The sequence below is a fragment of the Vibrio sp. 10N.247.310.98 genome (assembly GCF_041467395.1).
Lineage (GTDB): Bacteria > Pseudomonadota > Gammaproteobacteria > Enterobacterales > Vibrionaceae > Vibrio > Vibrio crassostreae_C.
Genome location: NZ_JBFSUL010000008.1, coordinates 1 through 115,343 on the forward strand (window position 1 = coordinate 1; position 115,343 = coordinate 115,343).

Below are 115,343 nucleotides of genomic sequence, written 5' to 3' on the forward strand. Positions count from 1 at the left end.
CGCATCTGGTTTGGGACCAGAGGGTCGGGGGTTCGAATCCCTCTTCACCGACCACCTTAAGAAGCCTCGTCAGAAATGACGGGGCTTTTTTACGTCTGAAACTTAGATAACTTGAACAGAGTGGGGTTCGCCTGATGTTCAAAGAATGTCTCTTCACTGATCACTTAAGAAGCCTCAACTAGCCGTCCGCGTCAGAAATGACGATCTATCTCCCCTTCTTATATAAGACAGATTCCTAACGATCTGCTTGATAATGGTGCTGCTACAGAGTTGCTTTCTTTATCAAATGTACAGTTCTATATCTAATTTTATATAAATGGAGTGCTCAATAATTCGACATATTAATGGGTTTGGTCTAAAGACTTTTATGAAAAGTGAAACCTGACCCTAAATTTGCTCACTAAGGCCTGAATTTGACAGCTTTGTACGCATTTGGTCGTTCAAAAACTCCTCTGATTTATTAGGCCTTTCGTTTGTCTGTTTTGTATTTACCAAAATAATGCAGATGGTTAAATGTATGGCTAATTAACGTTTATCTGGTTGTTTTATTTGTTCAAATTAACAAAATTAGCGTTTGTTTCTATAGTGTTAATTGTTTTTTGGAATAATTATTTGTTTTTAGTGACTGGTAGTGAGATCTGCTTTGAAGCACGGCTTTAACTCTATAAGTAAGTAGTGGTAAGGAGTTTGTGAGTATTTCTTGCCGATAATATAATGTTGATTTTTCTTACTATATGCTCTTTTGGTGAATAGTTATGTGGCACTTTTGCTTGCTAAGCGTTTAATGTCGACTTTTTATCCTATTTTTGTTGCTTTTCTGTGAATTATTTGCCAAATTGTCAACCGTATAAAATATCAGAACAATATTCTGGTAAGAATGGATTCAATTTTGCAGACAGGGCAGAAAGCTGCCAAAGCAGTAGAGGTCTGGTAATGTCACTTTTAGAAGTAAAAAATCTTCGTATCGAATACCCATCTCGTCATGGAGTTCACGCCGCAGTTAAATCACTTTCGTTCAACATTGAACGTGGTGAGATTGTTGGTGTTGTAGGCGAGTCTGGTGCAGGTAAATCAACAGTAGGTAATGCTGTGATCGATTTGCTGAGCCCTCCTGGCCGCATTGCTAGCGGCGAGGTATTTCTGGATGGCGAAAAAGTCTCTGGTTTATCTCCTGAACAGATGCGTTCTGTTCGCGGCTCAAAGATTGGTTTTATCTTCCAAGACCCAATGACTTCTCTTAACCCTCTATTCACAGTAGAACAGCAGTTAAAAGAGACGATTCATGCTAACATGAAGGTTTCGGATCAAGAAGCCTACCAGCGCTCATTAGACTTGATGAACCAAGTGGGTATCCCACAACCAGAAAACCGTTTAAAGCAGTACCCTCACCAATTCTCTGGCGGTATGCGTCAGCGTGTGGTTATCGCGATCGCATTGGCAGGTGAACCTGACCTAATCATCGCAGATGAACCAACAACAGCACTGGATGTTTCTATCCAAGACCAGATCTTGGGTTTGATTCGCGACCTATGTATTAAGAAGAACGTAGGTTGCATGTTGGTCACGCACGACATGGGCGTGGTATCTAACGTTACCGACCGCGTAGCCGTTATGTATCGTGGTGACTTAGTTGAGTTTGGACCAACAGCGAAAGTTCTGGGTACTCCTGAGCACCCATATACACACAGTCTTATCTCTGCGGTTCCTCGTTCGGATCGCAAACTCGATCGTTTCCCTCTTGTTAGCTACATCGAAGAAGCACAAGAGATGGAACCATTGGATGTGAAGAACCACTGGTTAGGTCAAAGCCAAGATCACCGTGATTACACTGGCCCTCTGTTGAACGTTGAGAACGTAAACTTACGCTTTACTACCAAAGATTCTTTCTTTGAGAGCCGTCGTGAGTACGTTCAAGCATCAAACAACGTGAGCTTTGAAGTGCATGAAGGTGAGACGTTTGGTTTAGTAGGTGAATCAGGTTCAGGTAAATCAACGATTGCTCGTGTGATTGCTGGCTTGTACGCACCAAACTCAGGCAAGGTAACGTTTGAAGGCGTTGATCTTACTGGTCTGAAATCTGAAAAAGAACGTCGCCCTATGCGTCGTCAAATGCAGATGGTTTTCCAAAACCCTTACACATCAATGAACCCTCGAATGAAGATATTCGACATCATTGCTGAACCTATCCGATTCCATAAGCTTACTCGCAACGAAAATGAAACTCGTCAGATCGTGAACGACCTGCTAGAGCACGTGGGTTTAGGCAAAATGGCTGGGGTGAAGTACCCACACGAATTCTCAGGTGGTCAACGTCAGCGTATTTCTATCGCTCGCGCTTTGGCGACTCGCCCACGTCTTTTGATTTGTGATGAACCAACATCGGCACTGGACGTGTCGGTACAGGCTCAGATTCTTAACCTACTAAAAGACTTACAAGACGAGCTAAACCTAACCATGCTGTTCATAAGTCACGATCTACCGGTTATTCGCCAAATGTGTGACCGTGTTGGTGTGATGCAGATGGGGACATTATTGGAGGTTGCGCCAACGGAGCAGCTGTTCCAATCACCTCAGCATGAATACAGCAAACAACTGATTTCTTTAATGCCTGAATTTACAGGCTTAAGAGAAGAAAAAGCAGTGGCACAAGCCGCGGTATAAAAATCAGCAGGCTGGAGTTTAGCTTGCTAACAACAATAAACAGACGCAAATACAACAACTAGGGATCTGGATTCCCGCATGAAGGAGTTATGCAATGAAAACCATGAAAAGCAAATTAGCAGTAGCTTTAATGGCAGCTGGCCTAAGCTTTAGTGCAGCAGCAGCAGATATTACCGTTGGCTACGCAGCTGACCCAGTATCACTTGACCCGCATGAGCAGCTGTCTGGTGGCACACTGCAAATGTCTCACATGGTGTTTGACCCTCTAGTACGTTTCACTCAAGAGATGGATTTTGAAGGCCGCCTAGCATCTAGCTGGGAGCGTGTTGATGAAACGACTTTCCGCTTCAACCTACGTAAAGGTGTGAAATTCCACTCTGGTAACGAACTGACTGCTGATGATGTTGTGTGGACTTTTGAACGTCTACAAGCTTCTCCAGACTTTAAGTCTATCTTCACGCCATACGAAAAAATGGTAAAAGTGGATGACTACACAGTTGAGCTAGTATCAAAAGCGGCTTACCCACTAGTACTACAAACAGCAACTTACATCTTCCCAATGGACAGCAAGTTCTACTCTGGCCAAACAGCGGAAGGTAAAGACAAGTCTGAGCTAGTTAAGCACGGTAACTCGTTTGCTTCGACTAACGTTTCAGGTACTGGTCCATTTATCGTAACGCAGCGTGAGCAAGGCGTTAAAGTAACGTTCGAGCGTTTCAACGATTACTGGGACACAGAAACTGAAGGCAACGTAGACAAGCTAACACTTGTGCCAATCAAAGAAGACGCGACACGTGTTGCAGCACTTCTTTCTGGCGACGTTGATATGATTCACCCAGTAGCACCAAACGATCACAAGCGTGTTAAAAACGCTAAGAACATCGATCTAGTGACGCTACCTGGTACTCGTATCATCACGTTCCAAATGAACCAAAACAGCAACGAAGCACTTAAAGATGTTCGCGTTCGTCAGGCGATTGTTCACGCAATCAACAACGAAGGTATCGTTAAGAAGATCATGAAAGGCTTCGCAACAGCAGCTGGTCAGCAAAGCCCAACAGGCTACGCGGGTCACAACGAAGACCTAGTTCCTCGTTACGATCTGAAAAAAGCGAAAGAGCTGATGAAAGAAGCGGGCTACGAAGATGGCTTTACGCTAACTATGATGGCTCCAAACAACCGTTACGTGAACGATGCGAAAGTAGCGCAAGCGTCTGCGGCAATGCTGTCTAAGATTGGTATCAAAGTTGATCTTAAAACTATGCCTAAAGCACAGTACTGGCCTGAGTTTGACCTATGTTCAGCAGACATGATGATGATCGGCTGGCACTCAGATACAGAAGATTCAGCTAACTTCAACGAGTTCCTAACTATGACTCGTAACGAAGAGACTGGCCGTGGTCAATACAACTGTTCTGGCTACTCAAACCCAGAAATGGATGCGATCGTAGAAGCTTCTAACACTGAAACTGACCCAGTTAAGCGTGCTGAAATGCTGAAAGGCGTTGAAGCAACACTTTACAACGACGCAGCATTCGTACCGCTACACTGGCAAAGTGAAGCGTGGGGCGCGAAGTCTAACGTTGGTGCAGCAGACGTAGTAAACCCAATGGTTATGCCTTACTTCGGCGACCTAGTTGTAAAATAATCTAGCTTGCTAGAATCGAGAGCCTGAAGCTTTTCAGGCTCTCAAATTATTAAGATATAGATTTAAGTTTCGGTATTTGGTCTTCCTTCAGTCTGGCTAAATACCTTTTTTAAGACTGAATTTTGTTATCTAGTCGCGGATTTCGACTAGATAGTCATGGATAGATAAGGGGCAAGGAATGGTTACGTTTCTGGTCAAGCGCCTGTTTCAGGCACTGATAGTGATGTTTGTGATCAGTTTGGTGGCGTTTGCCATTCAGGATAACCTGGGCGACCCGTTGCGTGAGTTAGTCGGTCAATCTGTTTCAGAATCGGAGCGTCAAGCGCTGCGTGATGAACTCGGCTTAAATGATCCCTTCATTACAAAATACACTCGCTTTGTGGGCGCAGCTCTACAAGGTGATCTTGGTACTTCATATTTCTTTAAACGCCCAGCTGTGGACGTAATCTTAGATAAACTAGTCGCAACGCTTGAGCTTGTGTTCGGCGCTTCTCTGATCATTGTTTGTCTGTCGATTCCACTTGGCGTTTATTCTGCAATACACCCAAAAAGCTTCTTCACTAAACTGGTGATGGCGGGCAGTAGTATCGGCATTTCTGTGCCTGTTTTCTTAACCGCAATCATGTTGATGTATGTATTCTCTATTGAGTTAGGTTGGCTGCCGTCGTTTGGACGTGGTGAGACCGCAAACTGGTTTGGCTGGGAGTCTGGTTTCTTAACGATAGATGGCCTTGCACACTTAGTGCTGCCGAGTATTGCTCTAGCATCTATCATGCTGCCTCTGTTCATTCGTCTAGTACGCTCTGAAATGCTAGAGGTTCTTAGCTCTGAATATATCAAGTTTGGTAAAGCAAAAGGCCTAGCGCTGAACAAGATTTACTACCAACACGCTTTGAAAAACACAATGCTGCCAGTACTAACGGTAGGCGGTGTTCAAATCGGTACTATGGTGGCTTACACCATTCTTACTGAAACTGTATTCCAGTGGCCGGGTACCGGCTTCCTATTCCTTGAAGCGATTAACCGAGTGGATACACCACTGATTACCGCATACGTTATCTTCGTTGGCCTGATCTTCGTAGTAACTAACACCATTGTTGACTTGCTATACGGCATCATTAACCCAACAGTGAACATCACAGGGAAAGGAGCATAATCATGGAACAAACAACAACAGCTCCATCTCGTTGGGAGCGATTCAAGCAGTCAGACATTCTGTACTACTTCTTACGTGACAAAGTGGCAATGGTGAGCTTCGCTATCTTTGCAGCTTTCCTTGTTATGGCATTAGCGGCACCTATTCTAGCGCCAACAGACCCGTATGACGTGACGTCTATCGACATCATGGATTCTGAGTTGCCACCATCTTGGATGGAAGACGGCGAAGAACGCTTCCTACTGGGTACTGATGAGCAGGGTCGTGACATCTTATCTACGATGCTTTACGGCTCGCGTCTGTCATTGACGATCGGTTTCCTAGCGGTAGGCCTTCAGCTGACTCTCGGTATCATCATTGGCTTGTCTGCAGGTTACTTCGGTGGTCGTATTGATAGCTTCCTGATGCGTTTTGCCGATGTTCAGCTTTCGTTCTCAACCATGATGGTTGCGATCATTGTCTCGGCCATCTTTAAGGCGAGTTTCGGTAGTGACTTCTACGCGCAATATGCGGTTGTTATGCTGGTGGTGATCATCGGTATTGCTGAATGGCCGCAGTATGCTCGTACGATTCGTGCATCGGTATTGGCAGAGAAGAAGAAAGAGTACGTAGAAGCGGCACGTGTGATGGGCTTTAGAGCGCCTCGCATCATGTTCCGCCATATTCTGCCTAACTGTTTATCACCGATTTTGGTTATCTCTACGGTACAGGTGGCAAATGCCATCATGTCAGAAGCGGCACTTTCTTTCCTAGGTTTAGGTCTTCCGGTAGACCAACCATCACTCGGTGCCCTGATCAGTACTGGTTTTAACTACATTTTCTCAGGAGCATGGTGGATCACAGCATTCCCAGGTGTGCTTTTGGTAACATTGGTTCTCGTTATTAACCTATTAGGCGACTGGTTACGTGACGTGTTTAACCCGAAAATTTATAAAGGGTGATAGCCCGGTTTGATTTTTAGTAAAAAAAGTCACTAAATTAAGAGCCGTAAGCAATTACGGCTCTTTTTTTGCTTAATGGATCTGGAACTTAGTATTATTGACAGTGTCAATAATAAGTTAAAATGGAATTCATGTTTTATCGACATAGATTCGGTAATAATTAGCCCGCAAGGGTTTAAGTGGTGGTTATGAAATTGACAATGAATGCTGTATGTCGTGCTGTGACGAGAAATTATCGTATGGGACTTATCGCTGCATCTCTTTTGGTATCGAGCCAAGTGAATGCAGAGTCGGTTCTATGTGATGCAACTCAGGCAAGCACCAACCAATTACCACAGCTAGAGCAATCATGTCCGATCGGTAAGGGCGTGTGGGGCAGTAAAGCACCAAAACGTCATTCAGATAACGAACTGTTTTGGGTTCAATGTGGCCTGCTGAACAAGCCTTTGTCACTGAGCCGAGCAAAACCGCTGTATGAGAAGATCTCGACCAACGTGTGGATGAAGCCAGAAGGCGGAGACTACCGTTGCTTAATCGGACCTTACTCTACCTTCTCGGATGCGAGAAAAGACCTAACTCAGGTACGTAAGGTTCCTGGTTATGGTGAAGCCTTTATTCGCATGGTCGATAAGTCGAAAACCTCATCACAGCCTATCGTTGCAAAACCGGCAGAGCCAAAAATGGTTAAGCCTAAGGCCCCTGTAAAACCAAAACCTGCTCCGAAACCTGTGGCTACTAAGCAAGTGGCGGCGGTAGCGAGCGCTGCAGCAATTCAGACGCTACCAAGCGGTAACGCGAGTTCAGACAATGATCTAGAGATCGAGATTCGCGTGAAAGCAGACATTGCGGGTAGCCAATATGCTATTCCTTACCTTCTAGATCATCAACAACAGTTCTACATGGAGCAAGGTAAGCCTTGGAGCCGCCTAGATTACGATAGCGCTGAATTGGTGTGTAATCAGGTCAACATGAAGCTGATGAGTGAGAAGCAATGGCAAAGCATCTTGAGCTCAAAGGTTATGGAAAAACAGAACTGGCCAATGCATCTCCCTTATTGGGGCGCAGATAAGAAAGGTCTGTTTACCAACGGTAACGTCAACCAGTTGAAAGGTTCTTCATTGCTTAATGTGATGTGCGTTAAGTAACGACGACCGTTACCAAACCAAATAAGCCTCAGCCATTGCTGGGGCTTTGTTGTTTATACGCCTCTCTTTTTCAACATCGGTTCGACTTTTAGACACTCGTTCTTCAAGACGAATTTGATTAAAAATCGTTAAAAATTGTTCAAATAGCGCGGCTGATGCGTAGAAAACCATAACTCAAGCAATAAGGTGATTGAGATTATGAGTTTAAAGAAACGATTAGAAGACGTGGCTCCACGCTTTGAAGCCGGAGGGAAGTACGAAAAGCTCTACCCAGTGTATGAGGCTTTCGCGACAATATTTTATACACCCGGCAACGTAAATCGCGGCATAACCCATGTTCGTGACAGCATTGACCTAAAGCGCATCATGATTCTGGTGTGGTTGGCGACCTTCCCGGCAATGTTCTGGGGGATGTATAACGTCGGACACCAAAGCGTCCTCGCACTAACCTCCAGTTATCAATTAAATGAACTTGCCTCGGTTATCGAGAGTAGCTGGCGTCTGTCGTGGGCATTTGGTGATGCGCAGTCATTGATGGCAAGTGGCTGGGCAAGTCAGATGTTGCTTGGTGCACTCTATTTTCTACCCGTTTATGCCACGGTGTTTGTGGTCGGTGGCGTCTGGGAGGTACTGTTTGCTGTCGTTCGTAAGCACGAAGTTAATGAAGGTTTTTTTGTTAGCTCTGTGCTGTTTGCACTCATCCTCCCGCCAACCATCCCGCTTTGGCAAGCCGCTTTAGGTATCACCTTTGGTATCGTTGTCGCCAAAGAGCTGTTCGGTGGTACAGGACGAAACTTCTTGAACCCAGCCCTTGCAGGCCGCGCGTTTCTCTATTTCGCCTATCCAGCCAACATGTCGGGTGGGCTTGTGTGGGTTGCCGCTGACGGCTATTCAGGCGCGACACCGCTGAGTCAATGGTATGAAGGCGGCAGCACGTCACTCATCAATAACATGACTGGCGAGGCGATCACCTGGATGGATGCCTTTATCGGTAATATTCCAGGTTCGATGGGTGAGGTGTCGTCACTGCTGATCATGCTGACGGGGTTGATTTTGATTGTGATGAAGATAGCGTCTTGGCGCATTGTCGCCGGTGTGATTGTCGGCCTTGTCGTGACGTCGAGTTTACTGAACTGGATAGGGTCGGATACTAACTCGATGTTTTCGATGCCGTTTTACTGGCACTTTGTGTTGGGTGGTGTTGCCTTTGGTACCTTCTTCATGGCAACAGACCCTGTATCTGCCGCGTTTACCAATCAGAGTAAATGGGCCTATGGGATTTTGATCGGCGTGATGACGGTCGGTATTCGAGTGCTTAATCCAGCCTACCCAGAGGGCATTATGCTGGCTATCTTGTTCGCCAACCTGTTCGCTCCGCTATTCGACTTTGTAGTGAAAGAGCAGAACATTAAACGAAGACTTAAACGGACATCGCGCTAATCTAGGTGATTAAAAGTGAAAGTGACTCCCATAAGAAAGGCTTGCATTGATGCAAGCCTTTCAATTTTTATCGCGATTGATTTGAGGTTGATTTAACTCCACTTCAAATCAATCTCGAAAGGCTGTGTGCTACCACAATGCTCACCGCACATCTCGTCGTAGGCGCTGTTATGAACCAACATTGCTGATGCTACGCCTTGGTCGCTAAAGTGATCGCGTGCTTGGTTAATACTCAAAAACTTCATAGGGTGCTGGTGGTCATCTTTGATTAATTGTTTTTGCTCGCCAATAACTTGGTAAGCCAAGTAAATCCCGCCTTCAAATGATTCGATCAGTAGATTCATTACAAACTCCGTTGTTGTTTTGGATCGCTAAGATTTTGTTTTTGTATCTACGGGGATGGGGGCTTGAAGGTTCATCTATACTAAAAATGAAAAAAACCAGAAGCGTGCTTCTGGTTTATCTAGAGGTAAACGAATCAATTTAGCGATTAGTTGATTTTCTGCATGATGCTAGAGCTGCCGTTGCTATTACCGAAGCTGTCCATCTTACGACGAATCAGTAGGCCCTCATCCCAATCAGTGCCTGCTGGTTGGTATTCCCATTTAATGAAGTACTCATCGTTTGCGTGGCACGCTGTACCTGCTACATAGTCATCAGCGTCACAGAAGCGCACGACCGTGTTCAACTCAGTCAAGGTTGCTTTCGACTCGCGGCCCGCTTGGTTGAACCACCAGTAGTCGATAGTCGCTAATTCAGCGTAAGTATAAACAGACTCGCCCAAATCTTCCGGTGATGAAGGAGCACCATTTTGGCTTTCACACTCTGCGCCAGATATTGTGATTGCTAAGTCTGAGAAGACCATTCTCATGACTGCACTTTGTCCATCGCCACAAATCGCGGTGGTGTCCCATGTACCTGTGAAGTCGACGTAGCGCTCGGCATCTTTTGAATCAACTTCATAATAGTAACCAACGCGCTCTGTTGCACGAGATGGGTCATTGTTAGGGTCATCGCCTAGTGTTTCTTTTTTAACGATCTCGGAATAAATACCAGTCACAGGGTCAAAAGAGCCAGAGGTTGTGCTGCGAATCCATTTTGGCGTGCCGTTCTTACCATCATCCCAAACATGGTTGGCGGTGTAATGGTTTAGGTCTGATGCCTTTTCAGCATCAAACGGCATCCAGTCGATGTCCGAGTTTGTAAATTCTTCATCTGCCGTTGAAGACTGTGCTAGATCTCGAAGTCTGTATGCAAAAGGGTTGTTGAGCACAAACTGACTATCCGGTGTAAGGGAGCCATTCTCTCTGTCCACTAGACCATCGTCGTTAGTATCACACCCTTGTTTTTCGGCGTTATCTTTATCAATCCATTGGTGCGCAGCGTTAGAAACACAGGTGAGGTACTGTTCTGCGAAGTTTTCCGACAATGAATAATCGTTCGATCCAGCCAGCATAGAGACGGAGTCAGCTGAGTTCACCTTGAATGTCATCTCGGTCATGCCACGAGTACGTTCAAACATTTCTGATTCCATAAGCTTATCAGCATGAACGTAGGTGAACTTTTCAGAGTTTTGAGTCACATCAATATAACGAACGATTTTACCTTCAGCCATAAAAGGATTAACGGTGTCTTCGCCGCGAGTCATTGAGCCAAACGCATTTTGCATATGATCAAGAGCATCTTCTTCCGAAGTGATGTTTGCAGAGTCTACGCCCATTTCGTCTAAGAAGTCGATCACGCTATCACGATCATCTAAGCTTAGATCTTCCATCTTAGCTAGAGTCGTTGCATCAGGCGATCGCAGCGCATCTGGAATGGTCAGCACATCATCGGACGAACTACCAAATTCGTTATCTAAAGATTGAAGTAAAATCGCTAGGTTAACGGCACGTGCATATTTGCCCGCAGCTTCAAATGGAGTCAATACATCACGGTTGGATGCTGCGCCCACTTTTAAGCCATTTTCACCACCAATAAAGAAGGTCACTGTGTCGTTAGTTTTAGCGGTAAATTCGCCTTCGCTATTTGTAATACCGTTTAAGCCAGAACTGGTGTTGTAGTAGATACCTTCAACAGCGGCATCGATAAATTTGTTGGTTGTTGTTGATGGTTCTGTCGGTGTTGTGACACCTGAATTAGAACTGTCGCTACCACAACCTGTTAAAGCCACTGCAATCGCCGCTGCGAGAATACTCACTTTTTTCATTACTCGTATATCCTTTCTGTAATAGAGCTATTTGTTATTTTTATGCGTGTAATTTTATAGCGCGCGATTGTAGCGTGATCTTTCTTCCAAGTTAAGTGTGTAAAATGCTGTTCGGTTAATAAATATTCAAACATACGGTAAAAAACACAAAAAGCCGACAGATGTCGGCTTTTTCATAATATTTCTTTGACTTACAAAGGTTTAACGCATGGTAACAAACTCTTCGCTGCCCGTTGGGTGAATCGCCACAACAGAGTCGAAATCTGCTTTGGTTGCGCCCATCTTCATTGCAACGCCGAAGCCTTGAATCATCTCATCAACAGTGAAGCCGATGCCGTGTAGGCCGACTACTGTCTCGTCTTCGCCAGCACATACTAGCTTCATCTTACAAGGTTGACGGTGCTTGGTTACTGCTGTGTACATCGCAGTGAAGCCCGATGTGTAAACCTTGATGTTGTCTTTGCCGTACTGCTCTTCAGCTTCTTGAGTCGTTAGACCGATCGTGCCGATAGGTGGGTGGCTGAATACAACAGTAGGAACTAGGTTGTAGTCCATTTTCGCGTTAGTTTGACCGTTGAATAGGCGCTCAGAAAGCTGACGACCTGCTTTAACCGCTACAGGAGTTAGCTCGATACCGCCTTCCATGATGTCGCCAACACAGTAGATGCCAGGAACATTAGTTGCTTGGAACTCGTCTACTTTGATGTAGCCACGGTCGTTAGTTGCAACGCCAGTTGATGCTAGGTTGATAGCGTCAGTTGCTGGGTGGCGACCGATAGCCCAGATTAGGTGGTCAACGTTTTGAGTGTTGCCGTTCTCTAGGTGTAGAGTCAGTGTGCCATCCGCTTCTTTCACAACTTCTTTAGGCACTGAGTGCGTGTGAAGTGTTGGACCTTCTGCTTCCATTACTTCTACTAGCGTTTCGATGATCATTGGATCGAAGCTACGTAGTGGAGATTCTTTACGACAGAACAAGTGTGTTTCTGTGCCTAGTGCGCTTAGTACACCTGCGATCTCAACTGCGATGTAGCCAGCACCGATAACCGCAACGCGTTTTGGTTGCTCCATTAGGTCGAAGAAGCCATTTGAGTCGATACCGTATTCTGCACCTGGGATGTTTGGAATTGTTGGACGACCACCTACCGCGATCAGGATGTGATCAGCGGTGTAGTGTTCACCGTTAACTTCAACGGTCTTTACGTCAACACCTTCCCCTGAAACAAAGCGCGCAAAGCCTTTGATTACGTTTATTTTGTTGTTACCAAGAACGCGATCGTAAGATTGGTGGATACGGCCAATGTACGCTTGGCGGTTTTCTACCAATTTGCCCCAGTTGAAGCCTTTTACGTCAACGTCGAAGCCGTAGTCTTCAGAGTATAGGTTGATTGCTTCAGCGACTTGAGCGCCGTGCCACATTACCTTTTTAGGAACACAACCAACGTTTACACAAGTACCACCAAGGTCTTGAGCTTCGATAAGTGCAACTTTTGCACCGTGCATAGCTGCGCGGTTAGCCGATGCGATGCCGCCTGAACCGCCACCGATACAGATGTAATCAAAATGAGTCGCCATTACTTTCTCCATTTATTGAAGGTTGTAGTCACAGTGAGAGCACTGAACACCTACGTCCTATAGATTCTTAAATTGTCTAATTATTATACTGAGGGCAGATCGGTTGAACTCAATCTCCCTGTTTAAAATTTATTCGTCCACACCACAGTCTGTTGAAGATTCTTCAGTCTATGATGTGGACTCGAGATTACTCGGGTACGATCCACTCTACTTTGAAGTGACCGGTCGCTGGCGCAATTGCTTCCTTCAAGAATGGAAGAATCTCGTTCATTTGGCTTTCTAGCTTCCAAGGCGGGTTAATCACGATCATGCCTGATGCCGTCATGCCACGCTCGTTGGTGTCTGGTGATACGCCAAGTTCGATTTGTAGAATCTTGTTGATGCCTAAGCCTTCGAGACCTTCGATCATATCTTCGATATCACAGCGATTTACTACCGGGTACCAAATTGCGTAGATACCGGTTGCCCAGCGCTTGTGGCTTTGAGCGATTGCAGTCACGACATCACGGTACTCTTTTGCCAGCTCGTAAGGCGGGTCGATCAGTACTAAACCACGACGTTCTTTTGGTGGCAGGCTGCCCTTTAAGCGCTTAAAACCATCTTCTTTGTAGATAGATACCTGACGATCACGGTGGAACTCTTGCTCAAGCAGCGGGTGATCGGCTGGGTGAAGCTCAGTCAGTACCATGCGGTCTTGGTCACGCAGGTGTGCACGTGCAACACGTGGAGAACCCGGGTAGTAACGCAGTTTCTCGCCATTATTGAGAATGGAAATAGACTCAAGGTAGCTTTGAATGTCTTCAGGAAGGTCTGTTTGCTCCCACACACGAGCAATACCTTGCTTGTATTCACCGGTTTTTTCAGACCATTCATGCGTTAAGTCGTAACGACCTACACCAGAGTGAGTGTCATGATAAACAAAAGGCTTATCCTTTTGTTTCAAAGAATTAAGAATAAGGCTCTGTACGATATGCTTTACTACGTCGGCATGGTTACCTGCGTGGAAGCTGTGGCGATAACTTAACAAATTAAACTCTCGTAACACTCTCGAATTAGAGTGTGGTTAGTGTAGGTGGGGTTAATCAGACTATTATAACCCTCAATGGACCATAAATTCTCGAACAATTCAGGGACAGTCGTCAGCTATCTGCAGTTAGTTATTGGTTCTACTATTGAAATTTGCCTTTATGGGCACTATTTAATAACTATTCGCAGGTGATTTTTTAGGGCGAACTTTAGCCTGATGACTGTAAGACGACCTCATTACAAAAAAGACGAAAGTCTCTAAAGCCAAAGGAATGTTTATATGTCTAATCCGCTATTAACCTTCACGGACTTACCTCCGTTTTCACAGATCAAGCCAGAGCACGTAAAGCCTGCAGTTGAGCAAGTGATTGAAGCGTGTCGCAACAAGATAGAACAAGTACTTGAAGGTAATACTTCACCAAGCTGGGACAACCTAGTTGCTCCAATTGAAGAAGTGGATGATCGTTTAGGTCGCATTTGGTCACCTGTAAGCCATATGAACTCTGTCGTGAACAGTGACGAACTGCGTGAAGCGTATGAGAGCTGCTTACCTGTGCTATCTGAATACGGCACTTGGGTTGGCCAACACAAAGGCTTGTTCGAAGCGTATAAAGCGATCAAGGCGAGTGAAGCATTCTCTGCACTGAACCGAGCTCAACAAAAAACTATTACCGACGCACTGCGCGACTTTGAATTGTCGGGCATTGGCTTACCTGCAGATGAACAGCATCGTTACGGCGAGATCAGCAAGCGCCAGTCTGAGTTAGGCTCTCAATTCTCAAATAACGTGCTTGATGCAACCATGGGTTGGAGCAAGCAGATCACAGACGTAGCTGAGCTGGCAGGTATGCCTGAATCAGCACTGGCGGCAGCTCAAGCGGCGGCTGAGTCTAAAGAGCAAGAAGGCTACCTACTGACTTTAGATATCCCATCATACCTACCTGTGATGACCTACTGTGATAACCAAGAACTGCGTAAAGAGCTTTATGAAGCGTACGTAACGCGCGCTTCAGATCGCGGTCCAAACGCAGGTAAGTGGGACAACACTGAGATCATCACCGAGCAACTTAAGCTGCGCCACGAGATCGCGCGCATGCTTGGTTTCAGTACTTACAGCGAAAAATCACTGTCGACTAAGATGGCAGAAACGCCAGACCAAGTGCTTGGCTTCCTAAACGACCTAGCAGTAAAAGCCAAACCGCAAGGTGAGCGAGAAGTTGAAGAGCTACGCCAGTTTGCTGAGAAAGAATTTGGTGTCTCTGAGCTAAACCTGTGGGACATCGCTTACTACAGTGAGAAACAAAAACAGAAACTGTTCGAGATCTCTGATGAAGAGCTTCGTCCTTACTTCCCAGAATCTAATGTGGTTTCAGGTCTGTTTGAGGTACTGAACCGCGTGTTTGGTATGTCGGTAACAGAGCGTCAAGGCGTAGACACTTGGCATGAGTCAGTGCGTTTCTTTGATATCTTTGATGCGACTGGAACACTGCGTGGTAGCTTCTACCTAGATCTATACGCACGTGAACACAAACGTGGTGGCGCTTGGATGGATGACTGTCGTGGTCGTCGCATTACCGAATCTGGCGAGCTACAGACCCCGGTTGCTTACCTAACGTGTAACTTCAATAAGCCAGTTGGTGATAAGCCAGCACTGTTTACTCACGATGAAGTGGTGACCTTGTTCCACGAATTCGGTCACGGTATCCACCACATGCTGACGCAAGTAGAAGCGGGCGCAGTTGCGGGTATCAATGGTGTGCCTTGGGATGCGGTTGAGCTACCAAGTCAGTTCCTAGAAAACTGGTGTTGGGAAGAAGAAGCGCTGTCGTTCATCTCTGGTCACTTCGAAACGGGTGAAGCGCTACCAAAAGAGATGCTAGAGAAGATGCTAGCGGCGAAGAACTTCCAATCTGCGATGTTTATCCTGCGTCAGCTAGAGCTTGGTTTGTTCGATTTCACGCTACACACAGAATACGACCCTGAAGTGGGTGCTCGCGTACTAGAAACGCTAGCGGATGTTAAGTCTAAGGTGTCGGTACTGCCAAGCCTAGATTGGAACCGTTTCTCACACAGCTTTGGTCACATCTTTGCTGGTGGTTACAGCGCGGGCTACTACAGCTACCTGTGGGCAGAAGTGCTATCGGCAGATGCGTTCTCAGCATTTGAAGAAGAGGGTATCTTCAACACTGAAACGGGTAATCGCTTCCTGAACAACATCCTTGAAATGGGTGGCAGTGAAGAGCCAATGGAGCTGTTCAAACGCTTCCGTGGTCGTGAGCCACAAATCGACGCAATGCTGCGCCACGCGGGAATCAACGCATAATCACGGTAACTATCTAGTTTATTGCGAAAAGAGCCTCTAGTTAGAGGCTCTTTTTTTGTCTGTGCGTTATGCCAAGCAAGGCGAATCAATGTTATGGATTCACATTGCGGTTGATAGGGTTCTGCAATGAAATCAGTGTCTCTGTCGACTGAACTTCATCGATCGCTTGCAGCTTATCGATCAATACAAACTGCAGCTCTTCTATCGACTTACACATCAGCTTTACAAAGATATTGTAAGCACCAGTGGTGTAGTACGCCTCAACCACTTCGTCTAAGGCATTCAGCTTAGCGATCGCCGAGTGGTAATCTTTGGCAGCATTAAGGTTGATGCCAATAAAGCAACACACGTCGTAACCCAGTTTTTTGGTGTTTACCACAACTTCCGTTCGCTCGATAATGTCTGCCGATCTCATCTTTTCGATGCGAACGTGAATCGTCGCAGGGCTGACATCGAACTGCTTTGCCATTTCAGCGTAAGGAGTTCGTGCATCTTCCATCAAGGTTTTGAGAATGGCACGGTCTAGATCATCTAGACGAGCTGTGGTTGTGGACATGCATAATCCTTAGGTTGAATGAAAAACATACCGGCTTGAGTACACATCATAGCCAAGGGTGATAATATTAGCAGTAACTATAGGGTTAGGGTGAATTCAGTGCGATTTTCGTTATTTTTTATTGTGATGTGTTGGAGTGTTTTTGCTTCAGCTCAGGCAAAAGATGTGTTGGTTATTCACTCTTATCATCAAGGCTTTTTCTGGACAGATGATTTCCATAAAGGACTATCTGATGAGCTCGATCGCGATGGGTTATCTTACCGGGTTGTTTATCTCGATACCAAGCGAACTCAAAACGCTGAATACTTAGAGCGAATTTATCAGCTATACCGCACTAAGCTGTCGCATGAAGAGTTTGCCGCTGTAGTCGTCAGTGATAATAACGCCCTCAATCTGATGAAACGCTTAGCGCCCGAACTCAATGGCACGCCCGTTATTTTTGGTGGCATCAACAATTTTTCTCCGCAAATGATTGAAGGCTTGCACGCAACCGGTATCACTGAAGATATTGATATGGCGAGCAATATTGAGCTGATCAATCGACTTCAATCGACGGTTAAAAAAGTTTACGTGGTTACCGATCACTCGGTAACGGGTGAAGCTATTCGCGCTCAAGTGGATTTATTTCTACAAAAACGCCCTGAGTTTTCTGGGATGGTGGAGCAATATACGCCTGATTCTTATCAAGAACTGATGACGTTCGCGCAACGCGCTGATCTAACTAAAAGCTTGTTGTTCTGGGCCTACTACCGCGACATCAATGGTCGGGTCAGCAGCAAAGAAGACTGGCGTCAGCTCAACAAAAAAACTCAGATGCCATTGTATATTGTGCATGATTTAGGACTTGGGTTTGGTGCGATTGGTGGCGTGATCCACAGTGGAGAAACGCAAGGTCGAGACACGGGGCGCGTGCTGTTGAGCGTGCTGAACAATCCTAAGGCTCCATTGCCATTGGTGGTTGCTGGCGCGCCAGAAATCAAACTCGATTACCAACAGATCTCACGTTGGGATTTGGGTGCAGAGAATGAAGCCTCAGTAACCTTCCTCAATAAGCCGAAGTCATTCTTAATGCGCTATCGCGATGAAATTCGCACCATCGGTTTAATGTTCTTGAGCATGTCGTGTGTTATCGCGGTGTTGGTGTATTACCTTAACCGTCTGAAGAAGAGCGAACGTGCAAGTCGCCAAAGCCAACGACTGTTGGAGTCGATATTTGATCAGAGCCTGCAATTTATGGGCATCATTGATAAGGGTGGCGTGCTGCTGTCGAGTAACAGCAAGTTACATGAGCTGCTTTATAATCAAGGCTATAAACTGGGAACGCCGCTGCAACAACACCAACATTGGGAAAGTTCTGCGCGAGAAGTGCTAGCCGAATATTTCATCGCAAAAAGTGAGCACCCAGCCTTACGATTTGAAGCCGAGGTGTGGTGTCGAGATCGCGGTGCGATGGTGTTGGATATTTCATTGAAGCCGATGCCGGGCAGTGAAGACGAAGACATTCAGTTTCTCTTTGAGGCGCGCGACGTGACCTCACGTAAGCTTGCTGAGAATAAGCTGTTCCAACGTGAAGCAAACTTGAAGCTGTATTACGACAAACAGCCGGTGATGATGATTACGCTCGATGGCAATAATCGCATTCAACAAGTGAACCAGTTTGCCGAAGAGCTTTTGGGATACCCTCTCGATCAGTTGTTGGGCCATCGCCCTAGAGAATTCTATGTTGATGAGAACGCGATGATTCCTCGTCATATCTTGCTGCAACCTCAGCATAAGATTCGTGGTGTGTGGCGTCGTGATATCGAATATCGCCATGCCGACGGCAGCAAGAGCTGGATTCGTGAAAATATCCGCCCGTTGGTGGAGTCTGATCAGCTGTTGATTGTGGGTGAAGACATCACCGAAACGCACGAGCTTTCTGAAAAGCTAGAGTATCAGGCTCGCTATGACCTACTGACTGACACCTTTAACCGCAACCACTTTGAGCAAGAGCTGCAAAAGGCGCTGAAAGAGGTTGAGAGCCACATGCGAACTCACGCAATGTTGTTCCTAGATTTGGATCAGCTGAAAGTGCTGAACGATACCGCAGGACATGAAGCGGGTGATGCTGCGATCTTGTTTAGCGCCAAACTGCTAGAAGACGTACTGCCTTACAATGCGGTGTTAGCGCGAATGGGTGGTGATGAGTTTGCTGTGCTGATGAAAGACTGTACTGAACGAGATGCGGTGAATGTGTGTCGCAGTATTATCTCGATGATGAGTGAGAATCCATTCTTGTGGGATGATATTCGACTCAACCTGACGTGCTCTATCGGTATTCGATTGATCGACCATACAGCAGCTTCACCACAGATGGTGCACGCTCAGGCGGATGCAGCTTGTCATGCCGCTAAAGAAGAAGGTCGCAATCGCTATCATCTTTACCATCAAGATGATGAAGACCTGCGTCGTCGCCATCTTGAGATGGAGTGCGTTAACCTAGTGCATGAGGCCTTGGCTAACGATCGCTTAGAGTTGTTTGCGCAGCGAATTCTTGGCCTAGATGAAGACAGCGATAAAATGCACTTTGAAATCTTGGTCCGCATCAAGAACATCCAAGGGGAATACATCTCCCCGGGGATCTTCATGCCAGCCTCAGAGCGTTATAACATCGCGCATTTGATTGACCGCCAAGTCGTCAGTCAAACCTTGGGTTGGTTGGAGCAACGCCCTGAGGTTATTGAGGAACTGGGGATGTGTTCAATCAATCTTTCCGGTCACTCGATGGGTAACCGTGAGTTTGTCGAATTTTTGATAGATAGCCTGAGCGATTCATCGATACCGTGTCATAAGATTTGTTTAGAGATCACCGAAACAGCGGCCATGAGTAACATGAAGCAGGCGATCAAGTTCTTCACTCGAATCAAAGAGCTTGGCTGCATGATTGCATTGGATGATTTTGGCTCAGGGCTATCGTCATTTGGCTATCTGAAAAAGCTGCCTGTCGATATTGTGAAGATCGATGGCTTGTTTGTACGTGATATTGATGTGAATGAGATGGACCATGTGATGGTTCGCTCGATCAATGATCTTGCCAAGCAGATGGGCAAGCACACCGTGGCTGAGTTCGTTGAAAATACCCAGATTATCGACAAGCTTATCGAACTGGGTGTGAACTACGCGCAGGGCTACATCATAGGGCGACCTAAGCCACTCGCAGAGCTTGTTGAAGAGTTAAGACAAGAGCGAGAGACAGAGCCATTGGTTTAGGTAAGCCGACTTTAGCTGGGAATACTTTTCACCGCTAATATGTATTGTTGAGGCAATCAGGTAAACTGGTTGCCTCTTTTGTTTTGAATACTACTGTCTGTTGGAGACGACCTTGCAACTACAACTGATTTGCGAAGATGCTACCCAAATCGATCATTTGAATGACTTAGCGACCCGCTGGAACTTATCTCATGATGAAAGCAGCGATTTTGCTTTGGTACTGACTAGTGAGCGACTTGAGCTACGTAAAGTCGATGAGCCCAAGCTTGGCGCTATCTTTGTTGATTTAGTGGGAGGCGCAGTTGGTCACCGACGTAAGTTTGGCGGTGGTAAAGGTCAGGCGATTGCCAAAGCAGCTGGTTTAAACAAAGGCGCAACGCCAACTATTCTTGATGGTACTGCAGGCTTAGGGCGCGATGCGTTTGTGTTGGCTTCTCTAGGTTGTAAGGTGCAAATGGTCGAGCGTCACCCCGTTGTGGCCGCACTGCTTGATGATGGCTTGCAGCGAGCGCAACAAGACCCAGATATCGGTGGTTGGGTAACTGAACGCATGAAGTTGATTCACGCATCCAGTCACGATGCTTTAGACAAGCTCAGTAACGATCCTGACTTTGAACAACCTGATGTGGTGTACCTCGACCCTATGTACCCACACCCAGAGAACAAAAAGAAATCGGCTCTGGTCAAAAAAGAGATGCGCGTATTCCAATCTTTGGTGGGTGCCGATCTGGATGCTGATGGCCTATTTGAGCCAGCGATGAAGTTGGCATCGAAGCGAGTTGTGGTTAAAAGACCGGATTACGCAGCTTGGTTAGACGAGCAAAAACCGAGCATGGCGATCGAAACCAAAAAGAACCGTTTTGACGTCTATGTGAAAGCATCAATGACTTAATTGAAGCATCAATAACTTAGATACACGCTAAGAAAATTTCCCGTCATAAATACGATAAATTGCCATTTAACACTTGCGATAGTCGCGTTACAGATGTATATCTAACTAAGAATCATTATTATTCTTAGCTGGAGTTGAAGCATGGCTAAACGCTTTTGTAAGTTAAACCGTCGAGATATCACCGAACACTTGGGCGAGATCCACAGCTTGGTGACTGAACCTAAGTTCGTGTGTCGTTCTTGCGCGCGTTCTTCGGCGGATCAAGCGAATCTATGCAAACCCACCGCAATTCCACCTCTTGGTTGTCAAAACAAACCCGTTGAAGAGAAAGTCGCATGCGGCCTGCTAGCGGAAACATTACCTGCACCAGAACTGTCGCTTGCGGAAATCAACGAGGCAATTGAACCGAGCGTACAAATGTTCGATCCAGCCGCCGCTGATATGGCCCCTGAGCTTGCCAAAAAAGAAGCCGCACAGAAAAAAGCCAAGCTGAAAAAACTGATGGCGAAGGCGAGCGGCGATGAGAAAGCTGAACTCAAACAAGCGAAGAAAGCGGCGAAGAAACAAGAGAAGTACAACAAAAAGCTCGCGAAGATGATTAAGAAGCAGCAAAAGCTGTTTAAGAAAAGCCAAAAACTGGAAAGTGACCTGGAACGCATCAACCTACAACTTGATGACGTTGCCTTCACTGAAAGTAAGACTCAGGTGGTGAGCCACAATCACATCCACTGAAGTTAATTCGAAGAGCTTATTGCTACACAGATGATTTAAAAAGAGCGACCTACGGTCGCTCTTTTGCTTTCTGGATATTATTTTAAATAAGAATCTTGCTAGTCAAACAAAGCTTATTAGTTAAATACAGCTTGTTAGTTAACTAAAGCTTGTCAGCTAAATACAGATTGTTAGTTAAATACAGATTGTTAGTTAAATACAGCTTGTTAGCTTAACGCGCTAGGCATTGCTAGCATCTCTCGCAACACGCTTCTTCACCCACGTCTCATTGACGAACAAAGAGAACAAGATAACGGCACCACCAATAGACAATCGAACCAAATCGACATCTCTGTTCCAAATCAGGATGTTCACCACAAGGCCAGCTGGAACTAAAACATTGTTCATCACAGCCAGTGCGCCAGCATTGACCATGCACGCGCCTTTATTCCACATAAAGTAACCCAGCCCCGAAGCAATCAAGCCAAGGTAGATCAGGATTCCCCATTGAAGAGTGGTGGTTGGCAGCTTCTCTGGATTGCCCAGTAGCATGAAAGCAACGGAAGCGACGCATAACGCCCCTAAGTAGAAGTAACCAAATACGGTTCGCTGAGGTAATTCAGTCGATTCCTTCTCCATCACTACCTTGTAACTCACCTGACCGATAGCAAAGCACAGGTTCGCGCCTTGCACGACGAGGAAGCCAACTAAAAAGTTCTCATTGATGCCTGCAAATTTAATGAATACCGCGCCCAATACCGCAATTGCCGCAGTCACTAAGTACCACGGAGAGAATTGCCCTTTGAGGAAATCATAAATAAGCGTGACGTAAATTGGGGTAAAAACGGTAAACAAAAGGACTTCAGGAACGGATAGCAGTAAGAAAGACTGATAGTAGAAGCAGTACATTAAGCCAAGCTGGATGCCACCAATGGCCATCAATTTAGCGATCAGCTTACGCGAGACGCCACGGAATTTAAGGAAAGGAAGAAACACGATACCTGCAAGGGCAACACGCATCAGTACAGAGAACCAAGCATCAACCTGACCCGCAAGGTAAACGCCGATCAGGCTAAAGGAGAAGGCCCATAGGAGGGTAACACCAGCTAAATAGCTCATAGTAAAACTTCGTTAATAAGATATGAGCTGTATGTTACCTAACCTTAATTCATTAGTCTTCTGAATCTCTTAGAGGCACGACCAGCATATCAACCGGAGAGGCGTTGATCAGTTGTCGTGTTGAAGAAAGTAGCTTGCTCCAGAAATCTTGATGGTGACCACAAACCACTAAATCAACATTAAACTCGTTGATGGTGTCACACAGCTCATGACTCAAATCGCCACTGCCCACTAAGGTATGGGTGATTGGGTATTGAGCATGCTCAGCAAAATTTTGCAGCTGAACTCGAGATGCTTCCATCGCGTTATGTTGGGTTTCTGCCATGTTGATATCAATCAGGCCGGTATACAGCTCCGCGTAGTTAATATCGATATGGATAAAAGAGACTTTGGCTTCCAATGGCTTAGCCAATGCTACCGCTTTATCCACAATTAATTTGCTGTCTTCTGATAAATCGACCGCGACCAAAATATGTTTGTAACTCATATCGCTACCTCCTTTATTCATTGTCTGATTTAAGATTAGCACTATGCGATGGCTTTTTTTGCTGAAGTGATCTCATATCCACTGTCTTGCGTAATGACAGCTCGAAATATTGGTTAACTAATGGCCTGCGAGATATTCATTAAATAGTGATATAGTAGAGAAAATTGAGGATGTAATTAGGAGTCTTAAATGCTGTCAAAAACTATGGTTGAGCAACTGAATGATCAAATTAACCTAGAATTTTTCTCATCCAATCTATACTTACAAATGAGTGCTTGGTGTGAAGACAAAGGATTTGAAGGTGCAGCAGAGTTTCTGCGTGTTCATGCAGTAGAAGAAATGGAACATATGCAGCGTCTTTTCACTTACGTAAGCGAAACAGGTGCAATGCCAATTCTGGGTTCGATTGAAGCACCGAAACACGAATTCGAAAGCCTTGGTGCAGTGTTCCGTGAAACTTATGAACATGAGCAGATGATTACTGAAAAGATCAACAAACTGGCTCACGTTGCTTTCAGCACACAAGACTACTCAACCTTTAACTTCCTGCAATGGTACGTTGCAGAGCAACACGAAGAAGAGAAGTTGTTTAAAGGTGTATTGGATAAGCTAGAGCTTGTTGGTGAAGACGGTAAAGCACTGTTTTTTATTGATAAAGACCTAGCGCAATTGGCAAAAGATGGTTCATCTTCAATTATGGAAGCTCCTGCCGTTTAGGTAGTACGAAAAAGACACTGATTATCTTTTTCTTTTGAGTTTTCTTATGAAGATGTAGGGAGGAAAGGATGATCAGCGGCGACACTATTCTATTTGCACTAATGGTTGTGACTTGCGTGAACTGGGCGCGTTATTTTACTGCGCTAAGAACGCTCATTTATATTATGCGAGAAGCGCATCCTCTACTTTATCAACAAGTAGACGGAGGCGGTTTTTTCACAACCCATGGCAATATGACCAAACAGGTTCGCCTGTTCAGTTACATCAAAAGCAAAGAGTATCACCATCATCATGACGAAGTTTTTACTTCGAAGTGCGATCGCGTAAGACAGTTATTCATACTCTCTTCCGCTCTGCTAGGTGTAACCTTGCTGTCTTCTTTCATCGTCTGAGTTTTTAGTACGTGTGAAGTAGAGCTTAGGTTCTGGTGTGAAGCTTCGGTTGTTGGTTCGCTAAGTTAAGTAGTGGTTTTGCTGCTGTCTGCTAATTGTACAATTGAACATCAATTGCAAAGTTTAAAATTGCCGCTAAAATAGCGAGCAATTAGTAAGGATGTGCTGTTTATGCACATCCTTTTTTATTGATGGCATTTCGAGAACAGGGCGTACTCGAGGTGCAAAAGTGAAGAAAGCAGAACCCCAATGAGTGAAAAGTTTGATGTAATCGTAATTGGTGCGGGCGCCGCGGGCTTAATGTGTGCTGCGGAAGCGGGTAAACGTGGCCGACGAGTGCTGGTGGTTGATCATGCAAAGAAACCAGGCAGAAAAATTTTAATCTCAGGTGGCGGCCGTTGTAACTTTACTAACTATGATGTTTCAGCCAACAACTTCCTATGTAACAACCCTCACTTCGTGAAGTCAGCCTTATCTCAATACACCAACTGGGATTTTATCTCGATGGTGAGCAAGTACGGTATTGAGTTCGAAGAGCGAGACCACGGCCAATTGTTCTGTGTGAATGACCATACTGCAAAAGACATCGTGAGCATGTTGCTTGAAGAGTGTAAGCAGGCGAAAGTTGAACAGCGCTACCGTTGTGATGTTCACTCCATCGAAAAAACAGACGCTGGCTTTAAGATGCACCTTAATACCGACGAAGTTGAGTGTGACTCACTTGTCGTGGCGACGGGCGGTTTATCGATGCCGAAACTAGGCGCGACGCCATTTGGCTATAAGATTGCCGAGCAGTTTGGTTTGTCTGTGATGCCGACTACTGCGGGTTTGGTGCCATTTACTCTGCATAAAGAAGACAAAGAAGCCTTTGCTGAGCTTTCAGGCATCGCGATTCCTGCCGAGATCACCGCGCAAGACGGCACCTTATTCAAAGAAGCGTTGCTGTTTACTCACCGCGGCCTATCTGGCCCTTCGGTATTGCAAATTTCTTCGTTCTGGAAAGCGGGTCAATCGGTTTCGATTAATCTAGTACCAGAAGTGGACGTTGCTGAACTACTTGAAAACTCTCGTGAGAAACACCCAAATCAGAGCCTGAAAAACACCTTGGCGAAAGCACTGCCGAAGCGTTTTGTGGAAGTGCTGATTGATCGTAAAGAGCTTGAAGACAAGCCGCTCAAGCAGTTCAATGAAAAACAGCTGAATGACATTGTAGAGCATTTAGAGAACTGGAAAATTGCGCCAAACGGCACCGAAGGTTACCGAACAGCGGAAGTGACTCTAGGCGGTGTGGACACCAATCATCTATCTTCAAAAACCATGGAATGTAAGAGCGTGTCTGGCCTCTATTTCATTGGTGAAGTGATGGACGTAACCGGTTGGTTAGGCGGCTATAATTTCCAATGGTGTTGGAGTTCTGGCTTTGCAGCAGGTCAGTGGGTTTAAGCTTACCCATAGATTCTAAATTATATAAAAATGGCGAGTCATACGACTCGCCATTTTTGTATCTAACATTGTGTACTAGCTCTAGATTCGACTTTATTGATAGCTTTTCGCTCTCAATCGAATCTTTTAGCGCTTATTTACGCAGCTTTGTTTTTTGAAAACTTGATCTGTTGAATCACCAAACCAGCAATAATCAGCACTAAACCAAACAGTGTTGCAGGGTGAATCTCTTCGCCAATGATGGTGGAAAGTAGCATCAGTGAGATAAATGGCGAGGCAAAAATTAGGTTGCTGATACGCGCCGTATTGTTGGTTAGCTTGAGTGCTGATAACCATAATACAAAGGTAATGCCCATCTCGAACAGACCAACGTAAGTCACCGCCATCCAACCCTTCGCCGTAATTTGGCTAAAGCTTTCGCCCTCAAAAAGGGTTAAACCGATCGCGAAAGGTAATGCCACTAAGAAACCAAGCAGTACGCCAACCACTGGGTCAGCCTTGTTTTTGGTGTTGAGAATCCAATATCCTGCCCAAAGCAGAGTAGAAAGCAGCGCCAGAGCCACACCAAGTGGACTATCGAACTGCATTCCTAGCACATCGCCTTTGGTGGCAATAACTACCACACCCGCATAGCTGAAGGTACACGCAATCCAATCTTGCTTACGAATCTTTTGCCCCAGAAAAACCGCCGCCATTAAGGTTAGCGTGATAGCCCAGCTGTAGTTGATGGCTTGAGCTTGAGAAGCGGGCAGCAGGTCGTAGGCTTTGAATAGAATCAGGTAATAAGCCAATGGGTTAACCAGGCCGAGCAGCAGGTAATACCAAGGGTTTGAAAGGAACGTTGTACTCAGCTGAGAGAGCTTACCTTGAAAGGCGCAGACTGCGATCAGCGCAATCGACGACACAATACTGGCAATGGTCAGCATTTGAATCGGTGAAAACTCAGCAAGGGTCAGCTTAAAAGCAGTAGCGACCGTTGACCACAGCAGTACTGCGGAAAGGCCAAAGCCCAAGGCACGACGTTCGTTCATGGCAACTCATTCTAATTTGATGGGACAGAATACGGAGCGCCTAGTCTATCTGTCGAATTTTAATACGGCAAACTGGACATTTATCCAGTATCAAAATACCATTTAATGAGTTATTTCAAATTAGGCTAAATCATTATCATGCAATGGATTATCGAACATCAGGCAACGCTTATTGCTGCAATTTCTGGCGCGCTCGTCAGCGGCGGTGTCGTGGGTTGGTGGATTAAACAGAAGCTCTCTTTTCAGCAGCGATTGCTCGAGCAGCAGCTAGAGTCCGATCGTTTGTTGCATGAATCTCAGCAAGCTCAGCTCAAAGCATCACTCGCAGAGGCGCAACAAGAGCTCGATGAGTTAGATGATGACCGAGACAAAGCGGCATTCGAGCTCAAGCAGGCGCACGGTAAGGTGATGGCTGCAATGGAAAAACTGCGCTACTTTGAGGCGGTAAAGCAAGAGCGCCAGCAGTACGCTGATGAGATCAATGTGCTTAAAGATCATAAGTCTGAATTAGAAGCCGAGCTGCGCGAGCAAGAAGCAAGGCATGACCAAGAAAACCTCGCCAATAGCGAAAAGCTGCAGTTGCTAGAGCAAGCTGAATCACGACTTAAGCAGCAGTTTGAATTGTTAGCGAACCAACTGTTTGAAACCAAAACCGCCAAGGTCGATCAGCAGAATAAGCAGAGCCTAGAAGGTTTGTTGTCTCCACTAAGAGAGCAGTTGGAAGGCTTTAAGAAACAAGTGAACGACAGCTTCAGCCAAGAAGCCAAAGAGCGTCATACTTTGGTGCATGAGCTTAAAAACCTGCAGCGTCTTAATGAGAGTATGACGCGTGAAGCGGTGAACCTGACTCAAGCGCTAAAGGGTGACAACAAACAACAAGGTAACTGGGGCGAGGTGGTGCTGGCTCGCGTGCTTGCTGAATCAGGACTGCGCGAAGGCCACGAATACCAAACGCAAGTGAACCTGCAAAACGATGCGGGCAAGCGTTATCAACCGGATGTGATTGTGCATCTGCCACAAGACAAGCAAGTGGTGGTCGATTCAAAAATGGCGCTGGTGGCATTTGAACGCTATTTCAATGCCGAAACCGATCAGCAACGCGATGCTGCATTGCGCGATCACTTGGTGTCACTGCGGGCCCACATCAAAGGCTTGAGCCAGAAAGATTATCATCAGCTCAAAGGCATACAGAGTCTGGATTACGTGTTGATGTTTATTCCGGTTGAACCAGCATTCCAAGTGGCGATTCAGGCGGATCCTAGCTTGGTGAAAGACGCGATGGAGCAAAATATCATCTTGGTCAGCCCAACCACTTTGCTGGTGGCACTGCGTACCATTGATAACCTGTGGCGTAACGACAGACAGAACCAGAACGCACAGGTTATCGCAGAACGTGCGAGCAAGCTTTACGACAAGCTGCGCCTGTTTGTTGATGATATGGAAGGCCTTGGCAGCTCACTTGATAGAGCAAACCAAAGTTATCAAGGGGCGATGAATAAGCTAGTCACAGGGCGAGGCAACGTGATTCGTCAGGCCGAAAGCTTCAAGCAATTGGGTGTTGAAGTGAAGAAACCGATCTCGATTGGTTTGGCCGAAATGGCGCAAAATGAGGCTTTTTCAGAAAATGCCTCCTTAGTAGAAAGACAACCCGCTGAGGATAAAGTAAACTAATCGGCCGCAGCGCCTCTAAACACGGAGCGTGCTGTCGATGAGAACTTACCATGGTAGATAACAGCATTATGGACACAAGCGTGCAGACAAATTCAGCAGTAGAGTCAGAAACCACACACTTTGGTTTCGAAACAGTCGCGAAAGACGAAAAAGTCGCGAAAGTAGCAGAGGTATTTCACTCTGTAGCCGCTAAATACGACATCATGAATGACTTAATGTCGGGTGGTGTTCACCGCTTGTGGAAGCGATTCACGATTGATTGCAGTGGCGTTCGCCCTGGTCAGCGTATCCTAGATCTTGGTGGTGGTACTGGCGACCTTACTGCGAAATTCTCGCGTATCGTTGGTGAAAAAGGCCACGTGGTTCTTGCTGATATCAACAACTCAATGCTGAATGTTGGCCGTGATAAGCTGCGTGATAGCGGCATTGTTGGCAACGTACACTACGTACAAGCGAACGCTGAAGAGTTGCCATTCCCAGATAACTACTTCGATTGCATTACGATCAGCTTCTGTCTGCGTAACGTAACCGATAAAGACCAAGCGCTGCGTTCTATGTACCGCGTACTTAAGCCGGGTGGCCGTCTGTTGGTTCTTGAGTTTTCTAAGCCAGTGCTTGAGCCACTATCAAAGGTTTACGACGCATACTCTTTCCACCTGTTGCCAAAAATGGGTGAGTTGATTGCTAACGATGCAGACAGCTACCGTTACCTTGCAGAATCTATTCGTATGCACCCAAATCAAGAGACTTTGGAAGGCATGATGCAAGAAGCGGGCTTTGAAAATACAAAATACTTCAACCTAACGGGCGGCATTGTTGCGCTGCACCGCGGTTACAAGTTCTAGTCGAGCTTGGTAGCAGGCTCGCTGAGCGTGCTAAACAATAAGAATAAAGATAGAACGGATAGGTTAAGGCTTATCCGTTTTCAAAGGTAAGGACAGTCATGCCATTTGATCCATTGGTAACCGCGGTTATTGAAACCTCTTTAAATACTTTCGTGAACGATGATCCAGCACTGGTTCGTCGTTTGTCTCGTTTAAAGGGGCAGATCATTCAAGTCAATTTGAAAGAGTTGAATAAAACACTCACTTTCGTTTTCAGCCAACAGATTGATGTGTTGTCAGAATACGAAGGGCAGCCTGACTGCTACCTATCTTTGAACCTATCGGTGTTACCTGAACTGCGTGAGCAATCGAACATCACCAAGCTGATCAAGCAAGATAAGCTGATCTTAGAAGGTGATATTCAACTGGCTCAGAAATTCGCTCAACTGATGACAGACTGCAAGCCTGATTTGGAAGAGTGGTTATCGCGCGTAACGGGTGATGTGGTTGCGCATACCTTGGTGCAAGGCGTTAAAAACGTCGGTGGCTTTGTAGCAAAACAGGCAACTAAGCATCAAAATCATGTTGCTCAAGTTCTGACTGAAGAGTGGAAGATCGCACCTGCACCGTTAGAAGTTGCGCACTTTTGCGACCAAGTTGATGACGTAAAAAGCTCCGCTGCTCGTCTTGAAGCTAAGTTGAACGCTCTGTTGGAGAAAGCATGACCCCAGCAGAACTGAAACGTCTTTATCATATTATCAAGGTACAGTTGGAATACGGCCTTGATGAGTTGATGCCGGAACACCAACTGACTAAAGCTCCTTTGTTGGCGCGAAAGTCACTGTTTTGGCTTAAGAACAAGCATCAAGATAAAGAGTTGGGTCATCGCTTGCGCCTTGCGCTGCAAGAACTTGGTCCAGTGTGGATCAAGTTTGGACAGATGATGTCGACACGTCGTGATCTGTTCCCTCCTCATATCGCCGATCAGTTGGCGTTGTTGCAAGACCAAGTTGCGCCGTTTGATGGTCAACTGGCGAAGCAAGATATGGAAAAGGCGTTGGGTGGCAGTTTAGACAACTGGTTTACCGACTTTGATGTCGAGCCACTGGCTTCTGCTTCTATCGCTCAGGTGCATACCGCAAAGCTTAAAGAGAGCGGTCGTGAGATTGTTCTGAAGGTAATTCGACCTGATATTCGCCCGGTGATTGACGCAGATCTAAAACTGATGCACCGAATGGCGCGTATAGTCGCTAAGTCGCTTCCTGAAGCACGTCGTTTGAAACCGGTTGAAGTGGTTCACGAGTACGAGAAAACGTTACTTGATGAACTCGACCTGCGCCGTGAGGCGGCCAATGCCATTCAACTGCGACGTAATTTTGAAGGCAGTGAAGAGCTGTATGTTCCAGAGGTTATCCCTGATCTAAGCAGCGAAACCCTGATGGTGTCAGAGCGAATCTATGGTATTCAAGTCTCCGATATTGAGACGCTAGAAGCCAACGGCACCAACATGAAATTGCTCGCGGAACGCGGTGTGACGGTATTCTTCACCCAAGTATTCCGAGATAGCTTTTTCCATGCAGACATGCACCCGGGCAACGTATTTGTTAACCCAGAGAATCCAGATAACCCTCAGTGGATTGGTTTGGATTGTGGCATTGTTGGTACGCTCAATAGCGAAGATAAGCGCTATTTAGCAGAGAACTTGTTGGCTTTCTTCAATCGAGATTACCGTAAAGTTGCTGAGCTACACGTTGATTCGGGGTGGGTGCCACACGACACTAACGTCAATGATTTTGAGTTCGCGATCCGTATGGTGTGTGAGCCAATCTTTGCAAAACCACTTGGCGAGATCTCATTTGGCCATGTGTTGCTAAACTTATTTAATACAGCAAGACGTTTCAACATGGAGGTTCAACCTCAGTTGGTGCTTCTGCAAAAGACCTTGTTGTATGTCGAAGGCCTAGGCCGTCAGCTGTATCCGCAACTTGATTTGTGGGCAACGGCGAAGCCTTTCCTTGAAACCTGGATGATGAATCAGGTGGGGCCGCAAGCTGTGATCAACGCAGTAAAAGAGCGTGCGCCATTCTGGGCAGAAAAACTGCCAGAGCTGCCAGAGCTACTTTATGACAGCTTGCGCCAAGGTAAAGCGATGAACCACAGAATGGATCAGCTTTATCAAGGTTACCGAGATAGTAAGCGTCAGCAAGCAACTGGAAAGTTTTTGTTTGGCGTTGGAGCCACTTTAGTCGTATGCTCCGCAATATTAGTTTCAAGCCCTTATGAGCAGCTATCTATGGGCTGTGGCATCGCAGGTGTCACATTTTGGTTGCTTAGTTGGCGAGCTTACCGTCGTTAGACAGTAGACTCTCTTAATATTTTTATGTGTAGACAGACCCGAGGACAATGACAATGGGTGGTATCAGTATTTGGCAACTTCTAATCATTGCTGTAATTGTAATTTTGCTATTCGGAACAAAGAAACTGCGCGGTATGGGTGGTGACTTAGGTTCAGCGGTTAAAGGCTTCAAAAAAGCGATGAGCGATGAAGACAAGCCTGCAGATAAGAAAGATGCAGACTTCGAACCAAAGAATATTGAACAGCAGAAGACAGAAGCTCACGCTGAAACAACTGCTGAAACAAAGAAAGACAAAGAGCAGGCGTAAATCGTGTTTGATATCGGTTTTTGGGAACTGGTATTAATATCTGTCGTTGGGTTAGTGGTTTTAGGGCCTGAGCGTTTGCCCGTGGCGATTCGCAGTATTTCCAAGTTTGTTGGACAAGCGAAAAGCATGGCAAACAGTGTGAAAGATGAACTTTCTCATGAGCTTAAGGTGCAAGAGCTGCAAGAAAACCTACGCAAGGCGGAAAAAATGGGTATGGAAGATTTATCTCCAGACCTTAAAGCGTCAGTCGATGAACTCAAGCAGGCCGCTGCTGAGGTTCAACGTCCGTATGCTAAGCCTGAGTCTGATAAGCCAAGTGAGACTAAACCTAGTGTCATGGAAACTGTGGAATCTGAAACCATTCAGGTCAACAGCGAAGCTTCAGCACCGTCAGATAAGAAAGCCGAATAGTCTCGCAAGGAGGAGTCGCCGGATACTTGATTCGCTAGATGTTTAAATAGATATCTATTCAAGTAAATAACTATTCAAGTGGATACCAATTCAACTGGATAGATACACGCGCGGCTCCTTTTCGATCTTCCTGTTTAAGAGGTTTGACATGTCTTCGACTGAGCAGACACAGCCTTTAATTAGCCACCTTCTAGAACTACGTAATCGCCTACTACGTGCGATTGTCGCGGTGCTAGTGATATTTGTCGGGCTAATTTATTTTGCTAATGATATTTATGAATTCGTATCAGCACCTTTGGTAGATCGTCTACCGGAAGGGGCGACGATGATCGCAACCGATGTTGCATCGCCATTTTTCACACCGCTGAAATTAACCTTGATCGCGTCTATATTCCTCGCGGTTCCGTTTATTTTGTATCAGGTGTGGGCTTTTGTTGCTCCGGGTTTATACAAGCATGAAAAACGCTTGATCATGCCGCTATTGGCTTCAAGTTCATTGCTGTTTTACTGTGGTGTGGCGTTCGCTTACTTTATTGTATTCCCGTTGGTATTTGGCTTTTTTACGGCCATATCATTAGGGGGAGTAGAGTTCGCAACCGACATCTCAAGCTATCTTGATTTTGTACTCGCGCTGTTCTTTGCTTTTGGTATTGCCTTTGAAGTGCCTGTTGCGATTATCTTGTTGTGTTGGACGGGGGCAACAACGCCTCAATCTCTGTCTGAAAAGCGTCCTTACATTGTGGTGGGTGCTTTCATCATCGGTATGATGCTGACACCACCAGATATGATCTCGCAAACACTGTTGGCGATTCCAATGTGTATTCTGTTTGAGATTGGTCTGTTTTTCGCACGCTTTTATACGCGTAAGCCAGATGCGGATGAAGAGGAAGAAGCTGAATCTTGATTCGGAATGCTTCAGTAAAAATCACATAATAAAAAAAGCGGCCTAGGGCCGCTTTTTTATTATGTCTGTTTATCGAATCTTTAACTGATAGCCACAGTTCTGACATATATAGAGCTCTTTGATGCCCAAAATTTTATGCCATAGGGTTCGATGTTGACGTTGTAAGTGTTGTGAATGGTCACACATAATCAACTATCTCCATATGCAGGTGGTTGATACTATACATGTCACTTAGCTTTCTCAAATAAATTCAGGAAAAATCCGTAATAATTACTTATTAATAGATTTGTCATAAATTAAACAATGCCTTAGCATTTTTGGTGGTTATGTTTTCGACTTCTTCAAGGGTAATTCCGCGTAATTCGGCGATGCGTTTTGCTACTAATTCTGTGTAGGCTGGTTCATTGCGTTTACCGCGATTCGGTGTTGGTGCCAAGTATGGGCAATCTGTCTCTAGAATGACGTAATCCATATCGAGATGTGGGATCACCTTGTCCATCCCAGAGTTCTTAAAGGTCGAAACGCCGCCTAAACCTAAATGAAAGCCTAGCTCGTTGATCGCTTGAGCTTCCTCTAAGCTGCTACCAAAGCAGTGGAATACCCCGCGTAAGCTGCCATCTTGTTCTTTACGAAGTAGGGCAAGTGTCTCTTCAATGGAATCACGAGTGTGGATCACCACAGGTAGATCAAGCTCTTTTGCCCACTGCAGTTGAGTCACAAACGCCATCTCTTGTTCAGCCTTGAAGGTTTTATCCCAGTACAAGTCGATACCAATCTCACCCACGGCGATAAAGTCATGCTTATCAAACCAAGCTCGAATGGTTTTGAGGGTTTGCTCGATATTCGCATCCACATAACAAGGGTGTAAGCCCATCATTGAACGGCACACATCAGGAAACTGCGCTTCCGTTGCTAACATTGGTTCGATAGATTCTAAATCGATGTTCGGCAATAGAATGGTATCAATCCCTTGAGCCAGTGCGCGCTGCACAACTTGTTCGCGGTCTTCATCGAATTCACTAGCGTAAATATGAGCATGGGTGTCGATCATTGTTTTGTCCTGAAAGCGGTCTTTACTGAGTTGTCATGAGTATACGGCAGTGTGAGGAGAAGGTCATTTTTTGCCATTTATCCCTATTTTTGAGTGGGTTTCATATTTTACTGCTAGCGTCCTGAGCCATCAGTGATATGCTTTTGCCTGTATTTAGCACTTTTCATATCTAAGTATTTCGGTGCTTAGACTAGGCAAGGAGAATCTAGTGTCTGTTTCAATTCAAGGTCAATTCCCAGGTCGCCGTATGCGCCGTATGCGTAAGCACGACTTTAGCCGTCGCCTAATGGCAGAAAATCAATTGTCTGTGGATGATCTAATCTACCCAATGTTTATCCTGATGGGTAAAGACCGCCGCGAGCCTGTCGAGTCAATGCCAGGTGTTGAACGCTTGTCGATCGACTACATGCTTGAGGAAGCAGATTACCTGTCAAAGCTGGGTGTTCCTGCGATTGCTCTATTTCCAGTCGTGAACCAAGATGCTAAAAGTTTATGCGCAGCTGAAGCTCATAACTCAGAAGGTTTGGTGCAGCGCGCTGTACGTTTACTAAAAGAGCATGTGCCAAACATTGGCGTTATTACTGACGTAGCACTAGACCCGTTCACCACTCACGGCCAAGACGGCATCATCGATGAAGATGGTTACGTGATGAATGACGAGACGACTGAAGTCTTGATCAAGCAAGCATTATCACACGCTGAAGCGGGTGCTGACGTAGTTGCCCCATCGGATATGATGGATGGTCGCATTGGTAAGATCCGTGAAGCGTTAGAAGAAGCGGGCCATATTCATACTCAGATTATGGCGTACTCTGCAAAATATGCATCGTGCTACTACGGCCCATTCCGTGATGCAGTTGGCAGTGCTTCGAACCTGAAAGGTGGTAACAAGAAGAACTACCAGATGGATCCAGCCAACAGCGATGAAGCGATTCATGAAGTCGCGATGGATCTTAATGAAGGTGCGGACATGGTGATGGTGAAACCAGGCATGCCTTACCTTGATATTGTTCGTCGTGTTAAGCACGAACTGCAAGCGCCTACGTTTGCTTACCAAGTATCTGGTGAATACGCGATGCACAAAGCGGCGATTCAAAACGGCTGGCTGAAAGAGCGCGAAACCGTCATGGAATCACTGTTGTGCTTTAAGCGTGCTGGCGCTGATGGCATTCTTACTTACTTCGCTAAAGATGTCGCAGAGTGGCTTGCTGAAGATAACGCACAAGCTGCTGAGCATTTAAAAGAAAAGTAACCGTGTAGATCTCACTTAAGTGATCAGTAAAGGGTTGGCCATTGTGCCAGCCCTTTCGTTTATAAGGATGAATAAGATGTCAGTTGTCGTACGTGAAGGTTCTTTAGAAGAAGTGGTGTCTGTGGTCGAGCAGATCTCTGAGTTCGCTAAAAAAGAGAGTGTCGCTTCTCTGTCAGAGCGGCTGGCAGGGAAAAAGAGCCTTATCTTAGTGGCTGAAGAAGCTGGCGTGTTGCTTGGCTTTAAGATCGGCTATGAATTGGATCAAGATACTTTTTACAGCTGGTTTGGTGGCGTGTCACCGCTCGCGAGGAACAAAGGCGTTGCACAGGCGCAATTAGACGTTCAGGAACAGTGGGCGAAAGAGCAGGGCTACAGACAGTTAAAGGTTAAGTCTCGTAACCAGTTCCCTGCAATGTTGCGCCTGTTATTGAGAAACGGTTACCTAATCGAAAGATTTGAAGAAAAAGAAGACATTAATGACCATAGAATCCATTTTTTGAAGCAAATTTAAGCACTGCTGTTAACGGTTTATAAATCAAATGAGATTTATTATCATTTAATTGTTGACTATTAAATGAGAATCATTATTATTAACTTCGTCTTAGGGAATGAGGAAATGTTCACAAGGATGTTAAGTACTCAAGTATCTACTTGGTTACCCAACAGAATTCTCGCGAACTTGTACTAAGTTCTTTTTGACACGACATTGCTCACATTGCTCACATTGCTTCCAGTGTAATTTATAGCTTTTAGGTAAAGCTGTGGTATTCAATTTGAATGGCTTTACCGGTTTTTGCTAGGCGACATCTTCGGGTGTCGCTTTTTTTTATACCTACCATTTCAACAAGATGCATATTTAGTGGCACGTATTTTTATGAATAAAACGCCATCAGCATTCTTTTCCACAACGCAAGATCGAGAAAAGATCGTTGATCATCTGTTCGATCTGTAAAATTATTCTTTATTTTCAGTTGTTTATTGGTGTTTTTTGAGTTGTTCACCGTAGTTCTCAACAGGGTGGATAAATAATATAAACAGAGTTATCCACAGAACGCTTGCGTCTAAGAACAAAAAATAACAACAAATCGATTATAACGAACACAACCGAGTGAACGGATACAGATCGACAACGTGGAATCCAACCAACAGACGTGGCATTCTTAACAGATAATTTCTGTACTTACTGGATACACAAACATTATGGCTCGTATTCCTGATAATCCATTGATTCTGATCGATGGCTCTTCTTACCTATATCGCGCGTTTCATGCTTACCCTGGCACCATGAGCAATGGTGATATCCCGACTAACGCGGTTTACGGTGTAGTTAACATGCTGCGCAGCATGATGCGTCAATTTGCTTCTGATCGTATTGCGGTTATTTTTGATGCAAAAGGAAAGACGTTCCGTGATGACATGTACCCAGAGTACAAGGCTAATCGTCCACCTATGCCGGATGATCTACGTTGTCAGATCGAACCTTTGCACAACGTGATTCGCGCAATGGGTCTACCACTTATCTCGATCCCAGGCGTTGAAGCGGATGATGTGATTGGTACGCTAGCTTCTCAAGCATCTAAAGCGGGCATGCCGGTTTTGATCAGTACTGGCGATAAAGATATGGCGCAGCTGGTTGATGACAACGTTACTTTGATCAACACCATGACCAACGTGGTTATGGATCGCGAAGGCGTGATAGAGAAGTTTGGCATCCCACCTGAGCTGATTATCGACTACCTTGCACTGATGGGCGATAAAGTGGATAACATTCCTGGCGTTCCAGGTGTTGGTGACAAAACAGCAACTGCTCTACTACAAGGCATTGGTAGCATCGAGAAGTTGTACCAAAACCTAGATGATATTGCGGCGCTTGGCTTCCGTGGTTCAAAGACCATGGCTAAGAAGCTGATTGATAATAAAGACAACGCTGAGATGTCTTACGAGCTTGCAACGATCAAACTGGACGTCGAGCTAGAAGAGACACCAGAGTCACTCGTAAAAACCCAACCAAACACGGATGAGCTGATTAAGCTATACGGTCAACTGGTCTTCAAATCTTGGTTGAACGAGCTACTTGACGGCGGCAGCGGCGTGGTTGAGGCGGATGAAAAGTCGGGTGCTGTGCGTAGCAGCACGGCATCAACCACTTCTACCGTAGAAATGAACACCTCTGCAGTGACGATTGATCGCAGCAACTACGAAACCATCTTAGATGAAGCCTCTTTTAATGCGTGGCTAGAGAAACTGAAAGCGTCAGAGGTGTTTGCCTTTGATACTGAAACAGACAGCTTGGACTACATGGTGGCTAACCTTGTTGGTCTATCATTCGCAACCGAAGAAGGCGTTGCCGCTTACGTACCGGTTGCCCATGATTACCTAGATGCACCTCAACAACTGGATCGTGATTGGGTACTTGAACAGCTTAAGCCGATTCTTGAAGATGACGCACAGGCTAAAGTCGGTCAAAACCTGAAGTACGATATGAGCGTTTTAGCGCGCTACGGTATCGAGATGAAAGGCATCAAGCACGACACCATGCTAGCGTCTTATGTTTTTAATAGCGTTGGCGGCAAGCATGATATGGATAGCCTAGCGCTGCGTTTCCTTCAGCACAGCTGCATCTCATTTGAGCAAATCGCAGGTAAAGGTAAGAAGCAGCTTACTTTCAACCAGATTGAGCTGGGTGAAGCATCTCCATACGCAGCAGAAGATGCTGACGTGACTTTACGTCTTCATAACCGTTTGATGGAAAACATTGAGCAAGATGAAAAGCTAAAAGCCATCTATGAAGAAATCGAAGTACCACTGATCCCTGTTATGTCTCGCATTGAACGCACTGGCGTATTCATCGATGACATGCTGCTAGGCGCTCAATCGCAAGAGATTGCGGTTCGATTGGATGAGCTAGAACAGAAAGCCTACGAGATTGCAGAGCAAGAGTTCAACATGAACTCGCCAAAACAGCTGCAAGCGATCCTGTTTGAGAAAATGGGTCTGCCTGTTATCAAGAAAACGCCATCAGGTGCACCTTCAACCAACGAAGAAGTGCTGCAAGAGCTGGCTCTTGATTACCCGCTACCTAAGCTGATCATTGAGTATCGTGGCCTTGCGAAACTCAAGTCTACCTACACAGATAAACTACCGAAGATGATCAACGCTGAAACGGGTCGTGTTCATACGTCTTATCACCAAGCGGTGACAGCAACGGGTCGTTTGTCTTCAACAGATCCAAACCTACAGAACATCCCAATTCGTAATGAAGAAGGTCGTCGTATCCGCCAAGCATTCGTTGCACAACATGGCTGGAAGATTCTAGCGGTCGATTACTCTCAAATTGAATTGCGTATCATGGCGCACCTTTCGGGTGATAAAGCGCTTCTGGAAGCATTCCAACAAGGCAAAGATATCCACGCGGCAACGGCTGCTGAGATCATTGGTGTTGATATTGAGAGTGTGACCACTGAACAACGTCGTCGTGCTAAAGCCGTTAACTTCGGTCTTATCTACGGTATGAGTGCCTTTGGCTTGGCTAAGCAACTGGGTATTCCTCGTGGCGAAGCACAGCACTACATGGACACTTACTTCGAGCGTTACCCTGGCGTAATGCAGTATATGGAAGACACGCGCAGTGCTGCTTCAGAGCAAGGCTTCGTTGAAACCATTTACGGTCGTCGACTGCACCTTCCTGAGATTCAATCTCGTAATGGCATGCGTCGTAAAGCTGCTGAACGCGCGGCGATCAATGCGCCAATGCAAGGCACAGCAGCGGACATCATTAAGAAAGCGATGTTGTTGGTGGATGAGTGGATTCAAGCGGAAGGCGATGGTCGTGTAAAACTGCTTATGCAGGTACACGATGAATTGGTGTTTGAAGTGGAAGAGTCATCTTTAGCCGAAATTGAAAGTAAAGTACAAGAATTGATGGAATCCGCTGCAGAGCTAGAAGTGCCGCTTGTCGCGGAAGCTGGCCACGGTGACAACTGGGATCAAGCCCACTAATCAGTTTTTGACCTTAATAAGCAAATTAGTATGAGCCAGTGCACAAACACTGGCTTTTTTTTGTCTCAAATAAAGTTAAGTCGTAATAAGAATTTAGGTGTTTTAATAAAACATTCATGAAAAAAAACTACAAAAGTTGTTTTCATTTCTGAGCAATTGTTGTACATTAAATCTTGTAGGGTACAGAGGTAAGATGTTCTATCTTTCAGACCTTTTGTTTCACGTTATTGGATTAGGCTGATTCAGCCGCCCCAGTCAGTATTTGACTGGGGCGTTTTTTCTTGTGCGAAAGAAAAATATTTCCACCCTGCAATTACCCCGTAAAACCTCTCATTTTTAGTGCCTTTTATTACACTTTCTCAAGCACAGTGATAAACCCCTGATTTGCCTTAGATCTGGAATTCGATCAGCTTTTGGTAATTTAAATCCGTCTCTAAGTCGATTGTTTTATCACTTGAAATAACTTTTATTTTACAAGTTATCGATAAAGGATTGATGGCTCACGCCTTATTTATCAGTGTATTGAGTCGGTGAATGCTCAATGTAATCCATGATTTTCTGTTGTTTCTCGGTGCTATATTTCAGAGCTTCGGCGGTGATCTGGATGGATTGCGCCATCGAAGAGATATTGTTGGTCGCTTTTACCAAGGTTTGCTGCATTGGTTTCAGGATAAGCAGATAGATAGCGGTCAAAGCGATAATAATGACGGCGATAACGGCCGCCAGCGCAATGATGATCTTAGTCTGAATATCATCCAACAGCACTTGGCTGGTTTGTTTAAAGGCGAGTCGAGATTGGTCTAAGGCTTGTGGCAGTTGATTGAGGGATGTCTTGGTGGAGCTCGCAAGCTTATTGATGCTTTCAACGGTTTGATTGAGGGCTTGTTGCTGGTCGTCGCTTAGGTTGGGGTTGTTGACTATCGCCTGCAAAGATTGCGATATCACCTCAAGAGACTCACTCGCATCTTGGGCGTACTTTTCCATGCCATCGAGGTCTAAGGTCATATCGACATTGATCAGTGGGGCTTGTTCTTGTTCTGCTTCAGAGGCAAACCCTGTCAGTGAGACCAACATAAGTGCAATGATGGCCAATGGTGTTTTCCACATGAGTATTCCTTTCTCATTGTTCTGATTATTTAGATGTGTCTTTTAGTATGGTTCACTTCTATTGGTTTTAGTGGCTAAATCCGATTTTTAACACTAAAAACTTATGCTTAACTCACTCATTTTTGGGCAAAAAAATACCCCACCTATATAAGGAGGGGCATTGATAAGGCTAAATCACGTGTTGTAAGTGCTCTAACCTATAGCGATAAGTAGAGGAACTACTCTGAGTCGTTGTGCTCTTCGTCTGCTAACTCATCAATGATTTGATCAGCAAGCGCAGGCGCAAACCACTCATCCATCTTGGCACGCAGTTGGTCAACGCCGATGCCCTTCATTGAAGAGAAGACATCAACCGCAACATCACCACCGAAAGATTTTGCATCGTTACGGATTTTCAGTAGCTGTGCTTTACGCGCACCACTTTTCAGTTTGTCTGCTTTTGTTAACAAAACCTGTACTGGGATGCGGCTATCGATAGCCCAGTAGATCATTTGTTGGTCAAGGTCTTTCATTGGGTGACGGATATCCATCAATACCACTAAACCTTTCAGGCTTTCACGTCGTTGTAGGTATTCACCTAGCGACTTCTGCCATTTTTTCTTCATCTCAAGTGGTACTTGAGCAAAGCCATATCCAGGTAAATCGACGATATGACAACCGTCCGTTACCTTAAATAGGTTGATTAGCTGAGTTCGACCGGGTGTTTTACTGGTTTTCGCCAAGCTTTTTTGGTTTGTAACGCGATTTAGCGCGCTAGATTTACCAGCATTGGAGCGTCCTGCAAACGCAATTTCGATCCCTTCGTCTTCTGGTAAATGACGAATATCAGGTGCACTGGTAATGAAATGCGTGTTTTGATAATGAATTTTTACGCTCACTGTTAACTCCATCTCGACTTTGTGTAGTCGATTGATTACTTTTTTGTGAATTTGTGTAAAATAACCGTGCTCGGCATAAGGTCGCCTATTGTACCATGAGTGGCAACATAGAGTGGTACTGGAAGCTTGATAATTATAATGGAATGTCATGAAGAAATTAGCGCTAATTTTGAGTCTTTTAGCCAGCTGCTCAGTATGGGCTCAAGGTAGTATTGAAGCTGGTAAAGCCAAATCACAAACATGTGTTGCCTGCCACGGTGCTGACGGCAACAGCCTGATCACTCAGTACCCTAAGCTGGCTGGTCAACATGAGAAGTATCTAGAGAAGCAGTTAAAAGAGCTTAAGCTAGGTATGACAAGTGGTGGTAAGCAAGGTCGTTACGAACCTGTAATGGGTGCAATGGCGATGCCTTTATCTGAAGAAGATATGGCTGACCTAGCGGCATACTACGCCTCTCTACCTATCTCTAGTAACTCTACTCCTGAAAATGTAGTAGATGAAGGTAAGGTTCTTTACACAGCGGGTAACGCAGAACGCGGCGTAACGGCGTGTATTGCTTGTCATGGCCCTCGTGGTAATGGTACCGAACTTTCTGGTTTCCCTAAGATTTCAGGTCAGCACGCAGATTACATCAAGGCTCAACTTGAAAAATTCCGCGATGGTGACCGTAATAACGACATGAATGCGATGATGCGTGATGTAGCTAAAAAGTTAACAGACGCTGATATTGATACCTTATCGAAGTACGTTGGTGGTTTACACTAATTTGTCGGTTTCTTGCTCTTAGCCAGAGTAAAGGAATGTACGTTCGAGCGAGATTGAAGAGACGCCCCGATCAGTAATGGTCGGGGCGTTTTCTTTTGTATTGGTTTTATTAATGCGTTTTGTGTTTATGTCTGATTTATCAATGTGTGATCGATTTGTGTACAAAAGTGTGAAGTCGCACTCTTGTAGTCTTTTTGTAACACGGTAAAGTAACCGCCATCAGCTAGGAGCTGACTTAGATATGGATGATCATCTAGTCTAACGGTATAGACAGAAATGGATCAGGCTAGGACAGCCCAGCAACAAGGTGTTAGAAAAGGATAGCCAAAACTCATCAGGACGATGAACAACAAACAAATTTGGCATGGAAAGCACCAATAACAAATGGAGATTTGTGTACCAAGTTGAGTATGCAAATTTTGGCCGATATAGGCAGATTTAGAGAGCGATAGGTTTTCCTATCGCTTTTTTTATTGATTTGATGAAAAAACACCCAATACCTCTCCACTATAAACTCAGTTTCTGGTATGTTTCGCATCCCTGTTTAAGGATGTGCTATGTATACTTGTCCCTTATGCCATCACCAAGGCGTGAATCACTATTTTGAAGACAAACGCAGAGCCTATCTGCAGTGTCAGCAATGTGAACTGGTATTTGTTAAACCTGAACAAAGGTTAGAAGCAAAAGAAGAAAAAGCACACTATGATCTCCATGAGAACGATCCTAGTGATGCAGGCTATCGCCGCTTTTTATCTCGCATCGCGGATCCACTAACAGACAAAATTTCATCTAACTCACACGGGTTGGATTTTGGTTGTGGCCCAGGCCCTACGCTATCTATTATGTTAGAAGAAGCCGGACACACCATGGAGTTGTACGATATCTATTACCACCCAGAACCCTCTGTGTTGGAAAAAACGTATGACTTTATGACTGCCACGGAGGTAATAGAGCATCTTTATCACCCAGACAAAGTGTGGCAGCAATGGTTGAATTTAGTTAAACCCAAGGGCTGGATTGGTCTTATGACTAAACTAGTAATAGACGTAGACGCGTTTGCTGGTTGGCACTACAAGAATGACCCGACACATGTCGTCTTCTTTAGTCGTCAAACATTCCAGTTTTTGGCAGAGCGGGATAAGCTCGAACTAGAATTTTTTGGAAATGATGTAATTTTACTGAGGAAAGTGCAGTAATGGGTCGTAGTAAGAAATCAAGAAAGCCGGGAGCACTTGGCGCTCCGGAGCCTATGGTTACTCGTAACCGTAGTGAATCTGATGTTGAAGGTCGTGAACGTAAGCGTGTTAAAAAGCGTAAAGGCCTTAAGTCTGGCAGCCGTCACTCAGATGGTAGCGAAGCAAAACAACGTAAAGCTGCACAAGCTCGTGATCCACGTTTAGGCAGCAAGAAAAAAATTCCGCTGATCGTTGAACCAGCGAAGAAGCCGACTAAACAAGAGCGCAAGCTATCTAACGAACAAGAGTTAGAGATGCTTGAGAATGACGCTCAACTGAACACACTCCTAGATCGTATCGAAAATGGTGAAAACCTAGGTGCTGGTCTACAGAAGTTTGTTGATGAGAAACTTGATCGTATCGAACACCTAATGGGCCGCTTAGGTCTACTAGAGCCAGAAGACGATGAAGAAGAGATCTTCGAAGAAGCACCGGTTGCCTCTAAGAAGAAAGCGAGCTCTGACGAAGACTTGCTATCTCAATTCGAAGATTTCGATTTAGACAGCTTTAAAGGTTAATAGCCAGTGAACGTAACCTTATTAGCAATTGCTGGTGGAATTATCATTCTCGGCTTGGGCTCTTACGCAGGTTACCTTCTACTTCAAGTGAAGAAGCAGACGGAGTTGCAAAAGCAGCATCAAGCACTAGCCATTGAAAAACGCAACGCGACGATTTACGAAAACGTAAATACTTTGTGCTTAGCGGGCATTCAAGGGCAATGTGACTTACCTGAGATCAGTATCCGAGTGTGTATCATTATGGATAATGTTCAGGGTGATGAGCGTGTCGATTTTGATTCTGAGTATCCTGCTCTTTCTGAGCTGTACCATATCGTAAAAGATATGGCTCGCGGAGAGGCAAGACAGGAACTGACGAAGAAAGAGCGCATGCAGCAGAATCTCACGCGCCATAAGGCAGAGACTCGCTTGAATGATGCGGTCATTGAAGATCTGAAAAGGTTGCAAGAGAAGGTTAAACCTCTCAACAACCAAATCAACATTCAGATGATCTAGTCGCTAAGACTATTTAAAATAGAGGCTTGTTTAATACAGGGTGTTCTTGAGACACCTTATCTTTATAGATAGTGTTAAATGAGCCTTCTTACCTTTTGCGTCTCGTTAATCCCGACGCTTTGTTAGTGATCAAGCTAGCAGTTCTGAGTTTTTGTCTAAAAAATTGATTTTGTCTTGGAACGACCTTACAGGTCGTGTGGCAAAATAACCCGTCTATATTTTAATGTATGTAAAATGATTTGAGAGACCTTAGGTTCTCGCGGATCTAAATTGGAAATACCGCTATGTCGAGCAAGCCAGTAACAACGAATCAGCAAATCGTTTGGGATCAAGAGATCTTAAACAAGTACAACTATTCGGGACCTCGTTACACCTCATACCCAACTGCGTTGGAGTTTCATGAAGCGTTTACCGTCGCTGATTACGACATGGCGTGTACTCAATATCCTGAGCGTCCACTCTCTCTTTACGTGCATATCCCGTTCTGCCACAAGCTTTGTTACTACTGTGGTTGTAATAAAGTCATTACTCGTCACTCGCATAAAGCGGATGAGTACCTTGATGTGATTGAACATGAAATCCGCCAACGCGCCTCTTTATTGAATGGCCGTGAAGTGACGCAATTGCACTTCGGTGGTGGTACGCCAACGTTCTTGACCAAAACACAAATCACTCGTTTGATGAGTATTTTGCGTGAAGAGTTTAACTTCACCGCTGACGCTGAAATCAGTATTGAAGTTGACCCGCGTGAGATTGAGCTAGACGTACTTGACCACCTGCGTAACGAAGGCTTCAACCGCCTGAGCATTGGCGTGCAAGACTTCAATAAAGAAGTGCAGAAACTGGTTAACCGTGAGCAAGATGAAGAGTTCATCATTGCGATGGTTAAACGAGCGAAAGAGCTAGGCTTCCGTTCAACTAATCTGGATTTGATCTACGGCCTACCAAAGCAGACTCAAGCTTTGTTCGCTGAAACATTGAAGCAAGTGTTAGAAATGAAGCCGGGCCGTTTATCGGTATTTAACTACGCACACATGCCTCAGCTGTTTGCGGCGCAGCGTAAGATTAAAGACGAAGATCTACCTGAAGCGAAAGAGAAAATGGCTATCTTGCAAGATACCATCGAGACGCTAACGGGAGCGGGTTACCAGTTCATTGGTATGGATCACTTCGCACTACCTGAAGATGAGCTAGCCGTAGCACAGCGTGAAGGTATTCTGCATCGTAACTTCCAAGGCTACACCACCCAAGGTGAAGCTGACTTAATTGGTTTCGGTGTTTCTGCGATTTCTATGGTTGGTGATGCTTACGCACAAAATCAGAAAGAGCTGAAGAAGTACTACGCTCAGGTGAATGACCTGCGTCATGCACTTTGGAAAGGTGTTGCTCTAGACAGTGACGACCTTCTACGTCGTGAAGTGATCAAGCAGCTGATTTGTAACTTCAAGCTTGATAAGACCATGATCGAATCTGAGTTCTCGGTTAACTTTAATCGCTACTTCAAAGAAGATTTAGAGCTTCTACAAACTTTTATCAACGATGAGTTGGTTGAAGTCGATGATAAAGAAATCCGCGTGACTTTGCGTGGCCGTTTGCTGATCCGTAACATCTGTATGTGTTTTGATAAATACCTACGTGCCAAGGCTCGCCAACAGCAATTCTCTCGCGTTATCTAATCGCTCGATAGAGAATAGAACAATAAAAAATGCCAGCATCATGCTGGCATTTTTGTATCTGACTCATTCGATTTCTGCCTGGTTTAGGTGAGACTCTCAGTGGTATTTTGTTTGACCTTGGCACTTTGCTTGGAGTTGATGAGGTCGGTAGGCCATTGGTCAAACGGAACTGGGCGACTGTATAAGAAGCCTTGAGCAAGCGGGCACTGCAGCTGCTTGAGAAGTTCAGCCTGTTGCTGTGTTTCAACGCCCTCTGCCACCAAGCTTACTTTGAAGCCCTTAGTGATGTTAACGATGGCCGCGACGATGGAGCTATCTAGGTTCTCTTTATCAAGTTTGCTGACAAAGCTGCGGTCGATCTTAAGGCAGTCGAATGGCAGTTTGTGTAAGTAAGCCAGTGACGAATAGCCGGTACCAAAGTCATCAATCGCAATTGATATCCCTAGTGCTTTTAGAGTCAGCATGTTATCGATGATGGTCGGGTCGTTGTCGACGATGCGTGATTCGGTGATCTCTAGTGTCAGGTTGCTTGCTGGCAGATTTGTGTCTCGCAACGTGCCTTTTACTTGTTCCACAAAGCCACTTTCACTCAGTTGATCGACCGACAGGTTAACGTGAATAGAGAAGTCCTTGCTCCATTTTCCTGACTCAATCGCGATGGCTGTATCTCGACACGACTTATGCAGAATTTGTTTTCCGATATCGTCAATGAGCCCGCTCTCTTCCGCGAGAGGAATGAACTCGAGTGGCGAGATCACCCCTTCATCCGTTATCCAGCGAGCTAAAGCTTCTGCTCCTATGGTCGAGCCAGATTCCAGATCAATAATAGGCTGATAAAACGGTTCGAACTGTTGAAGCTCAATCGCTCGGTTCATCCGCGCTAACATCTTGGTGCGATGTCTCGATGCTTTGCCCATTTCAAGGCTATAAATACAGACACTGGTTTTGTCTTGTTTCGCATTGCTCAATGCAATGCTGCTGCTGCGTAGCAGGAGTGTAATGTCGTGAAGATTCGAGACATTCACTATCCCCATCGATACCTTAATCACCACGCTTTCCGATTCCATTGAAAATGGGGAAGCGAAGGTTTGAAGTAAGCGGTTAGTCAGTAGCTGAACATCATCGCTTTGCGTTACGTTTGGCGCGTAGATGGCAAACTCATCACCACCAGTGCGAGCTAGTAGGTATTCGGATGGCAGTGTGCCTCTTAAACGAGCGGCCGCAATGATAAGTAGCTGGTCGCCATTGTAATGACCTAGGCTGTCATTGATGTCTCGGAAGCGATCAATACCAATCAAATACAGTGTGCCTTTTTCGTTGTCGGGGTGTTTCTTGGCAGCGTCAATAAAGCCTTCACGGCTGTATAGCTTGGTTAATGAGTCATAGGTAAGTTGAGACTGTAATGCATGAAACGAAGCCTTTAAGTTGTTGGTCATTTCATTGAATGACTCGACCAACATGCTGGTTTCATATATATGCCCTGTTTTTGGCATGCTCGCGTCCCAATCGCCCTTAGCAAGGCGTTTTGCCGCATCCGCTGTCGAGGTGATGGGTTGGGTTGCGCGATTAAAGGCAATTAATCCTGCAATGACCCCAATGCAGCTCAGTGCTAGCCCAAGCAACCAACTGTTTCTTTGATTTTCTGGCAATTCACCGAGCAGATTGCTTTCAGGGATCGACACCCCAATAAACCACGTGAGCCCGTGCTCATCTTCGTATGGGGTGATTTGGTTGAAGTAGCGTTCGTTGTCTAGGCTAAAACTAAAGCGCTGCTCACCCAAATTCTCGATTAGGTGGAATTGCTCTACGTAGCTAGCACTCTCACGTATGACTGGATTAGCACTCTCTGTTGCTAGTTTGCGTTGCCCTTTGTTGGTTTGTCCTGTGCCCCATGAAACGATACTGCCTCCGCCTGAGTGCGCGACCAAGCGTTGCTGCTTATCGATGATGTAAACAGAGGCATCCGTTCTATCTTTGAGCTTTCTGAGAAACGCATTGAAGGTATTGATTTTGATGTCGCTGACTACGACGGCTTTGAATTCATTATCATCATAGATAGGCGCTAGAGCAGATAAGGTGATTTCTTGACGTTCGTCAGCATTGGCATAAATTGGTGACCATAACGGTTTTTTCTGTGTCGCAATGGGTGTGTACCAAGGACGGATTCTAGGATCGTAACCTGAAATCACCGATCGAATGTCTTCACTAATTTTGCTGCCACGGTAAATGACCAGCTGATCATTGGTGCGTTCGTCTTGCACCATCAAGGTGTAGCCTTTGTTGGCTTCTTTGCGGAAACCGACGTAGTTACCATCTTCAGAACCAAAGCCGATCGCATCGAGTTGAGGTACAGCAGTGTAATGGTCTGAAAACGTATAAAAAATATAGTCTTGGACCTTACTAAGATTGCCTGCTTGATAAAGATGGTGGTAGCCGATGTTATGGCTGAGCGAGAGGTTGGCGTGAAATGGCTTTTCTAAAAAATTAGACAGGCTTTGATGAACATTGTCAGTCAGTGATGTCAGCTGGCGTGCACTAACATCACTCACCATCTCTTTGTAGCTTAGCTTTTGAGTGAAAACCATTACACCCATAGTGAACAGAAAAATCATCACGAATGGCAGAACCACTGCGGTTCTCAAAGTAATTTGTGTTTTCAAAGACATCTTTAGCTACAACTGTGGTGAATAGTGTACTGTAATTGTACCGACACTATTCAAACCAAGCGACACTTTTTTGGTTAAAAAGTAGCTGCATCGAGAATCATATAAGGTCTAGTACAGTTCTTTGAGTTTACGAGTTAGGGTGTTTCTTCCCCATCCCAAAACCTTAGCTGCATCCTGTTTATGACCATTAGTGTGGTGGAGTGCAGCTTCTAGCAGTATACGTTCAAATTCTGGCAGAGCATAAGTTAGCAGCTCTTTTTCTCCTGAATCAAGCGCACACTTTGCCCAATTAGCGAGCAGTTGTTGCCAGTTATCTCCAGTTCCTGAGGTGGTCACCACTTTTTCTTCTAGCAGCTCTGGTGGCAGGTCTGAAGGAAGAATTTCGCTGCCGCTGGCCATCACGGTAAGCCAACGACAAATGTTTTCAAGCTGACGTACGTTACCAGGCCAATTGAGCTGGTTGAGCTTCAAAATGGTCTCAGGATGCAGTGTCTTCACTTCAACACCGAGCTCTTCGGCGGCGGATGCTAGGAAGTGATGAGTCAGCTTTTCAATGTCTTGTTTACGTTCGCGAAGTGCCGGGATATGGATTCGGATAACGTTGAGTCGGTGGAAAAGGTCTTCACGGAAGTCACCTTCATGCACTAAGCGCTCAAGATCTTGGTGGGTTGCGGCAACGATACGAACGTCTACCTTAACTGCAGAGTGACCGCCGACACGATAGAACTGACCATCAGAAAGTACACGCAACAAGCGAGTTTGGATATCGAGTGGCATGTCACCGATCTCATCCAGAAATAGGGTGCCGCCGTTGGCTTGTTCAAAGCGTCCTTGGCGAACGCTGTTAGCACCGGTAAAGGCACCTTTTTCGTGGCCAAACAGTTCAGACTCGATCAGATCTTTGGGGATTGCTGCCATGTTCAAGGCAATGAAGGGCTTCTTAGCTCTTGGGCTGTGACGATGCAGAGCGTGAGCGACCAATTCTTTACCGGTACCCGATTCACCATTGATCAGCACGGATATGGATGAGCGAGACAAACGGCCAATCGCTCGGAAAACCTCCTGCATTGCCGGTGCTTCACCGATGATTTCTGGCGCGTTGGTGTCTTCAGCGACCTCACTGGCTTGTTCGCGTTTCTGCTCTTGGCTGTGCGCGATCGCTCGTTCGACTAGAGTCAGTGTTTCATCAATATCGAACGGCTTTGGAAGATATTCAAAGGCGCCTTTTTGATAAGCATTCACCGCCGCATCAAGGTCTGAGTGCGCGGTCATAATGATCACGGGCAGGTCGGGAGAGCGTTGATGAACCTGATGCAACAGCTCAATCCCGTCAATGCCGGGCATGCGAATGTCAGACACCAATACGTCCGGTGTCTCGCGCTCAAGCGCAAGCAACACGCTCTCAGCATCAGCAAATGTTTCACACTTAATATCCGCAGATGAAAGTGTTTTCTCTACTACCCAGCGGATAGAGCTGTCGTCATCGACGACCCAAACGTATCCCTTACTCATAATTCAATTCCTTTGCAGCCAAATCTATTGTGATAATCATTGTTGTTTTTATGATGTCTTAATCTTTGTGTTACCGAGCTAAGCCTTTCATCTCGCTGTCCAATAGCGAGGTTCTTATGACCTAAATCGGTAGATAAATCGTGAATGTGGTGTTGCCTGGCCAGCTTTCAACATCAATTTTCCCATTGTGTTGATCGATCAGGTTTTGAGAAATCGATAGCCCCAGCCCTGTGCCACCCTCTCGTCCGCTGACCATTGGGTAAAACAGCGTATCTTTTAAATCATCGGGGATGCCGGGGCCGTTATCGCTGATCTCAATGCGCGCTGCGAGTTTGTGTCGCTGCCCATGAATATTGGCTTGATGCACCGTTCTGGTGCGAATGGTGATTTTCCCTGATTCTTGGGCCTTTAAAATCTGTGCCGCGTTACTCACGATATTGAGCATCGCTTGTTCAACTTGTGCTGAGTCCATCAGAATGTCCGGTAAGCTCGGGTCGTAATCTCGTTCGATGGCGAGCGTTGAACCCGACTCGAGTTCCACGAGCTGTCTGACTTTCTCAAGTATCTGGTGTAGGTTCTCTTCTGACTTCGTCCCCGGTTTCTGAGGGCCAAGCAGGCGATCAACTAAAGCTCTTAGGCGGTCGGCTTGCTCAATAATGATCTGTGTATATTCATTAAGAGACTGATCAGGAAGCATTTTTCCAAGTAACTGCGCCGCACCTCTTAAGCCACCGAGTGGGTTCTTAATCTCATGTGCTAACCCGCGCACCAACAGCTTAGCTGCTTGTTGTTGTGCGTGTTGGTTGAGCTCTTGGCTGAGGCGTCTTTGCTGGTCTATCTTGCGCATCTCAACCAATAACAGCGTCTCTCGTTGCCAAGAGATTGGGCTAACCGTGACTTCAAGCATCAGTGGGCGGTTATCAACAACGAAGGTAACGTCACTGTCGGTAATGCTCTGGCCACTTTGTAGCGGTTGCGTCAACAGTGCCAAATCAAGTGAAGCGTGTTGGATAAGTTGGCTCAGTGGATGATCAACGATGCGTCGTGCGCTCTGTGAAAAGAGCTGCTCAGCGGCCGGATTGGCGTATCGGACATACAATTGCTCATCGAGCATCAATGTCGAAGTCACCATATTGTCGAGAATGGCGCTGGAAAGATGATGTGTATCTATGCTGTCGCTTTTGGCTGATCGATTCACTATTTCGTCCTTGAACTGGTGTTTTTCTCACTGCACCAAATTGGTGCGTAGCTAAGTTCAAGTATGGCGCATATCAACCAGAAGCTAAAGATAATTCATTAGAGTCGCTGAAAGCTGCTTCGATTAGGTGAAAAGTAGAGGTTATTTGGCCTCTTTTAACACATTGGCCTACTTGAGCGTCGCTCGATGTAAATACACGGTGACTGGACTAGTAGATGCAATAAGCTTGCCGCTTCTATGTGCTTGAATTGCAATGGTGTGAGTACCTCGATCGATACCTTTTAATTCCCAAATAGGTTGGGTCTGTGGGGCGCCATATCGACGGCCATCGAGCATCAATTGTAATTGCTCACCTATACCAAGCTTTCGGTTGAGTTCTATCTGAATCGGGATTAAGCCGCGATTACTACGAATGGTTTGATCATGAACTGGAGTCAACATGGTGAGGGCTAATTGAGTAGGAACCTCGCGCTTTGTGGTTTCGGTTTCTGCCTGAGTTTTGGCTGGCGTTGCCGTTTTAGTTGTAGAGGAAGCAGCAGCGTCAACCGGAGTTGAGGCCTCAAATTTAGGGGCGGGTGCTGAAGCTTGCACATCTGGCAGGCGAAGAGCCTCGGCATCTTGAGCGCTAGGGTTATCACTAAAGTGGAGCACGCCATCTTCATCTATCCAGGTATACACCGTTTGAGCAGAGCACGAGAGCGCGACTGTTAACCCGATTAGGAACAGTATGTTTTTCATATCTTTAGCCTCTTTTCACCGCTAGGTGATTTCACGTTTGGCGTTGGTTTTATTGTATTTAGCGCGACAGCCTCTGAGGGCTTTTGTCTAAGGTATGGTACGAGGAAGCGGGGGGAGGGAGAATATAAAAAAGGCCCGCCTGCGAGGCGAGCCTAATATTTAGTCAGCGATTCTTACAAGGTTGCAGTAAGAAATGGCTTATCTCTACAGGAGATTAAACTGAGTAGTACAGTTCAAACTCAAGTGGGTGTGTAGCCATGTTCACGCGTTGTACGTCGTCAGATTTCAGAGTGATGTAAGAATCGATGAAATCGTCAGAGAATACGCCGCCAGCTGTTAGGAACTCACGGTCTTCGCTAAGCGCTGCTAGAGCTTCTTGTAGAGATTCTGCAACTGTTGGGATTTCAGCTGCTTCTTCTGCAGGAAGGTCGTATAGATCTTTATCCATAGCTTCGCCTGGGTGAATCTTGTTCTTGATGCCGTCAAGGCCAGCCATAAGCATTGCTGAGTAGCATAGGTATGGGTTAGCTGCTGGGTCACCAAAACGTAGCTCGATACGACGTGCTTTAGGGCTTGGTACTACTGGGATACGGATAGAAGCAGAACGGTTACGTGCTGAGTAAGCAAGCATTACCGGTGCTTCGAAACCAGGTACAAGACGCTTGTACGAGTTAGTTGATGGGTTAGCAAACGCGTTGATTGCACGAGCGTGCTTGATTACACCACCGATGTAGTAAAGAGCCATTTCAGATAGGCCGCCGTACTTATCACCAGCAAACAGGTTAACGCCGTCTTTTGCTAGAGATTGGTGAACGTGCATACCAGAACCGTTGTCACCAACTAGTGGCTTAGGCATGAATGTCGCTGTTTTACCAAATGCGTGAGCAACGTTGTGTACAACGTACTTGTAGATTTGAGTTTCATCAGCTTTCGCTGTTAGCGTGTTGAAGCGAGTAGCGATTTCGTTTTGACCCGCAGTTGCTACTTCATGGTGGTGAGCTTCAACAACTAGGCCCATCTCTTCCATTACTAGACACATTGCTGAACGGATGTCTTGAGATGAATCTACTGGAGCTACTGGGAAGTAACCGCCTTTAACGCCAGGACGGTGACCTTTGTTACCGCCTTCGAAGTCAGAACCTGTGTTCCAAGCTGCTTCTACGTCATCGATCTTGAAGAAAGAACCAGACATGTCGTTTGAGAACTTAACGTCGTCAAATAGGAAGAATTCTGGCTCTGGACCAACTAGAACTGTGTCTGCGATACCTGTAGAACGTAGGTACTCTTCAGAACGTTTAGCGATAGAGCGTGGGTCACGGTCGTAGCCTTGCATTGTTGCAGGCTCAAGGATGTCACAACGGATGTTTAGTGTTGCGTCTTCTGTGAATGGGTCCAGTACAGCAGATGCTGCGTCTGGCATCATTACCATGTCAGATTCGTTAATGCCTTTCCAACCAGCTACTGAAGAGCCGTCAAACATTTTGCCTTCTTCGAAGAAGTCTGCATCAACTTGGTGAGAAGGAATAGAGATATGCTGCTCTTTACCTTTTGTATCAGTAAAACGTAAGTCGATAAATTTAACTTCGTTCTCTTGGATCAGGGATAGTACATTTTCTACTGACATCTTGGATAACCTCCAGTGTTATTAATTCGGTATTAGCTCGATTCGGTTGAAACTAGCATTGATTAATGTCTATAAGTGCATTAATCGATGCTGATTTATCTATAGCCAAAAACGTGCCAAAAAAATTATTCCATTAATTTCAATGATTTACTTGTTTTTCGGTTTTGCTTAATTTGGTTTTTGCACCAAAATGATCTCCGGGTGCACCTTATTGGTGCAATTGTTTGTCTGTGCACCAATATGAGACATAAGCGAGCACCATTCAGCAATGAATTGCCTAAGTTGTCAATCCACTTTTGTTATTTTGCGGGAGATTTGGTTCGCCACTCGCAGGTGATACTTTTTTAGAGTCCTACGAATTGGGCTGTTCAACACTGTACTGAATCAAAGTTAAGCGGATATGAATCGCTAATAAAGAAAAAAGCCCCGGTTCAGATCACATATTTCTGGGTTTTTGTCTAGAATCTGGTATATTATTGACCGTTTTTTAAATCAAGCTAGCGGTTATTATCCAAACTTTTGAGATAAGTGACGGCTACTTTTATGAGTGAATCGAGAATCCATGTCTACTCCACAGATTGATAAGTTAAGAAATATCGCGATCATCGCGCACGTTGACCACGGTAAAACGACTTTGGTTGATAAACTGCTACAACAGTCAGGCACTCTTGAGTCTCGTGGTGAAGCTGAAGAGCGTGTCATGGATTCGAATGACATCGAAAAAGAGCGTGGCATTACCATTCTTGCTAAGAACACAGCAATCAACTGGAATGATTACCGCATCAACATCGTAGATACTCCGGGACACGCGGACTTCGGTGGTGAAGTTGAGCGTATCATGTCTATGGTTGACTCTGTTCTGCTTATCGTTGACGCAGTTGATGGCCCAATGCCTCAAACTCGTTTCGTAACGCAAAAAGCATTCGCACACGGTCTTAAGCCAATCGTTGTAATCAACAAGATTGACCGCCCAGGCGCTCGTCCTGATTGGGTTATGGATCAAGTATTCGACCTTTTCGACAACCTAGGTGCTACTGATGAGCAACTAGACTTCACAGTTGTTTACGCTTCAGCTCTAAACGGCTGGGCAACAATGACTGAAGGCGAAACTGGCGAGAACATGGAACCATTGTTCCAAGCTGTTGTTGATACAGTAGACGCGCCTGCAGTTGACCTTGACGGTCCACTACAAATGCAAATTTCGCAACTTGATTACAGCTCTTACGTAGGTGTTATCGGTGTTGCTCGTGTTACTCGTGGTTCTGTTAAACCAAACCAACAAGTAACTATCGTCAATGCAGAAGGCAAAAAACGTAACGGTAAAGTAGGTACAGTTCTTGGTTACCTAGGTCTTGACCGTCACGAAGTTGAGCAAGCTAACGCTGGCGACATCATTGCAATCACTGGTCTTGGTGAGCTGAAAATTTCAGACACTATCTGTGACGTAAACAATGTTGAAGCAATGACTCCGCTTTCTGTTGATGAACCAACAGTAACAATGACGTTCCAAGTAAACACTTCTCCGTTCGCGGGTAAAGAAGGTAAGTTCGTTACTTCACGTAACATCCTTGAGCGTCTAGAGAAAGAACTAGTACACAACGTTGCACTACGTGTTGAAGAAACTGATAACCCAGATCGTTTCCGTGTTTCAGGTCGTGGTGAACTTCACCTATCTATCCTGATCGAAAACATGCGTCGTGAAGGTTTCGAGCTAGCTGTATCTCGTCCAGAAGTTATCATCAAGAAAGACGAAGATGGCAACCTAACTGAACCGTTTGAAACTGTGACTATTGACGTGCTTGAAGAGCACCAAGGTGGCATCATGGAAAACATCGGTCTACGTAAAGGTGAGCTAACTGATATGTCTCCAGATGGCAAAGGCCGTGTTCGCATGGACTTCATGATGCCTTCTCGTGGTCTTATCGGTTTCCAAACTGAGTTCCTAACTCTAACGTCTGGTTCTGGTCTTCTTTACCACTCATTTGATCACTACGGTCCTCACAAAGGCGGCGTAATCGGTCAACGTAACAACGGTGTTCTAATCTCGAACGCAACTGGTAAAGCTCTGACTTACGCACTATTCAACCTACAAGAACGTGGTCGTCTATTTGCTGAGCACGCGGATGAAGTATACGAAGGTCAAATCATCGGTATTCACAACCGTTCAAACGACCTAACAGTAAACTGTCTGAAAGGTAAGCAGCTAACGAACGTTCGTGCATCTGGTACTGATGAAGCACAGGTTCTTTCGCCACCTATCCGTCACACTCTAGAGCAAGCTCTTGAGTTCATCGACGAAGACGAACTAGTAGAAGTAACGCCAGTAAGCATTCGTATCCGTAAGAAGCTTCTTACTGAAAACGAACGTAAGCGTGCAGCACGTCCAGCTAAGGCTTAATTGCCAGCTGACTAGCTTCTAGCTAAGTAGATAAGAAAGCCCCGAGTAGCCTAGCTGCTCGGGGCTTTTGTTTTTTAGTTTGTTTAGATACGGTTAAACGAGATTTAGTCATCCTCAAGAGGGAGGAACGACCGAGTTGGGGATCTAGCTTTTGATACCTAAGTAACGCTCAACGAATTGAAGCCGTTCTTCGACTGGCATAAACGGCACTTCAACCACCTCATAGCCAAGTTCTTGGTAGACTCTTTCTAAAGCGTGGTGAATCTCTAGCGCTTCCTCAAACGGATAAGGTCTCACATCATCTTGTACATAAATTGAAGCCTCAGGGCGACAGAACAAGGCTTGTGAGTGGTAGCCTTTGCTTGCTTCTCGGTAGGCCGCATCTATCTCTAGGTTAGCCTGAGCCAAATAGCCACAAATGTCTGGAATAGCGCGATCGAGAAAGGCAATCGGATGTTGATTGGCTTGGTCTTTTTGCTCGCTCATCACACCTAAACAAAGCTCAGCAAAGCCGGGAAGGTCTACCCAAGGCAAGATACCGTTTTCAAGCTGACTTTGCTGTTCTATTAACTGGCGAGAGGACTCTGCGAAGGTGGGGTAACTCGCACCAGCCAACGCATTTATCAGTGTGGTTTTTCCGGCACCAGGGCCGCCAGTTATAATGATTGGGTTCATACGGGCTTATCTTGTTTTGTCTTTTCAGGCGTTACTTCTGATTTAGCTGAGCAAGGAATTTATCCGACTCGGCAATCGCTGCATTCATCTGTTTGATCGCGTACGCGATGTCTTTTTCTAAGCTCATAAACTCACCTTGCAGTGAACCGACAGCGCTCGCATTGAGGTTGTGCTTCAAGTAAAGCGTGTTGTCGCGAAGGGTATTGAGCACGGGGTCCATTTTCTTCTCGGCGCGCTTCATTGCTGACAGCATCTTTTGGTAAGACGATTTAGTTTCACGAAGCTTTTGCTCGCTCGAGCGGCGCAGTGAATCACTGGTGTAGAGATCTAACTCACTCTGCCACTCTTCAAACAGCGCATCCGACACATCTTCAATCGCAGCAATGCGGTCACTGACATTTTGCGCGGCTTTCTCGCTGTCTTGGTATTTATCGTTGATTTGGTTGTACATGTCTTCAAGGTCGCCGCCACTGAAGTTAGTCAGGCTGCTGAGTGCTTCAAGTGCGCTGGTAAACTCTTCCTGAGCATCCTTCTGTGACTCTTTAGCGTCTTCCACTCTATCAACCATAATGTCACGCTTGTGATAGCCCACTTGCTCCATTGCGGAGTAATAAGCTGATTGGCATCCAGTAAGAGTAAAAATAGAGAGGACTATAACTATTAAATAAGGCATCCTAGTTTCCTATAGTTAAATAATATCAATCGTAGTAAATAACCGCTCAACCTAGCTTGTTAAAATGCTCGATAACGGCGTTAGAATTTTTGATTGTAGAATAACTACTTGTCAAAAAACTCTGCCTTGTTCTCAAGCCTTTTTCCTACGCTATTTTTGAACACTTATTCACTGTGATTGATATATCGGAATAATAATTAGGACTATGAACGAGTTACAAGGGAGTTACAAGTTGAAGATAAAAAAGGTCGCCACACTCAGTATTCAGTTTTCTCGCTATCTTTTGGCGCGAATGACGCACGATAGGGTCAATGTGAATGCGGGTTACTTGGCGTACATTACTTTGCTCTCGATCGTACCGATGTTGACGGTTTTGCTCTCTATCTTATCGTCATTTTCAGTCTTTGCTGATGTTGGCCTAGTGATTCAAAACTTCGTTATTACCAACTTTGTTCCCGCGTCTGGAGATGCGGTGCATGGTGCTCTACTCGAGTTCGTTGCCAATACCGGAAAAATGACGGCGGTGGGCAGTGTGTTCTTATTCATTGCAGCATTGATGCTGATCTCGAATATTGATAAGAACTTAAACTACATCTGGCGTGTCGATGAGAAGCGACGAGCGGTGCTGTCTTTCTCTATGTACTGGATGGTGCTCACGCTTGGACCTATTTTAGTTGGGGCGAGCATTGCAGCCACTTCTTATGTGACATCATTGAGCTTGTTGCAAAACGAAGTGGTGTCTGGCGCCTTTAACACCGTGATTCGCAAACTTCCTTTGATTCTCTCTTTCTTTGCGTTTTTCGGTCTGTACCTGTTGGTTCCCAACAAAAAGATACACTTTTCTCATGCGGCTGCAGGTTCTCTAGTGGCGGCTCTGTTGTTCGAACTCAGTAAGAAAGGCTTCGCGGCCTACATTACTCAATTCCCTTCTTACCAGTTGATTTATGGCGCATTGGCGGCAATACCAATTCTTTTTGTCTGGGTTTATTTGTGTTGGCTGATCGTGCTAGTCGGAGCTGAAGTGACAGCCGCGCTTGGTGAGCACGAACAGTGGAGTGACTCGCAAGAAATGGTACACTCAGCGGATAACGATGAAATTCCAGAACAAGGAAACAACAGTGATAGCCCTGATTCAAAGAGTAAGTGAAGCTGCCGTTCGAGTTGATGGCGAAGTAGTTGGTGAGATTGAACAAGGCTTATTGGTTCTATTAGGCGTAGAAAAAGGTGATGACGAAGCCAAAGCCAAACGTTTGATGGAACGAGTAACAACTTATCGTGTCTTTGAAGATGAAGACGGAAAAATGAACCTCAACGTAAAACAGGTTGAAGGTAAAGTGTTGGTGGTTTCTCAATTCACACTGCCAGCCGATACAAAAAAGGGAACTCGAGCGGGCTTTTCTCGTGGAGCAAACCCTGAAGATGCGGAGCGTCTTTACGATTATTTCTCTAACCAATGTGAATCAGTATTGCCAACGGAACGTGGCCGATTTGCAGCCGACATGAAAGTGTCATTGGTTAATGATGGCCCAGTAACATTCTGGCTGCAGGTTTAAACTTAAAAGGATAAGCATGTTTAAACTGATAACACCGACCACCGAAAATCAACTGAACAAGTATTACCATTTTCGTTGGCAGATGCTCCGTGAACCTTGGCGAATGCCGGTAGGTTCCGAGCGTGATGAATATGATGCCATGAGTCACCATCGCATGATTGTCGATGGTCGTGGCCGTCCGATGGCGATTGGCCGCCTTTACATCACTCCAGACCTCGAAGGTCAGATCCGTTATATGGCGGTAAAGAACTCTCGTCGAAGTAAAGGCATGGGCTCATTGATTTTAGTGGCGTTAGAGTCACTGGCTCGCCAAGAGGGTGCCAAACGTCTAGTGTGTAATGCACGTGAAGATGCGATCTCATTCTATGAGAAAAACGAATTTGAGCGTCGTGGTGAAATTAATGATCAGCGTGGTCCAGTTCGTCATCAGCAGATGGTGAAGCACCTTGATCCGATGGCTGATGTACTGCGTAAGCCTGAATGGTGTAATGAGCTACAACAGCGCTGGGAAAATCAAATTCCGATCAGTGACAAGATGGGTATCAAAATTAACCAATACACGGGTTATCAGTTTGAATGTAGTGCTCAGTTGAACCCAAACCTTAATCCTCACAACACCATGTTTGCAGGCTCAGCTTTCACCTTAGCGACATTAACAGGCTGGGGAATGACTTGGTTGTTGATGAAAGAGCGTGGACTTACTGGTGATATCGTTCTGGCTGACAGTAATATTCGTTATCGTCACCCGGTTGAGCAAAACCCAGTTGCTGCTACTTCATTGGATGGAATCAGTGGTGATTTAGATCGTCTCGCTTCAGGTCGAAAGGCTCGTATCATCATTCACGTGACCATTCATAGCGGCGATGTGGAAGCGGTAGAGTTTACGGGAACCTATATGCTGATCCCTGACTACAAAAAGCGATTATCAACAGACTCCAACGTAAACGTATAGCTGACACTGGCTAACAGATACAGATACAGATACAGATTAAAGATACAAGGCGCTACTCCTGAGGAGTGGCGTTTTTTTGTTGGCAGTCGTTAATCTCCGAATACTCAGCTTGGGTGAGCTTTCCTGAGATTTGATGACATGGGTCCGATAGGGTAATCGAGAGGGTGTGTTGCTCGGCTTTAAGCAAGTCGAGTTCTCCAGAAGCCTCGCCATTGAGCGTTTGAACCCTTTGTTCGCCTTGCTCTGCTGCTGACGCACCAATAATGTGCATCGGTTCGAGAGTGAAGCGCCCACGGTCAAAATGCGCATTAAGCTCTGGAATTTCAAACACGTTATCAGTCGATGTTTCAGAAAGCTTGTCATTAAAGGTCATCACACCCTGGCGAACGCTGCCAGTGAGTTGCCCTGTGGTTGAGTAACCGAGCATCAGTGAGTCGCCATATAAACCTGCGGCTTGAAGTTCAAACTCGCCATAGCCGGTTGCATCGAGTGGTAATTCAAGTCGCTGCAGCATAGGCGCAATGGGTAACCCATCGGCAGAAATATCTAAGCTCCATGGCTTGCTGATTTGGTTAAAATCGAGCGTTGCATTGGCTTCAATGTAGCCATTCCTGAGTGGTGCAAACAGACGTGTCAGCGTCCATTTTCCTTGTTCGCTATTCATCTCAACCACAGGCTGTGCGCTGAGAATATTTTGGTAGCTGGCATCATTGGCGCTCGCCATCAGCTTCCCTTGCCACAAGCCCAGTTTTCTATCTTGCAGCAGTTGAACTTGATGCCCCTCGACATGTAATCCAGAGACCTGCCAGTAAGGTTGTTGTGCGAGTTGGATGAGTTGACTGCGTTCTATATTAAGTCGGCTAATCTCGACGTTCTGGAGTTGTGTAAGCCAAGGTATTAGTCGAGCTACGACTAGAGGGCTATCTTGGTTTTCGGTAATCCACTTGATGCCTTGCAGGTCAAGTTGCGCTAATTGAATGCTGCTAGGGGTGACTTCGCCATTGAGCTGAACAGTGCCTTGCAGGAATTGAGTATAGAAATCTTCAATCAGAATCTGGTTTGTTTCTAGGTTGAGCTTGAGGCTTGGCTCGATGAACATGTCATCATCAATGGTCACTCCTTCTGCTTGCAGAGAGAAAATGGCTTTCTGCTGCTTCCAGATTTCAAAAGGTAGTTGGATATTTTCTAGTGAGGCATCAAAGGCTGCGAGGTGGCCATCTTGCCACTCTACGTCGCTACGTAGAATATCTAAGCTATTAATGTGATTGATCTGAATACCTGCAACATCCCATTCTTTGCTTAGTAGGCTTCGGGTCTGTTTCTGATTGAGTCGTAATCCATCGACGGTCACGTTCACCAACGACCAATCTTGTTGATACTGCTCTGCTTGACCGGAAATCTTGGCGCCACGCCAGTCAAATGAAGCACCATAAAGCGTGCTATCGCTAGGTTTTAAGTCTAGGTCAATCAACAGATTATCGAATGCTTCACCTTGCCAATACAGTTGTGAGGCAGAGAGTTGGGTTTTTCCATAAGGGAGAAGTGAGTTGTCGTTGTTCCATTTTGGGGCGGAGATCTGCAGGTCGATGCCTCGCGCATTAAACTCTGGCGTCGAAAAGTCGAGATTGTTGATGGCCAGCTGGTGGAGCTTGATGTTTAGCTGGGTAAATAAAGAAGTCAGTGTTTTTAGATCGTCTGCCTCTAATTGTAGGCCGCTGATCAAAACAGATTCAAAGACCAGTTTGGCCTCTGTCATCGAGCTGGGGCTGAACCAAAGATCGATCTTGTCGATATACAGAGGTGTTTGCTTTTCTGGTTGGCTTTGGGTAATGCCCATTAAGGTGATGTGATAAGGCGCCTGATACTCAACATCTTCAATGAATACAGGTTGTTCAATCGTATGTTTGATAAAAAAGTTGGCAACATCCGCACGGTATTGGGTCTGCAGGCTTAATAGCAGCGCTGCGATAGTTGCAACGGCGATAGCCAACACAATGCCGAACACCATGAATACCTTTTTCATTCCCTGAAAGCCTTAAATTTCAATAGTCTTAAAACAGAGTGGAACAAAAAGGGTCAAGCATCAACAAAAAAGCCCCTCAAAAGAGGGGCTTGCTACAAAAATATCATTTTAAATTGGGCGTTTGCTTTTGGCTAAGCCCGAGCAGATGGTTGGATTAGTCCAGTTGAGGACCAGCTGCAACCAGTGACTTACCTTCAGCGTTGTCTGTGTACTTATCAAAGTTGTTGATGAAGCGCTCGGCTAGATCTTTCGCTTTGCTTTCCCATTGTAGAGGGTCAGTGTACGTATCGCGTGGGTCAAGGATCGCTGGGTCAACATCGTGCAGCGCTAGTGGCACTTCTAGGTTAAACATAGGGATAACCTTAGTTTCAGCGTTGTCGATTGAGCCATCTAGGATAGCGTCGATGATGCCTCGCGTATCTTGGATAGAGATACGTTTACCAGTACCGTTCCAACCTGTGTTCACTAGGTAAGCTTCAGCGCCAGCTGCTTCCATACGCTTCACAAGCACTTCAGCGTACTGAGTTGGGTGGAGAGTTAAGAATGCCGCACCAAATGCAGCAGAGAACGTTGGCGTTGGCTCAGTAATACCACGCTCAGTGCCCGCTAGTTTTGCAGTGAAGCCAGATAGGAAGTGGTACTTCGTTTGCTCTGGAGTCAGTTTAGAAACGGGTGGCAGTACACCGAATGCATCAGCAGTCAGGAAGATAACCTTTTGAGCGTGACCGGCTTTTGATACTGGTTTAACGATGTTATCGATGTGGTGAATTGGGTAAGAAACACGAGTGTTCTCAGTTTTTGAACCGTCATCAAAATCGATAGAACCATCACCACGAACTGTTACGTTTTCTAGTAGTGCATCACGACGGATTGCATTGTAGATTTCAGGTTCTGCTTCTTTAGATAGACGAATCGTCTTCGCGTAACAACCACCTTCGAAGTTGAAGATACCATCGTCATCCCAACCGTGCTCATCATCACCGATTAGCTCACGCTTAGGATCGGTTGAAAGCGTAGTTTTACCTGTACCAGATAGACCGAAGAAGATGGCTACATCGCCTTTCTCGCCGACGTTTGCACTACAGTGCATTGAAGCAATGCCTTGCAGAGGAAGCAGGTAGTTCATCATTGCGAACATGCCTTTCTTCATCTCACCGCCGTACCAAGTACCACCGATGATTTGAACGCGCTCTGTTAGGTTGAAAGCAACGAAGTTTTCAGAGTTTAGACCCTGCTTTTCCCAGTTAGGGTTAGTTGTTTTAGCACCGTTCATTACCACGAAATCAGGTTCGAACGTTGCTAGCTCTTCGTCAGTTGGACGAATGAACATGTTCTTAACGAAGTGCGCTTGCCACGCTACTTCAGTGATAATACGCACGCTTAAGCGCGTATCAGGGTTAGCACCACAATAACCGTCGATGACAAACAGGCGCTTGCCAGATAGCTGAGTTGTCACAAGCTCTTTCAGCTCATTCCATACTTCAGTTGTAATCGGTTTGTTGTCATTTTTGCCTTGATCTGACCACCACATGGTATCGCGGGTCGTGTCATCTTTAACAATGTACTTATCTTTTGGTGAGCGGCCAGTAAAGATACCAGTGTCTACCGCAACAGAGCCTAGTTCCGTTACTACGCCTTTTTCGTAGCCTTCCAAACCTGGCAGTGTTTCTTCAACGAATAACTGCTCGTAGCTAGGATTACGAAGAACTTCAGTAACGCCAGTCAGTCCGTGCTTAGTTAGATCAATTTGTGCAGCCTTTGTATGTTCCATAACGGTCATAGGTGCTCCTTGTAGGATATTTTGTAGGGATTTTGTATTAATTTTTTATTGTTATCTGCTCACCATGCTAGCAACGAGACTCGGGGGAAACAGGGATATAGCTCAAAAAATATCCATATTAGCCATGGGGTTTTAAGCGTCTCGTCACATATTGGCCCAACTAGTCTATCCTGTACGCAAACCTTTGCGCTAGGGGCGAGAACATTATTAATTGATTAAAATTAAGCGGTGATTTTATTACGAGATGTTACGGAGTTTGCGCTATTTTGATCACAAAAAAGGCCAGCTGAGGGCTGACCTTTTTGGGGTAAATTACGTGTTTTTGGTACGCCGTAAATTAATGAACCGTATTGCTGCCTTTATCTGCTGCTTCTGCGTACAGTGCATCAACATCATTCTTGTCGAACGAGTAGTTTGTGCCACAGTAATCGCAGTGTAGACCAACGCTTCCTTCGGTGCTTAGGATGTCGTAGATCTCTTCTTGAGCAACAGTAATGATTGCTGCTGCACTTCGATCGCGTGAACAGCCACAGAAGAACTCAACCGGTTGTGGTGTGAATAGCTGTACTTTCTCTTGGTTGTACAAACGGTAAAGCAGTTCGTTCGCTTCTAGAGTGAATAGCTCTTCGTTTTTCACGGTGTCTGTTAGTTGCTCTAGGTGCTCGAAGTCGTCTGGAGTACCGGTGCCGTCAGGCATTACTTGTAGCAACATACCTGCAGCGTGTGCTTTGCCTTCATGCTCGCCAGTGCGCAGCCATAGACGAGTCTTAAGCTGTTCAGAGTTAGCGAAGTAGCCTTCAAGCACTTGTGCAAGCGTGTCACCTTCAAGACCAACGATACCTTGGTAACGCTCACCTTTCTTAGGATCGATAGTGATCACTAGATGACCTTTACCCATTAGGGCGTGTAGACCTGCGTCGTCTGCGATATCGCCTTCAAAGCGAGCAACACCACGGATCTTCTGATCGTGATCGCCATTGATAACTGCTAGAGATACTGGGCCGTCACCTTGCAGCTGCATCGTGATAGAACCTTCAAACTTTAGGGTCGCCGTTAGTAGCGTCGTTGAAACCAGTAGCTCACCCAACAGCTTTTGTACTGGAGCTGGGTATTCCTTGCTAGAAATAATCTGTTGGTACGCTTCGTCCATCTGTACCAATTCACCACGTACTGATAGGTCTTCAAATAGGTAGCGATTTAAAACATTACTTGTAGACATTGGGTCTGCCATTTGGCTATTCCTTCTAGCTTATTGAGTCTTGAACTTGATGATGTCACGACGTTGCTTTTTATCTGGGCGACGTTCTGGTGCTGGGCTATGAGCATTTAGCTTGCGCTGTTGTGCAAACTCTTCTCTTTTTGCCAAGCTTTCGGTGGTTTCTTCATAGAGGGTTTGAGCGATCGGGGCTCCACCACGATGGGCTGAGATTTTCTCGATCGTTACCGTCTTTTCTTCATTACCTTGGCGCAGTGTAATCACAGCCCCAAGTTCGACAATTTTACTTGGCTTGCTGCGCTGACCATTATAGTGGACTTTGCCACCATCGACCATGTTGCGAGCAATAGACCGGGTTTTGTAAAAACGAGCTGCCCACAACCATTTATCGAGTCTGACAGCTTCATTAGCAGTTTTCATATAGGGCTGTGCCTTATTAAGTGAGAAATGAATGCGGTTTAACTGTAACGAACAGTGCGCAACATGTTTTTGATGATGCTTATCACATTAAGTAGAAGCTTAAAGTGGAGGCGGTTGGCATTTTTTTCAAGTCATAATACAAAATAGCCATGTTATGCCGATTTATCGATTTGCTATGATATAGTTCAGGATCTTATTGCTTAAATAAGCTTGGTATCGAACGAATGAATAAAAAAGCTGAAAGTTTAATGATTTGCAGCGTTTGTCGTCATGAAAAGGGACTAGGAAAGTGAACTTTTTAGAGCTCAAAAATCGCGTAGGGAATTCTCCTATGTTGAGCCGCTTATTAGAGAATGGATTTGTACTTCAGCAGAAACTAAGCTTAGCGACCTGTTGTGTATTGATTGCAGCTTCCGCATGGATCTTAGGGCAGCTTGCATGGTTTATCGAACCTGCTGAGCAAACTATCGCGCCTTGGACAGCAACGGCTTCATCATCTTCAGCACCTCAATCGACCCTTGATATCTCTTCTTTGCAGCAGAGCAACATGTTTGGTGCTTACAACCCAAGCACGCCCGCTGTGGTTGAACAGCAAGTTATCCAAGATGCGCCTAAGACGCGATTAAACCTCGTTTTAGTGGGTGCAGTCGCGAGCTCGAATCCAAAACTGAGCTTAGCGGTGATCGCCAATCGCGGCACGCAAGCGACCTACGGAATTAATGAAGAGATTGAAGGCACTCGAGCCAAGTTAAAAGCGGTATTAATCGACCGCGTTATCATTGATAACTCAGGACGAGACGAAACCTTGATGCTTGAAGGTATTGAGTACAAGCGTTTGGCTGTATCAGCGCCTGCGCCACCTCGTAGCTCTTCTTCGGTTCGTGGTAATAATCCGGCTTCAGCAGAAGAGAAGCTTGATGAAATTAAAGCGAAGATAATGAAAGATCCGCAACAAATCTTCCAATATGTTCGACTGTCTCAGGTGAAGCGTGACGATAAAGTGATCGGTTATCGTGTGAGCCCTGGCAAAGATTCAGAACTTTTTAACTCTGTTGGGCTCCAAAACGGAGATATTGCCACTCAGTTAAATGGACAAGACCTGACAGACCCTGCTGCTATGGGCAACATATTCCGTTCCATCTCAGAACTAACAGAGCTAAATCTGGTGGTCGAGAGAGATGGTCAACAACATGAAGTGTTTATTGAATTTTAAAACTTTGCGTCTAACGAAGGACGAAAGTGTAGGAGAAGTACGTGAAGCATTGGTTTAAGAAAAGTGCATGGTTATTGGCAGGAAGCTTGATCTGCACACCCGCAGCCATCGCGAGTGATTTTAGTGCCAGCTTTAAAGGCACTGACATTCAAGAGTTTATTAATATTGTTGGTCGTAACCTAGAGAAGACCATCATCGTTGATCCATCGGTGCGCGGAAAAATCGATGTACGCAGCTACGACGTATTGAATGAAGAGCAATATTACAGCTTCTTCTTAAACGTACTAGAGGTGTATGGCTACGCAGTCGTTGAAATGGACTCGGGTGTTCTTAAGATCATCAAAGCCAAAGACTCTAAAACTTCGGCGATCCCCGTTGTTGGTGACCGTGATTCAATCACTGGTGATAGCGTAGTGACGCGTGTAGTGACGGTTCGTAATGTATCGGTTCGTGAACTTTCTCCTCTGCTTCGTCAACTAAACGACAATGCAGGCGCGGGTAACGTTGTGCACTACGACCCAGCCAACATCATCCTTATTACAGGCCGAGCGGCGGTAGTAAACCGTTTAGCTGAAATCATCAAGCGTGTTGACCAAGCGGGTGATAAAGAGATTGAAGTCGTTGAGCTAAAGAATGCTTCTGCGGCAGAAATGGTACGTATCGTTGATGCACTAAGCAAAACCACAGATGCCCAAAACACACCAGCCTTCCTACAACCTAAATTAGTTGCCGATGAACGTACCAATGCGATCCTTATCTCAGGTGACCCTAAGGTACGTAGCCGTTTAAGAAGGTTGATTGAACAGCTTGATGTGGAAATGGCAACCAAGGGCAACAACCAAGTAATTTACCTTAAATACGCCAAAGCAGAAGATTTAGTCGATGTGCTGAAAGGCGTGTCGGACAACCTGCAATCAGAGAAGCAAACATCAACTAAAGGTAGCTCATCTCAACGTGACAAAGTGGTGATCTCAGCTCACAGTGATACCAACTCTTTGGTTATTACCGCCCAACCAGACATCATGAACGCGCTGCAAGATGTGATCGCACAGTTGGATATTCGTCGTGCTCAAGTATTGATTGAAGCCCTAATTGTCGAGATGGCAGAGGGTGATGGCATTAACCTTGGTGTGCAATGGGGTAACCTTGATACTGGTGCTGTGATTCAGTATGGCAACACAGGTGCGTCAATCGGTGGCGTAATGGTTGGTTTAGAAGAAGCGAAAGACACTGAAACGACCACCGCAGTCTATGATGATAATGGCGCCTTTTTGCGTAATGAAACGACCACAGAATCCGGTGACTACTCAACGTTAGCTTCTGCTCTTTCTGGCGTTAATGGCGCGGCAATGAGCGTAGTGATGGGTGACTGGACTGCCTTGATCAGTGCAGTAGCGACCGATTCAAATTCAAATATCCTATCTTCTCCAAGTATCACCGTGATGGATAACGGCGAAGCGTCGTTCATTGTGGGCGAAGAGGTGCCTGTTTTAACTGGCTCGACCGCAGGCTCAAGTAACGATAACCCATTCCAAACGGTTGAACGTAAAGAAGTGGGTATCAAGCTAAAAGTCGTGCCACAAATCAATGAAGGTGATTCGGTTCAACTGCAAATAGAACAAGAAGTCTCTAACGTATTGGGCGCCAATGGTGCAGTTGATGTTCGTTTTGCTAAGCGTCAACTGAACACGTCTGTGATTGTTCAAGACGGTCAAATGCTGGTGCTTGGTGGCTTGATTGACGAGCGAGCACTGGAAAGTGAATCTAAGGTGCCGTTCTTGGGTGATATCCCTGTTCTAGGACACTTGTTCAAATCAACCAGTACTCAAGTTGAGAAAAAGAACCTAATGGTCTTCATCAAACCAACCATTATTCGTGATGGTATGACGGCCGATGGTATTACTCAGCGTAAATACAACTTTATTCGTGCTGAGCAGTTGTATAAGTCAGAGCAGGGCCTGAAGCTGATGGATGACGATAATATTCCAGTACTGCCTAAATTTGGCGAAAGCATGAATTACCCGGCTGAACTTCAAGCCTTCATTGATCAGATGGAAACAGAATAATGGCTGAATTGGTAGGGGCGGCACGTACTTATCAGCGCTTGCCGTTTAGCTTTGCGAATCGCTATAAGATGGTGTTGGAGTATCAACATCCAGAGCGCGCACCGATACTTTATTATGTTGAGCCACTGAAATCGGCGGCGATCATTGAAGTGAGTCGAGTGGTGAAAAATGGTTTCACGCCACAAGCGATTACTCTCGATGAGTTTGATAAAAAACTGACCGATGCTTATCAGCGTGACTCGTCAGAAGCTCGTCAGCTCATGGAAGACATTGGTGCTGATAGTGATGACTTCTTCTCATTAGCGGAAGAACTGCCTCAAGACGAAGACTTACTTGAATCAGAAGACGACGCGCCAATCATCAAGTTAATCAATGCGATGCTGGGTGAGGCGATCAAAGAAGGTGCTTCGGATATTCATATCGAAACCTTTGAGAAATCACTGTCGATCCGTTTCCGTATTGATGGTGTGTTACGTGATGTGTTGGCGCCGAGCCGTAAACTGGCTCCGCTGCTCGTGTCACGTGTAAAGGTTATGGCTAAATTGGATATTGCGGAAAAACGCGTGCCACAAGATGGTCGTATTTCTTTGCGTATTGGTGGCCGAGCGGTTGATGTTCGTGTTTCAACCATGCCTTCTTCGCACGGTGAGCGTGTGGTAATGCGTCTGTTGGACAAAAACGCCACTCGTCTAGACTTGCACAGTTTAGGTATGACAGCAGAAAACCATGAAAACTTCCGTAAGCTGATTCAGCGCCCACATGGCATTATCTTGGTGACTGGCCCGACAGGCTCAGGTAAATCAACCACTTTGTACGCTGGCCTGCAAGAGCTTAACAGCAACGAACGCAACATCCTTACCGTTGAAGACCCAATTGAATTTGATATTGATGGCATTGGTCAAACACAAGTGAACCCTAAGGTTGATATGACCTTTGCGCGTGGTTTACGTGCGATTCTTCGTCAAGATCCCGATGTGGTAATGATTGGTGAGATACGTGACTTAGAGACCGCAGAGATCGCTGTTCAAGCCTCTTTGACCGGTCACTTAGTGATGTCGACCCTTCACACCAATACGGCAATCGGTGCAATTACGCGTCTGCGTGATATGGGCATCGAACCCTTCTTGATCTCTTCTTCGCTGCTGGGTGTTTTGGCTCAGCGCTTGGTTCGCACCCTGTGTAACGACTGTAAAGAACCTTACGAAGCGGATAAAGAACAGAAAAAACTGTTTGGGTTGAAGAAGAAAGACAGCCTAACGCTTTACCATGCCAAAGGGTGTGAAAGCTGCAGTCACAAAGGCTATCGAGGCCGTACCGGTATTCATGAACTCCTGATGATTGACGATTCGGTACAAGAGCTGATTCACAGTGAAGCTGGCGAACAGGCAATTGAGAAAGCAATTCGTGGCACAACACCAAGTATTCGAGATGATGGCTTGAGCAAAGTTCTGAAAGGGGTAACGTCCCTAGAAGAAGTGATGCGCGTGACCAAGGAAGTCTAGTATGGCGGCATTTGAATACAAAGCACTGGATGCCAAGGGTAAGAGCAAAAAGGGCTCGATTGAAGCGGATAACGCTCGTCAGGCTCGCCAGCGCTTAAAAGAACAAGGCTTGATGCCGGTTGAGATGACCGAAGCTAAAGCTAAAACGACGAAAGGTGCACAGCCTTCGACCAGCTTTAAGCGTGGTATCAGCACGCCAGACCTTGCTTTGATTACTCGCCAAATTTCCACCTTGGTGCAATCAGGCATGCCGCTAGAAGAGTGCTTGAAAGCCGTGGCGGAGCAATCTGAAAAGCCACGTATTCGAACCATGTTACTGGCGGTTCGTTCGAAGGTAACGGAAGGTTATTCGCTAGCCGATAGCTTGGCTGATTACCCACATATCTTTGATGAACTGTTTAGAGCCATGGTCGCGGCTGGTGAGAAATCGGGTCACTTAGATGCGGTATTGGAGCGACTGGCTGATTACGCAGAAAACCGTCAGAAGATGCGCTCTAAGTTGCTGCAAGCGATGATCTACCCTGTGGTGCTGGTGGTGTTTGCGGTGACGATTGTTTCGTTCCTGCTGGCAACCGTGGTACCTAAGATCGTTGAACCGATTATCCAAATGGGCCAAGAACTTCCTCAATCGACACAATTTTTATTGGCATCGAGTGAATTTATCCAGAATTGGGGCATCCAATTACTGTTGTTGATCATCGGTGTGATTGTGTTGATTAAGACCGCTCTGAAAAAGCCGGGTGTTCGCATGAGTTGGGATCGCAAGCTATTAAGCATTCCACTGATCGGCAAGATCGCGAAAGGAATTAATACCTCTCGTTTTGCACGAACACTCTCTATCTGTACCTCGAGTGCGATTCCTATCCTTGAGGGGATGAAGGTTGCGGTTGATGTAATGTCGAATCACCATGTGAAGCAACAAGTACTGCAGGCGTCAGACAGTGTTAGAGAAGGGGCAAGCCTGCGTAAAGCGCTCGATCAAACCAAACTCTTCCCTCCAATGATGCTGCATATGATCGCCAGTGGTGAGCAGAGTGGTCAGTTAGAGCAAATGCTAACAAGAGCGGCAGATAACCAGGATCAAAGCTTTGAATCTACCGTGAATATCGCATTAGGTATCTTTACGCCAGCACTTATCGCTTTGATGGCAGGCTTAGTACTGTTCATTGTGATGGCGACTCTGATGCCGATGCTTGAAATGAATAATTTGATGAGCGGCTAACCTACCGCTTATAAGACGTTAGTTTTTGGATTAACGAGAAGAAGGACATTATTACCTTCAACTCGCTGTCTGTAATTTGGAGAAAATAATGAAAAATAAAATGAAGAAACAATCAGGCTTTACTCTACTCGAGGTGATGGTTGTTGTGGTTATCCTTGGCGTATTGGCGAGCTTTGTTGTACCTAACCTATTGGGTAATAAAGAGAAGGCAGACCAACAAAAAGCCATCACTGATATCGTGGCGTTAGAGAACGCGCTAGATATGTACAAACTGGATAACAGCGTTTACCCAACAACGGATCAAGGTCTTGATGCATTGGTTTCTAAGCCAAGCAGCCCAGAGCCTCGTAACTACCGCGACGGTGGCTACATCAAGCGTCTGCCAAACGACCCATGGGGTAACGAGTACCAATACCTAAGCCCTGGTGATAACGGCACTATTGATATTTTCACTCTTGGTGCTGATGGCCAAGAAGGTGGTGAAGGTATTGCGGCGGATATCGGCAACTGGAACATGCAGGATTTCCAATAAGCATCAGCTTATTGTTTGATTCGTTATTGTTGCTTGATACGTTATTGATGGTAGGACGTAAACAGATGGAGTCTAAAGGTGAAAACTAAGCAAACACAGCCAGGTTTCACCTTAATTGAGATTCTTTTGGTGTTGGTATTACTGTCAGTAACGGCGGTCGCGGTGATCGCGACCATTCCTACCAATAGCAAAGATGTTGCTAAAAAATACGCTCAAAGCTTTTATCAGCGAGTTCAATTACTCAATGAAGAGGCTATTTTGAGTGGTTTGGATTTTGGCGTTCGTGTTGATGAAAAGAAATCGACCTATGTACTGATGGCGCTTAAGTCCGAAGGCTGGCAAGAAGTCGATTTTGAAAAAATCCCCTCTTTAACTGAACTACCGGAAGAACTCGCCTTGTCACTGACTCTAGGTGGTGGCGCATGGGAAGACGATGATCGGTTGTTCAACCCAGGAAGCTTGTTTGATGAAGATATGTTTGCTGATCTTGAAGAGGAAAAGAAGCCGAAACCACCACAGATCTACATCTTGTCGAGTGCTGAAATGACGCCATTTGTATTGTCGTTTTATCCAAATACCGGAGACACCATACAAGATGGTTGGCGTATTCGAGTATTGGACAATGGTGTGATTCGACTGCTAGAACCGGGAGAAGAAGATGAAGAGGAATAACCGTTCTCCTTATCGTTTTCGTGGTATGCCCCTTGGTTCTCGAGGAATGACGCTGCTTGAGGTATTGGTTGCGCTCGCTATCTTTGCGACTGCGGCGATCAGTGTGATTCGTGCTGTTACTCAGCACATCAATACCCTCAGTTATCTCGAAGAAAAAACCTTCGCGGCTATGGTCGTTGATAATCAAATGGCTTTGGTGATGCTGCATCCTGAGAAGCTAAAAAAAGCGCAGGGCACACAAGAGTTGGCCGAGAGAGAGTGGTTTTGGAAGGTCACGCCAATCGATACTAGCGATGATTTATTAAAGGCGTTTGATGTGAGTGTGGCAACCAGTAAACAAGCTTCTCCAGTGGTCACGGTGCGCAGCTATGTGGTCAAGTAAAAGCGTGTCGTTAGCTCAGAGCAAGTCGCTAAGTAAGAGCATGTCCGCCAATAAGCGTGTGCCTCGTAAACAAGGACTATCTTCGAAAGGGAGAGGCTTTACCTTAATTGAGGTTTTGGTCTCGATCGCTATCTTTGCCACGTTAAGCATGGCGGCTTATCAGGTAGTCAATCAGGTTCAGCGCAGCAACGAGCTTTCAATCGAGCGCAGTGCTCGTTTAAATCAACTGCAACGTAGCTTAGTCATTTTAGATAATGATTTTCGCCAGATGGCGGTGCGACAATTTCGTACCAACGGTGAAGAAGCATCATCTAAGCTGATCTTAATTAAAGAGTATTTACTGGATTCCGACAGCGTTGGCATCATGTTTACTCGCCTTGGCTGGCATAACCCACAGCAGCAGTTTCCTCGCGGAGAAGTCACCAAAGTGGGTTACCGCATTAAAGAAGAAACGCTTGAGCGTGTGTGGTGGCGCTACCCCGATACTCCTGCAGGACAAGAAGGTGTGATTACGCCTTTGCTTGATGATGTTGAAAGCTTGGAATTCGAGTTTTATGACGGAAGCCGCTGGGGGAAAGAGTGGCAAGCCGACAAATCGCTACCGAAAGCGGTAAGGTTAAAGCTAACCTTGAAAGATTATGGTGAGATAGAGCGTATTTATCTCACCCCTGGTGGCACGCTAGATCAGGCCGATGATTCTTCAAACAGTGACTCTTCAAGTAGTAATGAGGGGAATAATGACTCATCGAACTAATAAGTTTGCACTGACAAGGTCTGCCATGGGGCGCAAGCAGCGAGGTGTTGCGCTGATCATTATCCTGATGCTACTGGCGATAATGGCAACCATCGCAGGCAGTATGTCGGAACGCCTGTTTACTCAATTTAAGCGCGTGGGCAATCAACTGAATTACCAACAGGCTTACTGGTACAGCATTGGTGTCGAAGCGCTGGTGCAAGACGGCATTAGGCAAAGCTACAAAGACAGTGATACCGTCAACTTGAGTCAACCATGGGCGTTAGAAGAACAGGTATACCCGTTGGATTATGGTCAAGTTAAAGGCCGTATTGTTGATGCTCAGGCATGTTTTAATCTCAATGCGTTGGCTGGTGTGGCGACGACTTCAAGTAACCAAACACCTTATTTAATTACGGTTTGGCAAACCTTGTTGGAAAACCAAGATGTTGAGCCTTATCAGGCCGAGGTTATTGCACATTCAAGCTGGGAATTTGTTGATAGTGATACCCGAACCACCTCTTCAGCTGGTGTAGAAGACAGTACTTATGAGGCGATGAAGCCATCTTATTTGGCAGCGAATGGCTTAATGGCCGATGAGTCCGAGCTACGCTCGGTTTATCAAGTCACTGGTGAGGTGATGAATAAGGTTCGCCCCTTTGTTTGTGCTCTGCCGAGCGACGATTTCCGTTTGAATGTGAATACTCTTACGGAAAAGCAGGCGCCGTTATTGGAAGCGATGTTTGCCCCCGGCTTAAGTGAATCGGATGCCAAACAGCTGATAGACAAACGCCCATTCGATGGTTGGGATACGGTGGATGCGTTTATGGCTGAGCCTGCTATTGTGGGTGTGAGTGCCGAAGTCAGCAAAAAAGCGAAAGCATATTTAACTGTAGATAGCGCCTATTTTGAGCTAGATGCAGAGGTATTAGTTGAGCAGTCACGTGTACGTATACGGACGCTTTTCTATAGTAGTAATCGAGAAACAGTGACGGTAGTACGCCGTCGTTTTGGAGGAATCAGTGAGCGAGTTTCTGACCGTTCGACTGAGTAGCGAGCCACAAAGCCCTGTGCAGTGGTTAGTTTGGTCGACAAGCCAACAAGAAGTGATAGCAAGTGGCGAACTGTCTAGCTGGGAGCAGCTGGATGAGTTAACGCCTTACGCTGAAAAGCGTAGCTGTATCGCTTTATTGCCGGGAAATGAATGCTTAATTAAGCGTGTTGAGATCCCGAAAGGTGCTGCTCGCCAGTTCGATTCTATGCTGCCGTTTTTATTAGAAGACGAAGTCGCACAAGATATCGAAGACTTACACCTGACTATTTTAGAGAAAGACGCAACGCACGCGACAGTGTGTGGTGTGGAACGTGATTGGCTTAAGCAGGCGCTGGATACTTTCCGCGAAGCGAATATTATCTTTCGTAAAGTATTGCCTGATACCTTAGCGTTGCCTTTAGAAGATCAGGGCATCAGTGCGCTGCAGATCGACCAACATTGGTTATTGCGTCAAAGCAACTATCAAGCAGTGTCGATCAATGAGGCGTGGCTAGCGATGTTCTTACAAAGCGATTGGGTTGCCTTAGATGACGAAGAGCAATCACCAACGATTTTTAGCTACACCGCACTGCCAAGTGATGACGTTCAACTGCAAAGTGGCATTGAGTGGCAAGCTAAACCTGCGGAACTGGTGATGTCTTTACTGAGCCAACAAGCCATTACAAGTGGCGTAAACTTACTGACTGGCACCTTTAAAACCAAATCTTCATTCAGTAAGTACTGGCGTGTATGGCAAAAAGTAGCGATCGCAGCTTGTTTGCTGGTGGCGGTGATCGTCACTCAGCAAGTCTTAAAGGTTCAGCAGTACGAAGCACAAGCCGAAGCGTACCGAACGGAGAGTGAACGTATTTTTAGAAGCGTACTTCCGGGCAAGCAACGTATTCCGACGGTCAGCTACCTTAAGCGCCAGATGAACGACGAAGCTAAGAAGTATGGTGGCTCGGGTGATGGTGATTCCTTACTTGGATGGCTAGCGTTACTGCCAGAAACTTTAGGACAAGTGAAAGCCATCGAAGTGAATAGTATTCGCTACGACGGCAACCGCTCAGAGGTGAGATTGGAAGCGAAAAGTACTGACTTCCAATATTTCGAGACTGCGCGAGTGAAACTTGAAGAGAAGTTTACCGTTGAGCAAGGGCCATTGAATCGTAATGGTGATGCCGTATTTGGTAGCTTTACCCTTAAACCCCGTCAATAAACTGCGTAAGGAGATCAGTGATGAGAAATATGATTGAGCCACTCCAAGCGTGGTGGACTTCAATAAGTCAAAGAGAGCAACGATTAGTGATTGGTTGCTCAATTTTATTGGTGGTCGGTGTCGTTTATTGGGGGCTAATCCAGCCACTCAGTCAGCGAGCTGAACTTGCGCAGAGCCGTATTCAAAGTGAGAAGCAACTTCTAGCTTGGGTAACCAATAAAGCCAATGAAGTGGTTGAGTTGCGAGGCAGTGGTGGCATCAGTGCGAGCCAGCCTCTGAATCAATCTGTACCAGCTTCTATGCGTCGCTTTAATATCGAGCTAATACGCGTGCAACCACGTGGCGAAATGTTGCAAGTGTGGGTGAAACCTGTGCCTTTTAATCAGTTCTTAGATTGGCTGACATACTTGAAAGAGAAGCAGGGTGTCGAAGTTGAGTTTATGGACATTGATCGCTCCGATAACCCAGGGGTTATTGAGGTCAACCGACTACAGTTTAAACGAGGTTAATGTGAAACGCGGTTTATCTTTGAAGTTAGGTTTACTTTTTGGCGGCATCTTTATTGTCTTTTTCTCGGTTAGTCTGTTGCTGCATCTACCGGCCTCTTTTGTACTCAAACATGCACCGGCTGTGCGTGGCTTGAATATTGAAGGTGTTGAAGGAACGGTTTGGCAGGGCAGCGCCAATAATATCGCCTGGCAGCGTGTTAATTACGGTTCAGTACAGTGGGACTTTCAGTTCTCTAAACTCTTCCAAGCCAAAGCTGAATTAGCGGTTCGTTTTGGTCGTAATAGCGACATGAACTTGTCAGGAAAAGGGCGTGTTGGGTACAGCATGAGTGGTGCGTATGCGGAAAACTTAGTCGCATCAATGCCCGCTGCTAACGTGATGAAATATGCTCCAGCCATTCCAGTCCCGGTTTCAATTGGTGGAAAGGTTGAGCTGACGATCAAGCATGCGGTTCATGCTCAACCTTGGTGTCAGTCTGGTGAAGGTACTGTGGCTTGGTCTGGTGCTGCAGTCGATTCACCTGTTGGTTCGTTAGACCTTGGTCCTGTGATTGCGGACATAACCTGTGAAGACAGTACAATTGCAGCCAAAGGCGTTCAGAAGAGCACTCAAGTAGACAGTGAGTTCTCAGCGAGTCTAACATCTAACCAGCGCTACACATCTGCAGCGTGGTTTAAACCGGGTGTTGAATTCCCGCCAACGATGCAAAATCAGCTTAAATGGTTGGGTAATCCTGATAGCCAAGGTAAGTACCAGTTTACTTATCAAGGTCGTTTTTAGCTAAACGGCTAAGGGTCACTAAATTACGAGATATAAAAAACGGGCACCTCACTGAGGTGCCCGTTTTGTTTGTTCTGAGAATCTAGAGGATATCTGACAGTTAAAGGGAGCAAACTCGCCTAGTCTTTGCCTTGCAAAATTTCTACCCACGGTAAATCTGCATCACCGAGTACAATGAAGTTCGGGTTTTCTAGCGTTTCTCTTTCATTGTACGAAAGCGGTTCTAGTTGAGTACTTAAGATACGTCCGCCAGCTTCTTCAACAATGCACTGCGTTGCGGCGGTATCCCACTCTCCGGTTGGTCCAAGGCGCAGATAACAATCCACAGCGCCTTCTGCGACTAAACAGGCCTTAAGCGCTGCTGAGCCTAGAGGAACCAAATCATAATTCCATGCTGAGCTCATACGGCTAGTGATGCGATTGATGTCCTGGCGACGGCTGATCGCCATGGCGATTGACTGGTTTGGCAGCTCGTGACGATGCGTTTTGATTTTCACGCTGTCATTAAGGTCTGGGATCTTCCAAGCGCCTTTGCCACTGTAAGCGTAATAGCTCACACCTGAAACGGGTGCGTATACCACGCCCATCACTGGCTTGTTATGCTCGATTAGGGCGATAATTGTCGCGAAATCACCACTTCGTGCGATGAACTCCTGGGTGCCGTCCAGTGGGTCAACTAACCAGTAGCGATCCCATTGAGAGCGTTGCTCTAGGCTGATGTCGGCGTCTTCTTCGGATAATACGGGAATATCAGGCGTCAATTCACTGAGTTTTTTTAATATCAGCTTATGTGCTGCAAGATCGGCACTGGTTACTGGAGTGTCATCACTCTTAATGAACTCTTCGTAATCCTTTTTCTCGTAGATCTCTAAGATGAGTTGACCAGCAGAGCGAGCAATCTCAATGACAGAGGGTAGGAGGTGAGACAAATCTTTTGTTATTGGCATAAATGTTCTCTTACTCTTAGAGCGAGCCTGAATGTTCTAGTTATTGTTTAATACACGAAGGCTTAAAAGCAGGGCTGTAATACTCCGAGCCTCACAGAAATCGAGATGTGTTAACAGTTCTTCGGCTTGAGCAAGTGGCCAGCGCACAATATCGAGAGGCTCTGGCTCATCACCTTCTAGCTTTTCTGGGTAGAGGTCTTCTGCAATAAACAGCGTCATTTTGCTAGAGAAGTAAGAGGGTGCAAGGATCACTTCCTTCAGCGGAGTAAGCTTGTTGGCACCGAAGCCTATCTCTTCTTTGAGTTCGCGAACGGCGGCTTCGTTTGGCTGCTCACCTGGATCAATCAGCCCTTTTGGAAAGCCAAGTTCGTAGCGTTCAGTTCCCGCTGCATATTCACGTACTAATAGAATATCGCCTTGCTCAGTAATAGGAACCATCATCACTGCGTTGCGCCCGCTGGGCTTCATGCGTTCGTAAGTGCGCTCTTCGCCGTTTGAAAAGCGTAAGTCGAGAGACTCGATAGAGAATAGTCTTGATTGAGCGACAGTTTGTTTAGCCAAAATCTCTGGCTTGGTCCTTTTCGTCATTGCGCTCGCTCCTTAGCTCATTGGAATTCTTTCTTATAAAGTCATTCTAATATAGGGGAAATGACCTTGAGTTCCTAGATCCGAGTTTTCATATCCGAAAATTATTGAAGCAGGAATCGATTACGATCACTTGAATACCTTACTCAAGATGGTAACGAGGTGAAAATATGGTTGTATAGCAAAAGAGTATAGAGAGAACGCGATAGTCCTAACTTGCTTATCCACATAACAAAAAAGGTTGATGCTTGCGCATCAACCTTTCAAATAACAACTAACACTAAATCAGTGATTAGTAGTAAGAGTGCTCACCACGATCGTGCTCAGTTGCATCACGAACAGCAGTCAGTTCACCTTCAAACTGTTGAAGAAGTTCTTTCTCGATGCCTTCTTTTAGCGTTACATCAACCATAGAACAACCGTTACAACCACCACCGAATGCTACAATAGCTGCGCCGTCTTCAGTGATTTCTACCAAGCTAACGTGACCGCCGTGACCAGCAAGTTGTGGGTTAACTTGTGTTTGAATTGCGTATTCAACACGTTCTAGAAGTGGTGCATCGTCTGCGACTTTACGCATCTTAGCGTTTGGTGCTTTAAGCGTTAGCTGAGAGCCCATTTTGTCAGTAACGAAGTCAATTTCAGCTTCATCTAGGAACGGTAGGCTTAGCTCATCTACGTATGCAGAGAAAGCTTCGAATTTAAGCTCTGTGTCAGACGCTTCGATAGCATCTGTTGGGCAGTAAGAAACACCACACTCAGCGTTTTGTGTGCCTGGGTTTACCACGAACACACGAATGTTTGTACCTTCAGGCTGCTGTGACAGCAGATTGGCAAAGTGAGTTTGAGCTGTTTCTGTAATAGTAATATTTGACACGACGAATACCTGAGTAGATTTGTAGGTTATTAGCGCCATTCTACTCCTGTCAGATTTGTAATTCAGCCCTTTTTTGTTGGATTGCTGTACAAGTAGTGATTCACAGCTTTTATCCAGAGGGCTCAGGAGTGCGGCAGATGCAGTAAATATCAATCCTTTTAACGTCCACTTCAAGTAGTAATTGGCATAATTGATACACAGTACTGCCGGTGGTTACAACATCATCAATTATCGCGACGTGAGAGGGGATAATTCCTTGAACGTCTTGTTTTCGCAGCGCAAAAGCGCTCTTTAGATTGTGTAATCGTGCGGATTTAGTCAGCCCCTGCTGGGAAGCCGTTGAGCGAATTCGACGAAAGAGCACATCACTTTCAACGCCAAGCTCTTGAGCCGTGTAGTCGGCTAGCAGCTTACTTTGATTAAAGCCGCGATGAGTATATCGACGCCAATGCAGCGGCACGCTGGTGATCAGCGGAGCAGGATATTCGATACGTGATGCCAATAGCTTAGATAGATCACGTGCAAACCAAAACTTATCAGCGTACTTCATTTGCTGAATGTAACCTGCTGTAGGGAAGGTGTAATCGCCGACACAGTAGAGGCGATGCCAAGGTGGAGGTTGAGATAAGCACTGTCCGCACTGCTCTACTGTGAGCAGTGTTTTTAAACCACATCGTTGGCAGCGTGGTACTGGCTGAAAGAGTTTGAGACAAGAATTGCACCATCGAGGATGTGTATCACTGGGCAGTTTATCAAGTTTGCACAGGTGGCATTGAGGTGTGACCAGACGTGGTGTGTGTTTTTGTAGCCAATCGGATAACATAGCTCGTGATGCTTTTGGGTTATGGTGTTCCTTTTGCTCACCATACTGAAAAGCGCGGATTATCGCTGATGGAAAAAGTAGGGAATATTGAGAATGAGTGACGCGTTATATTGGCATGTTTCTGGGCAAGGGCCTGATTTAGTACTGGTTCACGGCTGGGGAATGAACGGTGCGGTATGGCAACAAACCGTTAATGCATTACAAGCTGATTTTCGAGTGCATGTTGTCGATTTACCAGGGTATGGACACAGCGCGCACTGCCACGCTCAAGATCTTGAAGAGATTGCTCAGCAGCTTTTGGCCGAAGCACCAAAGCAAGCGATTTGGGTGGGTTGGTCACTTGGAGGCTTGGTCGCAACGCACATGGCTCTCCATCACTCAGATTACGTGAGCAAGCTGGTGACTGTCGCCAGTTCTCCCAAATTCGCCGCTGCAAAAGAGCCCGTGTTATGGCGAGGCATTCAGCCCAACGTATTAAGCGCATTCACCGAGCAACTGGTTGAAGATTTCCAAACCACCATCGAACGCTTTATGGCATTGCAAGCCATGGGCAGCCCTTCAGCAAGGCAAGATGTAAAACAACTCAAGCAAGCGGTGCTGTCTCGCCCGTTGCCGAACCCTGACTCATTATTGGCAGGATTAAAGATGCTGTCGGATGTCGATCTGCGTGAACAACTGCCTGAGATTTCAGTACCAATGCTACGCTTGTATGGTCGATTAGATGGATTGGTGCCAATCAAGGTTGCGAAAGACTTAGGCACAGCCTTGCCTCATACCGAGCAATACATATTTACCCAGTCTTCGCATGCACCGTTTATGACCGAAGCGGATGCCTTTTGCAGTGAGCTTGTCAGCTTCGCACAAAAATAATTGCTAAATATATATCCGGCTTGGTCGATATATAAGCTAATACCAATCACAGTAAGTAAGTGTTCAAAAATAGCGTAGGTAAAAGGCTTGAGAACAAGGCAGCTTTTTTTTGACAAGTAGTTTCGATAAGTAGTTATTCTACAATCAAAAAATCTAACGCCGTTATCGAGCATTTTAACAAGCTAGGATGATCAGTTATTTACTACGATTGGTATAACACCAACGTGTTGCATGATACTCAGACCTAACTCTCTCCAGAGCTGATTGCGCTAAGTTGGGCTATGCCTGTTGTGCGTTCTCGGTACAACAGTGTTATGGCAATATTGATGGGCGATTCTTGAGGAGAGTTCGCGATGATTGTGTCACCTGCAACTGCAGTGAGTGTGCCACTAATCGCCCCGTCCGTTAATGTGCAAACAGAGCAAGTTGCGCGTGATAATAGAGTCCGAGAACCTATTGCTCCCGCAGTAGCATTGGCGAGAACCAATGCAGAGCGTAAGGTAAAATCAGACGATAAACGAAGGCAGCAGTCGGCTTGGGATCCTTCAGACCATCCAGGTTATGAAATGGAGAACGAGTCAGAGGCCAATTCGGTTAGCCAAGAAGAGCCACAAGACCCTTTTGATCGGCTGTTCAGCTTATTGGCACTGAAAACATACAGTGCTGATCAAGGCAAAGGTTATACCATGCGTTTCCGCCTGCCAAAGCATGTTTTAGATGCGGCGATTCAGGAAGGACAGATGGAGAAACGACGTAAGGTCATAAAGTATCATTATGGTCATGCTGTTGCGCCTCATGCTCCGTCAGAGATGTTGGTCGTATTATAATTATACTCTTCATACTTGAAGCTGCAGCGTTGTTAACTGCGTAAGTTCACCCTAATCACATAGAACCCCTATGCTCATAGGGCTGAACTTACTTGTTGCCTAGCTGCAACTCCAATTATTTTGAGTATAAACACGAAGAATACAACCAAGCTTCGATGTCTTTTTTGAACACATAATAAAAAAACCTGCATACCCTAAGGGATGCAGGTTTTCTGTTTTAAGCACATCAGCTTTTTAGATGAGCTAATGGATTACTTTTTCGCTTTAGCAAAAGCGGCAGCGAATGCTCCACCCATTGCAGCGTTTTGTTGCGGCTCTTCACGACGGCGTTGGCCACCTTGCGAGTTTTGATTCGAGCGGTTTTGTGTACGAGGTGCACTTGAACGTTGAGCACGGTTGTCTTGTCCCGGCTCGTCCTTCATACGCATGCTTAGTGCAATACGTTTACGCTGAACATCCACTTCCATCACCTTCACTTTCACGATGTCGCCCGCTTTAACCACTTCACGTGGGTCAGAGACAAAGCGATCGGTGAGCGCTGAAATATGCACTAAGCCATCTTGGTGAACACCAATATCAACGAAGGCACCAAAGTTAGCCACGTTCGATACCACACCTTCTAAAATCATGCCCGGTTCTAGATCTGAAACACTGTTTACGCCATCGGCGAAGGTTGCAGTCTTGAACTCAGGGCGAGGGTCGCGTCCCGGCTTATCCAGCTCCTTGATGATGTCGGTGACCGTTGGAACACCAAAGTTTTCATTGGTGTAATCAACCGCGTGCAAACCACGTAAGAAGTCGGTGTTACCCACCAGAGATTTGATGTCTTTGTGGTTTTTCTCAGCGATGCTTTTCACTACTGGGTAAGCTTCTGGGTGAACCGATGATGCATCCAGTGGGTTTTTGCCATCCATAATACGTAGGAAACCAGCACACTGTTCAAAGGCTTTTGGCCCTAAGCGAGCGACTTTCTTTAGCGTAGTACGTGCTTCGAAGCGACCATTCTCATCACGGAAATCCACGATGTTCTGAGCGATGGTGCTAGAAAGGCCGGCTACGCGAGTAAGTAGCGCGGCAGACGCTGTATTCACATCAACGCCTACGGCGTTTACACAGTCTTCGACAATCGCATCTAGGCGCTTAGCGAGCATAGTTTGGCTCACATCGTGTTGGTATTGGCCCACACCGATCGATTTAGGGTCAATCTTCACTAGCTCTGCCAGTGGATCTTGCAGACGACGAGCAATAGACACCGCACCACGAATTGATACATCCATGTTCGGGAACTCTTTTGCAGCTAGTTCAGACGCGGAATACACCGATGCGCCCGCTTCGCTAACAATGATCTTTTGCGCTTTTAGGTTGCCGCGTTTAATTACGTCAGCCACAAAGCTGTCGGTTTCGCGTGAAGCCGTACCGTTACCAATCGCAATCAAATCAACATTGAATTGACGAACCATCTGCTCAACCACGTGTGCCGATTTGTCGTATTGCTTTTGAGGTGGGTGAGGGTAAATCGTTTCTGTTGCCAGAACCTTACCGGTTGAATCCACGACAGCGATTTTCGAACCGGTACGTAAACCCGGGTCCAAGCCTAAGGTTGCTCGAGGGCCAGCTGGCGCTGCCATGAGTAGGTCTTTTAGGTTGGTTGCGAATACTTCAATCGCTTCGATCTCAGCACGCTCTTTCATCGCACCCATCAATTCTGTTTCCATGTGCATAGAAACCTTGATGCGCCATGCCCAGCTAATCACTTGCTTACGCCATGCATCCGCAGGTGCGCTGCTTAAGGTAATACCGTAGTGATCAGAGATGATGTTTTCGCAGTAAGAACCACGTACACCTTCTTCTTGCTCTGGGTCTGCGTTCATTGCCAGTGTTAGGAAGCCTTCATTGCGGCCACGTAACATGGCAAGTGCACGGTGAGACGGTACTTTGCTCAGAGCTTCGTTGTGCTCGAAGTAGTCTTTGAACTTCTCGCCTTCTTGCTCTTTACCTGTCACTACACGAGCGACTAGCTCTGAGTTGCGTGTTAGGTGTTGGCGAATCTTTTCTAGTAGGTTTGCGTCTTCCGCAATGCGTTCCATGATGATCGCACGAGCACCATCGAGAGCAGCTTTGGTATCGGCAATGCCTTTATCGTTGCTGATGAAGTTCGCCGCTTCCGTTTCTGGATCGTGCTGTGGTTCATTCCACAGTGTGTCGGCAAGTGGTTCTAAGCCTGCTTCGATAGCAATTTGACCTTTAGTGCGACGCTTTGGTTTGTATGGCAGGTATAAATCTTCTAAGCGAGTCTTGCTGTCAGCCTGAGTTATATCACGCTCGAGTTCTGGCGTGAGTTTTCCTTGGTCTTGAATCGACTTAAGAATTGTTTGGCGACGATCGTCTAGCTCGCGAAGGTATGAAAGGCGGCTATCAAGGTTACGTAGTTGGGTATCGTCTAAGCCACCCGTAACTTCTTTACGGTAGCGGGCAATAAAGGGAACGGTGTTACCGTCGTCAATTAGGTTTACTGCGGCAGTGACTTGCTCAGAACGGACATTCAGTTCTTCAGCGATCAGTCGACAGATAGCTTGGCTCATCCGATGAATCTCTTATTTAATATCATGACAAATACATGGGGGTGAGCGTACGCTTTTTCTAGCTTTGGCTGTGTAATTATCCTGTCAGAAGTCGAATTTCCGTTTCTGATACCCGCTTTGTGCGAGATCTCTTACAAGTGATGTGAGACTAAGTCGCTTTAGACCGATGAAATCGTCTTGATGTTACACTAAGTTGCTGATTTTATTTGATTGTGTGTTTGTGGGCGTATTTCTCACCTGAAATGTTTTTTAAGACTATCTAGGAAACACGGCCATTTGCCGTAATATTTAACTTGTCGACAGGGAGTTGGCAGGAACAGGAAAAAGCCTAATGGACTAGGTATCTTCAGGATGAAGATTTGATTACTTAGGATGAGTGGTCAGCAAGGAAGTGATAATCTCTGGATGAGATTCGCCAGTCAGGATGACAGGCTAGAATGGACACCGCTAGGATGGCGATGAACAAAAAGGAAATTGGTTAAAGGATTTAGCCACTATCAAGGAAAGATGCAGGGAGCACCTTATCTCGAAGAGATAAACAGTAGCCGGATTGCTGCGATAGAGACTTAACCCCGCTAGGCGAAAGCCTTGCGGGGTTTTCTTTTATCTGGAGTTTGGGTTTGCTGAACACTCAGTTTATCGCTAAGTGTTTATTAAGTTTGGTTATTCGTTGTCTGCGTAGCGAATCGAGTTAATGAACCACTCTTTGTCGCCTTCCGGTGTTTTTACCGTAAACTCGTCATCTACTTCTTTCTTGAGCAGAGCTCTAGCCATTGGTGAGTCGATAGAGATATAGCCTTTAGCATCGCCGTAGATCTCTTCTGGGCCGACAATTCGAAACTTCTTAATTTCCCCATCATCATTCTCAATTTCGACCCAAGCACCGAAAAATACCTTACCTTCTTGTTGTGGCGAGTAATCAACGATCGTGACATCAGGTAGGAACTTTCTTAAAAAACGCACTCGGCGATCGATCTGACGAAGTAGACGCTTATTGAAGGTGTAATCTGCGTTTTCTGAGCGATCTCCAAGGCTTGCCGCCCAAGTGACTATCTTAGTAATTTCAGGGCGTTTCTCGTGCCATAAGTGGTCATGTTCTGCTTTGAGCTTGTTATAACCTTCTCGAGTAATAAGTTTGGTTTTCATAAATCTGACTTAATGAAATGATGATCTAAGATAGAATATATAGAAAGGCAACATACGTTAACAATTATTTAGGCGACTTTTTCTCCAATAATGTTACATTTTTAATGTCTTATACCAATATACAATTTACCAAGAATGCTTAACCTTAGGTTTAAGCTTTAATAGGTGGAACCATTACATGCAAGAAAACTACAAAATTTTAGTGGTCGATGACGATGCTCGTTTACGTGCACTGTTAGAGCGCTATCTGTCAGAGCAGGGCTTTCAAGTGCGTAGCGTGGCAAACAGTGAGCAGATGGACCGCCTGTTAACCCGTGAAAATTTTCACTTGATGGTATTGGATTTAATGTTGCCGGGCGAAGATGGTCTATCGATCTGTCGTCGTCTACGAAACGCAAACAACTCGCTACCAATCCTGATGCTTACTGCAAAGGGTGATGAAGTGGATCGCATTGTGGGCTTGGAAGTGGGTGCTGATGATTACCTGCCAAAACCATTTAATCCACGTGAACTGCTTGCTCGTATTAAAGCTGTACTGCGTCGCCAAGTCATTGAAGCACCGGGTGCACCAAGCACAGAAGAGTCTGTGGTTGAGTTTGGTGAGTTCCGCTTGAACTTAGGTACTCGCGAAATGTTCCGCGGTGAAGAGCCAATGCCGCTTACTTCGGGTGAATTTGCGGTTCTTAAGTCCTTGGTAACGAATGCTCGTGAGCCAATGTCTCGCGATAAGCTGATGAACATGGCTCGTGGCCGTGAGTATTCAGCAATGGAACGTTCTATCGATGTTCAGATTTCACGTCTGCGTCGTCTAGTTGAAGAAGATCCAAGCAAACCTCGCTACATCCAAACGGTGTGGGGCTTGGGTTATGTATTCGTTCCAGATGGCAAAGCTGTGTAATTCAGCTTAATAAGCTCTACAGTAGCTTTATCGATTCTGTGAATCTTACGGGTCATCTCATTAATATGCGATGGCCCGTTTTCTATTCAGCACAATGGTTTAGAGTTATAGTCATATAACACTTTCTTTATCTTTCTACATCTCGGGTACCCCATGCGTATACGTAGCTCCTTTACTCAGTCGATAGTGCTTTTCTTAACGCTATTGGTCGCTAGCCAAATTTTTTCTTATTACGCGGTGTTTAACTATGCGTTGATGCCAAGTTTGCAGCAGTTTAATAAGATTTTGGCTCACGAGCTAAACCTGGTATTGGACCAAGGCAGTGATATCGAGATCGATGCGCCATTGCGTCAGCGTGTGCTTGAACAGCTCGGGGTAACCGTTCACGCCAAGGGCAGCGAAGCGGCGGGTGAGTATTACCACGCCGTTGCGATTGACTTGATGAGCGAGGAGATGACCAAAGAGCTGGGTTCTGAAACCGAAGTGCGGCTGATCTTGGGGAAAGAGAGTTATGTACTGTGGATGGACATTGCGCAGTTACCCAACTCTTTAATTCGTATTCCGTTATCAGAGCTGCAAGAAGAGGATTTTGCACCACTGTTTCGTAACAGTCTGATCATGGCGCTGTTGATTGTCGCAGGTGGTTGGCTGTTTATCCGATTGCAAAACCGTCCGTTGATTGCGCTGGAGAAAGCCGCGCAAGGTGTCGGGCGAGGTGATATTCCACCACCCCTGCCAGTACAAGGTGCGCAAGAGATTCGTTCAGTAACCCGAGCCTTTAATCAGATGTCGAAAGGTATCCAAGAACTTGAAGAAGACCGCGCTTTGTTGATGGCAGGTATCAGTCATGATTTACGTACTCCGTTAACGCGTATTCGTTTAGCGACTGAGATGATGTCACCAGAAGACAGTTACTTAGCGGAAGGCATCATCAGTGATACTGAAGAGTGTAACGAGATCATCAGCCAGTTTATGGACTACTTAAAACCCGTTGATCGAGATTCATTCCAAGCGGTGTTTGTTGACGATATTGCTCGCGAGGTTTCTAGCTCTGAAGGTGGATACGAAGTGCAGATTGAAACTGATATTCCGGAATCAATGAAGCCCGCGCTTGGTAACCCAATTGCGATGAAGCGTGCGGTGAGTAACTTGGTAGTAAATGCGCTGCGTTATGGTAATGGTTGGGTCAAAGTGTCTACCGGCATGACGGCGGATAATAAACTTGCTTGGGTAACGGTAGAAGATAATGGTCCAGGTATCCCGCAGGATCAGATCGGGAAGTTGTTTGAACCGTTCACGCGTGGTGACACGGCTCGTGGTAGCGAAGGAACGGGCTTGGGCTTAGCAATTGTGAAACGTATTGTCAGCCAACATCAAGGTGCGGTAGTCGTGAATAATCGTAGTGAAGGTGGCTTAAAAGCGCAGATCAGTTTCCCTGTTAAGCCCTAGAACTGAAAGTTTACTAGCACTAAAAAGGCTTCCTTGAAGGGAAGCCTTTTTGTCTTTTTATGCAGTCTCAGCGTTAGCTAAGCCTTGGAATAAACATCGCGCTCGCCTAGCCAGCGGTTGATGATCGCCTTGGCGTTGTCTGGGTAGCTATCGTGAATATGACGAGCAATACGCTGCACTTCAGGGATCAAACGTTGGTCTCGCACTAAGTCGGCAATCTTAAAATCGGCCAAGCCTGTTTGTTTGGTACCAAGCAGTTCGCCGGGGCCACGGATCTCTAAATCACGCTGAGCTATCACAAAGCCATCGTTACTTTCACGTAGCACACCTAGGCGTTTCTGAGCGGTTTTAGACAGCGGAGAGTGATACAACAATACACAATGACTTGCGACCGAACCTCGGCCGACACGGCCACGCAGTTGGTGCAGTTGCGCTAGGCCAAGACGTTCTGGGTTCTCGATGATCATTAAGCTCGAATTCGGAACATCCACACCAACTTCAATCACGGTTGTCGCAACCAATAGATGCAGCTTGTTCTCTTTGAATTCCTGCATTACTGCTTGCTTCTCGGCGGGCTTCATTCGGCCGTGCACGAGACCAATTTTGACGTCAGGCAGTTTGCGTTGCAGCTCTTCAGCAGTATCAGCTGCAGCTTGAGCTTCCAGTACTTCCGATTCATCAATCAGCGTACATACCCAGTAGGCTTGTTTGCCTTCATTGAGACACGCATTTTTCACACGTTCAACAATGTCATCGCGCTTGGTATCAGGAATTGCCACGGTTTGAATTGGGGTTCGTCCCGGTGGCAGTTCATCAATAATCGAAGTTTCGAGGTCGGCATAGGCCGTCATTGCTAACGTTCGTGGGATTGGGGTAGCGGTCATGACCAACTGATGGGGGTAGTAGCCTTGCTTTGCGCCTTTCTCACGTAGCTCTAATCGCTGGTGGACACCAAATCGGTGTTGCTCATCAATGATCACTAAACCAAGGTTTTTGAACTCGACATGCTCTTGGAACAGGGCATGAGTACCGACCACCATTTGCGCTTCGCCACTGGCAATACGTGTTAGTTCAGTTTCACGAGCTTTGCCTTTGAGCTTACCTGCTAGCCATCCAACTTGAATACCCATTGCCTCAAACCAGTTGGCAAAGTTAATCGCGTGTTGTTCTGCGAGTAGTTCAGTGGGTGCCATAAGTGCTACTTGTTGACCGTGTTCCAATGCGCGAACCGCCGCCAGTGCAGCGACTAAGGTTTTACCAGAGCCCACATCACCTTGCACTAAACGCATCATAGGATGCGGCTTTTCCAAGTCAGCTTCGATCTCTTTGGTCACTCGTGCTTGGGCATTGGTTGGTGAAAACGGCAGCTGAGCCAGTAGCTTATCTTTAAGGGTGTTTACTGGAGGAAAAGGCATTGCCTTGTCTTGCTGCCCTTTGCTACGAACAGACAACATAGACAGGTTTTGAGCCAGTAACTCTTCCATAATTAGGCGCAGTTGCGCAGGGTGCTTGCCTTCATCAAACAGCTCTAGGTCAATGCCCGGGGGCGGCCTGTGAATGGTATGCAGTGCTTGTGCGAGGGTAATTTGGTGGTCGTATAAACCTGATGGGAGAAGCTCGTTAACTGCGGCCTTGTCGATTAGCTCTAAGGCTTGATCGGTAAGATTACGCAGCGTGACTTGTCTTAGCCCTTCGGTGGTTGGGTACACCGGAGTCAGATTGGCTTCAACGTCTGGCTGTTGCCTCGGCGCAAAGAATTTGTAGTCAGGGTGGACGATCTCAAGCCCCATATTACCGCGCTTGATCTCACCATAAGCATGCACTTGTTTGCCTTCGGCAAAGTTATTCTTCATGCCTGCAGTGAAGTTGAAAAAACGCAGTGTAATAGTGCCATTACCATCACTGATCTTTACTGCGAGCATCTTACGTTTACCGAAAATGGTATCGACGTGCATTACCTTGCCTTGCACTGCTGCCCATAAACCAGCATGCAGTTTTACGATTGGATAGATACGCGTTCGATCTTCGTAGCGCAAAGGCAGGTGAAACAGTAAATCTTGTACGTTGTTAAGCCCAACCTTCTCCAGTTTCTCTGCGACTTTTGCGCCGACTCCAGATAAAGAGTTGAGAGGGATAGCAGATAAAAGCTGTGACATAACAAGGCTCATAAACATAAGAGAGATAATCTATTCAAGCATTTTACTGGATTTTTGTACAGGATAAAGCGTAAGAGCAGATTAGAAGCAGATACGGGATTCGAGTAAACGAGATTCGAAGGGATTAAGAGCAGGTTCGGGATTCGGGTAAACGAGACACGAAGGAATGAAGAGCAGATACGGGGTACGAGTAAACGAGATACGAAAAGATTAAAAAAGATGTGGAGCCAAGATGGTGAGTCACGAAGTCTTTTGCTCTTCGCATCTCGCCATCTCGAATCCCTCATCTTTACTTTGATCAGTTCTTACGACGTCTTACTTTCAGCGCGTGTGGCATCACACGTAGCTTTTTCATAATACTTGCAAGGTGAACACGATCTTTGGTGGTCAGCAAGATAGTCACTGTGTACAGGCGTCCATCACGTTCTTCGGTTGAAATACCGTGAATGTTAGAGCCTGTTTTTGAGATAACGTTAGTTAACTCAGCCAGTGCACCTTGGTGGTTCTGCAGATCAACCTGAAGTTCAGCGGTGAACTCTTGGTCGTAATCGTCAGACCATTCAACCGCCATGTATTTGTCTGGTTCTTTCTGGTAACCACGAACGTTTGGACACGTTTCACGGTGAACCACAAGGCCACGACCTGGCGATACATGGGCAATGATGTGATCATCTGGAATTGGGTGACAACAGTTAGCGAACGTCAGTAGTAGACCTTCAGCACCACGGATAGCCAATTTCTTCCTTGGTGTGTCGCTGTTGTTTTCCACTTCAGTCAGTTCGTCAGCATCACCCAGTAGACGACGAGCAATAACGATACTCATCAGCTCACCAAGACCAATCGATGCCAGTAAGTCTTCAACATTGTCTAGGCGAAGATCAGACAATACGTGGTCAATATTCTCTTGGCCGATATCGGCAATAGAGTGTTCGCCAAGTGCATGATTCAGTAAACGACGGCCTAGCGTGATCGACTCTTCACGACGCATGGTTTTTAGAACCTGACGGATCTTAGTACGCGCACGTGATGTCACCACGTAGTTGAGCCATGCTGCATTCGGACGTGCGCCCGGAGCACTGATGATCTCAATAGTTTGACCGTTCTTCAGCGATTTGCTCAGTGGGTAAGGGTTCATGTCTACACGAGCACCTACACACATGTTGCCGACATCGGTATGTACCGCGTAAGCAAAATCGACCGCTGTTGCGCCCGCAGGAAGTTCGACAATGCGACCTTTCGGCGTGAACACAAAGATCTCATCAGGGAACAGATCAGACTTAACGTTTTCAATGAATTCGAATGAGTTACCTGCGCTTTGTTGCAGCTCAAGTAAGCTCTGCATCCAACGTTGTGCTTTAACCTGTGCGGTTGTACCATTACTGCTGCGTGAGCCGTTGCCTTTGTAAGACCAGTGCGCCGCGACACCTTTGTCTGCCATTTGATCCATATCTTCAGTACGGATCTGAACCTCAACTGGCACCCCGTGAGGGCCGATCATTGACGTGTGCAGAGATTGGTAGCCGTTGGCTTTTGGTACCGCAATATAATCTTTCATGCGGCCAGGACGAGGCTTGTACAGGCTGTGAGCCTGACCAAGTACGCGATAACAAGTATCTGGAGTATCAACCACGACGCGGAAAGCGTAGATGTCCATAATGGTGTGGAAGCGCTGCTCTTTAGTTTTCATCTTGTTGTAGATGGAGAACAGGTTCTTTTCACGACCAAGTACGCGAGCTGGTAAACCGACCTCTTCAAGGCGGCCTTCAATTTCGCTATGGATACGTTGGATCATTTCCTTACGGTTACCACGCGCAGCTTTCACTACGTTTTTAAGTACGCGATAACGGTTAGGATAGAGGGCTTCAAAGCCTAACTCTTCTAGTTCGGTCTTGATGTTATGAATACCAAGACGGTGAGCTAGTGGAGAATAAATCTCTAGGGTTTCACGAGCAATACGACGCTTTTTGTCAGGACGAAGTGCCCCAAGCGTGCGCATGTTGTGAGTACGGTCAGCTAATTTGATCAAGATAACGCGGATGTCTTGCACCATGGCGAGAACCATCTTGCGGAAGTTCTCTGCTTGCGCTTCTTTGCGATCACGAAATTTAAGCTTATCCAGCTTAGATACACCATCAACCAATTCAGCAACGGTATTGCCAAATTTTTCCTCTAGATCTTCTTTAGTGACATCACAGTCTTCGATGACATCATGAAGCAGAGCAGCTTGCAGGGTTTCGATATCCAGACGCATTTCTGCCAGGATTCTTGAAACAGCTACAGGGTGGATAATGTATGGTTCACCGCTTGAGCGGGTTTGCCCTTCATGGGCGTCTCTCGCTACCACATAAGATTGACGCAGAGCCTCAATTTGAGGCTCTGTTAGGTATTCTTGGGCAACGTCTTTGAGGCTATCGAATAGATACAAATTAAAGGCCCGGAAGGTTAATTAGTTCGAATGACGTTCTTAACGAGTGTGAGCGATGCTGCTTACTGCTGCAAGTTCAGCCGCTTCTTGCTCTTGTTGCTCTTGACGTTCACGAGCATCTAGTACGTCTTTAGTGATAAGACCTTCTTCGATTTCGCGAAGAGCGATAACCGTTGGCTTATCGTTTTCTTCAGGCACTAGTGAATCTTTACCGCCAGTTTGCATTTGACGTGCGCGGCGAGCCGCAATAAGAACTAGGTCGAAACGGTTGCCAACTTTTTCAACAGCGTCTTGAACAGTTACGCGTGCCATGAGGACTCCAAATAGTAATTAACTAATAAATTTTTGATGACGAGAAAGTATACAAGTTTAACTAGATACTTTCTAGATCACCGTATACTTATCTCAATAGAAAATCTAGGGGATCTAGATTATTCCGCTAATAAAGCAGTAAGCATGCCGCTGTATTTCGCTGCTTGCTTATCTTCTTTTAAGCGTTCCGCACGAATGATAGCTCTGAAGTCCATTAGGGCTGCATCAAAGTCGTCATTCACGATCACATAATCATATTCTGCATAGTGAGAAATCTCTGATTTTGCTTCGCTCATGCGTTTCGCAATAACTTCGTCGCTGTCTTGACCGCGAACATTCAAACGACGCTCTAGTTCACCATTTGATGGTGGAAGAATGAATACACTCTTCGCTTGAGGCATTTGTTCACGGATCTGACGAGCACCTTGCCAGTCGATATCTAGGAATACATCGATACCGCGGTTTAGGTTTTCTTCAATCCAAACGCGTGAAGTACCGTAGTAGTTGCCGAACACTTCAGCGTACTCTAGGAATTCACCTTTAGTAATAAGGTCTTCAAAATGATGCTTCTCTACGAAGTGGTAGTGAACACCATTTTCTTCACCAGGGCGCATACCGCGAGTGGTGTGTGAAACAGATACCTTCATTGCGTAGGTTGGATTGGTTTCTAGCATTGCTGAGATCAAGCTCGACTTACCTGCGCCACTAGGTGCAGATACGATGTAAAGAGTACCTTTGCCCATCTGTATATTTCCACTGTTGGTTGGATTGAGTGAAGGCAATAAACCTACACTTTAAAAGATAGCACTGACTCTAATTTTTGTTCCGATGGCGCATCTACTAATTGTGCCGTTGGTTACGTCTATAAAGAGATAACGAGTAAAACTAATAGAAGCAACTGGTGAAAATTAGGTCAGAAAAATGGAGGCGAAGAGTAGCATATTTAGATGATTGAGAACAACTGGCTTGATCGTTATTTATCAGCAAATGATCTTCTCAAAGATCTTTGTATAAATGTAATGACTCGTCATCGGTACTTTTTTATGTGATCTGGACAAAATTTGTTGAAGTTTTAATCTCAATCCTTACAATCCGCGCAAACGATTAAATGCTGTATATATCTAGGGTCTGTTGACCTTTCGCGATGGAGTTTTGTTCGAGAAAAAATCGTTTTAGGCGCGGCAAGGAGTTTGTAGCCTAGTATTCTAAGTAAAGACTCCTTAACAAAGCATAAAACGATTTTAGCCGAACCCTTCGGGCAGCGTTTGTTGGTGATTTCTACTGCGTTATCGACTTCTTATGTAGGCTAGCTACACTTCAAAGTCTCTGCCTTGTAGAAATCCCCAACAACTCGCTGCAAAAATCATCTCGAAGGGCCAACAGACCCTACTAGACTAGATGTTTCTACTACCGAGCCTACCTTGGTGACTACAGTTTTTAGTGTAGAGACCTCTCTATTCACACAGCATTTGAATCACCAAATTCTTAATTTATTGCAAAGGTTTTGTTGTGAGTACCGATTCCACCCTGAAAGCCCAGAACACCTCTGGCTCGCTTGATTCGATGTTTAAAATCACTGAAAGAAAAACCACGATTGGCACTGAGCTGTATGCGGGTTTCATTACTTTCTTGGCGATGAGTTACATTCTGGCGGTTAACCCAGCAATTTTGGGTGATATTCCAGGCATGGACAAAGGTGCCGTGTTTACTGCAACGGCTCTGTCTGCGGCAATCGCAACCCTAATTATGGGCATTTGGGGCAACTACCCTGTAATGCTAGCGCCGGGCATGAGTATGAACGGCTTTTTCAAAGGTCTGCTGTTAAGTGGATCTGTTGCCGTGCTTTGGAATGAAGCGCTGTTCGGTATCTTCCTATCTGGTATTTTGTACCTTGCGTTCTCATTGACCAATATTCGTAAATCGATGATTGAATCGATTCCTGAAGATTTGAAGTTGGCGATTACCGTGTCTCTCGGACTGTTCATTGCTTTCTTAGGTCTTAAGAATGCGGGCATCATCGTTTCTAACCCATTCGTATTGGTAGGCTTAGGCGACATTTCTGATCCAAAAGTGATCATCGCTTACGTGAGCATCTTCATCGCACTGGGTTGTATGGTTCGTGACATCAAGCTAGCAACGTTCATCTCATTCGTTTCTGCTATCGTGTTGACGATTCTTGCTGACGTCTTCATGGGCACTTCAAACGCACCAATCCCAGAGCAGTTCATTGCTATGCCACCAAGCATGGCTGGCAGCTTCGGCGCTATCTTCGATTTCTCTGCTTTCACGCCAGAGAAAATGTTCGACTTACTGTTCATCGTACTTATCTTCTTGATTGTCGATTTCTTTGATGGCTTGAGCACCATTGTCGGCGTTGGCCGTGATGCGGGTATCATCGATAAAGACGGCAAGGTGCCAAACGCGAAATCGGCTCTAGTAGCAGATGCGGGCGGTACTGTGATTGGTTCAATTCTTGGTACCACATCGATCACTGCTTTCTCTGAGTCTGGCATCGCTTCTTCTCAAGGTGCAAAAACGGGTTTGGCAGCAGTCATGGTGGCTGGTCTGTTCCTAATCTCGCTATTCCTATACCCAATCTTCTCTATCTTCTCGGCTGCAATGGTTGCACCGGCGATGGTAGTAGTCGGCATCTACATGGTAGGTCGTCTTGGTCAGATCAACTGGGAAAAGAAAGAGTCACGCATTGCAGCCTTCTTTACCATCATGTTCACAGTGCTAAGCTTCTCTCCAGCGAACGGTATGGCGATGGGCTTCATCAGCTACGCATTCACAATGGTTGTGGCAGGTAAGCGCAAAGAAGTACACCCGCTTATCTACGGACTGTGTGTGGTGTTCTTAACTTACCTGATTCTGCTTTAAGGCTAATTAGTCACTAAGAAGTCGCTAAGTAAAAGACAAACAGATGGCTCTGCAGTGAATGCGGGGCCATTTTTGTATTTGTTGCTTTTTACCGTTGCTTCTTAATGTTGGTTACCGATGAGTTGATGGCGTTAGCCTAAAGTCGGTGCTTTGACAGTACGCGACTTATATTGATGCATGCTATTGTAGAGACTGGATTAATTATTTTTTGAAGAGTGACTATGCCTTCTCACTTACCTAAATCTTTTAGTAAGCCGTTTTTAAAAGTATTCCACATTATGGAAGCGGTATTGCTGGTGGCGATCACGCTCGCGACCTTGTTTGCGATGGTCGAAGAGTTCATGCATGTCTTCGCTGAACGCCGAGTGCAATTGACCGACATTCTGCTGATGTTTATCTATTTAGAAGTGTTGGCGATGGTTCAGCAGTTTGTGATGAACGGTAAGATCCCAGTGCGATACCCAATCTATATCGCGATGATGGCGATTGCTCGTTACATCACTTTGGGCATGAAAGAACTCGATGCGGTATTGATCGTTTGGTTATCTTTAGCGGCATTTATCTTAGCAGCAGCAACTCTGTTGATTCGTGTTGGACATCATTATTGGCCGTATGTAGACCTTAGAACCAAGCAGCCAGATGAGTAACACTTTGAAGGTTAAAGTTTTATAAATGAAGCCCAACGATATCGTTGGGCTTTTAATTTAAGCCAGTTGAACAAAAAAACATCAAATTGTCCAAATAACGCTTTACAAGCAGGCTCAGATCACCAAGAATGGCGTCGCTCTGTTCTCAGGGTTATTAAATGAAACATCCAGTTGTAAAGTAGAACCCTTAGTATTGCTTCATTGTTATTCTCAGTGTTTCCCTTAGCTTCATAGATACATTAAATAATTCAAGCTTTCAGCGCATCGCACTTTTGGCGATTAATTTTTTATTTTTATATAAGGGACACATCATGTCTAACAAAGTAAACGGCGTAGTAAAATGGTTTAACGAAGAGAAAGGCTTCGGTTTCCTAACTCAAGACAACGGCGGCGCTGACGTATTCGTACACTTCCGTGCAATCGCTTCTGAAGGTTTCAAGACTCTTAAAGAAGGCCAACAAGTGTCTTTCGAAGTAGAGCAAGGCCAAAAAGGTCTTCAAGCTGCAAACGTTGTAGCTCTATAAGATTTTAAGTCGGCGCAGGTTGCAACAGCAACTTGCGTCACTTTCTCTCTCAAATCTGTTTCCCTCTCAGTTTTACCGTAACACTCTTCTCCACTTGCAATACTTCCTCAAAATATTCAAAAATCCTGTTTTACGTCCGTTATCTCGTTCTAACTATCGTTGTATCTGTTCTTTGCTCTAACTCAACCTTCTACGTAACAACCAGTCACTTGCTCATCCTGATTACTATTACTGTATCCATAAAAAAAAGCCCCTAAAATTAGGAGCTCATTTTGATCTAATCAACACTGATTAAGCTGATTATTCTTTATCGTGTACAGCTTACAGACTGTTATTCAATGTTTTGGATCTGAACTCATAAAATAAGTTTAAGTTTATGTTTTTAATTAATTATTTCTGTGTTTTCCTTGATTTTGTCACCATTTTTGTCACCACTTGATGCTTGGTCACCTCTATACTTGAAACCTACAACTGGAGTTAGGAGGTCAGATACGCTATAGGCTAGCGCAATTTTGCGCTATAGCTCTTTTATTCATAGTGGCTGATATAAAGCATAGTGCAGTACAATGTAGACCATCTAAGCACCTTTTGTGCTTGAAAAATAATATAAATTGGTTTGAAGCAGAACTATGCAATTAACTTTCCCCCAACTAGAAAGACATCTATTTAGCGCAGCAGACATACTTCGTGGCACAATTGACGTGTTCGAATTTAAAGAACATATCTTGGGCATGCTGCTTTTAAAACGTTGCTCAGATACTTTTGAAGAACGCCGTGAAGAAGTTATCAAATCGCAGCTTGAGAAGGGTAAAAGTCAACAAGAAGCAGAGATAATTGCCGAAACTAAAATGTGGTACAAAAAGACTTTTTATGTACCTCCGACTTCTCGTTGGGATTATCTAGCTAAAGAGGCACATGAAAATGTTGGTACTTTCTTAAATGAAGCACTTGGTGGGCTAGAGCAAGGTAATAACTCGCTTCAAGATGTATTAGAGTACATCGACTTTAACCGTAGAGTTGGTAAAAGAGCATTGCCAGATAGGCAGCTTCGTGAATTTTTTAATCATTTCAGCCAAGTTAACCTAGCCGATAAGAGCCTAGAAAATTCAGAAGTACTAGGTGAAGCCTTTGAATCATTATTGGGCTATTTTGCCGAAAGTGCAGGAAAAAAAGCTGGAGAGTTTCATACCCCAAGAGCGATAGCACAGTTATTGGTGAATCTCGCAAATCCTCTAAATGGTAGCACTATCTATGATCCTTGTTGTGGCTCTGCTGGGATGCTAATTGAAACCCAGAAGTATATTGGCCGTGATAAAGGTGATAAATGTAATATTGAGCTTTATGGGCAAGAGGTGATAGGTACAACGTGGTCAATGGCAAAAATGAACCTGCTATTTTCAGGGGCGCCAATAAGTAACCTTGCGCATGATAATACGTTAGTAAACCCTGCTCATGTTAACAATAATGGCTCACTAATTCAGTTTGACAGAGTGATATCAAACCCTCCCTTTTCCTGTAATTTTGGTACTAGAGAACAAAATTTAAACCTCGATTTTAAATTTCCCGAAAGGTTTAAATATGGTGCAGTACCACTTGGTTCTAAAAAAGCTGATTTAATGTTTTTGCAACACATGCTCGCTACTTGCAAAGAAGACGGGAAAGTAGTCACGGTTATACCTTTTGGCGCTCTTTTTCGTAATGGCGATGAAAAACAAATCCGAGCAGGTATTATCGAGGATGATCTACTAGAAGCAGTTATCGCTCTGCCGTCAGGGTTGTTTTATGGTACGGGTATACCAGCTGCCATTTTAGTTCTGAACAAAAAAAAATCTGATGATAGAAAGCAGAAAACTTTATTTGTTGATGCTTCACATGACTATATGGAAGTTCGTTACGCGAACCGTTTACGCCCAGAAGATATCCAAAAAATCACCAATGCATATTTTTCTTATGCTACCGATGGAAATTATTCGAAACTAATTTGCACAGAAGAGATGCGTGAAAATGGCTATGACCTAAACGTAAGAGCTTATGTAGATAATTCACCTGTTTTGCGGAGGATAAATGAACTTAATGCTTACCATCAAGCTTTTAGGGAGTACGGCTTTTCCTCTAACCATAAAAACAGTGTTGTAAAGTCCATTGCCTCACCTTTAAGTAGCCCTAGATCAAACTCTATCGTTTTAAATCGAATGGCTAGAGGTTCGCAACAGTGTCTTGAACATGAAGAAATAGGCAATAGAAATAAGTCTAGTTTCTTAGAAATTCAATTTGATGAAAAGATAGTTTCAAGTGCGTATGTAAAATTATTTTTTGAATCAGAATTGGGTAGGCTAACACTGTCCCACTTGCCTCGTGGTACGACGATGCCGATGTTAAATAGACAGAATGTAGAGAACTTAACAATATTTATCCCTGAAGAAAACGAACAAACTCGAATTATTGACTTGGCCCGGAAGTTAGATGTGGCGAGAGAACAACTTGCTATATATAAAACTGATCTACTTACAAAACCTGCACTTTATCAGGATGTTGAATCGAAGACAGATAGCTTCGTTTATGAGCTTTCTGTTCTGGATGAAGCTAATCGTGTAAGGCAACTAATTAAAATAAATGAAACTCAACGGATTGAATTCAAACAGACATTTTTTGCTAATGTTGATGACCTACAACACACTTTTCATAAAAGTGATAAAGAGTACAAGAAAAGGTGCAAAGCGGAGCAATATAAAATAGCTAAGAACATAGCAACGTTCCTAAATACGGATGGTGGTACATTATTAATTGGTGTTTCGGATGACAGCAAAGTATGCGGCATCGGTACAGAAATGATGCATATTGGCGAGGTGAAGCCGGAAGCTTACATAAAAAGGTTATCTCAAGATGTTGCCAATTTGATAGGTGAGAGAAACAACAAATGGTTGGAATACTCATCAGTGGAAGTAGACCACAAAACAATAGTCGTTGTTGACTGTAAAAGTGCTTCTAAGCCAGTGTTACTCCCACAAAAAGATAAAAAAGAGCCTACTGAATTTATCATTAGACGAGGTACAGCTTCAGTCACCCTCTTAGGCTATGAGCTGTTAGAATACATCGATTCACACTTTAAGAAGTAAAACTATGCCATTAACTCTATCTCAGTTAGAAAGACATCTATTCAATGCCGCCGATATACTGCGTGGTAAAATGGATGCATCAGAATTTAAAGAATACATTTTTGGTATGCTATTTTTAAAGCGTTGCTCAGATATCTTTGAAGAGCGCCGTGAAGAAGTTATCAAACAGCAACTTGAAAAAGGCAAAAGCCAAGAAGAAGCTGAAAAAATAGCTGAAACAAAAATGTGGTACAAGAAGACCTTTTACGTGCCACCCGCTTCACGCTGGGATTACCTAGCAAAAAATGCGCATAAGAATGTTGGCAACTTCTTAAATGAAGCGCTTGGCGGATTAGAGCAAGGTAACAGCTCACTACAAGATGTTTTAGAGTACATCGACTTTAACCGAAAAATTGGTAAGAGTGCGATGCCAGATCGCAAGCTGCGAGAGCTCATTACTCACTTCAACAAGCACAGACTTCGCAATCAAGATTTCGAATTCCCTGATCTACTTGGCGCAGCCTATGAATATCTAATCGGTGATTTTGCTGACTCTGCGGGTAAAAAAGGTGGCGAATTTTACACACCTCGTTCAGTAGTTCGCTTAATGGTTCGGTTAATGAAGCCAGAGCAGAAACATAAAGTGTATGACCCTTGTTGTGGTTCTGGCGGTATGCTCATTGCCTCAAAAGAATATATTGATGAGCAAGGCGGTGATGGTTACCTCCTAGATTGTTATGGCCAAGAAGCGGCAGGGACAGTGTGGTCAATTGCCAAAATGAATATGTTGCTACATGGCTTAACTACCAATAGTTTGGAAAATGACGATACCTTAGAGCACCCACTCCATAAGCAAGATGGTAAATTGACTCAATTTGATCGCATTCTTGCTAACCCACCATTTTCTATAAGTTTTGGTACTAAAGATACTGATGACGATGGCCAGTTTATTTATCAGCCCGATCACCCAGAGCGCTTTAGATATGGCCAAGTGCCACTTGGCGCTAAAAAAGCCGATTTAATGTTTGTACAGCATATGCTGGCGGTATGTGCCGAAGGTGGCCGAGTGGCAACTGTATTACCTCATGGTGTGTTATTCCGTGGCGGAGAAGAGAGAGATATTCGAGCCGGCATTATTGAAGATGATTTACTTGAAGCCGTAATAGGCCTGCCAGCTAATTTATTTTACGGTACAGGTATTCCGGCTTGTATTATGATCTTTAGACAGCAAGTATCAGAAGGTGCCCATCAAGTCAGTGGTAAACCAGAGCATATGCAAGGTAAGGTATTATTTATTAATGCTGATAGAGAATACTTTGAAGGCCGTGCGCAAAACTATTTAATGCCTGAACATATTGAGCGCATTGCATCGGTATTTGAAGCTTATGAAACTAACGAATTAAAACAGGATATTCCGGCCCTTGCTGCCATTGTTAGCAATGAAAAACTAGGTAAAGAAGGCTATAACCTAAACATTCGCCGCTATGCCGATAACTCCCCAGCGCCAGAGCCACATGATGTAAAAGCACATCTATTAGGTGGTATTCCTGATAGTGAAATAAACAGTAAAAAAGCCCTATTTGACGCCCAAGGCTTAAAAGCTATCGATATTTTTGCATCAAAAGCTGGTCAGAACGGTTATCAAGAATTTACTACTATTGATACTAAACAAGCAATCAAAACCACAGTGAATGAAAACGCTAATGTCATTGCCCAAGAGCAAGCCATGCGAGATGCTTTTGATACCTGGTGGAATAATCACAAACTCAGTATTGCGGCTCTTGCCAAAAACAAAGAATACGCTGCGCTGCGCAAGGAGCTGATCAATAGTTTTACAGAAAGCTTAAAACCTATCGGCATGTTAAGTGATGCACAAGTGAGCGGCATGATAGCGACATTCTGGTATCAACAACGTTATGACTTTTTAACCTTAATCGCCCGTGACTCCAAAGGCGTAGTAGATGCTTGGCGCACCAGTATCATTACTGCCATGGAAGATGGAAGAAGTAAATCGGATCCACTAGAGCACAAACTTGTACGATTTTTATTAGATGGCTTTTTGTCTGATCTGCAAAACTTACAGCAGGAAAAAACAGAGTTAGATGGCTCAATTAAAGCATTGACTGCTAGATTACCTAAAGATGGTGCTGATGAAGATAGTGATGAAGGTGAAAGTACTGAAATTCTATCGGCAGAAGAAATCATTCGTATAGAAAAGCAATTAAAAACTCAGAAATCACAACGGACTAAAGTCACCAGAAATCTAAAAGTAAAAACCGAAGCGTTTGAAAGTGAGTTAAACACTAAAGTCGATGCTCTAGGAACAGATGCTGCTGCTCAGTTAATCCTTAATATTCTTTATCAAGATATGCTAAAGATTGTTGAGCGCTACCTTGCCACCGAACGCCAGCAATTAATTACTACCATTGAAAACTGGTGGGATAAATATCAGGTGACGTTAACCCAGATTGAATCCTCTCGAAATAACGCTGCTAAATCGCTCAATGGTTATTTAGTGGGGTTAGGTTATGTCTAATTATCAAACATTATTAAACAGCTTACCATCTGATTGGAAAACAAAAAAAATCACTGAGCTAGGAGTGGTTATTAGCGGTGGCACACCATCAAGAGCTGTATCATCGTTCTGGCAAGGTACCACCCCTTGGTTAACGCCTGGTGAAGTATCTAAATGTAAAGACAAGCATATATCATCAACCTTTGAGTATATTACTGATTCAGGTTTGAATAATAGCGGTGCACATTTGCTACCTGAAGGTTCGCTGTTGGTAACATCAAGAGCGACACTTGGAGCAAGGGTTATAAACCAAGTACCTATGACAACCAATCAAGGTTTTAAATCAATTGTATTTGAAGACCCTAAGGATGCGGATTACTACTTTCATTTTTTAAGTTTACTAAAAGCAGAGTTAGAAAGGCGTGCATCTGGCACAACATTCCTAGAAATTTCTGGTACTGAGTTCTCCGATATAGATCTTCCTGTTCCACCGAAAAATGAACGTAATAAAATAAATGAAATTCTAGATACTTTAGATACTCAAATCCGTGAAACCGAAGCAATCATTGCTAAATTGCAACAATTAAAACAAGGCTTGTTGCATGACTTGCTCACCCGTGGTGTCGCTGAAAATGGTGAGCTGCGTCCAAGCTATGAAGAAGATCCTAGGTTATACAAGCTGTCAGAGTTAGGTCATATTCCTAAGGGCTGGGATGTTAAAAGGATTGATGAGATTAGCACTGTTCGATCAGGAAGTACTCCGCTCAGAGCTAGAGCAGAGCACTACTATTGTGAAGATGGTGGTTTTCCTTGGATCAAAACAATGGATCTAAATGAGAATACTATTGTTAAAACAGATGAAAGGATTACATCGAAGGCATTACAAGAAACATCATGTAGTTTATTCCCTGAGGGATCTGTTTTAGTTGCAATGTATGGCGGTTGGGAGCAAATAGGAAGGACAGCTCTAATTCAAGAACCGTCGGCAACAAACCAAGCAATAAGTGTTTTAATTTTTAATAATGTCGATATCCAGCCAGCATTTATCTTGAGGGCTTTGCAACTGAACCGCTTTCGTTGGAAAAGGGTAGCTGCGAGCACCAGAAAAGATCCTAATATCACGAAAAGTGATGTAGAGCTTTTTCAAGTAGCCTTGCCCCAAAGCTCGATTGAACAAGAAAAGATAGTAAATATTTATAGTGAAATGGCGAATAAGCTTGAATCGGAAAAATCTAGTTTATTGAAGTTGAAGTATCAAAAGTCAGGCCTCATGGATGATCTGCTCACAGGTAAAGTCCGCGTTACTGATTTAATTAAACAGCAGCAGACCAATTAATAATAATTTTAAAGGAAAGTACTATGGGGCCGGAATATCTACAATCAGAACTACCCTTGATTCAACAACTGCAATCGCAAGGTTGGCAGTATATTGAAGGCAGCTTGGATGATACAAATATCACTGGCCGTGATAGTTTTGCTGAAGTACTGCAAACTAGGGTGTTACGCGAGCAACTTGTAAGAGTTAACTTGCGAACGTTGGCTAATGGTGAGCAAATCGAATGGCTAGATGAGCAACGTATTAATCAGGCAGTAGCGGCTATCAGTCGTATTGCTGCTTCTAAGTTGATGGAAGCTAACCAAAAAGCCTCTGAGTTGTTAACTAACGGTATTATTGTTGATGGTTTGCCTGATTGGGATGGTGGCCGTGCCCGTAGTATTCATTTTATTGACTGGGATACTCCTGAAAATAATACCTTTACCGTAGTTAACCAGTTTAAGGTTCAATGCCCTCCAGGGCATGACACTAGCAAAAAGCATATTATTCCTGACTTGGTGTTACTGGTTAACGGTATTCCGTTAGTTGTCATCGAATGTAAAAATCCAGATAGTGCCGAGCCTATGGCAGCAGCGATTAACCAACTTCGCCGTTATTCTAACCAACGTTTTGTAGGCGGTGAAGCAGAAGATAACGAAGGCGCACCTCAGCTGTTTAGTACTAACCAGTTAATGATTGCGGCCAGTTTTGAGCAATGTTTAGTGGGCACTATTGGCGCAAGGGCTGAGTTTTACAAACCTTGGAAAACTATCGCTACCCAGAGTGACCCCAAACGTTGTGAAAACACACTCGCCAAAGAACTAGACGTTGCGGGATTGTCAGCCCAACAACGCTTAGTAGCTGGTATGTTAATGCCTGAATCATTATTAGATATTATTCGCCACTTTATTTTGTTTGTGCACCAAGGTGGGCAAACCATCAAAATGGTTTGTCGTTATCAGCAATATCGTGGGGTAGTGCGCTCTGTTCAGCGTTTGTTATCGGGTAAAACTCGTAAACAAGATGGTGAATACGATAGGCGTGGCGGTATAGTGTGGCATACCCAAGGTTCGGGTAAGTCATTAACTATGATGTTTTTGATCCGTAAGCTACGTACCGATGTTGCCTTGCGCCGCTTTAAAGTTGTGGTGGTTACTGATAGAAAAGATCTACAAAAGCAACTTTCAAGTACAGCTTCTTTAACTGATGAAATGGTATCGGTTGCCCACAACAATAAGTCGCTTAAGAACCTACTAAAGCAAGATGGTCCAGGGATCGTATTTGCGATGATTCAAAAGTATCGTGAGTCACAAGCCAAAGCAGCTGATCCTTTTGAATTGCTCAATGTTAGTGAAGATATATTGGTAATGGTGGATGAAGCGCATCGAACACAATCTGGTGACTTACACGCTAATTTGCTTTCTGGTATTCCTAACTGTGCTCGTATCGGCTTCACTGGTACACCAATCATCATGGGTGAGAAAAAGCGCACCCATGAAGTATTTGGTGAGTTTATTGATAAATACACCATTAAAGAAGCTGAAGCTGATGGCGCAACTGTACCTATTTTATATGAGGGTCGCACGGTAAATGGTGCGGTAAAAGATGGCTCTAGTTTAGATGAGTTATTTGAAGACTTTTTTAGTGATAAAAGCGAAGAAGAGCTCGAAGCCATTAAAAAGAAGTATGCAACTAAAGGTAATGTATTAGAAGCCACGTTACTAATTGAAGAAAAAGCAGCAGATATGCTGCGCCATTATGTCACCAATATTTTACCGAATGGCTATAAAGCACAAGTGGTTGCTTATAGTCGCTTAGCTGCTGTGCGTTACTATAAAGCCTTTATGGATGCACGTGATAAGTTGCTGTTTGATGCAGAGCGTTTACCAGATGAATTAAAAGGCTGTGATAACGAAACACTTTGTCGTAAGTCACCTAAAATACAAGCGTTGATCCAAGCATGGCGTTATAAAAGTGTATTAGCCAGAATGGAATTTTCCACCATTATCTCATCTGACAATAACGATGGGCCAGAGTGGGCAGTACATACAGATAGAGCCAAACAAGATAAAGCGATTGAGCGCTTCAAAAAGCCTCTACTCAATAAAGAACTAGGATCTGATGCAGAGCAAACGGAAGCAGGTACCGATCCACTTTCGTTCTTAATTGTTAAATCAATGCTGTTAACGGGATTTGATGCACCTATCGAAGGGGTGATGTATTTAGACCGCTCAATTCGTGAAGCTGAACTATTACAAACGATTGCTAGGGTTAACCGAACGGGTTATGGCAAACAGTTTGGTATTGTGGTGGATTATTACGGTGTGGCTAATCACTTAAAAGCTGCGCTCGCGGCTTATAGTGATGAAGATGTTGAAGGTGCTTTACGTAGTTTAAAAGACGAAGTTCCCGCCCTTAGAGAGCGACACATTCGTGCTGTCGATATGTTCCGCAGTAAAGGAATAGAATCTCTTGATGATATTGAGTCTTGCGTACAGTTACTTAGTACTGAGCGATTGCGCCAAGAGTTTTCCGTAAAATTAAAAGCCTTCTTACAAAGCTTAGAGCAAGTATTACCACGCCCTGAAGGATTACCTTTTGCGGGCGATGCTAAAGCGCTGGCGATGATACAGAATCGTGCAAGAATGCGTTATCGCGACAGCATGGTGATAGGTAAAGATGTTGGGGCCAAGGTTCGTACTTTAATTGACGAACATATTATTTCATTAGGGATAGACCCAAAAGTAGCGCCGATAAACTTAACGGATGCTCAGTTTGATAACAGCGTAAATGAAGTTCGTGAACAAGCTGTAAATTATGGCGCTACCTCAGAAGAGCAGAAAAAAGCCATTGCTTCCGAAATGGAGCATGCTATTAAAAGCCATGTAAGCCAGCATATTGATGAAGATCCAGTTTATTATGAAAAGCTAAGTGAACGTCTAAAACAAATTTTAGATAGCTTAGTTGGTCAATGGGATGATCTGATCAAAGCGCTACAAACCATTATTGATGAAGTACGTTCTGGTTCTACTAAGCATGAAGAGGGTCTACCAGATATCCCTGAGCATTACCTGCCATTTTATCGCATGTTAAAAGTGGCGGTTAGTGGTGATGAACAGCCTGATTTAGTCCTAGAAGCTCAACTGATAGAACTTACTGAGAAATTGGTTGCCCATATTCAAGATAAGATCACTACTACTAGTTTCTGGGAACCTCATCGTTTAGGTTTACAGGAAGAGTTAGAGCAATATTTATTTGAAAGTCTGTATGAATCTGAGCTACTTGACTATGATCATATAGAACCGTTGGTTGATAAGCTTAGAGAGCTTGCCAAAGCCAATAGCTATAAATTAGAGGCAGTATGACCTTAACCATTGAAGACTTAGTTATTCCTATTAAACACAGTGCTGACCGTAAAACGATGCAATTAACTGTGGATAGAGATAGCAGCTTACTACTTACTGCCCCACCTTTTGTAGAGTCTGATGTGCTTGAAGGTTTTGTGCGTTCTAAGCTTAGTTGGGTTTATCAAAAGCTGGCAGAAAAATCACTTATGCATAAAACAGTACGTCAAAAAAAGTTTGTGCAAGGAGAAGGCTTTTTATATTTAGGCCGCAGTTACCGCTTGAGCCTTGTTGATGAGCAAGAACTTCCACTGAAGTTTTATCATGGCCGATTTCATTTATCAAAAGGCCATATTGAGGATGCCCGAAAGCTATTTATCGATTGGTACGTGGCAAAAGGCTTGAAATGGTTAGAAGCAAAAGCTAACGACTTTAAAAACCGCTTAAGTGTTGAGTTCTCATCAGTAAAAGTGCGTGATTTGGGGTACCGCTGGGGCTCATGTGGCAAAGGGCAGGTGCTTTACTTTCACTGGAAGACAATTTTATTGCCAGCAAAAATCGCTGAGTATGTTGTTGTTCATGAGCTTTCACATTTGATAGAACCAAGCCATAGTGTCGACTTTTGGCTATGCGTAGAACGAGCTATGCCCGATTATAAAGAGCGAAAAAAATGGCTTGCAGAACATGGTATGGATGTTGAGGGCTTGTAGAAGCCTGGATTCAGGTAAAAGTAGTTTGGGACAGTGAGCCTGCTATAATTTCTCATACTATTGGCTCAAATGAATCGCACTCAACGTCACTCTTATAGGGCTCTAGTTGTATATTTTTTGTTGGTTTGTTAACGGTATCTAAATACTCAAGCGCCATAGACTTCCTCCTCTCCGACGACATTACCTGGGCAACTGTTTGAACCCGTATTTCATCAGAAATCTCAACTCCCTCAGCCTGCTGAGTAACTAAGTCGATCTCTCGTGAGTTAAAAAACCAGTGACAGTTGTCCTTGTGTCGACTCCCTGCGACATAGCTGTTTGCTCGATCCATACCTGATGTCCAATAGACGAACACATCACCATCGATCGTTGTTCCTTGGCTAGCGTAAACCGTTAAGGCGTAGCCCAAAACCATTGGAAGGCGGCCTTCTTCGTTTTGGTAGTTGTTGCGGCTTACTGAAACCGTGTGCCCGCTATCTAAAAGAACAGTAAAAACGATATCATCGTTTGATTTGTATATGTTAGTTATCTGGCCCATTGAGCCATTTGAGACTGATAGTCTGTAGTCGTTTTTGCACATCTTAATGCGATCACCAACTGCAAACCTTTGATTGCATCGATGCTCAGAAACGATGCAATCAACTTCAACCTCTTCATTCCCAACTTTTCCTTGAGATTGGAGAATGGTCCGCATTTGAGTTGATAGCTGATCAACGTCCTTCCAACGCTGCGCAAGCAACAGAGAGCTCTTATTTGGGTTATCACGATGGTAGCTTTCCCAAGCGTTGACCATTTGTTTCTGAGTATCTTTCGAGGACTCAGAAAAATTGAGTAATCCTTTCGCTTGGAATGCACTCAATGCCTTTGATGCCAGGCCGTCCCTCAAATGCATAACAGCTGTACGAGCCCAGCTCTCGCGCTGGCGTTTGATTTCTTCTATTCTGCTACAGTTCAATTTCTGAGATAAAAACCGTAAGCATCCGCCTAGTTCAATTGCGTCTAGCTGCTTATCCTCTCCAACTAAGATAACCTTCACATTGTGCTCTTGGGCTAGATGCAATAATGCATTCAATTGCTTTGTGCCTAGCTGGCCAGCTTCATCAACCACAAGCACATCAGCCAGAGAGAAATGATTTCGTCCACGTTCAGCGTCAGATAACAGCTTTGCTACGGTGTAAGAGGTTATTCTCGATTCTTCAGCAAGATTATCTGCCGCTTTTTTGGCAATTGCTGCACCGATTACTGATAAGCCTTGCTGTGAGTAAGCTGAGTGTAGTGCAGCCATAGCTGATGATTTTCCTGCGCCTGCTGAGCCTTGAAGAATGCTAAAATCCCCCTCGCAGCAGACATAGAAAAGCCCTTCGCTTTGCTCTTTTGTTAGAGTGTAGCTACATTGCTTCTCGTGTAATGAAATTGCATCATTAACGATATTTTTTTGCAATGCATGGCTATATTTTCCAGTAAGTGACTGAGTTATTTCAAGAATTTCATTTTCTAGCCTGAGCATTTGTTTAGTTGAGAAGAGTTGGTTGTGTTTGCTATCAGTTCCAAGTGAAACTAGTTCCTCATCTGTAAGTATCGACTTAGCCAACTGATTAACGATTGCTGCTGGTTCGCCATTCCACTGAGCAGTCTCAGCGATGGCCCGGTAAATATCTTGTTTTCTAAATACAGCATTTTTATTAGTCAGAGAGCTGATGATCTCAGGAATCTCAAATGCTGTTTTAGCTTCCGAAGGTTTGTATCTGGCGTTCAAATGTTTCTTAAGAAGTTCGTTGTTTAGCCCGTAGCTGTCTAGCTCACTTCTCCATTTTTGTAGTAGTCCATCTCGTTCGATCTTCTGTTTCGCAGCTCGTGTTGTTATTTTTATGCTATTCCCGATACGGCTAGCACTTGTCGTGGCTGAGCACTTTTTCAAACGTTCATTTATAGTTTGAGAGCGTTTTGAAAAGTTGTGACAAGCTTGTTCTGGAATTATTGTCAGTCGAAAGCTTTCTCCGTCAGGCTCTATTTCGAAACCGAGCTTTTTCATTTGATGTGATAATTCTGCACGATAGATAGCACCTGCGGCTTTTTGCCATAAATAAAGGTCTCGGCTAATAATTGTTCCAAAAGATCCATCTAGCCTAGGGCTAAGATTTTGAACTAGCCCGTGAGTATGCAAGGAAACATCCAGAGCCCTTGATGTAGAGTGTTCGAGGGCTCTTACAATTAAGGCATGAGTGCGTTCTCGGGATTTTCCATTGATACCTCTACGAGTGTACGCAGCATTTTTTTCAAGCAAAATGATCGCTTGTCGAACCGATTTTAGCTGAGCGTTACTGATCTCTTTTCGTAGATGCTCATTGGCCATCGCCCAAGCCAGACTAACAGATTTTGGAGCTGAAAAAGTAAGATCCCACCCCGGCCTATGGTCATCTCCAGCTTGCTTACAAAGAGGTATCTTTCCGTTTGGAGAGTAGCCACGTGCTAAGTGGTGATACTCCTCACCAACAGGTTTATTATTGATATTTAGATATTCCGCTCCACAACCTATCCAAACGTCCTCTGGAGATGCATCGTTGAGATAGTAGTCATCGTTATCGTAGTAGGTAATATTGTTAATTGGATGGATAGTCAGCATCAGCGAGCTCCCAGTCGGCCATTTTTTCGTTTTTGTGGAGCGTTGAGTACCCAAGAGCTAGGAGTGTGGCTAGGTGCTTGTTTGTCTAGCTTAGGGTATGGCCATTGGAGTCTAAATACGCTATTCCAACCGGAACTAGTTATGTAGCCAGTTACCCCATTCTCATTTGATTGAGGGAGGTGAACGAGATCAGAGGCTGTAACTAGTTGAGAAACTTCTTTTTGCCAATTTATTGCAGACGGACCAACTTTTGTACTCCCTGAGCATGGTCTTTCGTAAATAGCTTCACCAAAACATTTTGCAGCGTACTCTGCCTCACCACCTGGAGCACCGCACCTAAGAGCTATTACTGTTGCAAATAGATTCAGGAGGGTATTTGTGTCGTGTTCTCCATATTTATCATGTAGTTGAGATATAGATTGAGTACCACCAACGAAACGACACCCCTTTGAGCGACCAAGACTCAACCATTCCTTTAAGCTATCGTTTTTAGGTAGATTTCCCAATTCATCAATAATCAACCAAGTTTGCAAAGTACTATTATTGTCTGGCTTTGCGAGCATTAAGCTGGTGATGAATCCTAGAATCGAATTACAAAGTGGAGCACCGACTTCCTTAAACTCTGGATGAGATTGTATGATGATTTTTTTGATATCAGGTCTATTACCATTGACCCAATCTCTAAGCGAAAACGACTTTTTAGAAGACTTTTGCCAATACTTGGCTAGGGAATATAGCCACGATACATCTGTTAGGAGTGTCGACATAAAGCCATGCGTAGTTTTGGAATTCTTTTCTATATAGCGGGCAGCTTTGATGTAGTGCTGCTCGAACAAAATTCGAAGAGTGAAGTCATCTATAGATAATGTTTTAGCAATGTCGTCCCAACTCCATTCATCATCACTTTCGGCATTACAGATTGCCAATACTCCAGCTAAAATCGCTCTTGCACCATTCGACCACATAGGATCTTTGGTATTACCGGGAATTAGCCTCTGTGCAATGAGCTCAAAATCTTCATCACGTTTAAGATCTTTTGCTATATCCCAGTGTGCAGAACGCTTATCCCAGGGGGCGATTAGGAGTGTATCTTTGGGGTCATAAAATAGCTCAGTGTACTCGCGCTTTTCGTCGTAAATAATGATTTTCTGATTAGCGTTGATGATCTGTTGAAGTAGCTGCTTAAGAATGACGGACTTCCCTGAACCATGTTGGCCAAATGCGAATATGTTTCCTTCAAGTTCTTTCGGTGTAAGTAAAAGGTCTGGGTGAATAGCCACTGAACTCTTTTGGTTGTTCTTCCGGTGGTGATCGCGTAACCCCTTTTTGACTGATTTATCTTTGTATAGTGTTGGCCCGTTTACTTTTACGAGTTTATTCTTTCCACCGGGTACAAATACAATACGGCATGAAATCAGTGCAGAAGCAGCAAAACTGAGTAGAAAGGCAATTGAAACAGTAATTTTCATTTCTGAGTAAATGCCTAAGCTTTTGAGTTGAAAAACATACTGCGCAAGTAAAGCTGAAGAGTCTTGGGATAGAAGGTGCCAGGTAGCTTTGGCTACCCACTCAAGGTGTCGGTTAATCCCTCCCCATTTTTGCTCTGGCCATATTAATAAAGTTTGAAGAACGATAAGACTGATAAGGGACAGAGCGAATACCAAGGCTAACAAGCCCCACTTCTGTTTTGGCATTGATGGGGGAGTATGGCTCATTATTTAACTCGCTCCATTTTAAGGTAGTTGTTAACATCTTTGGCAGCTTTCTTTCGCTCGTCTGTTGTGAGGCCTATCGTAGCAACGCAGATCTCAAACGTACTTGCGATGATGCGGCTTTCAAATTTGGCCAAAAGAGCAAGAATGTTCTGATGCTCTTGGTGGCCTCTCCAGGTTTTCCTGATGATATCTGCCGTGGTTGTATTGTGATTCTCTGCTTCGGCTGTAATGTCGTTGTAATCGTTCATTGAGAAACGAACAGTTACTGGTTTTTGGGTTTGTTTCATTATTCTTCCTCTGAAATCATGGTAATCATGTTGTGATAATTAGCCTTGGCATCTTTTGTTGTGGTTTTGAAATCATTTCTGAAATCTGCCCAAGGCTTTGCATTTTCTGGCTTAAAGTACTTTTGGCTTTGAATTTGGTTTCATTACCAATGAATAGGGTCTAAAACTCATCATCTATTTCAGGATCGTGAATCGAAATCCCATTAGGACGTTTTTTATAACCTTCTCGTCGTGCTTTTATAACTTCAATTTCCCCTTTTATGTTTTTCCACATAGGAGGAAGGAAAAGCATTTTTACGATGGGTGTGAAACTTAATTTTTTTTGTTGGTAATGATTTTTTCGCATCATGTGTTCCTCATTGTTTATCTAACCAGTCGTTAATGTCTTTTGTTCGCCATCCTAAAATTTTATTTCCGGTATATATTCCTGATGGAAATCTAGCATTGGGATTTTGTCTCAATCGATCTAGTGTTGATGGGCTTATGTTGAGCGCCTGACAGACTTGTTTTCTGCGCAAAAGTAGTGGGGTGAGTTGCTGCTGATTCATTTTGTATCCTCAGGTTATTGAATACGTTCTATGATATGGTTTGAAGGCATCTGAGTATTGGCACTAGCTGAATTAATGAGCTGGGTTGAAATTTACAGGGTATTGTGGTAAGTGATTATGATAAATAAGATAAGAACAATTTTCTGGACACATAAAGTTTTGGAGTTAGATGGCCTTGAAGGCATCTTGAAAAATGGTAAGAGCTTTGAAGAAAAGCTTAAAAAATCTCTCGATGGTAGATATAGAGAAGCAGATCCATCTTTTGAAAATCCGGATATGTTTGATGCAGTAATGAAGTCTTTTTTTGATAAAGCTTCGTGGAAAAAGTATCTATCGGGAGATTCGATACCTAAATATAGTGAAGACGGAAAACTCTTTACCAACCCTGAGGCTGATCAGAAACACCCATATATTGTAAACATTGTTGAAGAACTGTTTCCTGAAATTAAAGGGCTATTTAAAAGTGGTCCTTATGGTTTAATTTCTGTTCTTGAATGCAATAATGCTGAGGATGCACTGGAGCAATATGAACTTAGCTTTGATAAGTTTGTAAAAGCTACTGGGTACACTAAAAAAGCTTTTCATGTTAATAGAATCGGACCAAACATAGAAGATGTTGAGCATATTGATTATGTTATAACGTGGGATGATACTAAGGCGAGGATGACGAAGGAACCTTATCATTACGTCAACATCCTAAATAAGTTTCTACCTGATATTGAAGTTGCACAAATCTGGAATAAAGAGAATGAGTTTTCATTATTTTTACATGTTATTTCAGGGTATGTTGAAGCTCGATTCTTGAAAGACATCCCTCATATTTATTCTAATACTCCTGGGATTGATGCCAGTCGATTAGCATCTATCACAATCAAGGATTATGAAAAGGGAGCTGAGTCAGGAATACTGTATTTTGAAAGACAGTATGGAATAGATAGAAAGGTCTGGTTTGATCCAATCCTATTTTTATCTGAACAAAATGTATTCGAAGTGGCGAGAAAGAACACACTTGCAGTTTCAAAAGAAGTATTCTCCGAGCTTGATTCTTTTGTTTTTTAAATCATTTACGGGCTCTCATTTGGTGCTAGAAGCATATGAGGGATGAGTTTCAGACTAAGTTTCTCATAAGCATCTCTTCGTTGTTCTAAGTAATCATGTACATCATAAGTTCCTTCTATCTTGGGGAGCTTATGATTCAAACACCTTTCTGCTATGTGCGGAAGAATGTGGCAACTGGCTAGCAAGGTTCTGAAGGTACGACGAAGGTCATGTACTGTGAAGTGTTCTACATCAACACTGTCTTGTGATAGTAGTTTGTTGAGAGCTGCGTTTAATGTATCTGGTGAGATATGGCCAAACCTTTTCGATGAGCGTCGTTTGGGGAATACATACTCACTATCGGCTGCTCTAACTTTTAACTCCGAAAAAATATCCCAAATTGCTAGAGGGATAGGAATTGATATTGGAATTGAATTTTTTGTTCTATCTTCAGGGATGTGCCATAGCTTCTCTTCAAAGTCGAATTCATCCCACTTCGCCGCTATTAGCTCTCCCTTTCTAACTCCAAGAAGTAAGAGCAAGCAACATGCTAAGTAATTTTCACGAACAAAAATATCATTGTGTGACTTTATCGCTTGGAAAAGCGATGTAATTTCATTAATTGATAATACCCGCTTCCGAGATTTTTCTTCACCGCCAGCATCGTTTATATCAAACGCAGATGCAGGGTTATACTGTACTAAACCCATCTTAATAGCATGATTGAAGAGCTGATTTAGATAG

95 protein-coding genes (1 of these 95 running past the window's edge) are annotated in these 115,343 nt (G+C 44.9%); 57 read left to right on the forward strand and 38 right to left on the reverse strand.

Features of this window, described 5'->3' with window-relative positions:
• Window positions 1–933: 933 nt before the first annotated feature.
• From AB6E78_RS05250 to AB6E78_RS05275, 6 genes are all read left to right on the forward strand, one after another.
• Window positions 934–2,661 (forward strand): ABC transporter ATP-binding protein, encoded by a 1,728-nt coding sequence (locus AB6E78_RS05250; RefSeq protein ID WP_017060132.1) that lies wholly within the window; start codon window positions 934–936, stop codon window positions 2,659–2,661.
• A gap of 94 nt (window positions 2,662–2,755) precedes the next feature.
• Window positions 2,756–4,309 (forward strand): ABC transporter substrate-binding protein, encoded by a 1,554-nt coding sequence (locus AB6E78_RS05255; protein WP_017060133.1) that lies wholly within the window; start codon window positions 2,756–2,758, stop codon window positions 4,307–4,309.
• Window positions 4,310–4,487: 178 nt separating this feature from the next.
• Window positions 4,488–5,465, forward strand: coding sequence for an ABC transporter permease (locus tag AB6E78_RS05260; protein WP_008218600.1), 978 nt, complete (start codon window positions 4,488–4,490; stop codon window positions 5,463–5,465).
• A gap of 2 nt (window positions 5,466–5,467) precedes the next feature.
• Window positions 5,468–6,406, forward strand: a complete 939-nt coding sequence (locus AB6E78_RS05265; RefSeq protein ID WP_017060135.1) for an ABC transporter permease — start codon at window positions 5,468–5,470, stop codon at window positions 6,404–6,406.
• A gap of 188 nt (window positions 6,407–6,594) precedes the next feature.
• Window positions 6,595–7,551, forward strand: a complete 957-nt coding sequence (locus AB6E78_RS05270; protein WP_372132673.1) for an SPOR domain-containing protein — start codon at window positions 6,595–6,597, stop codon at window positions 7,549–7,551.
• Between the two features lie 198 nt (window positions 7,552–7,749).
• On the forward strand, window positions 7,750–8,991 hold the full coding sequence (locus tag AB6E78_RS05275) for an NADH:ubiquinone reductase (Na(+)-transporting) subunit B (RefSeq protein ID WP_136977240.1): 1,242 nt from the start codon (window positions 7,750–7,752) through the stop codon (window positions 8,989–8,991).
• A gap of 92 nt (window positions 8,992–9,083) precedes the next feature.
• Here AB6E78_RS05275 and AB6E78_RS05280 read toward each other — a convergent pair whose 3' ends face one another.
• From AB6E78_RS05280 to AB6E78_RS05295, 4 genes are all read right to left on the reverse strand, one after another.
• A complete protein-coding gene (locus AB6E78_RS05280) occupies window positions 9,084–9,335 on the reverse strand; it encodes a DUF6482 family protein (RefSeq protein WP_017070091.1) in 252 nt (83 codons plus the stop codon).
• 146 nt (window positions 9,336–9,481) lie between these two features.
• Window positions 9,482–11,200, reverse strand: a complete 1,719-nt coding sequence (locus tag AB6E78_RS05285) for a hypothetical protein (protein ID WP_372132677.1) — start codon at window positions 11,198–11,200, stop codon at window positions 9,482–9,484.
• 201 nt (window positions 11,201–11,401) lie between these two features.
• Window positions 11,402–12,772 carry a glutathione-disulfide reductase gene (gorA, locus tag AB6E78_RS05290; RefSeq protein ID WP_372132680.1) on the reverse strand — a complete coding sequence of 457 codons (1,371 nt, stop codon included), beginning with the start codon at window positions 12,770–12,772 and terminating at the stop codon, window positions 11,402–11,404.
• 187 nt (window positions 12,773–12,959) lie between these two features.
• Window positions 12,960–13,799: a 23S rRNA (adenine(2030)-N(6))-methyltransferase RlmJ gene (locus AB6E78_RS05295; protein ID WP_065677339.1), complete on the reverse strand. Its 840-nt coding sequence runs from the start codon at window positions 13,797–13,799 to the stop codon at window positions 12,960–12,962.
• Window positions 13,800–14,078: 279 nt separating this feature from the next.
• On the opposite strand from AB6E78_RS05295, the gene prlC reads away from it, so the two are divergent.
• On the forward strand, window positions 14,079–16,121 hold the full coding sequence (gene prlC / locus AB6E78_RS05300; RefSeq protein ID WP_017071475.1) for an oligopeptidase A: 2,043 nt from the start codon (window positions 14,079–14,081) through the stop codon (window positions 16,119–16,121).
• 91 nt (window positions 16,122–16,212) lie between these two features.
• On the opposite strand, the gene asnC is transcribed toward prlC, so the two are convergent.
• The gene (gene asnC / locus AB6E78_RS05305; protein ID WP_008218581.1) at window positions 16,213–16,677 is read right to left on the reverse strand and encodes a transcriptional regulator AsnC; all 465 of its coding nucleotides are present in this window, start codon (window positions 16,675–16,677) and stop codon (window positions 16,213–16,215) included.
• A gap of 126 nt (window positions 16,678–16,803) precedes the next feature.
• On the opposite strand from asnC, the gene AB6E78_RS05310 reads away from it, so the two are divergent.
• From AB6E78_RS05310 to AB6E78_RS05320, 3 genes are all read left to right on the forward strand, one after another.
• Window positions 16,804–19,926 (forward strand): EAL domain-containing protein, encoded by a 3,123-nt coding sequence (locus tag AB6E78_RS05310; RefSeq protein WP_372051201.1) that lies wholly within the window; start codon window positions 16,804–16,806, stop codon window positions 19,924–19,926.
• A gap of 112 nt (window positions 19,927–20,038) precedes the next feature.
• Entirely contained in the window at window positions 20,039–20,818 is a 780-nt protein-coding gene (locus AB6E78_RS05315; RefSeq protein ID WP_017063046.1) for a class I SAM-dependent methyltransferase, read from the forward strand.
• A gap of 141 nt (window positions 20,819–20,959) precedes the next feature.
• Window positions 20,960–21,550, forward strand: coding sequence for a hypothetical protein (locus AB6E78_RS05320; protein ID WP_102394321.1), 591 nt, complete (start codon window positions 20,960–20,962; stop codon window positions 21,548–21,550).
• A 219-nt stretch (window positions 21,551–21,769) separates the two neighbouring features.
• Here AB6E78_RS05320 and AB6E78_RS05325 read toward each other — a convergent pair whose 3' ends face one another.
• Both AB6E78_RS05325 and uspA read right to left on the reverse strand, forming a co-directional pair.
• The gene (locus AB6E78_RS05325; protein WP_004735554.1) at window positions 21,770–22,648 is read right to left on the reverse strand and encodes a carboxylate/amino acid/amine transporter; all 879 of its coding nucleotides are present in this window, start codon (window positions 22,646–22,648) and stop codon (window positions 21,770–21,772) included.
• Window positions 22,649–22,700: 52 nt separating this feature from the next.
• Window positions 22,701–23,135 carry a universal stress protein UspA gene (gene uspA / locus AB6E78_RS05330; RefSeq protein ID WP_004735555.1) on the reverse strand — a complete coding sequence of 145 codons (435 nt, stop codon included), beginning with the start codon at window positions 23,133–23,135 and terminating at the stop codon, window positions 22,701–22,703.
• 189 nt (window positions 23,136–23,324) lie between these two features.
• On the opposite strand from uspA, the gene ftnA reads away from it, so the two are divergent.
• The 3 genes from ftnA to AB6E78_RS05345 all read left to right on the forward strand — a co-directional run bounded on the left by ftnA (window position 23,325) and on the right by AB6E78_RS05345 (window position 25,687).
• The gene (gene ftnA, locus AB6E78_RS05335) at window positions 23,325–23,852 is read left to right on the forward strand and encodes a non-heme ferritin (RefSeq protein ID WP_017070096.1); all 528 of its coding nucleotides are present in this window, start codon (window positions 23,325–23,327) and stop codon (window positions 23,850–23,852) included.
• 68 nt (window positions 23,853–23,920) lie between these two features.
• The gene (gene uspB, locus AB6E78_RS05340) at window positions 23,921–24,244 is read left to right on the forward strand and encodes a universal stress protein UspB (protein ID WP_009848060.1); all 324 of its coding nucleotides are present in this window, start codon (window positions 23,921–23,923) and stop codon (window positions 24,242–24,244) included.
• A gap of 249 nt (window positions 24,245–24,493) precedes the next feature.
• Window positions 24,494–25,687: an NAD(P)/FAD-dependent oxidoreductase gene (locus AB6E78_RS05345; protein ID WP_065682015.1), complete on the forward strand. Its 1,194-nt coding sequence runs from the start codon at window positions 24,494–24,496 to the stop codon at window positions 25,685–25,687.
• Between the two features lie 137 nt (window positions 25,688–25,824).
• Here the strand turns inward: AB6E78_RS05345 and AB6E78_RS05350 are convergent, their stop codons facing one another.
• Complete coding sequence (locus AB6E78_RS05350; protein WP_048617749.1) at window positions 25,825–26,718, reverse strand: DMT family transporter; 894 nt, start codon at window positions 26,716–26,718, stop codon at window positions 25,825–25,827.
• 138 nt (window positions 26,719–26,856) lie between these two features.
• Between AB6E78_RS05350 and rmuC the strand changes: the two genes are divergently transcribed.
• The 7 genes from rmuC to tatC all read left to right on the forward strand — a co-directional run bounded on the left by rmuC (window position 26,857) and on the right by tatC (window position 33,192).
• Entirely contained in the window at window positions 26,857–28,389 is a 1,533-nt protein-coding gene (rmuC, locus tag AB6E78_RS05355; RefSeq protein WP_017063049.1) for a DNA recombination protein RmuC, read from the forward strand.
• 65 nt (window positions 28,390–28,454) lie between these two features.
• Window positions 28,455–29,234: a bifunctional demethylmenaquinone methyltransferase/2-methoxy-6-polyprenyl-1,4-benzoquinol methylase UbiE gene (gene ubiE / locus AB6E78_RS05360; protein WP_026012235.1), complete on the forward strand. Its 780-nt coding sequence runs from the start codon at window positions 28,455–28,457 to the stop codon at window positions 29,232–29,234.
• 98 nt (window positions 29,235–29,332) lie between these two features.
• Window positions 29,333–29,938, forward strand: a complete 606-nt coding sequence (locus AB6E78_RS05365; protein WP_017063051.1) for an SCP2 domain-containing protein — start codon at window positions 29,333–29,335, stop codon at window positions 29,936–29,938.
• The gene (gene ubiB / locus AB6E78_RS05370) at window positions 29,935–31,569 is read left to right on the forward strand and encodes a ubiquinone biosynthesis regulatory protein kinase UbiB (protein WP_372132685.1); all 1,635 of its coding nucleotides are present in this window, start codon (window positions 29,935–29,937) and stop codon (window positions 31,567–31,569) included. The genes AB6E78_RS05365 and ubiB overlap by 4 nt, the downstream gene beginning before the upstream one ends.
• A 53-nt stretch (window positions 31,570–31,622) precedes the next feature.
• Window positions 31,623–31,877: a Sec-independent protein translocase subunit TatA gene (tatA, locus tag AB6E78_RS05375; protein WP_017060154.1), complete on the forward strand. Its 255-nt coding sequence runs from the start codon at window positions 31,623–31,625 to the stop codon at window positions 31,875–31,877.
• Between the two features lie 3 nt (window positions 31,878–31,880).
• A complete protein-coding gene (gene tatB, locus AB6E78_RS05380) occupies window positions 31,881–32,288 on the forward strand; it encodes a Sec-independent protein translocase protein TatB (RefSeq protein WP_017060155.1) in 408 nt (135 codons plus the stop codon).
• A 148-nt stretch (window positions 32,289–32,436) separates the two neighbouring features.
• The gene (gene tatC / locus AB6E78_RS05385) at window positions 32,437–33,192 is read left to right on the forward strand and encodes a twin-arginine translocase subunit TatC (protein WP_017060156.1); all 756 of its coding nucleotides are present in this window, start codon (window positions 32,437–32,439) and stop codon (window positions 33,190–33,192) included.
• Window positions 33,193–33,481: 289 nt separating this feature from the next.
• Here the strand turns inward: tatC and AB6E78_RS05390 are convergent, their stop codons facing one another.
• Window positions 33,482–34,243: a TatD family hydrolase gene (locus AB6E78_RS05390; RefSeq protein ID WP_017063053.1), complete on the reverse strand. Its 762-nt coding sequence runs from the start codon at window positions 34,241–34,243 to the stop codon at window positions 33,482–33,484.
• A 208-nt stretch (window positions 34,244–34,451) separates the two neighbouring features.
• On the opposite strand from AB6E78_RS05390, the gene hemB reads away from it, so the two are divergent.
• The 3 genes from hemB (at window position 34,452) to polA (ending at window position 39,494) form a co-directional block, all read left to right on the forward strand.
• Window positions 34,452–35,495, forward strand: a complete 1,044-nt coding sequence (gene hemB / locus AB6E78_RS05395; RefSeq protein ID WP_017060158.1) for a porphobilinogen synthase — start codon at window positions 34,452–34,454, stop codon at window positions 35,493–35,495.
• A gap of 76 nt (window positions 35,496–35,571) precedes the next feature.
• Complete coding sequence (locus AB6E78_RS05400; protein ID WP_017063054.1) at window positions 35,572–36,006, forward strand: GNAT family N-acetyltransferase; 435 nt, start codon at window positions 35,572–35,574, stop codon at window positions 36,004–36,006.
• 689 nt (window positions 36,007–36,695) lie between these two features.
• The gene (polA, locus tag AB6E78_RS05405) at window positions 36,696–39,494 is read left to right on the forward strand and encodes a DNA polymerase I (protein WP_372128140.1); all 2,799 of its coding nucleotides are present in this window, start codon (window positions 36,696–36,698) and stop codon (window positions 39,492–39,494) included.
• A 507-nt stretch (window positions 39,495–40,001) separates the two neighbouring features.
• Here the strand turns inward: polA and AB6E78_RS05410 are convergent.
• Window positions 40,002–40,601 carry a GTP-binding protein gene (locus AB6E78_RS05410; protein WP_050652015.1) on the reverse strand — a complete coding sequence of 200 codons (600 nt, stop codon included), beginning with the start codon at window positions 40,599–40,601 and terminating at the stop codon, window positions 40,002–40,004.
• 218 nt (window positions 40,602–40,819) lie between these two features.
• Window positions 40,820–41,479: a ribosome biogenesis GTP-binding protein YihA/YsxC gene (gene yihA, locus AB6E78_RS05415; RefSeq protein WP_017060162.1), complete on the reverse strand. Its 660-nt coding sequence runs from the start codon at window positions 41,477–41,479 to the stop codon at window positions 40,820–40,822.
• A 148-nt stretch (window positions 41,480–41,627) separates the two neighbouring features.
• On the opposite strand from yihA, the gene AB6E78_RS05420 reads away from it, so the two are divergent.
• The 5 genes from AB6E78_RS05420 (at window position 41,628) to hemN (ending at window position 46,169) form a co-directional block, all read left to right on the forward strand.
• Entirely contained in the window at window positions 41,628–42,245 is a 618-nt protein-coding gene (locus AB6E78_RS05420) for a cytochrome c (protein ID WP_012602993.1), read from the forward strand.
• A 557-nt stretch (window positions 42,246–42,802) separates the two neighbouring features.
• Window positions 42,803–43,441: a class I SAM-dependent methyltransferase gene (locus AB6E78_RS05425; RefSeq protein WP_010433503.1), complete on the forward strand. Its 639-nt coding sequence runs from the start codon at window positions 42,803–42,805 to the stop codon at window positions 43,439–43,441.
• Window positions 43,441–43,998 carry a Der GTPase-activating protein YihI gene (yihI, locus tag AB6E78_RS05430; protein ID WP_017060163.1) on the forward strand — a complete coding sequence of 186 codons (558 nt, stop codon included), beginning with the start codon at window positions 43,441–43,443 and terminating at the stop codon, window positions 43,996–43,998. The genes AB6E78_RS05425 and yihI overlap by 1 nt, the downstream gene beginning before the upstream one ends.
• A gap of 6 nt (window positions 43,999–44,004) precedes the next feature.
• Window positions 44,005–44,493: a DUF2489 domain-containing protein gene (locus AB6E78_RS05435; protein WP_017060164.1), complete on the forward strand. Its 489-nt coding sequence runs from the start codon at window positions 44,005–44,007 to the stop codon at window positions 44,491–44,493.
• A 284-nt stretch (window positions 44,494–44,777) separates the two neighbouring features.
• Window positions 44,778–46,169 (forward strand): oxygen-independent coproporphyrinogen III oxidase, encoded by a 1,392-nt coding sequence (gene hemN / locus AB6E78_RS05440; protein ID WP_017065810.1) that lies wholly within the window; start codon window positions 44,778–44,780, stop codon window positions 46,167–46,169.
• Window positions 46,170–46,252: 83 nt separating this feature from the next.
• Here hemN and AB6E78_RS05445 read toward each other — a convergent pair whose 3' ends face one another.
• From AB6E78_RS05445 to glnA, 5 genes are all read right to left on the reverse strand, one after another.
• Entirely contained in the window at window positions 46,253–48,835 is a 2,583-nt protein-coding gene (locus tag AB6E78_RS05445; RefSeq protein ID WP_372132689.1) for an EAL domain-containing protein, read from the reverse strand.
• 108 nt (window positions 48,836–48,943) lie between these two features.
• Window positions 48,944–50,347, reverse strand: a complete 1,404-nt coding sequence (gene glnG / locus AB6E78_RS05450) for a nitrogen regulation protein NR(I) (RefSeq protein WP_017059224.1) — start codon at window positions 50,345–50,347, stop codon at window positions 48,944–48,946.
• A gap of 121 nt (window positions 50,348–50,468) precedes the next feature.
• Window positions 50,469–51,545, reverse strand: a complete 1,077-nt coding sequence (gene glnL, locus AB6E78_RS05455) for a nitrogen regulation protein NR(II) (protein ID WP_017079339.1) — start codon at window positions 51,543–51,545, stop codon at window positions 50,469–50,471.
• 168 nt (window positions 51,546–51,713) lie between these two features.
• Window positions 51,714–52,283 (reverse strand): DUF4124 domain-containing protein, encoded by a 570-nt coding sequence (locus AB6E78_RS05460; protein WP_017059222.1) that lies wholly within the window; start codon window positions 52,281–52,283, stop codon window positions 51,714–51,716.
• 214 nt (window positions 52,284–52,497) lie between these two features.
• On the reverse strand, window positions 52,498–53,907 hold the full coding sequence (gene glnA / locus AB6E78_RS05465; RefSeq protein ID WP_017059221.1) for a glutamate--ammonia ligase: 1,410 nt from the start codon (window positions 53,905–53,907) through the stop codon (window positions 52,498–52,500).
• A gap of 562 nt (window positions 53,908–54,469) precedes the next feature.
• Between glnA and typA the strand changes: the two genes are divergently transcribed.
• Complete coding sequence (gene typA, locus AB6E78_RS05470; RefSeq protein WP_017059220.1) at window positions 54,470–56,305, forward strand: translational GTPase TypA; 1,836 nt, start codon at window positions 54,470–54,472, stop codon at window positions 56,303–56,305.
• Window positions 56,306–56,449: 144 nt separating this feature from the next.
• Here typA and AB6E78_RS05475 read toward each other — a convergent pair whose 3' ends face one another.
• Both AB6E78_RS05475 and AB6E78_RS05480 read right to left on the reverse strand, forming a co-directional pair.
• Entirely contained in the window at window positions 56,450–56,980 is a 531-nt protein-coding gene (locus AB6E78_RS05475) for an AAA family ATPase (protein WP_017063061.1), read from the reverse strand.
• A 31-nt stretch (window positions 56,981–57,011) separates the two neighbouring features.
• Window positions 57,012–57,653, reverse strand: coding sequence for a DUF2959 domain-containing protein (locus tag AB6E78_RS05480; protein WP_372132693.1), 642 nt, complete (start codon window positions 57,651–57,653; stop codon window positions 57,012–57,014).
• Between the two features lie 205 nt (window positions 57,654–57,858).
• Between AB6E78_RS05480 and AB6E78_RS05485 the strand changes: the two genes are divergently transcribed.
• From AB6E78_RS05485 to AB6E78_RS05495, 3 genes are read left to right on the forward strand one after another with little or no spacing between them, the layout of a single operon-like run.
• Window positions 57,859–58,800, forward strand: coding sequence for a virulence factor BrkB family protein (locus tag AB6E78_RS05485; RefSeq protein WP_372132696.1), 942 nt, complete (start codon window positions 57,859–57,861; stop codon window positions 58,798–58,800).
• Complete coding sequence (gene dtd, locus AB6E78_RS05490) at window positions 58,772–59,206, forward strand: D-aminoacyl-tRNA deacylase (RefSeq protein WP_010433531.1); 435 nt, start codon at window positions 58,772–58,774, stop codon at window positions 59,204–59,206. The genes AB6E78_RS05485 and dtd overlap by 29 nt, the downstream gene beginning before the upstream one ends.
• A gap of 16 nt (window positions 59,207–59,222) precedes the next feature.
• Window positions 59,223–60,158, forward strand: coding sequence for a YiiD C-terminal domain-containing protein (locus AB6E78_RS05495; RefSeq protein ID WP_372132699.1), 936 nt, complete (start codon window positions 59,223–59,225; stop codon window positions 60,156–60,158).
• Between the two features lie 52 nt (window positions 60,159–60,210).
• Here the strand turns inward: AB6E78_RS05495 and AB6E78_RS05500 are convergent, their stop codons facing one another.
• The 4 genes from AB6E78_RS05500 to hslR form a co-directional block, all read right to left on the reverse strand.
• Window positions 60,211–62,181, reverse strand: coding sequence for an AsmA family protein (locus tag AB6E78_RS05500; protein WP_372132702.1), 1,971 nt, complete (start codon window positions 62,179–62,181; stop codon window positions 60,211–60,213).
• 154 nt (window positions 62,182–62,335) lie between these two features.
• On the reverse strand, window positions 62,336–63,961 hold the full coding sequence (gene pckA, locus AB6E78_RS05505) for a phosphoenolpyruvate carboxykinase (ATP) (protein ID WP_017062492.1): 1,626 nt from the start codon (window positions 63,959–63,961) through the stop codon (window positions 62,336–62,338).
• Window positions 63,962–64,298: 337 nt separating this feature from the next.
• Window positions 64,299–65,192, reverse strand: coding sequence for an Hsp33 family molecular chaperone HslO (hslO, locus tag AB6E78_RS05510; RefSeq protein WP_017063067.1), 894 nt, complete (start codon window positions 65,190–65,192; stop codon window positions 64,299–64,301).
• An 18-nt stretch (window positions 65,193–65,210) separates the two neighbouring features.
• A complete protein-coding gene (gene hslR, locus AB6E78_RS05515; RefSeq protein ID WP_017062490.1) occupies window positions 65,211–65,597 on the reverse strand; it encodes a ribosome-associated heat shock protein Hsp15 in 387 nt (128 codons plus the stop codon).
• A gap of 331 nt (window positions 65,598–65,928) precedes the next feature.
• Between hslR and gspC the strand changes: the two genes are divergently transcribed.
• The 12 genes from gspC (at window position 65,929) to AB6E78_RS05575 (ending at window position 77,461) form a co-directional block, all read left to right on the forward strand.
• The gene (gene gspC / locus AB6E78_RS05520) at window positions 65,929–66,810 is read left to right on the forward strand and encodes a type II secretion system protein GspC (protein ID WP_017062489.1); all 882 of its coding nucleotides are present in this window, start codon (window positions 65,929–65,931) and stop codon (window positions 66,808–66,810) included.
• A gap of 41 nt (window positions 66,811–66,851) precedes the next feature.
• Window positions 66,852–68,876: a type II secretion system secretin GspD gene (gene gspD / locus AB6E78_RS05525; RefSeq protein WP_102428475.1), complete on the forward strand. Its 2,025-nt coding sequence runs from the start codon at window positions 66,852–66,854 to the stop codon at window positions 68,874–68,876.
• Window positions 68,876–70,378, forward strand: coding sequence for a type II secretion system ATPase GspE (gspE, locus tag AB6E78_RS05530; protein WP_102394588.1), 1,503 nt, complete (start codon window positions 68,876–68,878; stop codon window positions 70,376–70,378). Before gspD ends, gspE begins: the two co-directional genes overlap by 1 nt.
• A 1-nt stretch (window position 70,379) precedes the next feature.
• A complete protein-coding gene (gene gspF, locus AB6E78_RS05535; RefSeq protein WP_102320993.1) occupies window positions 70,380–71,600 on the forward strand; it encodes a type II secretion system inner membrane protein GspF in 1,221 nt (406 codons plus the stop codon).
• 88 nt (window positions 71,601–71,688) lie between these two features.
• Window positions 71,689–72,132, forward strand: coding sequence for a type II secretion system major pseudopilin GspG (gene gspG / locus AB6E78_RS05540; protein ID WP_004741459.1), 444 nt, complete (start codon window positions 71,689–71,691; stop codon window positions 72,130–72,132).
• Between the two features lie 78 nt (window positions 72,133–72,210).
• Window positions 72,211–72,804, forward strand: a complete 594-nt coding sequence (gene gspH / locus AB6E78_RS05545) for a type II secretion system minor pseudopilin GspH (RefSeq protein WP_017062484.1) — start codon at window positions 72,211–72,213, stop codon at window positions 72,802–72,804.
• Window positions 72,791–73,186 (forward strand): type II secretion system minor pseudopilin GspI, encoded by a 396-nt coding sequence (gene gspI, locus AB6E78_RS05550; RefSeq protein WP_017062483.1) that lies wholly within the window; start codon window positions 72,791–72,793, stop codon window positions 73,184–73,186. The genes gspH and gspI overlap by 14 nt, the downstream gene beginning before the upstream one ends.
• Window positions 73,173–73,940 carry a type II secretion system minor pseudopilin GspJ gene (gene gspJ, locus AB6E78_RS05555; RefSeq protein WP_017063073.1) on the forward strand — a complete coding sequence of 256 codons (768 nt, stop codon included), beginning with the start codon at window positions 73,173–73,175 and terminating at the stop codon, window positions 73,938–73,940. The genes gspI and gspJ overlap by 14 nt, the downstream gene beginning before the upstream one ends.
• The gene (gene gspK, locus AB6E78_RS05560; RefSeq protein WP_017062481.1) at window positions 73,924–74,973 is read left to right on the forward strand and encodes a type II secretion system minor pseudopilin GspK; all 1,050 of its coding nucleotides are present in this window, start codon (window positions 73,924–73,926) and stop codon (window positions 74,971–74,973) included. Before gspJ ends, gspK begins: the two co-directional genes overlap by 17 nt.
• Entirely contained in the window at window positions 74,942–76,171 is a 1,230-nt protein-coding gene (gene gspL, locus AB6E78_RS05565; protein WP_136977379.1) for a type II secretion system protein GspL, read from the forward strand. Before gspK ends, gspL begins: the two co-directional genes overlap by 32 nt.
• A 20-nt stretch (window positions 76,172–76,191) precedes the next feature.
• Window positions 76,192–76,680, forward strand: coding sequence for a type II secretion system protein M (locus AB6E78_RS05570; RefSeq protein WP_017070117.1), 489 nt, complete (start codon window positions 76,192–76,194; stop codon window positions 76,678–76,680).
• Between the two features lies 1 nt (window position 76,681).
• Window positions 76,682–77,461: a type II secretion system protein N gene (locus tag AB6E78_RS05575; RefSeq protein WP_017070118.1), complete on the forward strand. Its 780-nt coding sequence runs from the start codon at window positions 76,682–76,684 to the stop codon at window positions 77,459–77,461.
• Between the two features lie 119 nt (window positions 77,462–77,580).
• Here the strand turns inward: AB6E78_RS05575 and cysQ are convergent, their stop codons facing one another.
• The 4 genes from cysQ to AB6E78_RS05595 all read right to left on the reverse strand — a co-directional run bounded on the left by cysQ (window position 77,581) and on the right by AB6E78_RS05595 (window position 80,693).
• Window positions 77,581–78,408 (reverse strand): 3'(2'),5'-bisphosphate nucleotidase CysQ, encoded by an 828-nt coding sequence (cysQ, locus tag AB6E78_RS05580; protein WP_017062477.1) that lies wholly within the window; start codon window positions 78,406–78,408, stop codon window positions 77,581–77,583.
• 36 nt (window positions 78,409–78,444) lie between these two features.
• Window positions 78,445–78,996, reverse strand: coding sequence for an ADP compounds hydrolase NudE (gene nudE / locus AB6E78_RS05585; protein WP_017062476.1), 552 nt, complete (start codon window positions 78,994–78,996; stop codon window positions 78,445–78,447).
• Window positions 78,997–79,285: 289 nt separating this feature from the next.
• Window positions 79,286–79,870, reverse strand: coding sequence for a Fe-S biogenesis protein NfuA (nfuA, locus tag AB6E78_RS05590; protein WP_004741449.1), 585 nt, complete (start codon window positions 79,868–79,870; stop codon window positions 79,286–79,288).
• 109 nt (window positions 79,871–79,979) lie between these two features.
• Window positions 79,980–80,693: a ComF family protein gene (locus AB6E78_RS05595; RefSeq protein WP_372132706.1), complete on the reverse strand. Its 714-nt coding sequence runs from the start codon at window positions 80,691–80,693 to the stop codon at window positions 79,980–79,982.
• 93 nt (window positions 80,694–80,786) lie between these two features.
• On the opposite strand from AB6E78_RS05595, the gene bioH reads away from it, so the two are divergent.
• Together bioH and AB6E78_RS05605 are read left to right on the forward strand one after the other, a co-directional pair.
• Entirely contained in the window at window positions 80,787–81,563 is a 777-nt protein-coding gene (gene bioH / locus AB6E78_RS05600; protein ID WP_017063077.1) for a pimeloyl-ACP methyl ester esterase BioH, read from the forward strand.
• A 353-nt stretch (window positions 81,564–81,916) separates the two neighbouring features.
• Window positions 81,917–82,390: a hypothetical protein gene (locus AB6E78_RS05605; RefSeq protein ID WP_017066129.1), complete on the forward strand. Its 474-nt coding sequence runs from the start codon at window positions 81,917–81,919 to the stop codon at window positions 82,388–82,390.
• A gap of 251 nt (window positions 82,391–82,641) precedes the next feature.
• Here AB6E78_RS05605 and AB6E78_RS05610 read toward each other — a convergent pair whose 3' ends face one another.
• A complete protein-coding gene (locus tag AB6E78_RS05610) occupies window positions 82,642–84,972 on the reverse strand; it encodes a Tex family protein (RefSeq protein ID WP_372132709.1) in 2,331 nt (776 codons plus the stop codon).
• A 663-nt stretch (window positions 84,973–85,635) separates the two neighbouring features.
• The gene (greB, locus tag AB6E78_RS05615; protein ID WP_017062470.1) at window positions 85,636–86,118 is read right to left on the reverse strand and encodes a transcription elongation factor GreB; all 483 of its coding nucleotides are present in this window, start codon (window positions 86,116–86,118) and stop codon (window positions 85,636–85,638) included.
• 178 nt (window positions 86,119–86,296) lie between these two features.
• Between greB and ompR the strand changes: the two genes are divergently transcribed.
• Both ompR and envZ read left to right on the forward strand, forming a co-directional pair.
• The gene (gene ompR / locus AB6E78_RS05620) at window positions 86,297–87,016 is read left to right on the forward strand and encodes a two-component system response regulator OmpR (protein ID WP_008218409.1); all 720 of its coding nucleotides are present in this window, start codon (window positions 86,297–86,299) and stop codon (window positions 87,014–87,016) included.
• A gap of 153 nt (window positions 87,017–87,169) precedes the next feature.
• Complete coding sequence (gene envZ, locus AB6E78_RS05625; RefSeq protein WP_372112710.1) at window positions 87,170–88,465, forward strand: two-component system sensor histidine kinase EnvZ; 1,296 nt, start codon at window positions 87,170–87,172, stop codon at window positions 88,463–88,465.
• A gap of 77 nt (window positions 88,466–88,542) precedes the next feature.
• On the opposite strand, the gene recG is transcribed toward envZ, so the two are convergent.
• From recG to gmk, 4 genes are all read right to left on the reverse strand, one after another.
• A complete protein-coding gene (gene recG, locus AB6E78_RS05630; RefSeq protein WP_102249009.1) occupies window positions 88,543–90,621 on the reverse strand; it encodes an ATP-dependent DNA helicase RecG in 2,079 nt (692 codons plus the stop codon).
• A 298-nt stretch (window positions 90,622–90,919) separates the two neighbouring features.
• Window positions 90,920–93,046 carry a bifunctional GTP diphosphokinase/guanosine-3',5'-bis pyrophosphate 3'-pyrophosphohydrolase gene (gene spoT, locus AB6E78_RS05635; protein WP_102398526.1) on the reverse strand — a complete coding sequence of 709 codons (2,127 nt, stop codon included), beginning with the start codon at window positions 93,044–93,046 and terminating at the stop codon, window positions 90,920–90,922.
• 39 nt (window positions 93,047–93,085) lie between these two features.
• The gene (gene rpoZ, locus AB6E78_RS05640; protein ID WP_009848003.1) at window positions 93,086–93,358 is read right to left on the reverse strand and encodes a DNA-directed RNA polymerase subunit omega; all 273 of its coding nucleotides are present in this window, start codon (window positions 93,356–93,358) and stop codon (window positions 93,086–93,088) included.
• 119 nt (window positions 93,359–93,477) lie between these two features.
• Complete coding sequence (gene gmk / locus AB6E78_RS05645; protein WP_017062466.1) at window positions 93,478–94,101, reverse strand: guanylate kinase; 624 nt, start codon at window positions 94,099–94,101, stop codon at window positions 93,478–93,480.
• A gap of 766 nt (window positions 94,102–94,867) precedes the next feature.
• Between gmk and AB6E78_RS05650 the strand changes: the two genes are divergently transcribed.
• From AB6E78_RS05650 to AB6E78_RS05685, 8 genes are all read left to right on the forward strand, one after another.
• Window positions 94,868–96,238 carry an NCS2 family permease gene (locus AB6E78_RS05650; protein ID WP_017062465.1) on the forward strand — a complete coding sequence of 457 codons (1,371 nt, stop codon included), beginning with the start codon at window positions 94,868–94,870 and terminating at the stop codon, window positions 96,236–96,238.
• 221 nt (window positions 96,239–96,459) lie between these two features.
• Complete coding sequence (locus tag AB6E78_RS05655) at window positions 96,460–96,885, forward strand: phosphate-starvation-inducible protein PsiE (RefSeq protein WP_017062464.1); 426 nt, start codon at window positions 96,460–96,462, stop codon at window positions 96,883–96,885.
• Between the two features lie 311 nt (window positions 96,886–97,196).
• A complete protein-coding gene (locus AB6E78_RS05660; RefSeq protein WP_017071067.1) occupies window positions 97,197–97,409 on the forward strand; it encodes a cold-shock protein in 213 nt (70 codons plus the stop codon).
• 629 nt (window positions 97,410–98,038) lie between these two features.
• Window positions 98,039–100,525: an N-6 DNA methylase gene (locus AB6E78_RS05665; RefSeq protein WP_210467290.1), complete on the forward strand. Its 2,487-nt coding sequence runs from the start codon at window positions 98,039–98,041 to the stop codon at window positions 100,523–100,525.
• A 4-nt stretch (window positions 100,526–100,529) separates the two neighbouring features.
• Window positions 100,530–103,040 carry an N-6 DNA methylase gene (locus AB6E78_RS05670; protein WP_372132713.1) on the forward strand — a complete coding sequence of 837 codons (2,511 nt, stop codon included), beginning with the start codon at window positions 100,530–100,532 and terminating at the stop codon, window positions 103,038–103,040.
• Complete coding sequence (locus tag AB6E78_RS05675; protein WP_210467288.1) at window positions 103,033–104,355, forward strand: restriction endonuclease subunit S; 1,323 nt, start codon at window positions 103,033–103,035, stop codon at window positions 104,353–104,355. The genes AB6E78_RS05670 and AB6E78_RS05675 overlap by 8 nt, the downstream gene beginning before the upstream one ends.
• A 23-nt stretch (window positions 104,356–104,378) precedes the next feature.
• The gene (locus AB6E78_RS05680; protein ID WP_372132717.1) at window positions 104,379–107,699 is read left to right on the forward strand and encodes a type I restriction endonuclease subunit R; all 3,321 of its coding nucleotides are present in this window, start codon (window positions 104,379–104,381) and stop codon (window positions 107,697–107,699) included.
• Entirely contained in the window at window positions 107,696–108,388 is a 693-nt protein-coding gene (locus AB6E78_RS05685) for a M48 family metallopeptidase (protein ID WP_210467286.1), read from the forward strand. The genes AB6E78_RS05680 and AB6E78_RS05685 overlap by 4 nt, the downstream gene beginning before the upstream one ends.
• Window positions 108,389–108,440: 52 nt before the next feature.
• Here the strand turns inward: AB6E78_RS05685 and mobF are convergent, their stop codons facing one another.
• The 5 genes from mobF to AB6E78_RS05710 form a co-directional block, all read right to left on the reverse strand.
• Window positions 108,441–111,011 carry a MobF family relaxase gene (gene mobF, locus AB6E78_RS05690; protein ID WP_372132721.1) on the reverse strand — a complete coding sequence of 857 codons (2,571 nt, stop codon included), beginning with the start codon at window positions 111,009–111,011 and terminating at the stop codon, window positions 108,441–108,443.
• Entirely contained in the window at window positions 111,011–112,726 is a 1,716-nt protein-coding gene (locus AB6E78_RS05695) for a type IV secretion system DNA-binding domain-containing protein (RefSeq protein WP_210467284.1), read from the reverse strand. The genes mobF and AB6E78_RS05695 overlap by 1 nt, the downstream gene beginning before the upstream one ends.
• Window positions 112,726–113,013, reverse strand: a complete 288-nt coding sequence (locus tag AB6E78_RS05700; RefSeq protein WP_210467283.1) for a hypothetical protein — start codon at window positions 113,011–113,013, stop codon at window positions 112,726–112,728. The genes AB6E78_RS05695 and AB6E78_RS05700 overlap by 1 nt, the downstream gene beginning before the upstream one ends.
• Before the next feature lie 160 nt (window positions 113,014–113,173).
• On the reverse strand, window positions 113,174–113,359 hold the full coding sequence (locus AB6E78_RS05705) for a hypothetical protein (RefSeq protein WP_372153739.1): 186 nt from the start codon (window positions 113,357–113,359) through the stop codon (window positions 113,174–113,176).
• 10 nt (window positions 113,360–113,369) lie between these two features.
• A complete protein-coding gene (locus tag AB6E78_RS05710) occupies window positions 113,370–113,561 on the reverse strand; it encodes an AlpA family transcriptional regulator (protein ID WP_210467281.1) in 192 nt (63 codons plus the stop codon).
• A 117-nt stretch (window positions 113,562–113,678) separates the two neighbouring features.
• Here AB6E78_RS05710 and AB6E78_RS05715 point away from each other — a divergent pair, with 117 nt between their 5' ends.
• Window positions 113,679–114,620, forward strand: coding sequence for a hypothetical protein (locus tag AB6E78_RS05715; protein WP_372132725.1), 942 nt, complete (start codon window positions 113,679–113,681; stop codon window positions 114,618–114,620).
• Window positions 114,621–114,625: 5 nt separating this feature from the next.
• Here AB6E78_RS05715 and AB6E78_RS05720 read toward each other — a convergent pair whose 3' ends face one another.
• On the reverse strand, window positions 114,626–115,343 hold the 3' portion of the coding sequence (locus AB6E78_RS05720; RefSeq protein WP_210467279.1) for a site-specific integrase. Its footprint extends 494 nt past the window's final position; only the last 718 of its 1,212 coding nucleotides appear in the window; its start codon lies off the right edge, out of view; the stop codon is at window positions 114,626–114,628.

Bases quoted from the DNA above. Each gene is read 5' to 3' on its own strand.
- AB6E78_RS05250 (WP_017060132.1), top strand. From the start codon at position 934: ATGTCACTTTTAGAAGTAAAAAATCTTCGTATCGAATACCCATCTCGT.
- AB6E78_RS05255 (WP_017060133.1), top strand. From the start codon at position 2,756: ATGAAAACCATGAAAAGCAAATTAGCAGTAGCTTTAATGGCAGCTGGC.
- AB6E78_RS05260 (WP_008218600.1), top strand. From the start codon at position 4,488: ATGGTTACGTTTCTGGTCAAGCGCCTGTTTCAGGCACTGATAGTGATG.
- AB6E78_RS05265 (WP_017060135.1), top strand. From the start codon at position 5,468: ATGGAACAAACAACAACAGCTCCATCTCGTTGGGAGCGATTCAAGCAG.
- AB6E78_RS05270 (WP_372132673.1), top strand. From the start codon at position 6,595: ATGAAATTGACAATGAATGCTGTATGTCGTGCTGTGACGAGAAATTAT.
- AB6E78_RS05275 (WP_136977240.1), top strand. From the start codon at position 7,750: ATGAGTTTAAAGAAACGATTAGAAGACGTGGCTCCACGCTTTGAAGCC.
- AB6E78_RS05280 (WP_017070091.1), bottom strand. From the start codon at position 9,335: ATGAATCTACTGATCGAATCATTTGAAGGCGGGATTTACTTGGCTTAC.
- AB6E78_RS05285 (WP_372132677.1), bottom strand. From the start codon at position 11,200: ATGAAAAAAGTGAGTATTCTCGCAGCGGCGATTGCAGTGGCTTTAACA.
- gorA (WP_372132680.1), bottom strand. From the start codon at position 12,772: ATGGCGACTCATTTTGATTACATCTGTATCGGTGGCGGTTCAGGCGGC.
- prlC (WP_017071475.1), top strand. From the start codon at position 14,079: ATGTCTAATCCGCTATTAACCTTCACGGACTTACCTCCGTTTTCACAG.
- asnC (WP_008218581.1), bottom strand. From the start codon at position 16,677: ATGTCCACAACCACAGCTCGTCTAGATGATCTAGACCGTGCCATTCTC.
- AB6E78_RS05310 (WP_372051201.1), top strand. From the start codon at position 16,804: ATGTGTTGGAGTGTTTTTGCTTCAGCTCAGGCAAAAGATGTGTTGGTT.
- AB6E78_RS05320 (WP_102394321.1), top strand. From the start codon at position 20,960: ATGGCTAAACGCTTTTGTAAGTTAAACCGTCGAGATATCACCGAACAC.
- AB6E78_RS05325 (WP_004735554.1), bottom strand. From the start codon at position 22,648: ATGAGCTATTTAGCTGGTGTTACCCTCCTATGGGCCTTCTCCTTTAGC.
- uspA (WP_004735555.1), bottom strand. From the start codon at position 23,135: ATGAGTTACAAACATATTTTGGTCGCGGTCGATTTATCAGAAGACAGC.
- ftnA (WP_017070096.1), top strand. From the start codon at position 23,325: ATGCTGTCAAAAACTATGGTTGAGCAACTGAATGATCAAATTAACCTA.
- uspB (WP_009848060.1), top strand. From the start codon at position 23,921: ATGATCAGCGGCGACACTATTCTATTTGCACTAATGGTTGTGACTTGC.
- AB6E78_RS05345 (WP_065682015.1), top strand. From the start codon at position 24,494: ATGAGTGAAAAGTTTGATGTAATCGTAATTGGTGCGGGCGCCGCGGGC.
- AB6E78_RS05350 (WP_048617749.1), bottom strand. From the start codon at position 26,718: ATGAACGAACGTCGTGCCTTGGGCTTTGGCCTTTCCGCAGTACTGCTG.
- rmuC (WP_017063049.1), top strand. From the start codon at position 26,857: ATGCAATGGATTATCGAACATCAGGCAACGCTTATTGCTGCAATTTCT.
- AB6E78_RS05365 (WP_017063051.1), top strand. From the start codon at position 29,333: ATGCCATTTGATCCATTGGTAACCGCGGTTATTGAAACCTCTTTAAAT.
- ubiB (WP_372132685.1), top strand. From the start codon at position 29,935: ATGACCCCAGCAGAACTGAAACGTCTTTATCATATTATCAAGGTACAG.
- tatA (WP_017060154.1), top strand. From the start codon at position 31,623: ATGGGTGGTATCAGTATTTGGCAACTTCTAATCATTGCTGTAATTGTA.
- tatC (WP_017060156.1), top strand. From the start codon at position 32,437: ATGTCTTCGACTGAGCAGACACAGCCTTTAATTAGCCACCTTCTAGAA.
- AB6E78_RS05390 (WP_017063053.1), bottom strand. From the start codon at position 34,243: ATGATCGACACCCATGCTCATATTTACGCTAGTGAATTCGATGAAGAC.
- AB6E78_RS05400 (WP_017063054.1), top strand. From the start codon at position 35,572: ATGTCAGTTGTCGTACGTGAAGGTTCTTTAGAAGAAGTGGTGTCTGTG.
- polA (WP_372128140.1), top strand. From the start codon at position 36,696: ATGGCTCGTATTCCTGATAATCCATTGATTCTGATCGATGGCTCTTCT.
- AB6E78_RS05410 (WP_050652015.1), bottom strand. From the start codon at position 40,601: ATGTGGAAAACACCATTGGCCATCATTGCACTTATGTTGGTCTCACTG.
- AB6E78_RS05420 (WP_012602993.1), top strand. From the start codon at position 41,628: ATGAAGAAATTAGCGCTAATTTTGAGTCTTTTAGCCAGCTGCTCAGTA.
- AB6E78_RS05425 (WP_010433503.1), top strand. From the start codon at position 42,803: ATGTATACTTGTCCCTTATGCCATCACCAAGGCGTGAATCACTATTTT.
- yihI (WP_017060163.1), top strand. From the start codon at position 43,441: ATGGGTCGTAGTAAGAAATCAAGAAAGCCGGGAGCACTTGGCGCTCCG.
- hemN (WP_017065810.1), top strand. From the start codon at position 44,778: ATGTCGAGCAAGCCAGTAACAACGAATCAGCAAATCGTTTGGGATCAA.
- AB6E78_RS05445 (WP_372132689.1), bottom strand. From the start codon at position 48,835: ATGTCTTTGAAAACACAAATTACTTTGAGAACCGCAGTGGTTCTGCCA.
- glnG (WP_017059224.1), bottom strand. From the start codon at position 50,347: ATGAGTAAGGGATACGTTTGGGTCGTCGATGACGACAGCTCTATCCGC.
- AB6E78_RS05460 (WP_017059222.1), bottom strand. From the start codon at position 52,283: ATGAAAAACATACTGTTCCTAATCGGGTTAACAGTCGCGCTCTCGTGC.
- glnA (WP_017059221.1), bottom strand. From the start codon at position 53,907: ATGTCAGTAGAAAATGTACTATCCCTGATCCAAGAGAACGAAGTTAAA.
- typA (WP_017059220.1), top strand. From the start codon at position 54,470: ATGTCTACTCCACAGATTGATAAGTTAAGAAATATCGCGATCATCGCG.
- AB6E78_RS05475 (WP_017063061.1), bottom strand. From the start codon at position 56,980: ATGAACCCAATCATTATAACTGGCGGCCCTGGTGCCGGAAAAACCACA.
- AB6E78_RS05480 (WP_372132693.1), bottom strand. From the start codon at position 57,653: ATGCCTTATTTAATAGTTATAGTCCTCTCTATTTTTACTCTTACTGGA.
- AB6E78_RS05485 (WP_372132696.1), top strand. From the start codon at position 57,859: ATGAACGAGTTACAAGGGAGTTACAAGTTGAAGATAAAAAAGGTCGCC.
- AB6E78_RS05495 (WP_372132699.1), top strand. From the start codon at position 59,223: ATGTTTAAACTGATAACACCGACCACCGAAAATCAACTGAACAAGTAT.
- AB6E78_RS05500 (WP_372132702.1), bottom strand. From the start codon at position 62,181: ATGAAAAAGGTATTCATGGTGTTCGGCATTGTGTTGGCTATCGCCGTT.
- pckA (WP_017062492.1), bottom strand. From the start codon at position 63,961: ATGACCGTTATGGAACATACAAAGGCTGCACAAATTGATCTAACTAAG.
- hslO (WP_017063067.1), bottom strand. From the start codon at position 65,192: ATGGCAGACCCAATGTCTACAAGTAATGTTTTAAATCGCTACCTATTT.
- hslR (WP_017062490.1), bottom strand. From the start codon at position 65,597: ATGAAAACTGCTAATGAAGCTGTCAGACTCGATAAATGGTTGTGGGCA.
- gspC (WP_017062489.1), top strand. From the start codon at position 65,929: ATGTTGAGCCGCTTATTAGAGAATGGATTTGTACTTCAGCAGAAACTA.
- gspE (WP_102394588.1), top strand. From the start codon at position 68,876: ATGGCTGAATTGGTAGGGGCGGCACGTACTTATCAGCGCTTGCCGTTT.
- gspF (WP_102320993.1), top strand. From the start codon at position 70,380: ATGGCGGCATTTGAATACAAAGCACTGGATGCCAAGGGTAAGAGCAAA.
- gspG (WP_004741459.1), top strand. From the start codon at position 71,689: ATGAAAAATAAAATGAAGAAACAATCAGGCTTTACTCTACTCGAGGTG.
- gspI (WP_017062483.1), top strand. From the start codon at position 72,791: ATGAAGAGGAATAACCGTTCTCCTTATCGTTTTCGTGGTATGCCCCTT.
- gspJ (WP_017063073.1), top strand. From the start codon at position 73,173: ATGTGGTCAAGTAAAAGCGTGTCGTTAGCTCAGAGCAAGTCGCTAAGT.
- gspK (WP_017062481.1), top strand. From the start codon at position 73,924: ATGACTCATCGAACTAATAAGTTTGCACTGACAAGGTCTGCCATGGGG.
- AB6E78_RS05570 (WP_017070117.1), top strand. From the start codon at position 76,192: ATGAGAAATATGATTGAGCCACTCCAAGCGTGGTGGACTTCAATAAGT.
- cysQ (WP_017062477.1), bottom strand. From the start codon at position 78,408: ATGCCAATAACAAAAGATTTGTCTCACCTCCTACCCTCTGTCATTGAG.
- nudE (WP_017062476.1), bottom strand. From the start codon at position 78,996: ATGACGAAAAGGACCAAGCCAGAGATTTTGGCTAAACAAACTGTCGCT.
- AB6E78_RS05595 (WP_372132706.1), bottom strand. From the start codon at position 80,693: ATGTTATCCGATTGGCTACAAAAACACACACCACGTCTGGTCACACCT.
- bioH (WP_017063077.1), top strand. From the start codon at position 80,787: ATGAGTGACGCGTTATATTGGCATGTTTCTGGGCAAGGGCCTGATTTA.
- AB6E78_RS05605 (WP_017066129.1), top strand. From the start codon at position 81,917: ATGATTGTGTCACCTGCAACTGCAGTGAGTGTGCCACTAATCGCCCCG.
- AB6E78_RS05610 (WP_372132709.1), bottom strand. From the start codon at position 84,972: ATGAGCCAAGCTATCTGTCGACTGATCGCTGAAGAACTGAATGTCCGT.
- greB (WP_017062470.1), bottom strand. From the start codon at position 86,118: ATGAAAACCAAACTTATTACTCGAGAAGGTTATAACAAGCTCAAAGCA.
- ompR (WP_008218409.1), top strand. From the start codon at position 86,297: ATGCAAGAAAACTACAAAATTTTAGTGGTCGATGACGATGCTCGTTTA.
- envZ (WP_372112710.1), top strand. From the start codon at position 87,170: ATGCGTATACGTAGCTCCTTTACTCAGTCGATAGTGCTTTTCTTAACG.
- recG (WP_102249009.1), bottom strand. From the start codon at position 90,621: ATGTCACAGCTTTTATCTGCTATCCCTCTCAACTCTTTATCTGGAGTC.
- rpoZ (WP_009848003.1), bottom strand. From the start codon at position 93,358: ATGGCACGCGTAACTGTTCAAGACGCTGTTGAAAAAGTTGGCAACCGT.
- gmk (WP_017062466.1), bottom strand. From the start codon at position 94,101: ATGGGCAAAGGTACTCTTTACATCGTATCTGCACCTAGTGGCGCAGGT.
- AB6E78_RS05655 (WP_017062464.1), top strand. From the start codon at position 96,460: ATGCCTTCTCACTTACCTAAATCTTTTAGTAAGCCGTTTTTAAAAGTA.
- AB6E78_RS05660 (WP_017071067.1), top strand. From the start codon at position 97,197: ATGTCTAACAAAGTAAACGGCGTAGTAAAATGGTTTAACGAAGAGAAA.
- AB6E78_RS05665 (WP_210467290.1), top strand. From the start codon at position 98,039: ATGCAATTAACTTTCCCCCAACTAGAAAGACATCTATTTAGCGCAGCA.
- AB6E78_RS05670 (WP_372132713.1), top strand. From the start codon at position 100,530: ATGCCATTAACTCTATCTCAGTTAGAAAGACATCTATTCAATGCCGCC.
- AB6E78_RS05675 (WP_210467288.1), top strand. From the start codon at position 103,033: ATGTCTAATTATCAAACATTATTAAACAGCTTACCATCTGATTGGAAA.
- AB6E78_RS05680 (WP_372132717.1), top strand. From the start codon at position 104,379: ATGGGGCCGGAATATCTACAATCAGAACTACCCTTGATTCAACAACTG.
- AB6E78_RS05685 (WP_210467286.1), top strand. From the start codon at position 107,696: ATGACCTTAACCATTGAAGACTTAGTTATTCCTATTAAACACAGTGCT.
- mobF (WP_372132721.1), bottom strand. From the start codon at position 111,011: ATGCTGACTATCCATCCAATTAACAATATTACCTACTACGATAACGAT.
- AB6E78_RS05695 (WP_210467284.1), bottom strand. From the start codon at position 112,726: ATGAGCCATACTCCCCCATCAATGCCAAAACAGAAGTGGGGCTTGTTA.
- AB6E78_RS05700 (WP_210467283.1), bottom strand. From the start codon at position 113,013: ATGAAACAAACCCAAAAACCAGTAACTGTTCGTTTCTCAATGAACGAT.
- AB6E78_RS05705 (WP_372153739.1), bottom strand. From the start codon at position 113,359: ATGCGAAAAAATCATTACCAACAAAAAAAATTAAGTTTCACACCCATC.
- AB6E78_RS05710 (WP_210467281.1), bottom strand. From the start codon at position 113,561: ATGAATCAGCAGCAACTCACCCCACTACTTTTGCGCAGAAAACAAGTC.
- AB6E78_RS05715 (WP_372132725.1), top strand. From the start codon at position 113,679: ATGATAAATAAGATAAGAACAATTTTCTGGACACATAAAGTTTTGGAG.